Source organism: Streptomyces sp. NPDC088157, assembly GCF_044741545.1.
In the GTDB taxonomy this organism is placed as follows: Bacteria; Actinomycetota; Actinomycetes; order Streptomycetales; family Streptomycetaceae; genus Streptomyces.
In genome coordinates this window covers 322428-436234 of sequence record NZ_JBIUSU010000007.1, presented here as the reverse complement: position 1 = coordinate 436234, position 113807 = coordinate 322428, and the positions used below count along the sequence as shown (strand labels likewise).

Annotated in this window: 97 protein-coding genes and 2 pseudogenes (2 of these 99 cut by a window edge); 58 read left to right on the top strand and 41 right to left on the bottom strand. The window is 72.4% G+C overall.

Translation table 11 applies throughout. The features are described from left to right. Nucleotides 1-190 carry the 5' portion of a hypothetical protein gene (locus ACIPFH_RS28850; RefSeq protein ID WP_401830872.1) on the bottom strand. The gene continues 62 nt to the left of window position 1, outside the view, so the window shows 190 of its 252 coding nt (coding positions 1-190); its start codon is at nt 188-190; its stop codon lies off the left edge, out of view. A 182-nt stretch (nt 191-372) separates the two neighbouring features. Between ACIPFH_RS28850 and ACIPFH_RS28845 the strand changes: the two genes are divergently transcribed. After that, a complete protein-coding gene (locus tag ACIPFH_RS28845) occupies nt 373-756 on the top strand; it encodes a cold-shock protein (protein WP_020130260.1) in 384 nt (127 codons plus the stop codon). A 40-nt stretch (nt 757-796) separates the two neighbouring features. Here the strand turns inward: ACIPFH_RS28845 and ACIPFH_RS28840 are convergent, their stop codons facing one another. From ACIPFH_RS28840 to ACIPFH_RS28825, 4 genes are all read right to left on the bottom strand, one after another. Further along, nucleotides 797-1675: a 1,4-dihydroxy-6-naphthoate synthase gene (locus tag ACIPFH_RS28840; RefSeq protein WP_401830870.1), complete on the bottom strand. Its 879-nt coding sequence runs from the start codon at nt 1673-1675 to the stop codon at nt 797-799. After that, nucleotides 1665-2414 (bottom strand): futalosine hydrolase, encoded by a 750-nt coding sequence (locus tag ACIPFH_RS28835; RefSeq protein ID WP_401830868.1) that lies wholly within the window; start codon nt 2412-2414, stop codon nt 1665-1667. Before ACIPFH_RS28835 ends, ACIPFH_RS28840 begins: the two co-directional genes overlap by 11 nt. Further along, nucleotides 2384-2896 (bottom strand): DUF2771 domain-containing protein, encoded by a 513-nt coding sequence (locus tag ACIPFH_RS28830; protein WP_401830867.1) that lies wholly within the window; start codon nt 2894-2896, stop codon nt 2384-2386. The genes ACIPFH_RS28835 and ACIPFH_RS28830 overlap by 31 nt, the downstream gene beginning before the upstream one ends. Nucleotides 2897-2995: 99 nt before the next feature. Beyond that, nucleotides 2996-4429 (bottom strand): MFS transporter, encoded by a 1434-nt coding sequence (locus tag ACIPFH_RS28825; protein WP_401830865.1) that lies wholly within the window; start codon nt 4427-4429, stop codon nt 2996-2998. A gap of 367 nt (nt 4430-4796) precedes the next feature. Here ACIPFH_RS28825 and ACIPFH_RS28820 point away from each other — a divergent pair, with 367 nt between their 5' ends. The 4 genes from ACIPFH_RS28820 (at nt 4797) to ACIPFH_RS28805 (ending at nt 11481) form a co-directional block, all read left to right on the top strand. Next, nucleotides 4797-5759 carry a DUF3027 domain-containing protein gene (locus ACIPFH_RS28820; RefSeq protein ID WP_401830864.1) on the top strand — a complete coding sequence of 321 codons (963 nt, stop codon included), beginning with the start codon at nt 4797-4799 and terminating at the stop codon, nt 5757-5759. Between the two features lie 808 nt (nt 5760-6567). After that, nucleotides 6568-6903: a hypothetical protein gene (locus ACIPFH_RS28815; protein ID WP_401830862.1), complete on the top strand. Its 336-nt coding sequence runs from the start codon at nt 6568-6570 to the stop codon at nt 6901-6903. A 217-nt stretch (nt 6904-7120) separates the two neighbouring features. Beyond that, nucleotides 7121-10285 (top strand): sacsin N-terminal ATP-binding-like domain-containing protein, encoded by a 3165-nt coding sequence (locus ACIPFH_RS28810; protein WP_401830859.1) that lies wholly within the window; start codon nt 7121-7123, stop codon nt 10283-10285. Nucleotides 10286-10551: 266 nt separating this feature from the next. After that, the gene (locus tag ACIPFH_RS28805) at nt 10552-11481 is read left to right on the top strand and encodes a hypothetical protein (RefSeq protein ID WP_401830857.1); all 930 of its coding nucleotides are present in this window, start codon (nt 10552-10554) and stop codon (nt 11479-11481) included. Nucleotides 11482-11597: 116 nt separating this feature from the next. Here the strand turns inward: ACIPFH_RS28805 and ACIPFH_RS28800 are convergent, their stop codons facing one another. Continuing rightward, on the bottom strand, nt 11598-13964 hold the full coding sequence (locus tag ACIPFH_RS28800) for a cation-translocating P-type ATPase (protein ID WP_401830854.1): 2367 nt from the start codon (nt 13962-13964) through the stop codon (nt 11598-11600). Nucleotides 13965-14084: 120 nt separating this feature from the next. Then, nucleotides 14085-14378, bottom strand: coding sequence for a DUF2530 domain-containing protein (locus tag ACIPFH_RS28795; protein ID WP_401830852.1), 294 nt, complete (start codon nt 14376-14378; stop codon nt 14085-14087). A gap of 118 nt (nt 14379-14496) precedes the next feature. On the opposite strand from ACIPFH_RS28795, the gene ACIPFH_RS28790 reads away from it, so the two are divergent. After that, nucleotides 14497-15948: an NCS2 family permease gene (locus ACIPFH_RS28790; protein WP_401830850.1), complete on the top strand. Its 1452-nt coding sequence runs from the start codon at nt 14497-14499 to the stop codon at nt 15946-15948. A gap of 31 nt (nt 15949-15979) precedes the next feature. Here ACIPFH_RS28790 and ACIPFH_RS28785 read toward each other — a convergent pair whose 3' ends face one another. Beyond that, entirely contained in the window at nt 15980-16162 is a 183-nt protein-coding gene (locus ACIPFH_RS28785; protein ID WP_079661526.1) for a ribbon-helix-helix protein, CopG family, read from the bottom strand. A gap of 152 nt (nt 16163-16314) precedes the next feature. On the opposite strand from ACIPFH_RS28785, the gene ACIPFH_RS28780 reads away from it, so the two are divergent. Both ACIPFH_RS28780 and ACIPFH_RS28775 read left to right on the top strand, forming a co-directional pair. Continuing rightward, complete coding sequence (locus ACIPFH_RS28780; protein ID WP_328481230.1) at nt 16315-16752, top strand: MarR family transcriptional regulator; 438 nt, start codon at nt 16315-16317, stop codon at nt 16750-16752. Between the two features lie 141 nt (nt 16753-16893). Further along, the gene (locus ACIPFH_RS28775; protein ID WP_401830847.1) at nt 16894-18165 is read left to right on the top strand and encodes an MFS transporter; all 1272 of its coding nucleotides are present in this window, start codon (nt 16894-16896) and stop codon (nt 18163-18165) included. Nucleotides 18166-18211: 46 nt separating this feature from the next. Here ACIPFH_RS28775 and ACIPFH_RS28770 read toward each other — a convergent pair whose 3' ends face one another. Further along, on the bottom strand, nt 18212-18733 hold the full coding sequence (locus tag ACIPFH_RS28770) for a GNAT family N-acetyltransferase (protein ID WP_401830845.1): 522 nt from the start codon (nt 18731-18733) through the stop codon (nt 18212-18214). 50 nt (nt 18734-18783) lie between these two features. On the opposite strand from ACIPFH_RS28770, the gene thpR reads away from it, so the two are divergent. After that, a complete protein-coding gene (thpR, locus tag ACIPFH_RS28765; RefSeq protein ID WP_401830843.1) occupies nt 18784-19356 on the top strand; it encodes an RNA 2',3'-cyclic phosphodiesterase in 573 nt (190 codons plus the stop codon). 388 nt (nt 19357-19744) lie between these two features. Here thpR and ACIPFH_RS28760 read toward each other — a convergent pair whose 3' ends face one another. The 3 genes from ACIPFH_RS28760 to ACIPFH_RS28750 form a co-directional block, all read right to left on the bottom strand. Beyond that, nucleotides 19745-20737 carry an aldo/keto reductase gene (locus ACIPFH_RS28760; RefSeq protein WP_401830841.1) on the bottom strand — a complete coding sequence of 331 codons (993 nt, stop codon included), beginning with the start codon at nt 20735-20737 and terminating at the stop codon, nt 19745-19747. 60 nt (nt 20738-20797) lie between these two features. Next, a complete protein-coding gene (locus ACIPFH_RS28755; protein ID WP_401830839.1) occupies nt 20798-21385 on the bottom strand; it encodes a Uma2 family endonuclease in 588 nt (195 codons plus the stop codon). A gap of 115 nt (nt 21386-21500) precedes the next feature. Then, nucleotides 21501-22175: a GDSL-type esterase/lipase family protein gene (locus ACIPFH_RS28750; RefSeq protein WP_401830837.1), complete on the bottom strand. Its 675-nt coding sequence runs from the start codon at nt 22173-22175 to the stop codon at nt 21501-21503. Between the two features lie 101 nt (nt 22176-22276). Here ACIPFH_RS28750 and ACIPFH_RS28745 point away from each other — a divergent pair, with 101 nt between their 5' ends. Then, nucleotides 22277-23287 (top strand): WD40 repeat domain-containing protein, encoded by a 1011-nt coding sequence (locus ACIPFH_RS28745; protein WP_401830834.1) that lies wholly within the window; start codon nt 22277-22279, stop codon nt 23285-23287. 168 nt (nt 23288-23455) lie between these two features. Continuing rightward, complete coding sequence (locus tag ACIPFH_RS28740; RefSeq protein WP_401830832.1) at nt 23456-25027, top strand: cellulase family glycosylhydrolase; 1572 nt, start codon at nt 23456-23458, stop codon at nt 25025-25027. Between the two features lie 102 nt (nt 25028-25129). Here ACIPFH_RS28740 and serC read toward each other — a convergent pair whose 3' ends face one another. Beyond that, on the bottom strand, nt 25130-26248 hold the full coding sequence (gene serC / locus ACIPFH_RS28735; RefSeq protein ID WP_401830831.1) for a phosphoserine transaminase: 1119 nt from the start codon (nt 26246-26248) through the stop codon (nt 25130-25132). A gap of 187 nt (nt 26249-26435) precedes the next feature. Here serC and ACIPFH_RS28730 point away from each other — a divergent pair, with 187 nt between their 5' ends. The 14 genes from ACIPFH_RS28730 to ACIPFH_RS28665 all read left to right on the top strand — a co-directional run bounded on the left by ACIPFH_RS28730 (nt 26436) and on the right by ACIPFH_RS28665 (nt 45822). Further along, on the top strand, nt 26436-29561 hold the full coding sequence (locus tag ACIPFH_RS28730; protein WP_401830829.1) for an FAD-binding and (Fe-S)-binding domain-containing protein: 3126 nt from the start codon (nt 26436-26438) through the stop codon (nt 29559-29561). A gap of 137 nt (nt 29562-29698) precedes the next feature. Continuing rightward, nucleotides 29699-30823 carry a lipid II:glycine glycyltransferase FemX gene (locus tag ACIPFH_RS28725; RefSeq protein ID WP_401830828.1) on the top strand — a complete coding sequence of 375 codons (1125 nt, stop codon included), beginning with the start codon at nt 29699-29701 and terminating at the stop codon, nt 30821-30823. Between the two features lie 168 nt (nt 30824-30991). Continuing rightward, on the top strand, nt 30992-31117 hold the full coding sequence (locus ACIPFH_RS28720; protein ID WP_401830826.1) for a hypothetical protein: 126 nt from the start codon (nt 30992-30994) through the stop codon (nt 31115-31117). An 86-nt stretch (nt 31118-31203) separates the two neighbouring features. Then, nucleotides 31204-33573: an ABC transporter transmembrane domain-containing protein gene (locus tag ACIPFH_RS28715; RefSeq protein WP_401830824.1), complete on the top strand. Its 2370-nt coding sequence runs from the start codon at nt 31204-31206 to the stop codon at nt 33571-33573. A gap of 116 nt (nt 33574-33689) precedes the next feature. Next, entirely contained in the window at nt 33690-34652 is a 963-nt protein-coding gene (locus ACIPFH_RS28710) for an EamA family transporter (RefSeq protein ID WP_401830823.1), read from the top strand. 155 nt (nt 34653-34807) lie between these two features. Continuing rightward, nucleotides 34808-35602 (top strand): TIGR03084 family metal-binding protein, encoded by a 795-nt coding sequence (locus tag ACIPFH_RS28705; RefSeq protein WP_401830821.1) that lies wholly within the window; start codon nt 34808-34810, stop codon nt 35600-35602. Beyond that, nucleotides 35599-37323 (top strand): acyclic terpene utilization AtuA family protein, encoded by a 1725-nt coding sequence (locus tag ACIPFH_RS28700; protein WP_401830818.1) that lies wholly within the window; start codon nt 35599-35601, stop codon nt 37321-37323. The genes ACIPFH_RS28705 and ACIPFH_RS28700 overlap by 4 nt, the downstream gene beginning before the upstream one ends. Continuing rightward, complete coding sequence (locus ACIPFH_RS28695; RefSeq protein ID WP_401830815.1) at nt 37320-38918, top strand: acyl-CoA carboxylase subunit beta; 1599 nt, start codon at nt 37320-37322, stop codon at nt 38916-38918. Before ACIPFH_RS28700 ends, ACIPFH_RS28695 begins: the two co-directional genes overlap by 4 nt. 140 nt (nt 38919-39058) lie before the next feature. Beyond that, complete coding sequence (locus ACIPFH_RS28690; RefSeq protein ID WP_401830813.1) at nt 39059-40912, top strand: biotin carboxylase N-terminal domain-containing protein; 1854 nt, start codon at nt 39059-39061, stop codon at nt 40910-40912. Nucleotides 40913-40994: 82 nt separating this feature from the next. Next, the gene (locus ACIPFH_RS28685) at nt 40995-42125 is read left to right on the top strand and encodes an acyl-CoA dehydrogenase family protein (protein WP_401830811.1); all 1131 of its coding nucleotides are present in this window, start codon (nt 40995-40997) and stop codon (nt 42123-42125) included. Nucleotides 42126-42189: 64 nt separating this feature from the next. Further along, the gene (locus ACIPFH_RS28680) at nt 42190-43758 is read left to right on the top strand and encodes a 4-coumarate--CoA ligase family protein (RefSeq protein WP_401830809.1); all 1569 of its coding nucleotides are present in this window, start codon (nt 42190-42192) and stop codon (nt 43756-43758) included. Next, a complete protein-coding gene (locus ACIPFH_RS28675; RefSeq protein ID WP_401830807.1) occupies nt 43755-44501 on the top strand; it encodes an enoyl-CoA hydratase family protein in 747 nt (248 codons plus the stop codon). Before ACIPFH_RS28680 ends, ACIPFH_RS28675 begins: the two co-directional genes overlap by 4 nt. After that, nucleotides 44489-45136: a TetR/AcrR family transcriptional regulator gene (locus tag ACIPFH_RS28670; protein ID WP_401830805.1), complete on the top strand. Its 648-nt coding sequence runs from the start codon at nt 44489-44491 to the stop codon at nt 45134-45136. Before ACIPFH_RS28675 ends, ACIPFH_RS28670 begins: the two co-directional genes overlap by 13 nt. A gap of 119 nt (nt 45137-45255) precedes the next feature. Further along, on the top strand, nt 45256-45822 hold the full coding sequence (locus ACIPFH_RS28665; protein ID WP_401830804.1) for a hypothetical protein: 567 nt from the start codon (nt 45256-45258) through the stop codon (nt 45820-45822). A 51-nt stretch (nt 45823-45873) separates the two neighbouring features. Here ACIPFH_RS28665 and pdxH read toward each other — a convergent pair whose 3' ends face one another. After that, nucleotides 45874-46503: a pyridoxamine 5'-phosphate oxidase gene (pdxH, locus tag ACIPFH_RS28660; RefSeq protein ID WP_356246640.1), complete on the bottom strand. Its 630-nt coding sequence runs from the start codon at nt 46501-46503 to the stop codon at nt 45874-45876. Nucleotides 46504-47003: 500 nt separating this feature from the next. On the opposite strand from pdxH, the gene ACIPFH_RS28655 reads away from it, so the two are divergent. After that, a complete protein-coding gene (locus ACIPFH_RS28655) occupies nt 47004-48104 on the top strand; it encodes a citrate synthase 2 (protein WP_401830803.1) in 1101 nt (366 codons plus the stop codon). A gap of 51 nt (nt 48105-48155) precedes the next feature. Here ACIPFH_RS28655 and ACIPFH_RS28650 read toward each other — a convergent pair whose 3' ends face one another. Beyond that, nucleotides 48156-49172 carry an isopenicillin N synthase family dioxygenase gene (locus ACIPFH_RS28650; RefSeq protein WP_401830801.1) on the bottom strand — a complete coding sequence of 339 codons (1017 nt, stop codon included), beginning with the start codon at nt 49170-49172 and terminating at the stop codon, nt 48156-48158. Nucleotides 49173-49769: 597 nt separating this feature from the next. Between ACIPFH_RS28650 and ACIPFH_RS28645 the strand changes: the two genes are divergently transcribed. Next, complete coding sequence (locus ACIPFH_RS28645) at nt 49770-50240, top strand: GNAT family N-acetyltransferase (protein WP_401830800.1); 471 nt, start codon at nt 49770-49772, stop codon at nt 50238-50240. Between the two features lie 107 nt (nt 50241-50347). Then, nucleotides 50348-51835: a PAS domain-containing protein gene (locus ACIPFH_RS28640; protein ID WP_401830799.1), complete on the top strand. Its 1488-nt coding sequence runs from the start codon at nt 50348-50350 to the stop codon at nt 51833-51835. Between the two features lie 41 nt (nt 51836-51876). Here ACIPFH_RS28640 and ACIPFH_RS28635 read toward each other — a convergent pair whose 3' ends face one another. Next, nucleotides 51877-52632 carry an SIS domain-containing protein gene (locus ACIPFH_RS28635; RefSeq protein ID WP_401830798.1) on the bottom strand — a complete coding sequence of 252 codons (756 nt, stop codon included), beginning with the start codon at nt 52630-52632 and terminating at the stop codon, nt 51877-51879. Between the two features lie 260 nt (nt 52633-52892). On the opposite strand from ACIPFH_RS28635, the gene ACIPFH_RS28630 reads away from it, so the two are divergent. Continuing rightward, on the top strand, nt 52893-53585 hold the full coding sequence (locus ACIPFH_RS28630; protein WP_356246579.1) for a metal-dependent transcriptional regulator: 693 nt from the start codon (nt 52893-52895) through the stop codon (nt 53583-53585). 518 nt (nt 53586-54103) lie between these two features. Further along, nucleotides 54104-55051 (top strand): alpha/beta fold hydrolase, encoded by a 948-nt coding sequence (locus ACIPFH_RS28625; RefSeq protein WP_401830797.1) that lies wholly within the window; start codon nt 54104-54106, stop codon nt 55049-55051. A 76-nt stretch (nt 55052-55127) separates the two neighbouring features. On the opposite strand, the gene ACIPFH_RS28620 is transcribed toward ACIPFH_RS28625, so the two are convergent. The 3 genes from ACIPFH_RS28620 to ACIPFH_RS28610 all read right to left on the bottom strand — a co-directional run bounded on the left by ACIPFH_RS28620 (nt 55128) and on the right by ACIPFH_RS28610 (nt 58306). After that, on the bottom strand, nt 55128-56735 hold the full coding sequence (locus ACIPFH_RS28620) for a transporter (RefSeq protein WP_401830795.1): 1608 nt from the start codon (nt 56733-56735) through the stop codon (nt 55128-55130). Next, a complete protein-coding gene (locus tag ACIPFH_RS28615; RefSeq protein WP_356246585.1) occupies nt 56732-57502 on the bottom strand; it encodes an ABC transporter ATP-binding protein in 771 nt (256 codons plus the stop codon). Before ACIPFH_RS28615 ends, ACIPFH_RS28620 begins: the two co-directional genes overlap by 4 nt. 141 nt (nt 57503-57643) lie before the next feature. Next, nucleotides 57644-58306, bottom strand: coding sequence for a bifunctional DNA primase/polymerase (locus ACIPFH_RS28610; RefSeq protein WP_356246587.1), 663 nt, complete (start codon nt 58304-58306; stop codon nt 57644-57646). Nucleotides 58307-58639: 333 nt separating this feature from the next. Between ACIPFH_RS28610 and ACIPFH_RS28605 the strand changes: the two genes are divergently transcribed. Further along, nucleotides 58640-60025: a transcriptional regulator gene (locus ACIPFH_RS28605; protein WP_401830793.1), complete on the top strand. Its 1386-nt coding sequence runs from the start codon at nt 58640-58642 to the stop codon at nt 60023-60025. A gap of 212 nt (nt 60026-60237) precedes the next feature. Then, nucleotides 60238-62160, top strand: coding sequence for a hypothetical protein (locus ACIPFH_RS28600; RefSeq protein WP_401830791.1), 1923 nt, complete (start codon nt 60238-60240; stop codon nt 62158-62160). Nucleotides 62161-62222: 62 nt separating this feature from the next. Here ACIPFH_RS28600 and ACIPFH_RS28595 read toward each other — a convergent pair whose 3' ends face one another. After that, on the bottom strand, nt 62223-63551 hold the full coding sequence (locus ACIPFH_RS28595; protein ID WP_401831152.1) for an ABC transporter substrate-binding protein: 1329 nt from the start codon (nt 63549-63551) through the stop codon (nt 62223-62225). 172 nt (nt 63552-63723) lie between these two features. On the opposite strand from ACIPFH_RS28595, the gene ACIPFH_RS28590 reads away from it, so the two are divergent. Both ACIPFH_RS28590 and purU read left to right on the top strand, forming a co-directional pair. Continuing rightward, a complete protein-coding gene (locus ACIPFH_RS28590; protein WP_020130208.1) occupies nt 63724-64170 on the top strand; it encodes a hypothetical protein in 447 nt (148 codons plus the stop codon). 118 nt (nt 64171-64288) lie between these two features. Beyond that, complete coding sequence (gene purU / locus ACIPFH_RS28585; RefSeq protein ID WP_401830789.1) at nt 64289-65173, top strand: formyltetrahydrofolate deformylase; 885 nt, start codon at nt 64289-64291, stop codon at nt 65171-65173. A gap of 113 nt (nt 65174-65286) precedes the next feature. On the opposite strand, the gene ACIPFH_RS28580 is transcribed toward purU, so the two are convergent. Continuing rightward, on the bottom strand, nt 65287-66648 hold the full coding sequence (locus ACIPFH_RS28580) for a zf-HC2 domain-containing protein (protein WP_401830787.1): 1362 nt from the start codon (nt 66646-66648) through the stop codon (nt 65287-65289). Continuing rightward, a complete protein-coding gene (locus ACIPFH_RS28575) occupies nt 66645-67235 on the bottom strand; it encodes a sigma-70 family RNA polymerase sigma factor (RefSeq protein WP_401830786.1) in 591 nt (196 codons plus the stop codon). Before ACIPFH_RS28575 ends, ACIPFH_RS28580 begins: the two co-directional genes overlap by 4 nt. A gap of 319 nt (nt 67236-67554) precedes the next feature. Between ACIPFH_RS28575 and ACIPFH_RS28570 the strand changes: the two genes are divergently transcribed. Both ACIPFH_RS28570 and ACIPFH_RS28565 read left to right on the top strand, forming a co-directional pair. Further along, nucleotides 67555-67935 carry an STAS domain-containing protein gene (locus ACIPFH_RS28570; protein ID WP_401830784.1) on the top strand — a complete coding sequence of 127 codons (381 nt, stop codon included), beginning with the start codon at nt 67555-67557 and terminating at the stop codon, nt 67933-67935. Between the two features lie 162 nt (nt 67936-68097). Beyond that, entirely contained in the window at nt 68098-68610 is a 513-nt protein-coding gene (locus tag ACIPFH_RS28565; RefSeq protein ID WP_401830781.1) for an EF-hand domain-containing protein, read from the top strand. 152 nt (nt 68611-68762) lie between these two features. On the opposite strand, the gene ACIPFH_RS28560 is transcribed toward ACIPFH_RS28565, so the two are convergent. Then, nucleotides 68763-70271, bottom strand: coding sequence for a class I adenylate-forming enzyme family protein (locus tag ACIPFH_RS28560; protein ID WP_401830779.1), 1509 nt, complete (start codon nt 70269-70271; stop codon nt 68763-68765). Nucleotides 70272-70487: 216 nt separating this feature from the next. Between ACIPFH_RS28560 and ACIPFH_RS28555 the strand changes: the two genes are divergently transcribed. The 4 genes from ACIPFH_RS28555 to ACIPFH_RS28540 all read left to right on the top strand — a co-directional run bounded on the left by ACIPFH_RS28555 (nt 70488) and on the right by ACIPFH_RS28540 (nt 74802). After that, nucleotides 70488-71684 (top strand): amidohydrolase family protein, encoded by a 1197-nt coding sequence (locus tag ACIPFH_RS28555; protein ID WP_401830777.1) that lies wholly within the window; start codon nt 70488-70490, stop codon nt 71682-71684. Between the two features lie 34 nt (nt 71685-71718). Beyond that, the gene (locus ACIPFH_RS28550; protein ID WP_401830775.1) at nt 71719-72852 is read left to right on the top strand and encodes an acyl-CoA dehydrogenase family protein; all 1134 of its coding nucleotides are present in this window, start codon (nt 71719-71721) and stop codon (nt 72850-72852) included. 10 nt (nt 72853-72862) lie between these two features. Next, nucleotides 72863-73747, top strand: a complete 885-nt coding sequence (locus tag ACIPFH_RS28545) for an acyl-CoA dehydrogenase family protein (RefSeq protein WP_401830773.1) — start codon at nt 72863-72865, stop codon at nt 73745-73747. Nucleotides 73748-74283: 536 nt separating this feature from the next. After that, a complete protein-coding gene (locus tag ACIPFH_RS28540; protein ID WP_401830772.1) occupies nt 74284-74802 on the top strand; it encodes an ATP-binding protein in 519 nt (172 codons plus the stop codon). A 497-nt stretch (nt 74803-75299) separates the two neighbouring features. Here ACIPFH_RS28540 and ACIPFH_RS28535 read toward each other — a convergent pair whose 3' ends face one another. Beyond that, complete coding sequence (locus ACIPFH_RS28535; RefSeq protein ID WP_356246611.1) at nt 75300-76226, bottom strand: cyclase family protein; 927 nt, start codon at nt 76224-76226, stop codon at nt 75300-75302. 102 nt (nt 76227-76328) lie between these two features. On the opposite strand from ACIPFH_RS28535, the gene ACIPFH_RS28530 reads away from it, so the two are divergent. The 4 genes and pseudogenes from ACIPFH_RS28530 to ACIPFH_RS28515 all read left to right on the top strand — a co-directional run. Beyond that, nucleotides 76329-77246, top strand: coding sequence for an SDR family NAD(P)-dependent oxidoreductase (locus ACIPFH_RS28530; protein ID WP_401830770.1), 918 nt, complete (start codon nt 76329-76331; stop codon nt 77244-77246). Nucleotides 77247-77350: 104 nt separating this feature from the next. After that, nucleotides 77351-78499 carry an acyl-CoA dehydrogenase family protein gene (locus tag ACIPFH_RS28525; RefSeq protein WP_401830768.1) on the top strand — a complete coding sequence of 383 codons (1149 nt, stop codon included), beginning with the start codon at nt 77351-77353 and terminating at the stop codon, nt 78497-78499. A 22-nt stretch (nt 78500-78521) separates the two neighbouring features. Beyond that, nucleotides 78522-79571 (top strand): Zn-dependent alcohol dehydrogenase, encoded by a 1050-nt coding sequence (locus tag ACIPFH_RS28520; RefSeq protein ID WP_401830766.1) that lies wholly within the window; start codon nt 78522-78524, stop codon nt 79569-79571. A 56-nt stretch (nt 79572-79627) separates the two neighbouring features. Further along, nucleotides 79628-80614, top strand: a pseudogene (locus tag ACIPFH_RS28515) (hypothetical protein); the annotation flags it as partial. Between the two features lie 336 nt (nt 80615-80950). On the opposite strand, the gene ACIPFH_RS28510 reads toward ACIPFH_RS28515, so the two are convergent. Further along, entirely contained in the window at nt 80951-81955 is a 1005-nt protein-coding gene (locus tag ACIPFH_RS28510; protein ID WP_401831150.1) for a GlxA family transcriptional regulator, read from the bottom strand. Nucleotides 81956-82192: 237 nt separating this feature from the next. Between ACIPFH_RS28510 and ACIPFH_RS28505 the strand changes: the two genes are divergently transcribed. Together ACIPFH_RS28505 and ACIPFH_RS28500 are read left to right on the top strand one after the other, a co-directional pair. Beyond that, nucleotides 82193-83521, top strand: coding sequence for an MFS transporter (locus ACIPFH_RS28505; protein WP_401830764.1), 1329 nt, complete (start codon nt 82193-82195; stop codon nt 83519-83521). Between the two features lie 201 nt (nt 83522-83722). Continuing rightward, nucleotides 83723-85252: a multicopper oxidase family protein gene (locus ACIPFH_RS28500; RefSeq protein ID WP_401830761.1), complete on the top strand. Its 1530-nt coding sequence runs from the start codon at nt 83723-83725 to the stop codon at nt 85250-85252. Nucleotides 85253-85273: 21 nt separating this feature from the next. Here the strand turns inward: ACIPFH_RS28500 and ACIPFH_RS28495 are convergent, their stop codons facing one another. The 6 genes from ACIPFH_RS28495 to ACIPFH_RS28470 all read right to left on the bottom strand — a co-directional run bounded on the left by ACIPFH_RS28495 (nt 85274) and on the right by ACIPFH_RS28470 (nt 93932). Continuing rightward, complete coding sequence (locus ACIPFH_RS28495; RefSeq protein ID WP_401831148.1) at nt 85274-85873, bottom strand: flavin reductase family protein; 600 nt, start codon at nt 85871-85873, stop codon at nt 85274-85276. Between the two features lie 53 nt (nt 85874-85926). Beyond that, on the bottom strand, nt 85927-86718 hold the full coding sequence (locus ACIPFH_RS28490) for an enoyl-CoA hydratase/isomerase family protein (RefSeq protein ID WP_401830759.1): 792 nt from the start codon (nt 86716-86718) through the stop codon (nt 85927-85929). 28 nt (nt 86719-86746) lie between these two features. Continuing rightward, nucleotides 86747-88972 carry an acetate--CoA ligase family protein gene (locus tag ACIPFH_RS28485; RefSeq protein ID WP_401830758.1) on the bottom strand — a complete coding sequence of 742 codons (2226 nt, stop codon included), beginning with the start codon at nt 88970-88972 and terminating at the stop codon, nt 86747-86749. Between the two features lie 147 nt (nt 88973-89119). Next, nucleotides 89120-90595, bottom strand: a complete 1476-nt coding sequence (locus tag ACIPFH_RS28480; RefSeq protein ID WP_401830755.1) for a flavin monoamine oxidase family protein — start codon at nt 90593-90595, stop codon at nt 89120-89122. Between the two features lie 188 nt (nt 90596-90783). Next, the gene (locus tag ACIPFH_RS28475) at nt 90784-91974 is read right to left on the bottom strand and encodes a flavin-containing monooxygenase (protein WP_401830753.1); all 1191 of its coding nucleotides are present in this window, start codon (nt 91972-91974) and stop codon (nt 90784-90786) included. A 308-nt stretch (nt 91975-92282) separates the two neighbouring features. After that, nucleotides 92283-93932: a subtype B tannase gene (locus tag ACIPFH_RS28470; protein WP_401830750.1), complete on the bottom strand. Its 1650-nt coding sequence runs from the start codon at nt 93930-93932 to the stop codon at nt 92283-92285. Nucleotides 93933-94144: 212 nt separating this feature from the next. Between ACIPFH_RS28470 and ACIPFH_RS28465 the strand changes: the two genes are divergently transcribed. Then, nucleotides 94145-94573, top strand: a complete 429-nt coding sequence (locus ACIPFH_RS28465; RefSeq protein ID WP_401831146.1) for a Zn-ribbon domain-containing OB-fold protein — start codon at nt 94145-94147, stop codon at nt 94571-94573. A 25-nt stretch (nt 94574-94598) separates the two neighbouring features. Further along, nucleotides 94599-95249 carry a GNAT family N-acetyltransferase gene (locus tag ACIPFH_RS28460; RefSeq protein WP_401830749.1) on the top strand — a complete coding sequence of 217 codons (651 nt, stop codon included), beginning with the start codon at nt 94599-94601 and terminating at the stop codon, nt 95247-95249. A 9-nt stretch (nt 95250-95258) separates the two neighbouring features. Here ACIPFH_RS28460 and ACIPFH_RS28455 read toward each other — a convergent pair whose 3' ends face one another. From ACIPFH_RS28455 to ACIPFH_RS28445, 3 genes are all read right to left on the bottom strand, one after another. Next, nucleotides 95259-95924, bottom strand: a complete 666-nt coding sequence (locus ACIPFH_RS28455; RefSeq protein WP_401830747.1) for a pyridoxal 5'-phosphate synthase — start codon at nt 95922-95924, stop codon at nt 95259-95261. 15 nt (nt 95925-95939) lie between these two features. Beyond that, nucleotides 95940-96929, bottom strand: coding sequence for an expansin EXLX1 family cellulose-binding protein (locus ACIPFH_RS28450; protein WP_401830745.1), 990 nt, complete (start codon nt 96927-96929; stop codon nt 95940-95942). 408 nt (nt 96930-97337) lie between these two features. Then, nucleotides 97338-98513: a thiolase C-terminal domain-containing protein gene (locus tag ACIPFH_RS28445; RefSeq protein ID WP_401830743.1), complete on the bottom strand. Its 1176-nt coding sequence runs from the start codon at nt 98511-98513 to the stop codon at nt 97338-97340. Nucleotides 98514-98626: 113 nt separating this feature from the next. On the opposite strand from ACIPFH_RS28445, the gene ACIPFH_RS28440 reads away from it, so the two are divergent. After that, nucleotides 98627-99922, top strand: a complete 1296-nt coding sequence (locus ACIPFH_RS28440; RefSeq protein WP_401831145.1) for an acyl-CoA dehydrogenase — start codon at nt 98627-98629, stop codon at nt 99920-99922. After that, nucleotides 99919-100392: a nitroreductase family deazaflavin-dependent oxidoreductase gene (locus tag ACIPFH_RS28435; protein WP_401830741.1), complete on the top strand. Its 474-nt coding sequence runs from the start codon at nt 99919-99921 to the stop codon at nt 100390-100392. The genes ACIPFH_RS28440 and ACIPFH_RS28435 overlap by 4 nt, the downstream gene beginning before the upstream one ends. Before the next feature lie 113 nt (nt 100393-100505). On the opposite strand, the gene ACIPFH_RS28430 is transcribed toward ACIPFH_RS28435, so the two are convergent. Then, entirely contained in the window at nt 100506-101108 is a 603-nt protein-coding gene (locus ACIPFH_RS28430) for a LysE family translocator (RefSeq protein WP_401830738.1), read from the bottom strand. Nucleotides 101109-101190: 82 nt separating this feature from the next. Between ACIPFH_RS28430 and ACIPFH_RS28425 the strand changes: the two genes are divergently transcribed. Beyond that, complete coding sequence (locus tag ACIPFH_RS28425) at nt 101191-101643, top strand: Lrp/AsnC family transcriptional regulator (protein WP_356260049.1); 453 nt, start codon at nt 101191-101193, stop codon at nt 101641-101643. Between the two features lie 156 nt (nt 101644-101799). Here the strand turns inward: ACIPFH_RS28425 and ACIPFH_RS28420 are convergent, their stop codons facing one another. Continuing rightward, nucleotides 101800-102435: a TetR family transcriptional regulator gene (locus tag ACIPFH_RS28420; RefSeq protein ID WP_069769535.1), complete on the bottom strand. Its 636-nt coding sequence runs from the start codon at nt 102433-102435 to the stop codon at nt 101800-101802. Nucleotides 102436-102569: 134 nt separating this feature from the next. Here ACIPFH_RS28420 and ACIPFH_RS28415 point away from each other — a divergent pair, with 134 nt between their 5' ends. From ACIPFH_RS28415 to ACIPFH_RS28390, 6 genes and pseudogenes are all read left to right on the top strand, one after another. Further along, nucleotides 102570-103292 carry a VOC family protein gene (locus ACIPFH_RS28415; RefSeq protein ID WP_401830736.1) on the top strand — a complete coding sequence of 241 codons (723 nt, stop codon included), beginning with the start codon at nt 102570-102572 and terminating at the stop codon, nt 103290-103292. A gap of 177 nt (nt 103293-103469) precedes the next feature. Then, nucleotides 103470-105848 (top strand): PQQ-binding-like beta-propeller repeat protein, encoded by a 2379-nt coding sequence (locus tag ACIPFH_RS28410; RefSeq protein ID WP_401830733.1) that lies wholly within the window; start codon nt 103470-103472, stop codon nt 105846-105848. A 207-nt stretch (nt 105849-106055) separates the two neighbouring features. Next, nucleotides 106056-106592, top strand: coding sequence for a hypothetical protein (locus ACIPFH_RS28405; protein WP_401830731.1), 537 nt, complete (start codon nt 106056-106058; stop codon nt 106590-106592). Nucleotides 106593-106667: 75 nt separating this feature from the next. Further along, a pseudogene (locus ACIPFH_RS28400) lies at nt 106668-106976 on the top strand (DUF5753 domain-containing protein); the annotation flags it as partial. A gap of 34 nt (nt 106977-107010) precedes the next feature. Next, nucleotides 107011-107229 (top strand): DUF397 domain-containing protein, encoded by a 219-nt coding sequence (locus ACIPFH_RS28395; protein ID WP_401830729.1) that lies wholly within the window; start codon nt 107011-107013, stop codon nt 107227-107229. A gap of 280 nt (nt 107230-107509) precedes the next feature. Then, nucleotides 107510-108397, top strand: a complete 888-nt coding sequence (locus ACIPFH_RS28390) for a hypothetical protein (protein WP_401830727.1) — start codon at nt 107510-107512, stop codon at nt 108395-108397. A gap of 23 nt (nt 108398-108420) precedes the next feature. Here the strand turns inward: ACIPFH_RS28390 and ACIPFH_RS28385 are convergent, their stop codons facing one another. Genes ACIPFH_RS28385 through ACIPFH_RS28375 form a run of 3 tightly spaced genes read right to left on the bottom strand, consistent with a single transcriptional unit; the run spans nt 108421 to nt 110789 of the window. After that, nucleotides 108421-109194, bottom strand: coding sequence for an enoyl-CoA hydratase/isomerase family protein (locus tag ACIPFH_RS28385; RefSeq protein WP_401830726.1), 774 nt, complete (start codon nt 109192-109194; stop codon nt 108421-108423). Further along, entirely contained in the window at nt 109191-109607 is a 417-nt protein-coding gene (locus ACIPFH_RS28380) for a Zn-ribbon domain-containing OB-fold protein (protein ID WP_401830724.1), read from the bottom strand. The genes ACIPFH_RS28385 and ACIPFH_RS28380 overlap by 4 nt, the downstream gene beginning before the upstream one ends. Nucleotides 109608-109631: 24 nt before the next feature. Then, nucleotides 109632-110789: a lipid-transfer protein gene (locus ACIPFH_RS28375; RefSeq protein WP_401830723.1), complete on the bottom strand. Its 1158-nt coding sequence runs from the start codon at nt 110787-110789 to the stop codon at nt 109632-109634. Between the two features lie 92 nt (nt 110790-110881). Between ACIPFH_RS28375 and ACIPFH_RS28370 the strand changes: the two genes are divergently transcribed. Next, nucleotides 110882-112462 carry a FadD3 family acyl-CoA ligase gene (locus ACIPFH_RS28370; RefSeq protein WP_401830721.1) on the top strand — a complete coding sequence of 527 codons (1581 nt, stop codon included), beginning with the start codon at nt 110882-110884 and terminating at the stop codon, nt 112460-112462. Between the two features lie 85 nt (nt 112463-112547). Here ACIPFH_RS28370 and ACIPFH_RS28365 read toward each other — a convergent pair whose 3' ends face one another. Then, the gene (locus tag ACIPFH_RS28365; protein WP_401830718.1) at nt 112548-112736 is read right to left on the bottom strand and encodes a sigma-like protein; all 189 of its coding nucleotides are present in this window, start codon (nt 112734-112736) and stop codon (nt 112548-112550) included. 201 nt (nt 112737-112937) lie between these two features. Then, nucleotides 112938-113807: the end of an AfsR/SARP family transcriptional regulator gene (locus ACIPFH_RS28360; protein WP_401830717.1), read on the bottom strand. Its footprint extends 2112 nt past the window's final position; 870 of the gene's 2982 nt are visible here — the last part of the coding sequence; its start codon lies beyond the right edge, outside the window; it ends in the stop codon at nt 112938-112940.

Sequence of the window (113807 nt, the reverse complement as noted above, 5' to 3'; positions counted from 1 at the left end):
CCGCGATGAGGAATCCGACGCCCATGAGCATGCTCAATCCGAACATGTACGTCGGAAAAGGCGACGTGTCGAAGAAGAGTGGGGCGACCGTGACCAGTGTGGCCACGGCACCGACGAAGAACACGATGGCGCCGGTACGGATCAGTCGGTCACCGGGAGCGGCGGAATTCGTTTGGGTTTTGTCACGCACCGGACCAGGGTAGTTCCCTGCGCGAAGGAACAACCGGGGGACGTCTTGTCACCGGCCCGAAGACCACTAGCCTTGGTTCCGGCGGGTCGTGGTCGACCCGCCCGAGTGCTATCAAGAGCCGTTCAGAGCTGTTTCGGAGTTGGCGAAGCAGCTTTCCGACGAGTACGAGGACGAGGACAGACGTGCCTACCGGCAAGGTCAAATGGTTCAACAGCGAGAAGGGCTTCGGCTTCCTCTCCCGCGACGACGGCGGTGACGTCTTCGTCCATTCCTCCGTCCTGCCTGCCGGAGTCGAGGCACTGAAGCCCGGCCAGCGAGTGGAGTTCGGCGTCGTCGCCGGGCAGCGCGGCGACCAGGCGCTCTCCGTCGTCATTCTCGACCCGACCCCGTCGGTCGCCGCCGCACAGCGCAAGAAGCCCGACGAACTGGCCTCCATCGTCCAGGACCTGACCACCCTCCTCGAGAACATCACGCCGATGCTCGAGAAGGGCCGTTACCCGGAGAAGACCTCCGGCAAGCAGATCGCCGGTCTCCTGCGGGCGGTCGCCGACCAGTTGGACGTCTGACCCGAACCCGCCGACGGAAAACCGGTATCCGTCGACGGTGTCACGGGAAATCGAGCGCACCCGGGCCGAGGGGCGGCAACAGCCCCTCGGCCGCCGCACGCGTCAGCAATCCCCGCACCGCCGCATAGCCGTCCTCGCCCAGGTCCGCCGTGAATTCGTTGACGTACAGACCGATGTGCTGGTCGGCGACGGACGGATCCATTTCCTGAGCGTGTTCCATGACGTAAGGGCGGGAGACCTCGGGAGCGTCCCAGGCGGCGCGTACGGAGGCGCGGATCGAGTCCGCGAGCAGGGTGAGGGTGCGGGTGCCCAGTGAGCGCTTGGCGATGATCGCGCCGAGCGGGATCGGCAGGCCGGTCGTGGACTCCCAGTGCTCGCCCAGGTCCGCGAGCTTGTGCAGACCGTAGTCGCGGTAGGTGAAGCGAGCCTCGTGGATCACCAGCCCCGCGTCGACCTTTCCGTCCCGCACCGCCGGCATGATCTCGTGGAACGGCATGACCACGATCTCACCGACGCCCCCCGGGACCTGCTCCGCCGCCCAGAGCCGGAACAGCAGATACGCCGTCGACCTCTCGCTCGGCACGGCGACCGTGCGCCCGGTCGGCGCCCCACCGCCGAGGGCGTGGGAGGCGCCCTCGGCCGCGGCCTCCCGGGTCAGCACCAGCGGGCCGCAGCCCCGGCCCAGCGCGCCTCCGCACGGCAGCAGCGTGTACTCGTCGAGGACGTACGGCAGCACGGCGTACGACACCTTCAGCGCGTCGAACTCGCCGCGCTCGGCCATGCCGTTGGTGATGTCGATGTCCGCGAACGACACGTCGAGCCCGGGTGCGTCCGGGACGCGGCCGTGGGCGAGGGCGTCGAAGACGAAGGTGTCGTTGGGGCAGGGCGAGTACGCGATCTTCAGATCGTCACCGGTCATGTCGGTTCCAACTCTCCAGGACGGGGGTGAGCTTCCCGAAGGCCGTGGTCAGGGCGGCGAGCGCCGCGCCGATGCGCCAGGCGTCGCGGTCGCGCGGTCCGACGGGGTTGGAGACCGCGCGGATCTCCAGCACGGGCACGCCGTGCGCGGCGGCGGCCTCGGCGACCCCGAAGCCCTCCATCGCCTCGGCGAGGGCGCGCGGATGGAGCTCGCGCAGGACGGCGGCCCGGGCGGCGGTGCCGGTGACCGTCGAGACGGTCAGGACGACGCCGATACGGGCCCCGGTGGCGGCCGCGGTCTCTCGTACGAGGGACTCGGGCGGACGGTGGGTGACGGTGCCGAAGCCCAGCTCGGTGACGGGCAGGAAGCCCTCGGCGGTCTCGGCGCCCAGGTCGGCGGCGGTGATCTCGTCGGCGAGGACCAGGGAACCCACGGGGGCGGCGGGCGCGAAGCCGCCGGCGATGCCCGTCGAGACGACGAGGCCGTAGGGGACGTCCTTCAGCGCGGCCGCCGTGAGGGCGGCGGAGACGGAGGCGGCGGCCAGGGCCGGGCCGACCCCGGCGGCGAGGAGGTCGTGGAGCCCGCTCGTGCGGTGCAGGGTGACACCCGGCAGGCGCACCTCACGGCCGGGTCCGGGCAGCGCCCGAGCCACCGCGTCCCGTTCGGCGGGGACCGCGGTGGCCACGAGGACACGGGTGCGGGACGTGGTCAGTCGTCCTTCTTGAGCTTGAACGACCACAGGCCCGTCACCGACTGGCTGTCCTTCTTCCCGTCGCCGGCCTTGATGGAGACGAGGGTGGAGTCGCCCTGGGCGCCGTACTGGGCGTTGAAGAACACGCTGCCCGGGATGGTGCGGTACGTCTTGTCGCTGTCCTCGGTGAGCGGCTGACCGTTCATCAGGATCGTCCAGCGCTTGTCGGCCACGTCGGGGTCGACGCCGAAGCGGACGGTCTCGTCCGGGTCGACGGTGATCGACTCGATGTCCTTGTCCGCGAGGCACTTGGTCAGCGCGGCGGCCTGGAGGGTCTTGCCGTCCCCGCCGCAGGTGGCCTCGGCGCTGACCGAGTCGCGGCCGACGGTGATCGTGGACAGCGGGGTCGGCTTGTCGCAGGCCGACAGGACGAGCAGTCCGGCGGAAACGGCGCCGACGGCGGCGACGACGCGGCGGCGTCGCACAACGCCAGGTACATCAGCGGCTCCGCCGCGGGGCATCGTGGTCATGGCCGAAGGCTATCGGGCACGCCCGGCGGTCCCTCTACGTGGGGTGCGGCGTGGCTGTGTGTCCCGCCACACGGTTACGCCACGCGAGGCTTCGCACCGTTACGCCACGCGAGGCTTCGCACCGGTCCCGTGCCGCACCGAGGCCAGTAGGCCGCGGACCGTGGTCACCCAGCCCAGCGCGACCACCGCGGCGGCCACCGACAGGCCCAGCGTGCCGTTCAGCGGCATCACGATGCCGACCGCGCCGCCGAACACCCAGCACACCTGGAGCATCGTCTCCGAGCGGGCGAACGCCGAGGTACGCACCAGCTCCGGCACGTCCCGCTGGATCAGCGCGTCCAGCGACAGCTTGGCCAGGGCCTGCGAGAACCCCGCGACCGCCGCCATGCACGCCACCAGGAACGCCCCGAAGAACACCGCGGCGGTGATCGTCGCGCCCAGCACGACGGCGACGACCGTCACGATGATGAGCTCCGGGGCCTTGGAGCGCAGCCACGCGCCCACCGCCGTGCCGAGCGCGTTGCCCACGCCCGCCGACACGGCCACCATGCCCAGCGACACGGCCGCGCTCTGCCCGGTCAGCGGGTGCTCGCGCAGCAGGAACGCCAGGAAGAAGGTCAGGAACCCGGACAGCCAGCGCAGGGCCGCGTTGGCGCCGAGGGCGTGCGTGACGGCGATGCCGACGGTCCTGAGCCCCGGCCGCTTCACCGGCTGCCGGTGCGGGCCGTGCAGGTGCTGCTCGTCGGCGGCGAGCAGCGCCACGGCCTCGCCCTTGCCGGAGTCGACCTTGCGGGGCAGCGAGAAGGACAGGAACGTCCCGGCCACGAAGATCACGAAGGCGCCGTAGAGCGGGTAGCGCGGCCCGAGGGCCTGGAGCCCGGCCGCGACGGGCGCGGCGATCCCGGTGGCGAGGAGGCCTCCGAGGGTGACCCGTGAGTTCGCCTTGACCAGGGAGAACCTCGGTGGCAGCAGTCGGGGCACGACCGCGCTTCTGACCACCCCGTAGGCCTTGGAGGAGACGAGCACGCCGAGCGCGGCCGGGTACATCTCGATGCTGCCGGTGGCGACGGCGCCGGACAGGACGAGCGCGAGGAGCGCCCGGGCCAGCATGGACCCGGCCATGGCGGCGCGCCGGCCGTGCGGGAGCCGGTCGAGCAGGGGGCCGATCACGGGGGCGAGGACGGTGAAAGGGGCCATGGTGATCGCGAGGTAGAGCGCGACCCGCCCGCGGGCCTCGTCCGTGGGCACGGAGAAGAACACGGTCGAGGCGAGCGCGACGGTGATCATGACATCGCCGGCCCCGTTCACGCCGTGCAGCTCGATCAGTTTGCCGAGGCCGGACTCGCCGGCGCCGTGCGCGTGCGTGGCCTTCCTGATCCCTCGGGCGGTGCCGGTGAACGGGAAGTGCAGGGCACGGCCGACCGCGCGGACGGACCCGCTCATCCGGCCCGAACCGCTCACCCGGCTCCTCCCCTTGTTCCCCTTCGTCGCACCGATCCCGGTGGCGCCCTGGGGTGTCCTCGCGGCTGCCACCCCGTCATAGTGCCCCGGAAAAGCGGTACGTAGTGCGGTTGCCGCGCGTATGGGCGTGTGATCGTCGGCGCGCCGGGCGGGCCCGCAGGGAGCTCGGCGGCGGTTCGGGGGTGGTTCGGGGGCTTCTGTGCGCGGGAAACATCCCGTCGGTGTAGGCCGAGCGTCCGCGAGCAGGTAGCGTGCGTAGCGCGCCGTGGCGATTGTTCTCGGCCGCGCGCCTCCCGGCCATCCCGCAGAATGGATGACAGCAGGTGCGCCCGAGCGCGATCGGGCGCGGACGTCGACGCGGCCCTCCGGTCCGCTCCGTTCGCACCCGCCGCCTTCAGGCCGGCGCACCGAGAGACGGCGTAGGAGAGAAGCGATACCTGTGAGCGCAGCGACCACGCGAAGCCGCACCCCCGACCGCCTGTGCGCCGAGGCCGTCGACCTCGCACGCGCCGCAGCCGAGGAGGCAGCCGCCCCCGGTGTGGTCGGCGAGCATGTAGGACTGCTCTCCGAGGGCGACCGGGTGGTCACCCACTACTTCGAGTGCAAGGAACTGGGCTACCGGGGGTGGCGCTGGGCGGCGACGGTGGCACGGGCCTCGCGCGCCAAGACCGTCACGCTCGACGAGGTGGCCCTGCTGCCCGGCCCGGACGCGGTCCTGGCCCCCGAGTGGCTTCCGTGGAGCGAGCGCCTGCGCCCCGGCGACATGGGCCCGGGCGACCTCCTGCCCACGGACGCGGAGGATCTGCGGCTGGAGCCCGGTTACACGGGCGAGGACGACCCGCGCCTGCAACCGGGCTACTTCGACGTGGACGAGCCGACACCGAACTCGCCCCTCTCCGAGGAGATGGCCGAGCTGGCGGAGGCGGAGGACGCGGAGGTCACGGCGACCGCGCCCGCGGCTCTCCCGGCGGCTCCGCGCCGGGGCACCATCGCCGCGGTCGCCGAGGAACTGGGCCTGCGTCGCGCCCGGGTCCTCTCCCGTTACGGTCTGCACACCGCGGCCGACCGCTGGGAGGACGGCTTCGGCCCCAAGACCCCCATGGCCCAGGCGGCCCCCGCGTCCTGTGTGAGCTGCGGCTTCCTCACTCCCATCGGCGGCTCCCTCGGCCAGGCCTTCGGTGTCTGCGCCAACGAGTTCTCCCCGGCCGACGGCCGGGTGGTCTCCCTGGCCTACGGCTGCGGCGGCCACTCGGAGGCGGCGGTCATGCCGACCCCGCCGCGGCCGGCTCCGCCGGTGATCGACGAGACCCGGATCGACCCGTTCCCCCTCCGCCCGGCGGCGGACTCGGGTTCCGTGCCGGCCACGACGGACGAGGACACGGCGGAATTGGGCCACTCGTAGGGCGTCCTCCGGCCTTTCTGAAGGTCGACCTGGCCGTTCCGGGCTGACCCGGCCACTCCCAGGGCCACTGCCAGGCGGCTGTCCGGTCCTGGTGGCCGGGGTGCTCCCGTAGTCGTTGTGTGATTGTGATGGGGAGAGGCCGGTTCCGACGGACCGGCCCGGCCCGCACGGGGGGTCGGGCGGGCCGTCGCCCGATCGCCAGTAGGTGGGAGCTGCCGCGTGCAGTTCCGGGTAGGGCTCGGCGTGCGTACCGCGACCAGGGCCGACCGGAGCAGATCTGTGTTGTGGCAGGGGCGTGCCGGTGTTCCGTTCCGCTGCCGCGAGCATGGACCACGCGGGGGCCTTCGACGCCGTACGCCTCGACCTCACAACGAGGGAAGAGCGAGAGGCGGCCATGACGGGCGGGCACGAGACTCACGGGGCAGCCTTCGGCCCGCGGCCGCTGCAGACACGCGCCCTGACCCGTGAGGCTGGGCGGGCGCGGCTGCTTCTGGCCGCCGGGGAGTGGCGCCCTGCCGCAGCGGACTCCGAAGCAGCAGCGGCCGTCCTGGACCGCCTCGCGGCCTCGCTCCCGGCCCGGCGGGCAGCGACCGCACGGACGCTGGCCACGGACCGGGACCGGCGACTCCAACGCCTCCTGCGCACTACCCTCCACCACCTCGACGCAGGCGCCGTCAGCCCGCCCGCAGCCGCCCTCCTGGCCGCCGTCGCCCGCGCTTTCCTGCCTTGGCACGCCACCCCGAACCCACCGGGCGCAGCGGCGGCGCCGAGATACGGGACCCCGGCGGGGACGGCAGACGGCCTGGCCATGCCACCGACAGAGGCTGGCGAGGCCCTGCTCCCCGATTTGATCGCTCTGTTCGCCGTGTTGGTCTCGACGAGCCTGCCCGGGGCCGTCCCGCTCACGCCCCCGGTCGAGCCCTGGCGGGTCCGCTACGCGGGCCGCTTCCGGCGCTATCGCAGACCCGCTTTCGGGGTGTGGACGGCCGAGACCGTCGCCTGTCCGGCGTGCGGGGGTAAGGCCGGGCCGTGGGCGGTGACCTGCGACTGGCGCCTGATCTCGCTGGGCTGCCCGTGCGGAGTGGTGACCCGCGAGCACGGCCTCGCGCTCTCCGAAGTCTGGCTTCTTCTACCGGACATGTGACCGGGAGTCGTGGCCGACCGCCCGCACGACGACGCTCAGTCACAACCGACAGGTTGGAAAGGGCTCAGTGTCGTAACGTCACCCGCGAACTGTCCCTGCCGTGACCGGTGCGCACCGGGCGTGCGTATCCCCCGCCAGGGAGAGGCCGGGTCGGGTGGGTGGGCGATCTCCCTGAGGCGGGTACCTTCGTCCTCACGCCGATGATGGAGAGTGGATCGTGAGCAAGTTCGTGCGGCCGGCACCCGAGGGCGCGGACCCCTTCGGCACGGCCCGCCTGCGTCGCGGAGTGCTGGACGCCTGGGCCACGAGCCCCGCCCGTTTCCGCGAGGACGCCAACTCCGAGGAGGACCTCGTCCTCGGCGGGTACCGGGACCGGCTCGTCGTCGAGCTCGCGCAGAACGCCGCCGACGCCGCCGCCAGGGCCGGGGTGCCGGGGCGCCTGCGGCTGACGCTCCGAGACGGTGTCCTGGTCGCCGCCAACACCGGCGCGCCCCTGGACGCCGCCGGTGTGGAGTCCCTCTCCACTCTCCGCGCCTCCGCCAAGCGCGAGGCCCGGCAGTCGGCCGTGGCCGTCGGACGGTTCGGTGTCGGCTTCGCCGCCGTCCTCGCCGTCACGGACGAGCCCGCCGTCGTCGGCCGGCACGGCGGCGTCCGCTGGGACCTGGCCGAGGCCCGCGCGCTCGCCTCCGAGACCGCCCGGCACAGCCCGGGGCTCGGCGACGAGATCCGGCGGCGGGACGGGCATGTGCCCCTGCTCCGGCTGCCCTTCGCCGCCCAGGGCACCGCCCCCGACCCGTACGACACGGCCGTGATCCTGCCGCTGCGCGACACCGCCGCCGCCGACCTGGCCGAACGCCTCCTGACCGCCGTCGACGACGCCCTCCTCCTCGCCCTCCCGGGTCTGGAAGAGGTCGTGATCGAGATCGGCGAGGACGCGCCCCGTGTCCTGCGCCGGGACACCGACCCCGACGACGACGCCCTCACCGTCGTGGCGGACACCCGGGACGGGACCACCCGCTGGCGTGTCGTCGCCGCGCACGGCCCCCTCACGCCCGACCTCCTCGTCGACCGCCCGGTGGAGGAGCGGCTGCGCCCCCACTGGTCGGTCACCTGGGCCGTACCGGTCGACGACGACGGTTCGCCCGCCCGGCCCCGCACCACCCCCGTCGTGCACGCCCCCACCCCCAGCGACGAGCCCCTCGGCGTCCCCGCCCTGCTCATCGCCTCCTTCCCGCTGGACACCACCCGCCGGCACGCCGCCCCCGGTCCGCTCACCGATCACCTGGTGCGGCGCGCGGCGGACGCGTATGCCGAACTCCTCGCCGGCTGGCGGCCGGTGGGCGCCGGGATCATCGATCTCGTGCCCGGCCCGCTGGGCAAGGGGGAGCTCGACGGGGCGCTGCGCCAGGCGATCCTGGAGCGGCTGCCGCGGACCGCGTTCCTGCCGCCCGCCGTCCGGCCCGCACCCGAGGGCGGCCACGAGGGCGAGGACGTGGTCGAGTTCCCGGAGGCCCTCCGGCCCCGGGACGCCGAGGTCGTCGAGGGCGCCGGCGCCGACACCGTACGGGTGCTCGCGGAGGTGCTGCCCACCCTGCTGCCCGCCGGGCTGGAGCGGCGCGTCGAGCTGCGCACGCTCGGCGTCGCCCGGGTCCCGCTCGCCGACGCCGTCGACCGGCTGGCCGGCCTGGAGAAGGACCCGCAGTGGTGGTACCGGCTCTACGACAGCCTCGCCGGTGTCGACCCGGAGCGGCTCTCCGGGCTCCCGGTGCCCCTTGCCGGGGGAGGGCGGACCACCATCGGCCCCCGCCAGGTGCTGCTGCCCACGGCGGACGGAGCGGGTCCCGACCCGGAGACCCTCGCCCGGCTCGGCCTCAAGGTCGCCCACCAGGACGCCGCGCACCCCCTTCTGGAGAAGCTCGGCGCGCTGCCCGCGACGCCCCGCGCCGTCCTGACGACCCCGCAGGTGCGGGCCGCCGTCGCCGCGTCCCTGGACGACGACGGCGGCGCCTGGGACGACCAGGACACCCCGGACGCCGAGGAACTCGCCGACACCGTGCTCGCCCTGGTCCGCGACGCCGCCCTGGACCCCGGCGACGAACCCTGGCTCGGCGCCCTCGCGCTGCCGGACGAGGACGGGGAGCTCGTCCCCGCCGGTGAACTGGTGCTGCCGGGAAGCCCGTTCGCCTCTGTCATCCGGGAGGACGAACTCGCCCACGTGGACGCCGAGCTGGCGCAGAAGTGGGGCGAACAGCCTCTCGCCGCCTGTGGCGTCCTGGCGAACTTCGCGCTCGTCCGCGCCACGGACGTCGTCCTCGACCCGGACGAACTGGAGCCCCGCGAAGGGGACTTCGCCGAGCCCGACGACGCGGGGCTGCTGGACGCCGTCGACGTGTGGTGCGAGGACATCCTCGACCGTTTCCCGGACAGCCCGGTGCCGCCCGTCGCCACCGAGCTGGTCGCCGTCCGCGACCTCGACCTCGTCGACGAGGATCGCTGGCCCCAGGCGCTCGCGCTGCTGGCCAGGCCGCCCCTGCGTGACGCCCTCACCCAGCCGGTGCGGATCCTCCTGCCCGACGGCACCCACGAGGTGGTACGGCCGTACACCGCCTGGTGGCTGCGCGGGAACCCGGTGCTCGACGGCCGCCGCCCGGCCGGTCTGCTGGCCGCGGGCGGGGACCCGCTCCTGCGCGGCCTGTACGAGGAGGCCGACGCCACGGGCTTCGACGACGAGCAGGTGCTGCGTGCCCTCGGCGTGCGGACCTCCGTGGCCGCGCTCCTCGACGAGCCCGGGGGCGCCGCCGAACTCCTCGATCGCCTCGCCGACCCGGAACGTCCCGTCTCCGGAGCCCAACTGCACGGGCTGTACGGCGCGTTGGCCGAGCTGGATCCCGATCGGGTGACCCTCCCGGACGAGCTGCGGGCCGTCGTCGACGGGCGGGTCGAGGTCGTGGACGCGGCTGACGCCGTCGTCGTCGACTCGCCCGATCTGCTGCCCTTCACCGAGGGGGTGCCGCTGCTTCCGGTGCGCCCCGCCAGGGCCGCGGAACTGGCCGAACTGTTCCAGGTGCGGCGGCTGAGCGAGTCCGTGACCGGGCAGGTCGACTCGGAGGGCGTCGAGCACGACGTACCGGAGTCGGTGCGAGTGCTGCTCGGGCCGCGCACGCCCGACACGTACGTCGAGCACGAGGAACTCGTCGTCGACGGCGTGGAGATCGACTGGCGGCTGACGAACGACGGCGTCCTGCACGCCGCCACCCTGGAAGGCGTGGCCGCCGGACTCGCCTGGGCGGCGAGGCAGTGGCCGCGCCGCTTCGAGGTCGCGGCCCTGCTGGAGGACCCGTCACGGACCCTGGAACTGGCCCGCGACCGCTGGTTCGACTGACCCGGCCCGGCTGCGGGGCCGGGTGGCGGCGGCTGCGGGGCGCGGTGGGGTGATGGCCGCGTGGCGCGTGTGGCGACGGCCGCGGGGCGGGTGGTGACGGTGTGAAGATTTCTTCCACGAATTTCTCACGGAACGTACAACCATCCGCCCCCACAAGGCATCTGATCACATGAGTCAAGAGACTCCACCATCACTTTGGGCCCCGGATGTGACGACGAGCCGTGCGTACGGCCAGCGTCCGGGTCCCTCTCCCCAGGGGGAACGCAATGCGCATACGAGCCACCGTGGCCGCCGTCACCGGCGCCCTGGCCCTGTCCGCCCTCGCCGTGCCGGCCGCCCAGGCCACCGGCAGCAACTCGCACAACCCCGTCGACACCCTGAAGGCCATCCACGCGGCCACCTCCGGCAAGACCGCCTTCACCGGTGCCACGCCTGCCGACACCGGCACCCCGTACGCGCTGAACGCCACGTTCGGCAGCGTCCGGATCAACAACGGTCTGCCGATCGTGGCCCGCACCAGCGGCAAGGTCACCGTCCCGGTCACCTTCAAGGTCACGCACGGCGCGGACGTCGACCTCACCGCCGACGACACCGAGCTGGACCTGGTCATCTACCGCGGTTCGTCCGCGGACCCGGCCAACGTTCTCGTCGGCGACGACTGGCCTACCTGCACCAACACCTCGGCCACGGTCGCCTCCTGCAAGGGCACCATCGACATCCTCCCGGCCGAGGAGCTCTACAACGCCGACGCCACCACGTGGAAGGCGCTCGGCTACGTCGTCGACTGGAACGACCAGGACCCGTACAGCGACGACGACATCGACCTGACCAAGGTCGGTTACGCCGAGACCGACGCCGTGGCCACCACCAAGCTCCAGCGCTTCTCCACGCTGACGGTCAACGCCGCGCCTGAGCCGGTGAAGAAGGGCAAGACCATCACCGTCACGGGCAAGCTGGCCCGCGCCAACTGGGACACCGGCCTGTACGGCGGCGTCTCCACCCAGGCGGTGAAGCTGCAGTTCCGCAAGAAGGGCAGCAGCACCTACAGCACCGTCAAGACCATCAAGAGCAGCACCAGCGGCGGCCTGAAGACCACGGTCAAGGCGTCCGTGGACGGCTACTACCGCTTCGTCTTCGCGGGCAACGCGACGACCCCGGCGGTCAACGCCGCGGGTGACTTCGTCGACGTCAAGTGACACCAGGCAGGTGAGAACGGCCGGACCGGGGATGCCCGGTCCGGCCGTTTCGCGTTTCCCCCTCGGCGTTCCCCGTCACCGGACCCCGGCCGGCCCGCGGTGAGCCGTCCTGCCTCTCACGCCGGGAAACGGCGGTCGACCCATTTCCAGGAGAGTTCCAGGGCGAGCGACGCCACCGCCGCGACCCCCACCGCGATCCACGGCATCGTCATCCCGACCAGCTTCAGGGCGAAGAAGTCCTGGAGCCACGGGACCACGAGGACGAGCAGGAACGCCCCGCCCATCGAGGCCACCAGCAGCACCCGCCACCAGGTGTACGGCCGGGCGATGATCGCCAGCACCCACATCGAGATCAGGAACAGGGTGAGGGTCGCAGCGCTGGTCTCGGCCTCCAACGAGCCTGCGCCCGTGTAGTGGTGACGGGCGATCAGGTAGGTGACGAAGGTCGCGACCCCGGCCACCACCCCGCCCGGGACCGAGTACCGCATCACCCGTCGTACGAAGTGCGGCCGGGCCCGTTCCGTGTTGGGGGCGAGGGCGAGGAAGAAGGCCGGGATGCCGATGGTGAGGGTGGACAGCAGCGTCAGGTGCCTGGGCAGGAAGGGGTATTCGACCTGCCAGCAGACCACCAGCAGGGCCAGCAGCACCGAGTAGACCGTCTTCACCAGGAAGAGGGTCGCCACGCGGGTGATGTTGCCGATGACGCGCCGGCCCTCGGCCACCACCGACGGCAGGGTCGCGAAGCTGTTGTTCAACAGCACGATCTGCGCGACCGCCCGGGTGGCCTCGGACCCCGATCCCATCGCGACGCCGATGTCGGCGTCCTTCAGCGCGAGGACGTCGTTGACGCCGTCCCCGGTCATCGCGACCGTGTGCCCGCGTGACTGGAGCGCGCCGACCATGTCCCGCTTCTGCTGCGGGGTGACCCGGCCGAACACCGTGCCCTCGTCCAGCGCCCGGCCCATGCCCTCCGGCTCGGCGGGCAGCCGCCGCGCGTCGACGGTACGGCCGTCCAGCCCGAGCTTCGCGGCCACCGCCCCCACCGACACCGCGTTGTCGCCGGAGATGACCTTGGCCCGGACGTCCTGCTCGGCGAAGTAGCGCAGGGTGTCGGCGGCGTCCGGCCGCAGCCGCTGGTCGAGCACGACGAGGGCGGCCGGCTTGGCGCCCCGTGCCGGGTCGGGGTCGTCGAGGTCGCGCGCGGCGCGGGCCAGCAGCAGCACGCGCAGGCCCTGCTCGTTGAGCCGCTCGGTCTCGGCGAGGGCGGGATCGCCGTCGTCCAGCAGCACGTCCGGCGCCCCCAGCAGCCAGGTGCCGCTCTCCCCGTTGCCCTCGCTGAAGCTGGCGCCGCTGTACTTGCGCGCGGAGGAAAAGGGCAGCGACTCGGTGCAGCGCCAGTCCTCGGCGTCGGGGTAGGCGTCGATGATCGCCCGGAGTGAGGCGTTCGGCCGGGGGTCGGACTCCCCGAGGGCCCCGAGCACCTGGCGTACGTACGTCTCGTCGTAGCCGTCGAGCGTGCTGAGCCCGGTGACGTCCATGCCGCCCTCGGTCAGCGTGCCGGTCTTGTCCAGGCAGACGGTGTCGACGCGGGCGAGGCCCTCGATGGCCGGCAGCTCCTGCACCAGGCACTGTTTCCGGCCGAGCCGGATGACGCCGATTGCGAAGGCGACCGAGGTGAGCAGGACGAGCCCCTCCGGGACCATCGGGACGATGCCTCCGACGGTACGGGCGATGGACTCCTTGAGATCGTTGTTCTTGACGAAGAGCTGCGTGATCACCAGGCCGATCGCGGCCGGGACCATCATCCAGGTCACGTACTTGAGGATCGTGGAGATGCCGGAGCGCAGCTCGGAGTGGACCAGCGTGAAGCGGGAGGCCTCCTCGGCGAGCTGGGCGGCGTAGGCCTCCCGGCCGACCTTCGTGGCCTGGAAGGCGCCCCCGCCGGCCACCACGAAGCTTCCCGACATGACCTGGTCGCCGGGCCGCTTGACGACGGCGTCGGACTCGCCGGTGAGCAGCGACTCGTCGATCTCCAGCCCGTCCGCCTCGACGCACACCCCGTCCACGGCGACCTTGTCCCCGGGACCGATCTCGATGAGGTCGTCCAGGACGAGTTCGGAGGTGGTGACCTGGACGGCCGTGCCGTCGCGGCGGACGGTGGGCCGGGCCTCGCCGACGACCGCGAGGGAGTCCAGGGTCTGCTTCGCCCGCCACTCCTGGATGATGCCGATGCCGGTGTTGGCGAGGATCACGAAGCCGAACAGGCCGTCCTGGATGGGGGCGACGAACAGCATGATCACCCAGAGGACGCCGATGATCGCGTTGAATCGGGTGAAGACGTTCGCCCGGACGATCTCGCCGACGGAGCGGCTGCTGCGGACGGGTACGTCGTTCACCCGGCCGCGCGCCACGCGGTCCGCGACCTCGGCGGCGGTGAGGCCGGTCGCCGTCGGCGCGGAGGCGGGTGCGTCGGTGTGGGCCATGGGTTCGACGGTACGTGCGGATGTGGGGGTTCACCCCCTGAGACCACCGAAGATCCGACCTCGGGACGACGGATGCGCGGCCGGGTAGTGCCTGGGTAGTACCGTCCTGGCGCCCGCGACCTAGGGCATGTCCTGGTCGGCGGCCGGGGCCACGGGCGCGCCCGGCCCGTTCGCCGCGTCCCGTTTGATCGCCGCGTCCCGTTTGCGGACGTACCAGATGCCGATCAGGCCGAGTCCGGCGCCCGCGAGGCATGTCCACACCCACCACAGCCGGCCGTGGTCGTCGAACCAGCCGTAGAAGGGGAGCTGGACGAGGAAGAGGACGAACCAGAGGATCGTGCCGCCGGTGATGGTGGCAACCACGGGGCCCTCCAGGGGCTCCGGCGCCTCGTGTTCGGGAATCCACTTCTCCATGGTGCTCAGCTTACGAGGCGATCACATCTACGCGCGGAGATGGCCGATCCGAACGTTATATGTTCATACTGAAACGGTTTGTTGCTGACCACTTCTCTTCGTAGGAAACACCAAAAACATGCCCACGTCGGCCCCCGCCAAGGTCCCCGCCCCTGAACAGCCGGGAGCCACGCCCCTCTACGGCGCCCTCGACCGTTACTTCAAGATCTCCGAACGGGGCAGCACGCTGCCTCGCGAGATCCGAGGCGGTTTCGCCACCTTCTTCGCGATGGCGTACATCATCGTGCTGAACCCGATCATCCTCGGCAGCGCGAAGGACATGTACGGGCACCAGCTCGACAACGGCCAGCTGGTCACCGCCACGTGTGTGACGGCCGCGTTCACCACGCTCCTCATGGGCGTGATCGGCAACGTGCCCATCGCGCTGGCCGCCGGCCTGGGCGTGAACTCGGTGGTCGCGCTCCAGCTCGCGCCCCGGATGTCCTGGCCGGACGCCATGGGCATGGTCGTGCTCGCGGGTTTCGTGGTCATGCTCCTGGTCGCCACCGGTCTGCGCGAGCGCGTCATGAACGCGGTGCCCTTCGGCCTGCGCAAGGCGATCAGCATCGGCATCGGCCTGTTCATCATGCTGATCGGGCTCGTCGACTCCGGCTTCGTCAGCCGTATCCCGGACGCCGCCCACACGACCGTCCCGCTCCAGCTCGGCGCCGACGGTCACCTCAACGGCTGGCCGGTCCTCGTCTTCATCCTGGGCGCCCTGCTCACGCTGGCCCTCATCACCCGCAAGGTCCCCGGCGCGATCCTCATCTCGATCGTCGCGATGACCGTCCTCGCGCTGATCATCAACGCGGTCGCGACGATCCCCTCCTGGGGCCTCACCACCCCCGAGTGGCCCGGCAACCCCGTCGCCACCCCCGACTTCGGGCTGATCGGCGAGGTCAGCCTCTTCGGCGGCTTCGGCAAGGTCGGCGTCCTGACCGGCGTCCTCTTCGTCTTCACGGTCCTGCTGTCGTGCTTCTTCGACGCGATGGGCACGATCATGGGCGTCAGCGACGAGGCCAGGCTGACCAACGCCAAGGGTGAGATGCCCGGCATCAACAAGGTCCTCTTCGTCGACGGCCTCGCGGTCGCCGCGGGCGGTGCCAGCTCCTCGTCCGCCACCACCGCCTTCGTGGAGTCCACGGCCGGGGTCGGCGAGGGCGCCCGCACCGGCTTCGCGAACCTCGTCACCGGCGGCCTCTTCACCGTCGCGCTGTTCCTCACGCCGGTCGCCACGATGGTCCCGTCCCAGGCCGCCACCCCGGCCCTGCTCGCGGTGGGCTTCCTGATCCTGGCCGGCTCGGTCAAGGAGATCGACTGGGCCGACCACACGATCGCCGTCCCGGCCTTCATCACGATGGTGATGATGCCGTTCACCTACTCGATCACCAACGGCATCGGCATGGGCTTCATCACCTTCGTGCTGCTGCGCCTGGCGGTCGGGCGCGGCCGGGAGGTCCCGGCGCCGATGTACGTGGTCTCCGCGGTCTTCGCCTTCTACTACCTGATGCCGGCCCTCGGCCTCACCTGACCCGCCCGCCTGCCGCCCCCGGCCGGGCGGCTCAGGTGAGCCCGTAGAACTTCTCCGTCTCCTCGACGGCGGTCTGGAACCGCTCGTCGAAGTCGTCGCGAATGAGCGTCTGGACGACATAGTCCTGGACGCTCATTCCCCTTTTCGCCGCATGCTGCCGGAGCCGTTCGAGCAGCTCCCCGTCTATCCGCAGGCTGAGCACAGTGGTCCCCATGGGACGAGGGTCGCGGGCGCGTACCGCAGTCCGGTCACTTTCCGCTGCCTACTCACTCGTTCGAGTGATGGAGAGGTTTCCGTGGCCGGGGTCACGGGGAATCCGGGCGCACGCCAGTTTGTTTAGCGAGAGTAATGAGTTACGCTAAAGAGATGCCTGACCTCACCCATGGCGACGACGCTGCCGCCGTGAACTCCCTGCGCTCAGCCGTGATGCGGCTGTCCCGTCGGCTCAAGCACCAGCGGGTCGACGAGTCGCTGAGCCCGACCGAGATGTCGGTACTCGGCACCCTCTCCCTCTGCGGCAGCGCCACCCCCGGCGAACTCGCCCGCAAGGAGCACGTCCAGCCCCCCTCGATGACCCGCATCGTGGCGCTGCTGGAGGCCAAGGGCCTGGTCCGGCTGGAGCCGCATCCCGAGGACCGGCGCCAGAAGGTCGTCACGAAGACCGAGCAGGCCGAGGCCATGCTCGAGGAGAGCCGCGCCAAGCGGAACGCCTTCCTGGCCACCCTGGTCGACGGCCTCGACGAGGACGAGTGGGCGAAACTGCGCGCCGCCGCCCCCGTACTGGAGAAACTCGCACACCTGTAGACAGCCGTCAGGCCTGAGGAGGCGACCCTTTTGAGTTCGGGATCCGGAGCAGACTCCGCCCCCGCACCGACCACCCACGAGACCCTTGCCGGGCAGCCCGCCGCGGGCCCCGGCAAGTCATCCAGGCCATCCAGGTCATCCATGTTCAGCTCCCTGAAGGTCAGGAACTACCGCCTGTTCTTCATGGGCCAGGTCGTCTCCAACATCGGCACCTGGATGCAGCGCATCGCCCAGGACTGGCTGGTGCTCAGCCTCACCGGCTCCGCCACCGCCGTCGGCGTGACGACGGCACTCCAGTTCCTCCCGATGCTCCTCTTCGGCCTCTACGGCGGCGTCCTCGTCGACCGGCTGCCCAAGCGCCGCACGCTGCTGTTCACCCAGTCCGCGATGGCCCTCACCGGCATCGCGCTCGCCGTCCTCAGCCTCTCCGGCCACGTCCAGGTCTGGCACGTCTACGTCGCCGCCTTCGCCGTCGGCCTCGCGACCGTCCTGGACAACCCGGCCCGCCAGACCTTCGTCTCCGAGATGGTCGGCCCCGACCAGCTCCAGAACGCGGTCAGCCTCAACTCCGCGAACTTCCAGTCGGCCCGGCTGGTCGGCCCCGCCGTGGCCGGCGTGATGATCACCGGCGTCGGCACCGGCTGGGCGTTCCTCTTCAACGGACTGTCCTTCGTCGCCCCCCTCGCCGGACTGCTGCTGATGCGCTCGCGTGAGCTGCACGTCGTCGAGCGCGCCCCGCGCGGCAAGGGCCAGCTGCGGGAGGGCCTGCAGTACGTCGCCGGGCGCCCCGAGCTGATCTGGACGATCGTCCTGGTCGGGTTCGTCAGCACCTTCGGCTTCAACTTCCCCGTCTATCTCTCGGCCTTCGCCGACGACGTCTTCCACGCGGGCGCGGGCTCCTACAGCCTCTTCAACACGCTGATGGCGGTGGGCTCCCTGGCGGGCGCCCTGCTCGCGGCCCGGCGCGGCACGGCCAGGCTGCGGGTGCTGGTCGCGGGAGCGGTGGCCTTCGGCACGATGGAGATCGCGGCCTCCATGGCCCCCTCCCTCTGGCTGTTCGCCCTGCTCATGGCTCCGATCGGCATGTTCGGCATGACGGTCAACGTCACCGCCAACAGCAGCGTCCAGCTGAGCACCGACCCGGCCATGCGGGGCCGGGTGATGGCCCTCTACATGATGGTGTTCATGGGCGGCGCCCCGATCGGCGCCCCGATCGCCGGCTGGATCACCGACGCGTACGGCGTCCGGGCGGGCCTTGCGTCGGGCGGCGCCGTCTCGGCCGCCGCGGCCGTCACCATCGGCCTGGTCCTGGCCCGGATGGGCAACCTCCGCCTGTCGGTCGGCTGGAACCACGGCCACCCGAGTGTGCGGTTCGTCCCTCGGGCGGACCGGGAACTGGCCACCGTGGCATGACGTGACATGACGTGGTCCGAGGTCACCCGGAGGGTGTGCCGTGCGGTCACACCCTCCGGGCCAGTACCTGACCCGGCCACCGGTGTTCTCCGACGGTGTACGCCTGCGTCGAGGTGAAGCCGTTGGCCTCGTAGTAGGCGACGAGCTTGCGGTCGTCGCCCGCGTAGCAGTCCACCCGCAGCAGGCCGACGCCCGCCCGCCGGGTCACCTCGGCGGCGTGCGCGAGCAGGGCGCCGCCCACGCCGTGGCCCTTGAAGCGGCGGTCGGAGGCCAGCCAGTGGATGTACCGCTCGGGCTCCCCGGGCGGCGGAAGATGCGCCAGGTACGCGCCTGGCGCGCCGGTGAGCGTGAGGGTGGCGGCCGGCACGCCGTCGGCCTCCGCGACGAACACCCACCCCTCGTCCATGTACCGGACGACCGACTCCACCGTCTTCGGGCTCTCCGACAGGGGCTTCGTCCCCCATTGGCCGGTCCGTCCCTGGGCGACCAGCCACTGCACGCTGCTGTCGAGCATGGCGAGTATCACGGGGATGTCGTCGGGTCCGCCTTCTCTGATGCTGATCCGCATGACGCCCATCATGCCGGGCGTACGGCCCTGCCCGCCGGGAGAATCGGGGCATGAGACTCTTCGCCGCCGTGCTGCCTCCGGACGTCATCGCCGACGAACTCGCCGCCGAGGCCGCCCGGTTGCGCGCGCTGCCCGGTGCGGAAGGGCTGCGCTGGACGGCCCGCCCCGGCTGGCACTTCACGCTCGCCTTCTACGGCGAGGTCGACGACGGCCTCGTACCGGAACTGTCGGCCCGGCTGAAGCGCGCCGCACACCGGGGCGCGCCCTTCGCGGTGGCCCTGCGGGGCGGGGGGCAGTTCGGGCACGGGCGGGCGCTGTGGGCCGGGGCGGCCGGGGACGTGCCCGCGCTGCGGCTGCTGGCCGACCGGGCGGAGGCGGCGGGCCGGAAGGCGGGCGTCGAGATGGGGGAGCACCGGCGCTACAAGGCGCACCTGACACTGGCCCGCAGCCGGGACGCCGTGGACGTGGGGCCGTACGTGGAGGCGCTGGGGGCGTTCGAGGGCCGTACCTGGACGGTGGGCGAGCTGGTGCTGATGCGCAGCGACCTGCCGAAGTCCGGCGTGCCCGGGGAGCAGCCCCGCTACGAGCCGGTCGGTCGCTGGGCGCTCGGCGGGGCCGGTTAGGCTCGGCACGTGGACCCGAAGACCCGAAACCGGATCATGGCCGGTGCGCTTGTGCTGTTGTTCGTCGTGGTTGCCCTGGCGGCGGCGCTCGGCAGATAGCTCGGTACGCAGGCCCGGCAGGCCCGGCAGGCCCGGCAGGCCCGGCAGGCCGCGCAGGCCCGGCAGCCCGGCAGGCCGCGCAGGCCCAGGCATAGGCCGAAGCCGATGCCCGAGGCCGAGCGGGGCGGGGAGCGCCGGGGAACCGCGCTTCGCGCGTCTCTCTCGCGCGGGCCGTGTGCCGGCCGGTCGCGCGGTTTCCCGCGCCCCCATCAGTCCCCGCTCCACCGGGCGTCCCGCTTCACCCGGCACCCCGCTCTACCGGGCACCCCGCTTCACCCGGCACCCCGCTCTACCAGGCGAAGGCCTCCGGGGACGGTCCCGGGCCGGGGAAGACCTCGTCGAGACCGTCCAGCAGCTCCTCGCTCAGCTCCAGTTCGACCGCGCGCAGGGCGGAGTCGAGCTGCTCGGCGGTGCGCGGGCCGACGATCGGGCCGGTCACGCCGGGCCGGGTGAGCAGCCAGGCCAGGGCCGCCTCGCCGGGCTCCGCCCCGTGCTTGTCGAGGAGGTCCTCGTAGGCCTGGATCTGCGCGCGGGTCTTGGTGTCGGCGAGGGAGTCGGCGGCCCGCCCGGAGGCGCGGCGACCGCCCTCGGCCTGCTTCTTGAGCACACCGCCCAGCAGCCCGCCGTGCAGCGGCGACCACGGGATGACCCCGAGGCCGTACTCCTGCGCGGCCGGGATCACCTCCATCTCGGCGCGCCGCTCGGCCAGGTTGTACAGGCACTGCTCGCTGACGAGCCCGATGGTGCCGCCACGGCGGGCGGCGGTCTCGTTGGCCTGGGCGATCTTGTAGCCGGGGAAGTTGGACGACCCCGCGTAGAGGATCTTGCCCTGCTGCACCAGCACGTCGATGGCCTGCCAGATCTCCTCGAAGGGAGTGCTGCGGTCGACGTGGTGGAACTGGTAGAGGTCGATGTAGTCGGTGCCGAGCCGCTTGAGGCTGGCGTCGACGGCGCGCCGGATGTTCAGTGCGGAGAGCTTGTCGTGGTTCGGCCAGGCGTCGCCGTCGGCGGCCATGTTGCCGTACACCTTGGTGGCGAGGACCACCTGGTCGCGGCGTGAGCCGCCCTTCGCGAACCAGCTGCCGAGGATCTCCTCGGTACGGCCCTTGTTCTCACCCCAGCCGTACACATTCGCAGTGTCGAAGAAGTTGATGCCCGCACCGAGCGCCGCGTCCATGATCGCGTGGCTGTCGGTCTCGTCGGTCTGCGGGCCGAAGTTCATGGTGCCGAGGACGAGGCGGCTGACCTTGAGTCCGGTACGTCCGAGCTGCGTGTACTTCATGGAGTACAAGCCAACGACTTGGAGTGCGCTCCACGCAAGGGGGACCGGCCGGGCAACAGGTCAGTCGCGGGGGAACTCGTCGGTCTTGAGGGTGAGGCCGACCACGGTGCCGGTGAGGTCGATGTCGTCGCCGAAGCCGACCTTCGTCTCCGTGATGTACTCGCCGTTCTTGGGCTGGGTGTAGAGGTGACAGCGGCGCTGGTAGGGATCGGCGATCAGGTAGACGGGAACCTCGGCGGTCGCGTAGGCCGCCATCTTGGGGCCGTAGTCGTTGGCGGCGGTGCCCTTGGAGATCACCTCGGCGACGAACTCGACGTCCTCGTGGCTCCAGCGGCCGTCCTCCGACTTGGCGGCGCTCTCGGCCATCACCGTCACATCGGTCGCGAAGCCGTTCAGGTGCCCCGGGTAGTCGATGCGCACGTCGGACTTCACGCGCTTGCGGGGGTACTTGGTCCGCAGCTGTTCGACGATGTCCAGGATGATCTCCCAGTGGGTGTCCCGCTGTGGCGACATGAAAACGGTCCCCTCGACGATCTCGACCTTGTATCCCTCGGGGACGGGCATCGTCTCGAGCCGCTCGAACATCTCGTCGAGCGTGATCGTGTTGTCGCTCTCGGCCATCGCGATCCTGTCTTCAAGGACGGTCATCGTGGCGCTCCTCCCCGGCCGCACTCACTCGAGTGCCGCCGCGCAGTACAACGATACGCACGGTGACCAGGTCACGAGATGCCGCGCATATGCCAGAAACGAGCGGGCGCGGCCCTCAGCCCGCGTACTCCCCGCCCAGCTCCCACCCCTGGTACATCGCCTCCGCGAAGGCCGACGCCAGCTGGTGTTCGCCGTTCGCGTTGGGGTGGGTGCCGTCGTAGGTGTCGGTGTCGATGTCCCAGGTCGGTGGGACCGAGGCCAGGAGGATCGGCGAGGCCGGTTCGTCGAGGTCGGCGGCCGTCTTCGCCAGGAGTTCGTTGAACCGGGCGACCTGGGCGGCGAAGGGCTCGTCGTTCGCGGCCCGGATGTTGTGGATGACCGGCAGCCACACCATGGCGATCCGCGGGTTCGCCGCGCGGGCCTCGGCGGCGAAGGCGCGCGCGTTGTCCGCGGTCTGCTCGGCGTTCGTGTAGAAGCCCAGGTCGATCAGGCCGAGCGAGACCAGCAGGACGTCCGCCCGCGACTTGCGGACCGCCTCGCCGATCAGCGGGGTCATGTGCAGCCAGCCCTCGCCCCAGCCGGCCAGGTGAGCGCGAGGGAAACCGGGATCGGCGTAGGCGTACGACGCCGGGCTGTCCGTCGCCTTGTCGTAGAGCGTCTCGCGGGGGCCGACCAGGGTGAACGGACCGCCGTACGTAGCGCACAGATGCTGCCACAGGCGGTAGCGCCAGGTGTGGTCGCCCGTGCTGCCGATCGTCATCGAGTCGCCTACGGGCATGAACCTGAGCATCCGCTCATGATGGAGGATCGGGGATGGATCACCGCGGCCGGGGGCGTGTGAGACCGGCCACGAACCCGTGAACGGGAGGGCGGGATGGCAGGCTTGGGGACATGCGCCGATCTTTCGCCTTCCGAGCCGGAGCCCTGCTCACCGGAGTCCTCGTCTCGGGCGCCTTCACCGTGCTCGCCGCGTCCACCGCGCCCTCCGCGTACGCGGCCGACGGAGACAAGGGCTTCACCATCGAGGACCCGCGCATCACCGAGTCCAGCGGCCTCGCCGCCTCGCGGCAGCACCCGGGCATCTACTGGACCCACAACGACAGCGACGACGGCCCCTACCTCTACGCCGTCGACAGCGCGACCGGCAGGACCGTCGCCCGGCTCACCCTGACCGGCGTCGGCACGCCCCGTGACGTCGAGGCGATCTCCATCGGGCCGGGCAACGAGATCTGGGTCGGAGACATCGGCGACAACCTCGGCGGCACCTGGAAGTACGTGTGGATCTACCGGCTGCCCGAGCCGAAGAAGCTCGCCGACCAGACCGTCAAGGCCACGCAGTACGTCGTGAAGTACTCCGACGGCGCCCGTGACGCCGAGTCGCTCGTCGTCCACCCCAAGACCGGGCGGGTCTACATCGTCGACAAGAAGGAGGACGGCGGGCATCTCTACGAGGGGCCGGCGAAGCTCTCCGCCTCCGGGGCGAACATCTTCAGGCCCGTCGCCGCCGTCGACCTGTGGGCCACCGACGCCGCCTTCTCCCCGGACGGCACCCAGCTCGCCGTCCGCGGCTACTTCGGCGGCATCTCCTACGCCTGGAACGGCGGCGAGATCAAACGCGAGGGGCGGCTCGACGTGCCGCTGCAACGGCAGGGCGAGTCCGTCAGCTACTCCGCCGACGGCACCAAGCTCCTGTACGGGAGCGAGGGTTCCGGGAGTTCCGTGGTGGCGGAGGACGCGCCCGAGGGTGCCACCTCGGGTTCCAAGTCGCCTTCGGGCGGGGGAGGTTCGAGTGCGTCGGGAGACGGGTCCCCGGCGACCGGCAGCGTCAAGTACGGCGCGCTGGCCGTCGCCGCGCTCTGCGCCCTCGTCTTCGGCTTCCGCCGCCTCCGGCGCCGCGGCTGAGCCGCACCGGTTGCGGCGGGGCGCGGTACCGGCGGCGCCTTTCTCCGGCGCCGCCCTTGCCGCTCTTCTTGACGTGGTCATGGTGTGTCAGTTTCCTGGGTGGTGCGCGGTGTGTGGGAGCGCTCCCATGTGTTTCGGGCCCCGCGCCTCCCGAGAGGAAGCAGCGAGATGTTCCGCAGCTTGCGAAGAATGCTGTGCGGTGTTGCCGCCGCGCTTCTGATCCCGCTGGGAGCCGGCGCGCAGACGGCCCTCGCGGCCGGCCCGGCCGACGTGACGGACGTGGCCCGTGCGGCGGACGCCGTCGCGGCCGAGGCCGGGGCCGGCTACTGGCACACCAGCGGCCGCCAGATCCTGGACGCCGCCGGACAGCCGGTCCGGGTCGCCGGGATCAACTGGTTCGGCTTCGAGACCGGCAACTACGTCGTCCACGGACTCTGGTCCCGCGACTACAAGAGCATGATCGACCAGATGAGGTCGCTGGGCTACAACACGATCCGCATCCCCTACAGCGACGACATCTTCAAGAGCACGACCGTCCCCAACAGCATCGACTTCAGCAGCGGCAAGAACGCCGACCTGCAAGGTCTCAACTCGCTTCAGATCCTGGACAGACTCGTCTCGTACGCCGGTCAGGACGGTCTGAAGGTCATCCTCGACCGGCACCGGCCGGACGCGGGTGGGCAGTCGGCGCTCTGGTACACGGCGGCCGTCCCCGAGTCGACCTGGATCACCAACCTCAAGGCCCTCGCGACCCGTTACCGGGGTCAGGACGCGGTCGTCGGCATCGACCTGCACAACGAACCGCACGACCCCGCCTGTTGGGGCTGCGGGGACACCGCGACCGACTGGCGGCTGGCCGCGCAACGGGCCGGGAACGCCGTCCTGTCCGTCAATCCCGACCTCCTGATCTTCGTCGAGGGCGTGCAGAGCTTCAACGGCGTCTCCGGCTGGTGGGGCGGCAACCTGATGGGTGTCGGCCAGTACCCGGTGCAGCTGAACGTGGCGAACAGGGTCGTGTACTCGGCGCACGACTACGCGACGAGCGTCGCCCAGCAGAGCTGGTTCAGCGACCCGACGTTTCCCGCGAACATGCCGGGAATCTGGGACAAGTACTGGGGCTACATCTTCAAGCAGAACATCGCGCCCGTGTGGGTGGGCGAGTTCGGCACCACGCTCCAGTCCACGGTGGACCAGAAGTGGCTGACGGCGCTGGTGAGTTACCTCCGGCCGACGTCGACGTACGGCGCCGACTCCTTCCACTGGACCTTCTGGTCCTGGAACCCCAACTCCGGTGACACGGGCGGGATCCTGAAGGACGACTGGCAGACCGTCGACACCGTCAAGGACGGGTACCTGGCGAGCGTCAAGGCACCCGGCTTCCCGGGCACCGGCGGTGGCGGCGGAGGAGGGGGCGGTGGCGGTGGCGGTGGCGGCAGCACGGCCGCCTGCGCCGCCGTCTACACCGTCAGCAGCGACTGGGGCGGCGGCTTCAACGCCGAGGTGAAGGTCACCAACACCGGGACCACGGCGATCGGTTCCTGGAAGGTGACCTGGACCTGGAGCGGCGCGCAGCAGATCACCAGCATGTGGAACGCCTCGTACAGCCAGAGCGGGAGCACCGTGACCGCGGTCAACGCCTCTCACAACGGAGCGGTCGCGGCCGGCGGTTCGGCGGGCTTCGGCTTCGGCGGCACGCCCGGGGGCGGGGGTGTGCCGAGCCTGAGCTGCACTGCGGCGTGAACCTCCCGGCGTATGAACCGGGCGGCCGCATCGGCTTCGCGACTGTATGAGGAAGGGCGCCCGGTGTTCGCCGGGCGCCCTTCGTCGTCGTACGGAGAACTACTACAGCTTGTCGATCACGTAGTCGATGCTCTTGGTGAGCGCCTCGACGTCGGCCGGGTCGACCGCCGGGAACATCGCGACACGGAGCTGGTTGCGGCCCAGCTTGCGGTAGGGCTCGGTGTCGACGATGCCGTTGGCGCGCAGCACCTTGGCGATCGCGGCGGCGTCGATCTCGTCCGCGAAGTCGATCGTGCCGATGACCTGGGAGCGCTTGGCCGGGTCGGTGACGAACGGAGTGGCGTGCTTCGACTCCTCGGCCCAGCTGTAGAGGCGGCTGGACGAGTCCTTGGTGCGGGCCGTGGACCACGCGAGGCCGCCCTGGCCGTTGATCCACTCCAGCTGCTGGTTCAGCAGGAAGAGGGTGGAGAGGGCCGGGGTGTTGTACGTCTGGTTCTTGCGGGAGTTGTCGATCGCCGTCGGCAGGCTGAAGAACTCCGGGATGTGGCGGCCGGACGCGTGGATCCGCTCGGCGCGCTCGATCGCGGCCGGGGAGAACACGCCGATCCACAGACCGCCGTCGGAGGCGAAGGACTTCTGCGGGGCGAAGTAGTAGACGTCCGTCTCGGCGATGTCGACCGGGAGGCCGCCGGCGCCGGAGGTCGCGTCCACCAGGACGAGGGACCCCTCGTCGGCGCCCTGGACCCGCTTGAGCGGGGCCGCGACACCGGTGGACGTCTCGTTGTGCGTGAACGCGTAGACGTCGACGCCCGCCTCGGCCGTGGGCTCGGGGTGCGTGCCCGGGGCGGAGGAGATCACGGTGGGCTCGGCCAGCCAGGGGGCGAGCTTCGCGGCCTTGGCGAACTTCGAGCTGAACTCACCGAACGTGAGGTGCTGCGACCTGTTCTCGATCAGGCCGTGGGTCGCGATGTCCCAGAACGCGGTGGAGCCGCCGTTGCCGAGGATCACCTCGTAGCCGTCGGGGAGCCCGAACAGCTCGGTGATGCCCTCGCGCACCTGGCCGACCAGGTTCTTGACCGGCGCCTGGCGGTGGGAGGTGCCGAGGAGGGACGTACCGGTGGCGGCCAGGGCGTCCAGCGCCTCCACCCGCACCTTGGAGGGGCCCGCGCCGAATCGACCGTCGGCGGGCTTGATGTCAGCAGGAATCTGGATCTCAGCCACGAAAGGGAGGTTAGCCGGTACGGGAAACCTGGGTGAAACGTGGTCCGTCGGGTGAGACGGCGTTTCGGTGGGCGGACCTGGGGCTGTGCCCCCGGGATCGGCGTCTGCCCGGACGGCCCGTACTCGATCTCTCCCTCTCCCGGCTTCGGCCGAGCGGGTGGGCCCGGTGGGCTGATTTGCTGGACGCATGCCGGATCTCGAAGGTGAGCTGCGCAAGGCCGTCCGGGGTGACGTCGGCTTCGACGTCACCTCCCGGGCGCTCGTGACCATGGACGCGTCCAACTACCGGCGGGTCCCGCTCGGGGTCGTCGCGCCTTGGGACGCCGACGACGTGGCCGCCGTGCTGGAGGTGTGCCGGGTGCACGGCGTCCCGGTCGTCGCGCGCGGCGGCGGGACGTCGGTCGCGGGGCAGGCCACCGGCACCGGGGTGGTGCTGGACTTCACCCGGTACATGAACCGGCTGGTCGCCCTGGATCCGCAGGCGCGGACGGCCGTCGTGCAGCCCGGGCTGGTCCTCGACCGGCTCCAGGAGGCCGCCGCCCCGCACGGGCTGCGCTTCGGCCCCGACCCCTCCACCCACAGCCGCTGCACGCTCGGCGGGATGATCGGCAACAACTCGTGCGGCTCCCACTCGGTGGCGTGGGGGACGACCGCGGACAGTGTGCGCGAGCTGGAGGTCCTCACCGCGCGCGGTGAGCCGCTGCGGCTGGGGCAGGGCTGGGCGGGGGCACCGGACGGGCTGCGCGCACTCGTGGACGGGGAGCTCGCCCGGCTGCGGACCGGCTTCCCCGAGCTGCCCCGCCGTATCTCGGGCTACGCGTTGGACGCGCTGCTGCCGGAGAACGGCGCCGACGTCGCCCGTTCCTTCTGCGGCAGCGAGGGCACCCTGGGCGTGCTCACGGAGGCTGTCGTCCGGCTCGTCGAGGCTCCACGCGCGCGTGTGCTCGCGGTGCTCGGGTACGCCGACGAGAGCGCCGCCGCCGAGGCCGCGGCCGGGCTGCTGCCGTTCGGTCCGCTGACGGTGGAGGGGATGGCGGCCGACCTGGTGCCGTCGGGCTCGGCGGCCGCACTGCCGCGAGGCGGGGCCTGGCTGTTCGTGGAGACGGGCGGCGACTCGAAGCGTGAGGCACACACGCGTGCGGAGGCGATCGTGCGGGCGGCGGACGTCGTGGACGCGCGGGTCGTGCGGGACCCCGCCGGGCAGCGGGCGCTGTGGCGGCTCCGCGAGGACGCGAGCGGGACGGCGACCCGTATGCCCGGGGACACCTCCCGGTCCCCTGGGGCCGGGGGAAGCACGGAGGCCTGGCCCGGCTGGGAGGACTGCGCGGTGCCGCCGGCCCGGCTCGGCACGTATCTGCGGGACTTCCGAAGGCTGCTCACGGAGCACGGCCTGCGCGGCACGCCGTACGGGCACTTCGGGGACGGCTGCATCCACGTCCGCATCGACTTCGACCTGCTGACGGGGGCGGGGATCGCCCGCTTCCGTCGTTTCTCCGAGGAAGTGGCCGAACTGGTCGTGGCCCACGGCGGCTCCCTCTCCGGCGAGCACGGCGACGGACAGGCCCGGGCCGAACTGCTGCCGAAGATGTACGGGGACGACATGGTCACGCTGTTCGAGCGGACCAAGGCGGTCTGGGACCCGGACGATCTGCTCAACCCGGGGATGCTGGTGCGTCCCGCGCCCCTCGACGGCAACCTGCGCTTCTCCGTCCTTCCGCACGAGCCGGTCGACGTGGCCTTCGGCTACCCGTCCGACGGCGGTGACTTCTCGGCGGCGGTGCGGCGGTGCGTGGGCGTCGCGAAATGCCGTACGGCCCCGACGCCCGGGTCCGGGTCCGGGGCACTGGCGGGGTCGGGGGTGATGTGCCCGTCGTTCCGCGCCACGGGCCGGGAGGAGCACTCCACGCGCGGGCGTGCCCGTCTGCTGCACGAGATGCTGGCCGGTGAGCTGGTGACCGACGGCTGGCGCTCCACGGAGGTCCGGGACGCGCTGGACCTGTGCCTGTCCTGCAAGGGCTGTCGCTCCGACTGTCCCGTCGAGGTCGACATGGCGACCTACAAGGCGGAGTTCCTGCACCACCACTACGAGGGGCGCAGGCGCCCGGCCGCGCACTACAGCATGGGGCGGCTGCCGGTGTGGCTGCGCTGGACGAGCCGGTTGCGGGCGGCCGGCCTGCTCAACGCGCTCGCCTCGGTCGGCCCTCTGGCGAGCCTCGCCAAGCGGCTGGGCGGAATCGCGGCCGAGCGGGACATCCCACGACTGGCACGGCAGACGTTCAGCGACTGGTGGCGAACCACGGGGCACGCCTCTGAGTCCGCCCCTGAGCCCGCCTCCGGGTCTGCCCCCCGGGCCGTCCCCGAGTCCGGGCGAACCGGGGACCTGGTGGTGCTGTGGCCCGACACCTTCACCGAGCACCTCTCACCGTCCGTGGGGCGGGCCGCCGTGCGGGTCCTGGAGGCGGCGGGCCTGCGGGTGGCGCTGCCGCCGACCCTGCGGATGCGGGGCCGGCCGGTGGCCGACGGCCGGTCGAGGAGCGCGGCCGCCCTGCTGACCGCCCGCCGGGCCCGGGTCTGCTGCGGGCTGACGTACGTCTCCACCGGCCAGCTCGACCACGCGCGCGTGGTGCTGCGTCGCACGCTCGACCTGATGGAGCCGGTGCTGGAGACGGCCGCGCCGGTCGTCGTCCTGGAGCCGAGCTGCGCGGCCGCCCTGCGCACCGACCTGCCCGAGCTGCTGCACGACGACCCGCGCGCGGCCCGCCTCGCCTCCCGCGTCCTCACGTTCGCGGAGACCCTGGAGCGCCACGCGCCCCACTGGACCCCGCCCCGCCTGGACCGTCCGGTGGCCGGCCAGACCCACTGCCACCAGCACGCGGTCCTGGGCGACGCGGCCGAGCGTCGGCTGCGCGAGGCCGCGGGGCTCACCGGCGACCTGAGCGGCGGGTGCTGCGGCCTCGCCGGCAACTTCGGTTTCGAGAAGGGCCACTTCGAGGTGTCGGAGGCCTGCGCGGGAGAACAGCTCCTGCCGGCCGTACGGGACGCCCCGGCGGGGGCGGTGATCCTGGCGGACGGCTTCTCCTGCCGCACCCAGCTGGAACAGCTGGCGGGGACGCGGGCCAGGCACCTGGCTGAGGTACTGGCGGAGGGTCTGGCGGACAGGCCGGTGCAGGAACCGGAGGCGGGACCGGAAACGAGGCCGGAGGCGGGACGAGAGGCGGGACCGGAAGCGGGACGAGAGGCGGGACCGGAAGCGGGACGAGAGGCGGGACCGGAGGCCGGACCAGACGCGGGACCGGCGGGTGACGGGAAGTGAGCTGACGGAAGGGGTGGGGTGGCGGGCGTGGCTGATCCCGGGGTGGGTGCGGGCGACCTCATACGCTGGCCGGGACGGTCGTCCGCGATCCGATACGGGCGGTCCGATCCGAGCATTCACCCGAAGGAGCCCCGCGTATGAGCCTGCGCGTCCAGTCGATCACCCGTGACGAGCACCTGGCGTTCGTCGCGGCCCGTCCCTCCGCCAGCCATATGCAGGTCCCGTCCTGGGGGGACGTGAAGCCGGACTGGCGGGCGGAGAGCCTGGGCTGGATCGACGGGACGGGTGCGCTCGTGGGCGCGGGGCTGGTGCTGTTGCGGCCGCTGCCGAGGCTGAAGAAGTACCTGGCGTATCTGCCCGAGGGGCCGCTCATCGACTGGCACGCGCCGGATCTGGTCGAGCGCTGGCTGGAGCCGATGCTCGCGCGACTGAAGACGCAGGGGGCGTTCTCCGTCAAGATGGGCCCGCCCGTCGTCGTACGACGGTGGAGCGCCGACGCGGTCAAGGCGGCCATCGCCGACCCGGGCGCCCACCGGCTGCGGGACGCCGAGGAGACCTCGTACGAACCGCGCGCCCTCGACGTCGCCGACCGGCTGCGCCGGGCCGGCTGGCAGCAGACCGAGCCGGGCGGCGAGGACGGCTTCGCGGCCGGCCAGCCCCGCTACGTCTTCCAGGTCCCGTTCGCCGGCCGGACGCTGGAGGACGTCCACCGCGGCCTCAACCAGCAGTGGCGGCGCAACATCAAGAAGGCGGAGAAGGCGGGCGTGAAGGTCGTCCGGGGCGGTGCGGAGGACCTCCCGGCGTTCTACGGGCTGTACACCGAGACCGCCGAGCGCGACCGTTTCATCCCGCGCCCCCTGTCCTACTTCCAGCGCATGTGGAGCGCGCTGGACGCCGAACACCCCGACCGTATGCGGCTCTACCTCGCCCACCACGACGGCGAGGTCCTCGCCGCGGCGACCATGCTGACCGTCGGCGAGCACGTCTGGTACTCCTACGGCGCCTCCACCAGCCGCAAACGCGAGGTCCAGCCGAGCAACGCGATGCAGTGGCGCATGATGGCCGACGCCCATGAACTCGGCGCCGCCGTCTACGACCTGCGGGGGATCACCGACACCCTGGAGGAGTCCAACCACCTGCTGGGCCTGCTCCGCTTCAAGGTGGGCACGGGCGGACAGGCCGTGGAGTACCTGGGCGAGTGGGACTTCCCGCTCAACAAGCTGCTGCACAGGGCGCTGGGCCTCTACATGGCGCGCAGATAGCTGCCGGCGTCAACTCCCAGGTTCTCCAAGGGGATTCACAGCAGGGCTTTGCTCATTTTGCCGTTCGCCCGAATGGGAAGCATGTAAGTTTCTGGGTGTCGGGAACCGGACGCGGAATTCCCGAACGGTTGACGAAAGTAAAGCGCTATCTCCCCCCTAGGAGTCGCAATGAGCTTCAAGAAGCTGGCCCCGCTGCCCCCCAAGCCCAAGTCGAAGCAGCTCCCGCCGCCGCCGAAGCCCAAGCCGAGGAAGAAGCTCCAGCCGCAGCCGCCGCTGCCCGGCCGGGGCGACTGAGGAGCTCCTGAAAGGGCCGATGGTGCACCGTCGGCCCTTCTTCATTGTTCCTTCTTCTTTTATCGTTCCTTCTCGGGAGGCATGAAATGGGCAAGGAATATGAGGAGGAGGAAGCCGGGGGAAATGGAGAGGGAGGGGAAGGTGTGGAGAGTGAGGAATACGGGTACGACACTCCCGCCATTCCTGCCCGTATCGCATTCCGTCGTTTCTTTCCGCTGACCAGAGGCCTGCGGAAATGGCTGGTGATCGTCTGGGTGTGCACGGTCCTCGCCGCGCTCGCCGAGACCGAGGCGATCCTGCTCTTCGGCGAACTCACCGACAACGCGCTGCGGCAGGGCTCGCTCGCCGCGTTCTGGGCGCCGGCCGCGAAATGGCTCTGCGTCGCCGTCGTCGGCGCGCTCGTGGCCTACGCCGGCAACTCCCTGGCCGCATGGGCCACCGAGCGCTTCGTGATGCGGCTGCGCGAGCACGTCTTCGACCATGTGCAGCGGTTGCCGCCCCACTTCTTCCAACGCCACCGCCAGGGCGATCTGTTGTCCCGTCTGACGAGTGACGTCGAGGCGATCGAGACGATGGTCGTGTCCGGGCTGGTGGGCGCCGCCTCCGCGGTCTTCAGCGCACTCTTCTACGCGATCGCCGCCTTCTGGCTGCGCTGGGACCTGGCCGCCGCCACCTTCGTCCTCGCCCCGCTCTTCTGGCTGGCGGCTCGCCGCTTCTCGGGCTCCATCAAGGACGTGTCGAGGGCGGGCCGGGTGGCCGACGGAGCGATCACCTCCGTCGTCGAGGAGTCCCTCGGCAACATCGTGCTCACCCAGGCCTACGACCGTCACGACGCCGAGCGCCGGCGTCTGCACGAGGAGGCGGCCGCCTGGTTCCGGGCCTCCGTCCGGTCGACTCGGTTGAACGAGGCGTACGAGCAGTCGGTGCAGGTCATCGAGACGGTCTGCGTGCTCGCGGTGATCGGTATCGGCGTCTGGGAGATCTCCACCGGCCGGATGACCCTCGGCCAGCTCCTCGCCTTCGCCGCCTTCCTCGGCTACCTCTACCCACCCGTCCAGGGCCTGGCCCAGCTCGGCCTGACCGTCACCGCGGCCACGGCGGGCGCGGAACGGCTGATCGAGATCCTGGACGTCGAGCCCTCGGTCGGCGACCCCGGAAGCGCGGTGGAGGCAGGGCGCCCGGACGGCACGGTCGAGGTCCGGGACGTCGGTTTCCGTTACCCCGGCGCGGACCGGAGCGCCCTGGAGGGGCTGTCGTTCACCGTGCGCCCCGGCGAGCTGGTGATCATCACCGGCCCGAGCGGCGCGGGCAAGTCCACGGTCTCCAAGCTGCTGCTGCGCTTCTACGACCCGGACACGGGCGACGTCCTGCTCGACGGCGTAGCCCTACGGAACCTTCCCCTGGCCCGGCTGCGCGAGTATGTGACCCTGCTTCCGCAGGAGACGCTCGTCCTGCACGACACCGTCCGCGCGAACATCGCCTGCGGCCGGCCCGGAGCCAGCGACCAGGCGATCGAGGAGGCGGCGCGGGCGGCCGACGCGCACGGCTTCGTCGTCGAGCTCCCCGACGGCTACGACACGAAGGTGGACCCGAACTCCGCGCGTCTCTCCGGCGGCCAGCTCCAGCGCCTGGCGATCGCCCGGGCGATCCTGCGCGACGCACCGGTCCTGGTCCTGGACGAGCCGACGACCGGCCTGGACGCGATGGCCGCCCGCCGGATCGTGAAGCCCCTGCGCCGCCTGATGGCCGGCCGCACCACGATCATGATCACCCACGACCTCAACCTCGCCCCCGACGCCGACCGCATCCTCGTCGTGGACGGCGGCCGGATCGCGGAGACCGGCCGCCACGAGGAACTGCTGGCCCGCGGTGGCGCATATGCCCGGCTGCACCGCTCGCAGAACAACGCGCTGATGGACACGGGCGAACTGCGGATGCCGCTGTTCGCGCAGGCGCAGGCGCAGGCGCCGACGGCAGAGGTGCCGGTGCCGGTGCCGGTGCCGGTTCCGATGGCGATGTCGATGTCGCTGTCGCAACAGGCGTACGGGTACGAGCAGGGATACGCCCACGCGTACGCCGACCACGCCGACCCCTACGGGCAGGCGTACGGGAGCGGGAGCGTCGACGGAAACGGAAACGGGAACGGCTGTACGTACGGGCAGCCGTACGGGCACGGGCAGCCGTACGCGTACGTGCCCGCCACGGCGACACCCGCTCCGGAGACACCCGCCGGGGAGGCGTACGCCCCGGAGCCGTATGGCCGGGAGGTCCATGCCCCGGAGGTCCATGCCCCGGAGGGCCACGATCAGCAGGCGTACGCCGCAGCCTGGGCCGTGCAGCAGCCCGTTCAGCTCGTCCAGCCCGTCCACGCCATGTACGGAACCGTCCCCACGACCCTCTCCGACGGTCGGCCGCTGTTCCGCGACGAGGAGTACCGGGCGACGCCCGGCCTCTGACGTCTCACAGCCCGAGACAGCGGCATAACGGGTTCACACACCTGACGAAGTCCACTACCCTGGACTTAACAGTGCATCGTGATGTACGCACCTCGAGCCGAGCCCCAGGACCGCCCGTGACTGCCCCCGACACCGCCGCCACCTCCCAGCTCGCCCCCACCGCGACGGGGGCCGACGTCGCCACCGGCCGCCTGGGCGCCCTCGGCCCGGTCGGCCTCGTGCTCGCCGGAGGGGTCTCGGTGCAGTTCGGCGGTGCGCTGGCGGTGACCCTGATGCCCAGGGCGGGCGCGCTCGGCGTGGTGGCGCTGCGGCTGCTGGTCGCGGCGGTGGTCCTGCTCGTGGTCTGCCGGCCACGGCTGCGCGGCCACTCCCGTACCGACTGGGGCACGGTCGTCGTCTTCGGCGTCACGCTGGCCGCGATGAACGGCCTGTTCTACCAGGCGCTGGACCGCATCCCGCTGGGCGCGGCGGTGACACTGGAGGTCCTCGGTCCTCTCGCGCTGTCGGTCGTGGCCTCGCGCCGGGCGCTGAACCTGGTCTGGGCGGGCCTGGCCCTCGTGGGCGTCTTCCTGCTCAGCGGAGGCGGCGGACACGGCGAGGGCGGCGGAGGATTCGGCGGCGACCTGGACCCGGCGGGCGTCGCGTTCGCGCTGGGGGCGGGAGTGATGTGGGCGGCGTACATCGTCTTCAGCGCCCGCACCGGCCGCCGTTTCCCGAAGGCGGACGGCCTCGCCCTGGCGATGGCGGTGGGTGCGCTGCTCTTCCTCCCGCTGGGCCTCGCCGAGTCCGGCGCGAAACTGGCCGACCCGGTGACGCTGGGCCTGGGCGCGGCGGTGGCGATGCTCTCCTCGGTCCTTCCCTACACCCTCGAACTTCTCGCCCTGCGCCGCCTGCCCGCCTCCACCTTCGCGATCCTGATGAGCCTGGAACCGGCCATCGCCGCCACAGCGGGCTTCCTCATCCTCGACCAGGCCCTGACCACGACCCAGGCGGCCGCGATCGCCCTGGTCGTCGCGGCGAGCATGGGCGCGGTCCGCACGCAGGTGGGGCGGACGAAGGGGGCCGTGCCGGAGGCGTGACGGTCGCCTGCGCCGGGGGTCGTCGGGTCGTCGATCGCCCTCCGGCCCGGACCGGCCCGGCATCGCCGCGCCGAGCGCCGGACGGCGCGAAGGGCCCTGGGAAATTCATGCAAGCATGCTTGATTGTTTCCTGCCCCGCTGCCATGCTCCACCCCATGGCCGACCCGACCCCCGTGCTCGACGACCTCCGTGCCGAAAGCGACGAACTCGACCGGCTGGTCGCCGAGTTGAGCCCCGAGCGGTGGACGCTCCCGACGCCCGCCCCCGGCTGGACCGTCGCCCACCAGATCGCGCACCTCGCCTGGACCGACCACTCCTCCGCACTGGCCGTGACCGATCAGGACGCCTTCGCCCGCGAGGTCGAGAAGGCGCTCGCCGCGCCCGGGGACTTCGTCGACAACGGTGCGCGGGAGGGGGCGCGGAAGCCGCCCGAGCGGTTGCTCGCGGACTGGCGGGCCGGACGCGAGGCCCTGTCGGACGCGCTGCGGAAGGCGCCCGCCGGAGCGCGTTTCCCCTGGTACGGCCCACCCATGTCGGCCGCCTCGATGGCCACCGCCCGGCTCATGGAGACCTGGGCCCACGGCCAGGACGTGGCGGACGCGCTGGGCGCGGTGCTCGCACCCACCGACCGGCTCCGGCACATCGTCCGCCTCGGCGTCCGCACCCGTGACTTCGCCTTCGGCGTGCACGGACTGGCCACACCGTTCGAGGAGTTCCGCGTCGAACTCCGCGGCCCGTCCGACGAGTTGTGGACGTACGGCCCGGAAGACGCGACGGACCGCGTCACCGGCCCCGCCCTCGACTTCTGTCTCCTGGTCACCCAGCGGGCCCACCGCGCCGACCTCGCCCTGCGCGCCGAAGGCGCCGACGCCGACCGCTGGCTGGACATCGCCCAGGCCTTCGCGGGCCCGCCCGGCAGCGGCCGTCCGCCGAAGGGAGCCGCCCGGTGACGGTCCTGCGGATCGGCAACGCGTCCGGCTTCTACGGCGACCGCTTCGACGCCCTGCGCGAGATGCTCACCGGCGGCGAGCTCGACGTCCTCACCGGTGACTACCTCGCCGAACTGACCATGCTGATCCTCGGCCGCGACCGGCTGAAGGACCCCGCCGCCGGATACGCCCGCACCTTCCTCCGGCAGCTCGAGGAGTCCCTCGGCCTCGCCCACGACCGCGGTGTGCGCGTGGTCACCAACGCCGGCGGCCTCAACCCGGCCGGACTCGCCGACGCCGTAAGGCAGTTGGCGGACCGGCTCGGCATACCGGTCCGCGTCGCGCATGTCGAGGGCGACGACCTCGGCGCCCTCCCCCACTCCCGGCTTCGCTCGAGCGGGGGGACTCCCGTCCCGGGCAGCCTCACCGCCCACGCCTACCTCGGCGGCTTCGGCATCGCCGCGTGTCTGCGCGAGGGCGCGGACGTCGTCGTCACCGGCCGGGTCACCGACGCGGCGCTCGTCACCGGCCCCGCCGCCGCCCACTTCGGCTGGGGGCCGAAGGAGTACGACCGGCTCGCGGGCGCCGTCGTCGCCGGACACGTCCTGGAGTGCGGGACCCAGGCCACCGGCGGCAACTACGCCTTCTTCGCCGAAGGCGGCCATGACCTGCGCCGACCCGGCTTCCCGCTCGCCGAGATCCACGCGGACGGCAGCTGCGTCATCACCAAGCACCCCGGCACCGGCGGCTTCGTCGACGTCGGCACGGTGACCGCCCAGCTGCTCTACGAGACGACGGGCGCCCGGTACGCGGGCCCCGACGTCACCGCCCGCCTGGACACCGTACGGCTCACCCAGGACGGCCCCGACCGGGTACGGATCCACGGGGTACGCGGAGAGGCCCCGCCGCCGACCCTCAAGGTGGGCCGCACCCGCCTCGGCGGCTTCCGCAACGAGGTCGTCTTCGTGCTCACCGGCCTGGACATCGAGGCCAAGGCCGCGCTCGTGCGGGAACAGATGGCGCGGGCCTTCGCCAAGTACCGCCCCTCGGAGGTCCGTTGGGAGCTGGTCCGCACCGACCGGACCGACGCCGACACGGAGGAGACCGCGAGCGCACTGCTCCGGCTCGTCGTGCGCGACCCCGGACAGGAAGCCGTGGGACGGGCGTTGAGCGGAGCGGCCGTGGAGCTGGCGCTGGCGAGCTACCCCGGCTTCCATGTGCTCGCGCCACCCGGGAAGGGTTCCCCCTACGGGGTCTTCGAGGCCTCGTACGTGCCGCAGGAGGACGTCGAGCACGTCGCCGTCCTCGACGACGGCCGCCGCGTACCCGTGCCCGCGCCCCCGGCCGCCGACACCCTCGTACTCGAGGAGGTGCCGGACCCGGACCTGCCGGACCCGCCGCCTTCCGGCCCGGTGCGGCGCGCGCCCCTCGGGCTCGTCGCCGGCGCCCGCAGCGGTGACAAGGGCGGGAACGCCAACGTGGGGGTGTGGACCCGGACCGACGAGGCCTGGCGCTGGCTCGCCCACGAGCTGACGACCGACAGGTTCCGGCAGCTCATACCCGAAAGCCGGGAGCTGACCGTCACCCGTCACACCCTGCCCGGGCTGCGCGCCCTGAACTTCGTCGTCGAGGGCGTCCTCGGCGACGGCGTCGCCGCCCAGCACCGCTTCGACCCGCAGGCCAAGGCACTCGGCGAATGGCTGCGCTCCCGACACCTGGACATCCCGGAGGCCCTCCTGTGACGGCTCTCACTTCCGCCCTGGACACCCACGGCCCCGACTACCGCGCGCACCGCGACGCCATGCTCGGCAAGCTCGCCGACCTCGACACCGAGCACGCGAAGGCGCTCGCCGGGGGAGGGGAGAAGTACGTCGCCAGGCACCGTGCGCGCGGCAAGCTCCTCGCCCGTGAGCGCATCGAGCTGCTCCTCGACCCCGACACGCCGTTCCTGGAGCTCTCACCGCTGGCCGCCTGGGGAAGCGACTACGCCGTGGGCGCCTCCCTCGTCACCGGCATCGGGGTCGTCGAGGGCGTGGAGTGCCTGATCACCGCCAACGACCCGACCGTGCGCGGCGGCGCCAGCAACCCCTGGTCCCTGAAGAAGGCGCTGCGCGCCAACGACATCGCCCTCGTCAACCGGCTGCCCTGCATCAGTCTGGTGGAGTCGGGCGGCGCCGACCTGCCGTCGCAGAAGGAGATCTTCATCCCGGGCGGGGCCGTCTTCCGCGACCTGACCCGGCTCTCCGCCGCCGGGATCCCGACCGTCGCCGTCGTCTTCGGGAACTCGACCGCCGGCGGCGCGTACGTCCCCGGCATGTCCGACCACGTGATCATGGTCAAGGAGCGGGCGAAGGTGTTCCTCGGCGGGCCACCGCTGGTGAAGATGGCCACCGGCGAGGAGAGCGACGACGAGTCCCTGGGCGGTGCGGAGATGCACGCGCGCGTGTCCGGTCTCGCCGACCACTTCGCCGTCGACGAGCGGGACGCGCTGCGGCAGGCCCGACGCGTGGTGGCCCGCCTCAACCACCGCAAGGCGTACCGGGATCCGGGGCCGACCGTCCCTCCCAAGTATGACGAGGACGAGCTACTGGGCATCGTCCCCGGGGATCTGCGCACCCCCTTCGACCCCCGCGAGGTGATCGCCCGGCTCGTGGACGCCTCCGACTTCGACGAGTTCAAGCCCCTCTACGGGACGAGCCTGGTCACCGGGTGGGCGGCCCTGCACGGCTACCCCGTCGGGATCCTGGCCAACGCCCAGGGCGTGCTCTTCAGCGCGGAGTCCCAGAAGGCCGCCCAGTTCATCCAGCTCGCCAACCAGCGCGACATCCCGCTCCTCTTCCTGCACAACACCACCGGCTACATGGTCGGCAAGGAGTACGAGCAGGGCGGCATCATCAAGCACGGCGCGATGATGATCAACGCGGTGTCCAACTCGAAGGTCCCGCACCTGTCCGTCCTCATGGGCGCCTCGTACGGCGCCGGCCACTACGGCATGTGCGGACGCGCCTACGACCCGCGCTTCCTCTTCGCCTGGCCGAGTGCCAAGTCGGCGGTGATGGGCCCGCAGCAGCTCGCCGGGGTCCTGTCGATCGTCGCCCGGCAGTCGGCGACCGCGAAGGGGCGGCCCTACGACGAGGACGCCGACGCCGCCCTGCGCGCCATGGTGGAGCAGCAGATCGAGTCCGAGTCGCTGCCCATGTTCCTGTCCGGGCGGCTGTACGACGACGCCGTCATCGACCCGCGCGACACCCGCACCGTCCTCGGCCTGTGCCTGTCGGCCGTCCACACCGCGCCCTACGAGGGAGCGCGGGGCGGCTTCGGCGTCTTCCGGATGTGAGGGTCCACGTGACTTCAGCGAGTTCAGCTCCAGCGACTTCAGCGACTTCAGCGACTTCAGCGACTTCAACGACCTCAGCGACCTCAGTTACTTCGGCGAGGTCGGCAGTTTCGGCGAGTTCGGCGGCACCAGGGGCTTCTGTGATCACTTCCGTGCTGGTGGCCAACCGGGGCGAGATCGCCTGCCGGATCTTCCGCACCTGCGGTGAGTCGGGAATCCGGACGGTCGCCGTGCACTCGGACGCCGACGCGAACGCCCTCCACGCGCGCGTGGCCGACACGGCGGTACGACTGCCGGGAGCGGCGCCCGCCGAGACGTATCTGCGCGGCGACCTGATCGTGAAGGCGGCCGTCGCGGCCGGCGCGGACGCCGTGCACCCCGGCTACGGCTTCCTCTCCGAGAACGCCGACTTCGCACGCGCCGTCCTGGACGCGGGCCTCGTCTGGATCGGCCCGCCGCCCGCGGCGATCGAGGCGATGGCGTCCAAGACGCGCGCCAAGCAACTCATGGGGCTGGCGCCGCTCGCCTCGGACGAGGTGCGGGAGTCCGACCTGCCGGTGCTGGTGAAGGCGGCAGCGGGCGGTGGCGGGCGCGGCATGCGGGTCGTGCGCCGTCTCGAGGACCTGCGCGCCGCGCTGGAAGGCGCCCGGGCCGAGGCCGCGAGCGCCTTCGGCGACGGCGAGGTGTTCGTCGAGCCGTACGTCGAGAACGGCCGCCATGTCGAGGTGCAGGTCCTCGCCGACACGCACGGCACCGTGTGGGCGCTGGGCACCCGTGACTGCTCCCTCCAGCGGCGGCACCAGAAGGTCGTCGAGGAGGCGCCCGCCCCCGGGCTGCCGGAGGAACTCGCCGAGGAGCTGCGCGCCCTGGCCGTACGCGCCGCCCGGGCCGTGGACTACGTCGGCGCGGGCACCGTCGAGTTCCTGGTCGCCGACGGCAGGGCGCACTTCCTGGAGATGAACACCCGCCTCCAGGTCGAACACCCCGTCACGGAGGCGGTCTTCGGCCTGGACCTGGTCGCGGAGCAGATCCGCGTCGCGGAAGGCGCCGCGCTGGCCCCCGCACCCCCACGCGCGCGTGGCCACGCCGTCGAGGCCCGCCTCTACGCCGAGGACCCGGCGAACGACTGGACCCCGCAGACCGGCACCCTGCACCGCCTGGCCGTCCCGGCGGGCGTCCGCCTGGACACCGGTTTCGACGACGGCGACCCGATCGGCGTCCACTACGACCCCATGCTCGCCAAGGTCGTCGCGCACGCCCCCACGCGCGCGGAGGCGATCCGCAGACTGGCGGGCGCGCTGGAGCGGTCGACGATCCACGGCCCCACCACCAACCGCGACCTCCTCGTCCGCTCCCTGCGCCACGAGGAGTTCACCTCGGCCCGCATGGACACCGGCTTCTACGACCGCCACCTGACCACGCTCACCGAGCCGGCCCCCGCCCCGTTCGCCCCGCTGGCGGCCGCCCTCGCCGAAGCGGCCGGCCCCTCCCGCTCCCGCTTCGGCGGCTGGCGCAACCTGCCCTCCCAGCCGCAGACGAAGCGGTACGCGAGCGGGGGCGAGGAGATCGAGGTCGGCTACCGGCACGGGCGGACGGGCCTCACGGCCGAGGGCGTCCAGGTCGTGCACGCGGACCCGGCGCTGGTCGTCCTGGAGATCGACGGCGTACGCCGCCGCTTCGAGGTCGCCCGCTACGGCGACCGCGTCCACGTCAACGGCGACGCCCTCACCGTCCTGCCCCGTTTCCCCGACCCGGAGGTCCAGCACGCCCCCGGCTCCCTGCTCGCGCCGATGCCCGGCACGGTCGTCAAGCTCGCGGACGGCCTCATCACCGGATCGAGTGTCCGGGCCGGTGAACCGCTGCTGTGGCTCGAAGCGATGAAGATGCAACACGTCGTTTCGGCCCCGGTGGAGGGGACGCTGACGGCGTTGCCGGTGACGACGGGCCAGCAGGTGCAGGTCGGCACCCTGCTGGCGGTAGTGCAGGAAGCCTAGGGGCGCGGGGCCCCGTCAATACGCGGCTCCGCCGCGTGAGCGCGACCGGACACGACGAAACCCGCACGCGAAAGGAGCTCCCATGACCACCCTCATCGAATCCGACGAGCACAAGGCACTCCGCAAGGCAGTCTCGTCCTTCGCCAGGACGCACACCGACGCCGAGGGTCTCTGGCAAGCCGCCGCCAAGCTCGGCTACATCGGCGTCAACCTGCCCGAGGCGTACGGCGGCGGAGGCGGCGGCATCACCGAACTCTCCCTCGTCCTGGAAGAGCTGGGCGCCGCGGGCAACCCCCTCCTCATGATGATCGTCTCCCCCGCGATCTGCGGCACGGTCATCGCCCGCTTCGGCACCGAGGAACAGAAGCGCGACTGGCTTCCCGCCCTCGCCGACGGCAGCCGCCTCATGGCCTTCGGCATCACCGAGCCCGACGCCGGCTCCAACAGCCACCGCATCACCACCACCGCCCGCCGCGACCCCGCGAGCGGCGACTGGCTGCTGACCGGCCGCAAGGTCTTCGTCTCCGGCGTGGACATCGCCGACGCGACCCTGATCGTCGGCCGCACGGAGGACGCCCGGACGGGCAGCCTGAAGCCCTGCCTGTTCATCGTCCCGCGGGACGCGCCCGGCTTCACCCGGCGCCGCATCGACATGGAACTGCACGGCGCGGAGAAGCAGTTCGAGCTGGTCCTGGACGAGGTACGGCTGCCCGCCGAGGCCCTCGTCGGCGACGAGGACGCGGGCCTGCTGCAACTCTTCGCCGGTCTCAACCCCGAGCGCATCATGACGGCCGCCTTCGCCATCGGCATGGGACGCCACGCACTCGCCCGCGCGATCGAGTACGCGCGTGAGCGCACCGTGTGGAAGGCCCCGATCGGCGCCCACCAGGCCATCGCGCATCCCCTGGCGCAGGCCCACATCGACCTCGAACTGGCCCGCCTGATGATGCAGAAGGCGGCCCACCTGTACGACGCGGGGGACGACGTCGGCGCGGGGGAGGCCGCCAACATGGCCAAGTACGCGGCGGGGGAGGCCTGTGTGAAGGCGGTCGACCAGTCCGTGCACACCCTCGGCGGCAACGGCCTCACGCGCGAGTTCGGACTCGCCAAGCTGATAACCGCCTCCCGCGTGGCTCGCATCGCCCCGGTGAGCCGGGAGATGATTCTCAACTACGTCTCCCACCAGACCCTGGGCCTGCCCAAGTCGTACTGATCCGGCTGAACGGCCTGAAGCGCCTGACCGGCACGCCGTCGTGCCCGGCGCGCGAGGAGGAACCATGTTCCGCAGCGAGTTCGCAGACGTCCCGCCCCTGGAACTTCCCATCCACGACGCCGTACTGGGCCGTGCCGCCGAGTTCGGCGAGTTGCCGGCGCTCGTCGACGGCACGGACGGCACCACCCTCACGTACGACCAGGTGGACCGGTTCCACCGGCGGGTCGCCGCCGCGCTCGCCGAGGCCGGGGTCCGCAAGGGCGACGTGCTCGCCCTGTTCAGCCCCAACACCGTCGCCTTCCCGCTCGCTTTCTACGCGGCCACGCGCGCGGGCGCCACGGTCACCACCGTGCACCCGCTCGCCACCGCCGAGGAGTTCGCCAAGCAGATCGGCGACTCCGCCGCCCGTTGGATCGTCACCGTCTCCCCGCTGCTCCAGACGGCCCGGCGGGCGGCCGAACTCGCGGGCGGCGTCAAGGAGATCTTCGTCTGCGACACCGCCGCAGGGCACCGCTCGCTGATCGACATGCTCGCCTCGACGGCCCCCGAACCCCAGGTGTCCATCGACCCGGTGGAGGACGTGGCGGCCCTGCCGTACTCCTCCGGCACGACCGGCGTCCCCAAGGGCGTGATGCTCACGCACCGGCAGATCGCCACCAACCTCGTCCAGCTGCGGTCCGTGATGTCCGCGGGCCCCGGCGACCGCATCCTGGCCGTGCTGCCCTTCTTCCACATCTACGGCCTGACCGCCCTGATGAACGCCCCCCTGCGCCAGGGCGCCACCGTCGTGGTGCTGCCCCGCTTCGACCTGGAGACGTTCCTCGCGGCCATCCAGAACCACCGCATCACCGGCCTGTACGTGGCCCCGCCGATCGTCCTGGCCCTCGCCAAGCACCCGGCGGTCAGCCAGTACGACCTGTCGTCCCTGCGGTACGTCGTCAGCGCGGCCGCGCCCCTGGACGCCGACCTCGCCGCCGCCTGCTCCGAGCGCCTGAACCTGCCCCCCGTCGGCCAGGCCTACGGCATGACGGAACTCTCCCCGGGCACCCATGTCGTCCCGCTCGACGCGATGCGCGAGGCGCCCCCGGGCACCGCCGGCAAACTCATCCCGGGCACCGAGATGCGGATCGTCTCCCTCGACGACCCCGGCAAGGACCTCGACGTCGACGAGGCCGGCGAGATCCTCATCCGGGGACCGCAGATCATGAAGGGCTACCTGGGCCGCCCCGACGCCACCGCCGACATGATCGACGCCGACGGCTGGCTGCACACGGGCGACGTCGGGCGGGTCGACGCGGGCGGCTGGCTGTTCGTCGTCGACCGGGTCAAGGAGCTGATCAAGTACAAGGGCTTCCAGGTGGCCCCCGCCGAACTCGAAGCCCTCCTGCTGACCCACCCCGGCATAGCGGACGCGGCCGTCATCGGCGTCTACAACGACGACGGCAACGAGGTGCCGCACGCGTACGTGGTCCGCCAGCCCACGGCACCCGATCTCTCCGAGGGCGAGATCGCGATGTACGTCGCCGAGCGGGTCGCCCCCTACAAGCGCGTCCGCCAGGTCACGTTCATCGGCGCCGTACCCCGTGCCGCCTCCGGGAAGATCCTGCGTCGCCAACTGAGGGAGCGAGCATGACGACCGCCCTGGTCGGACGGACCCGCGTCCGGGGGATCGAGACCCTCGTTCTCGACTCGCCCGCCACCCGCAACGCCCTCTCACGCGCCCTCGTGAGCGAGCTGACCGACGCGCTCGGGGAGTGCGACAAGGACGACGCCGTACGCGCCGTCGTCCTCACCCACACCGGCAACACCTTCAGCGCGGGCGCCGACCTGAAGGACCCCCCGCCGCCCCACGCGGTGCCCGGGCTGCTCCAGCGGATCCTCGAGCTGCGCAAGCCCGTGGTGGCCCGGGTCGCCGGACATGTGCGGGCGGGCGGCCTGGGCGTGCTCGGCGCCTGCGACATCGCGTTCGCGTCCGGGACGTCGACCTTCGCGTTCACGGAGGTGCGCATCGGGGTCGCGCCCGCTGTCATCTCGCTGCCGCTGCTGCCCCGCGTCGACCCCCGCGCCCTCGCCCGCTACTGCCTCACCGGCGAGACCTTCGGCGCGGCCGAGGCGGCCCGGATCGGCCTCGTCACCCAGTCCGCGGGCGACGCCGACCTGGACGAGGCCCTGGCACCCGTCCTCGACGGCCTGCGCCGGGCCGCGCCCAAGGCCCTGGCCAGGACGAAGGAACTGCTCACGGCTAAGGTGCTGGAGGCCCTCGTCGAGGACGCGGGCGAGCTGACCAGGCTCTCGGCCTCGTTGTTCGCCGCCCCCGACGCCCGCGAGGGACTGACGGCCTTCCTCGAACGACGGGATCCTCCATGGGTGTTGTGACCACGGACGACCGCGGTCCGGGCGACCGCGCCCCCGGCGACCGCGGTCCGGGCGACCGTGTTCCCAAGCAGGACCGCAGCCGGGTCACCCGGCAGCGGCTCCTGGCGGCCGCCGTGGCGTGTCTCGCCGAACGCGGCTGGGCGGGCTCCACGGTCTCCGTCGTCGCCGAACGCGCGGGCGTCTCCCGGGGCGCGGCCCAGCACCACTTCCCCACCCGCGAGGACCTGTTCACCGCGGCCGTCGAATACGTCGCCGAGGAACGCTCGGAAGCGTTGCGCGCACTGTTCCCGCAGGGTGCGACGGGCGACCGGCGCGCGGTCGTCACCGCCCTCGTGGGCCTCTACACCGGTCCGCTCTTCCGCGCCGCCCTGCACCTGTGGGTGGCGGCCTCCAACGAGGAGCAACTGCGCCCGCGCGTGACCGAGCTGGAGGCCCGCGTGGGCCGCGAGAGCCATCGCATAGCCGTGGAGCTCCTGGGCGCCGACGAGTCCGCACCCGGCGTCCGTGAGACCGTCCAGGGCCTGCTGGACATGGCCCGCGGCCTCGGCCTCGCCAACCTCCTCACCGACGACGGGGGGCGCCGCGAGCGAGTGGTGACGCAGTGGGCGGGGCTCCTGGACGACGCGCTCGGCTGAACCCACGGCCGACGGCCCCGACCCCGTGGTCCGACGGCCCCGACCCCGTGGTCCGACGGTCCGGCCCCGTGGTCCGACGGTCCCGGCCCGTTGTCAGTGGTCGCGGCTACCTTTCGGGGATGGGGGACACCTATCAGACGATCATCGACCGCGACGCGAGCCCGCAGGACGCGCCGCGCCTGGCGAAGCCCGTGGTCGAGTGGCTCGTCGCCGAGGGCATCGTGCTCGCAGAGGCGGAACCGGGCTGGGCCCTGGGCGACCGGCCGGCCCATCCACCGGGCCCGAACTGGCACACGGCGGTCACCGACGCCCGCGGGGGCACGCCGGAGGGCCTCGCCGTGTACACCGAGCACCACATCTTCTACAGCAGCTTCAACCAGCGTCCCGGCCCGTCGGTGGTGATCTGCGCACGCTGCGGGGAGAGCGCCGTGGCGGAGGGGGATCTCGGGGAGCGCATCGGCGCGGCCGTCGACGTCTGGTACGAGACGGGCACCGCCGGCGTCGACTGCCCCGCCTGCGCCCGGTCCGTCGACCTGTCCGCCTGGAGGTGGGCCGACGACTCCCTGGCCTTCGCCCATCTCGGCTTCGAGTTCTGGAACTGGCCCTGGCTCAGCGAGGAGTTCCGCGCACGGCTGTCCGGTTTTCTGGACGGGCACGGCACCGCGTTCCTTCCGGGCAAGGTCTGAGCCCCCGAGGGATCGACCCGCGCGAGGACGATCCCCCCGAGGACGGCCTCCTCACGGGCTGAGCCGCTCCACCCGCCAGCTCCCGTCCGCCTCCGCCACGTACCGCAGCCGGTCGTGCAACCGGTTCAGACGGCCCTGCCAGAACTCCACCGACTGCGGAGCCACCCGGAAACCGCCCCAGTGCGGCGGCACCGGCACCTGCTCGCCCTCCGGATAGCGGGCCGCCAGCTCGGCGTAGGGGGCGTCGAGATCGGCGCGCGAGGCGATCACCGAGGACTGGGCGCTGGCCCAGGCGCCGAGCTGGGAACCGTGCGGCCGGGTCCGGAAGTACGCGGCGGTCTCGTCGCGCCCGGTGCGCCGGGCCACGCCCCGCACGATGACCTGCCGGGCCATCGGATGCCAGGGGAAGAGCAGCGAGACATGCGGGTTCTCGGCGAGGTCGCGGGCCTTGCGGGAGTCGTAATTGGTGTAGAAGACGAAGCCCTGTTCGTCGAAGTGCTTCAGCAGCACCGTGCGCGAGCCGGGCCGGCCCTCGGCGTCCGCGGTGGAGACGACCATGGCGTTCGGCTCGAAGAGATGGGCCTCGACGGCCGCGTCCTTGAACCAGCGGGCGAACTGCTCCACCGGCGTCGCGGCCAGCTGGGCCTCGGAGAGCCCCTCGGCCCGGTACTGCTTGCGCATGGCGGCGGGATCGGGGGCGGGGCCGGGGGAGACGGCTTCTGCGTCGGTCACGTGGTCATCTTGCCGTATGGGTCTCACCGGAGACCGACCCACCAAGGGTGGCACTGAGTGCCGCAACCACTCCCCAAGGGTGGCACTCGGGGATATGGTGCAGATGCACCGGTCGTCGCCCCGTCCGGCGAGGTGCCGGTTGGGTGACCGACGGCCGCACGGGGCATCAGTGGGATGACCGCCCAGGACCGCGAGTCCCCGCACACGAGGTGCACAGGACCGCGGAACCGCCGGCGCCGTCCGCCCCACACGTGCTGCCGCACACGACGAACCGCCCACAACGCACCGCCCGCATCCCACAACCCACCCCCACCTCACTCCCACCCCCACCTCACTCCCACCCCCACCTCAGCCAACCCCCACCTCAGCCCACTGCCCACTCCACCGCTCACCGCCACCGCCCGACCCCGTCGACACATCCCGTCGCACACATCACGAGGAGCCGCCTGATGTCCGACTTCGTACCCGGACTCGAAGGAGTCGTCGCGTTCGAGACGGAGATCGCCGAACCCGACAAGGAGGGCGGCGCCCTGCGGTACCGGGGCGTCGACATCGAGGACCTGGTCGGCCACGTCTCCTTCGGCAGCGTCTGGGGCCTGCTCGTCGACGGTGCCTTCAACCCCGGCCTGCCGCCCGCCGAACCGTTCCCGATCCCCGTCCACTCCGGTGACATCCGCGTCGACGTGCAGTCCGCGCTCGCCATGCTGGCGCCCGTCTGGGGTCTCAGGCCGCTCCTCGACATCGATGCCGAGCAGGCCCGCGCGGACCTGGCCCGCGCCGCCGTCATGGCCCTGTCCTACGTCGCCCAGTCCGCGCGCGGCCAGGGGCGCCCGATGGTCCCGCAGCGGGAGATCGACAAGGCCCAGTCTGTCGTCGAGCGGTTCATGATCCGCTGGCGCGGTGAGCCGGACCCCAAGCACGTGGCCGCGGTCGACGCCTACTGGACGTCGGCGGCCGAACACGGCATGAACGCGTCCACGTTCACCGCCCGCGTGATCGCGTCCACGGGCGCCGACGTCGCCGCCGCCCTGTCCGGCGCCGTGGGAGCCATGTCGGGCCCGCTGCACGGCGGCGCCCCCTCCCGCGTCCTCGGCATGATCGAGGAGATCGAGCGGACCGGGGACGCGGAGGCGTACGTCAAAAAGGCCCTCGACAAGGGCGAGCGGCTCATGGGCTTCGGCCACCGCGTCTACCGCGCCGAGGATCCACGCGCGCGCGTGCTGCGCCGTACGGCCCGCGAGCTGGGCGCGCCCCGCTTCGAGATCGCCGAGGCCCTGGAGAAGGCGGCCCTGGCGGAACTCCACGCCCGCCGCCCCGACCGGGTCCTGGCGACGAACGTCGAGTTCTGGGCGGCGATCATCCTGGACTTCGCGGAGGTTCCGGCGCACATGTTCACGTCGATGTTCACCTGCGCCCGTACGGCGGGCTGGTCGGCGCACATCCTCGAGCAGAAGCGCACCGGCCGCCTGGTCCGCCCCTCGGCCCGCTACATCGGCCCGGGCTCCCGCAGCCCCCGGGAGATCGAGGGCTACGGGGCCATCACGACTTAGGGCATGATCCGCCGGACAGGCCCCGGGCGGGACCCGGCGTCACGGGCGGCGTCACACGGGGCTGAGCAGCTCCGTGTGGTGCCGCTCGGCCACCAGCGGGTGGGCCCGCAGCTTGCCCTTCAGTTCGTTGAAGCCGTACTCGGCGAAGAGCGGGTTGGCCGGGTCGTCGGTCACGCCGGGTGCGGCGGAGGCGTGCGGGAAGGGCAGCGGCTCGACGCGGGCGTCCAGCCGGGGGTTGTAGAAGAACGGCACGGACAACCGCTCGACGGCGCTCGGCGGTGACACGACCCGGTGGTTGGTGGCCACGAGGTAGCCGTTGGTCGCCACCTCCAGCAGCTCACCCAGGTTGACGACGAAGGCGCCCGGCAGCGGCGGGACGTCGTGGAACAGTCCGTCCGCGCGCTGCACCTGGAGCCCGCCGACCCGGTCCTGGAGCAGCAGCGTCAGGAAGCCGTAGTCCTTGTGCGCCCCGACCCCCTGGCCGGCGCCGTCGCCCGCGCTTCCGGGATACCGCACGAGCTTCAGATGCGGATGCGCCCGCTCGCCGAAGACCTGGTCGTAGAAGTCGACGGGCGCCCCGATGGAGGCGAGCAGCTCGTGCAGCAGCTTCTCGGCGACGGCGCTCAGCCGCTCGATCCACGCGAGCGCGGCGACCCGCAGCGCAGGAAGCCCGGCAGGCCACTGGTTGGGCCCTTCCAGCCACCAGTAGGCGGGCTCGCCCGGGCCGGGTGTCCGGGCGGGTCGCTCGGCCCCGATGTCGAGCTGGTCCCGCCAGTCCTGCCGTCCCCCGGTCCGCTCGTCACCGGTCCGCGTGTAGCCCCGGAAGTGCGGCGAGTTCACGTTGTCGATCGCGAGCCGCTCGGCCTCGGGCAGGGCGAAGAAGGCCCGCATGGCGGCCAGCAGCTCGCCGGTCTCCCGGTCACCGACCCCGTGGCCGACCAGCTGGAAGAACCCCACGTCGTGCGCGGCGCTGTGCAGCTGCGCGTGCAGCAGCGCCCGTGCCTGGGGACCGCGGTCGGCAGCGGAGAGATCGATGATCGGCAGTTGCTGGTACGACGGGTTCGTCATGGTAAGTCCGCAGGTGTACGGGGGCCCGGCCCCGCCGTGGGTGGGGCGGCGCACGGGTGCCAGTGGGCGAGAGGAAGGGAAACGCACGCGGATGGAACCGCGGAAAGGGCTGGAAGGCTCAGCGGGAGCGTCGACAGCCCATGCTCGTGACGCGGACGTAGTCCACGTGGCGGCGTCGAACGAGCGAAAGCATGCGCCCAGGGTACTGCCTGGCGAAAGATTCGTACGTGTCGCGGATCACGCCCCGTGAATTCTGCGGCAGGGCGCTCGAAACGCAGACGACCCGCGAGTCTGGTCCTCACTCAGGAGGGCCGGCCGGACGTACCGGCGACTCGCGGGTCGGGTGACTGCGTTGAATTGGCCGGTTGCGTGCGACTGACACACGCGGGTCCGGCACCGCACTCAGTGGGCGACGGGACTAGCCCGCAGCCACCTCCGACGTCCGGTGTGCATACATGCTTCGGACCACCTCCTTTCCTTCGGTACGTCACACCCTAAGAACCCGTTGCCGGTCACTCAAGTGTTTTTTCCGGGATGTGGACCGGGACCTCGGCCGGGACATTGACTTCACCGATGGAGAAACGATTCGCTGGTGGCGTGACTGATCTTCGTCTGCGTACCGGGGCCGTCGTCGGTGAGGGCATGCTCGAGCAGTGGCGGCACGTCCACAACACGATCGTGCCGCCGGCCGCGATGTCCCTCGACGAGGTGCGCGAGCGGGCGGGCCGCCACCGGCTGGAGAACGCCTACGTCGGCGACGTCCTCGTCGGCTGCTCGACCGTACGGCCGCCCGAGGGCGAGGAGGCGGTGGCGACCGTCATCGCGCGCGTGCTGCCGGAGTACCGGGGGCGCGGCCACGGCGCCGCCCTGTACGACCACGCCCTCGCCCACGCGCGCGTGCTCGGCGCCAGGGTGGTGGAGACATGCGTGCTGGCCGTCAACGAGGACGGTCTGCGCTTCGCACGGGCACGCGGCTTCGTGGAGGTCGAGCGGTACGTGCTCGACGGCGGGACGGCGGAATGGGTCGACCTGCGGCTCCCGCCCCGCGGTGACCGGGGCCGTGACTAGTGCGGCGGCGCTACAACGATTCCTCTGCAATCTTGCGGGAATCATATGTGGGCTGCGTCACGTTCGAGTTGAATGAGGGCAAGTGAGCGAACCTGCAGGGGGTCCAGGTGAGTGCTTCCCGGCGTAGTGGGACCACCGACGAGCTGGGGCCGGACGAGCCCGAGGAGCCCGGGCGGTCGGGCAGTGACGGCCCCACGCCCCCGGACGCCGAGGGGACACCGGTCGGTCCGGTCGGCCCGGACGGCGCCGACCTGCTCGCCGCGCTGCTCGACGGCATGGACGCGGCCCTCTGCGCGTTCGACGTCGACGGCGTCGTCACGCACTGGAACCGCGAGGCCGAACGCATCCTCGGCTGGAGTGCCGCCGAGGCGGTCGGGCGGCACGGCTTCGCCGGCTGGGCCGTGCGCGAGGCCGACGCCGAGGACATCGAGGGGCGGCTGATGTCCGCCATGCACGCGCCGGGCCGCCAGGTCCACGAGTTCGCGCTGCTGACCAAGGACGGCGGCCGGGTCCTCGTGCGTACCCAGTCCGCCGCCGTGCGCGGGCCCGACGGCAAACCCGCCGGGCTGTACTGCGCTTTCAGCGAGGTGCACGCCCAGATCGACCTGGAGCGCTCCATCGCGCTCAGCGAGGCCCTCTTCGACGACGCCTCCTGGGGGGTCGTCCTGGTCGACGCCGACCTGCGCCCCGCCGTCGTCAACGCGCACGCCGCCCGCGCGCTCGGCACCGGCCGTACGGCCGTCCTGGGGCGCCCCCTGGGCGACCTGCTCACCCGGGGCGTCGAGGAGCTGGAGAACGTGCTGACCCATGTGCTCGCCGAGGGCGCCCCGCCGGCCCCCGCCGAACTGTGGGTCGGGGTGCGCACCCCGGAGGGCGAGAAGCGCCGCTGCTGGCGCAGCGGCTTCCTGCGGCTGGCCTCGCCGCTCGCCGAGGAGCCGGTGCCCCTCGGGGTCGGCTGGCTCTTCCAGGACGTCACCGAGGCCAAGCAGGGTGAGCAGGAGGCGTCGCTGCTGCGCTTCCGCGCCAACCAGCTGCACCGGGCCGCCCGCGCCGCCGCCGAGTGCGAGGACCCCGCGGAGGCGGCCACCGTCCACCTGGACTTCGCGCTCGCCGGGTTCGCCGACCACGCCCTGGTCGACCGGGTGATGGGCGGCGCTGCGGCCGACGTGGAGGGGGCCGGGCCGCTGCGGCTGATGCGCGTCGCGGCCACCCCGTCGGGCGGTCCGGGCCCCAGCACGCTCACCGGACACACCGGCCTGCCCGTCCGCTACGGCGAGGCGCATCCGGCGCTCCAGTGCGTGGCGCGGGCCGGTTCCGTACGGGCCGGCGTGGGCGCCGTACCGGCCGGTGAGGCGCGGGAGTGGGCCCGGGCGCGCCTGTGGCCCGACGACACGGTCCACGCCCTGTGCGCGGTGCTGCGCAGCCGGGGCCGCACCCTGGGGGTCGTGACGTTCCTGCGCGGCGGTGGCCGCACGGCCTTCGAACGTACCGACGCGGTCTACGCCGAGGACGTGGCCGTCCGCATGGCCACGGCTCTGGACCTCGCCGATCTGACCGGCGCGGCCGACGCGGCGGGCCGGGGCGACGGCGCCTGACCCGCGCGGGTCGGGCCGCCCGCCCGGCGTACGGCGCGCGCTCAGTGACGGTAGAAGATCCGGTCCCGGTACTCCTCCATGATCCGCCCGTTCCAGTCGTGGCCGCCGTCGACGTTGCCGGAGCGCAGCAGCGGGGGCTCGATGCCGCGCTCGGCGAGGACGCCGGCCGCGGTGGCCATGACGGCCTGGAGGAGGGCGGAGGTGACGACCGTGGAGGCGGGCGCGAAGGGCGCGGGGACGGTGTCGAGGGTGAGCTCGGCGTCCCCGACGGCGATCTTCGAGTCGAGGACGACGTCGCAGTGGTCCTTCAGGAACGTGCCGGACGCGTTCCGGGACGTCGTCTCCGAGGCGTAGGCCACCGACGTCAGGCCGATGACCCGGACGCCCCGGGCTCGGGCGTTCTGGGCCATCTCCACGGGCAGCGCGTTGCGGCCGGACAGCGAGATGACGACGAGGGCGTCGCCCGCGCGCAGGGGCGAGGTGTCCAGGACGGCGCTCGCGAGGCCGTCGACCCGCTCCAGGGCCGAGCCGAGGGTGGCGGGCTTGACGTCGACGCCGACGACGCCCGGCACCGCGAGCAGGTTCATCAGGGCGAGGCCGCCCGCGCGGTAGACGACGTCCTGCGCGGCGAGCGAGGAGTGTCCGGCGCCGAAGGCGAAGAGGCGGCCGCCGGCGGTCACGGTGTCGGCGAGGAGCGTACCGGCGGCCTCGACGGGGCCGGCCTCCTCGTCGCGGGCCCGCTGGAGCAGGGCGATCGCGGCGTCGAAGAACTGGGCGGCGAGCTTGCGGTCGCTCATCCGGGGGCCCCTTTGCCGTAGCGGGTGTCCGTGTCGCGGATCACCGTGCGGTCTGGACCACTGCGCTGTCAATACGCCCGGTGGCGCCGGGAAGGCTGAGGCGTGGCCCGGTGTTCCGCCGGGGGCGCGGGCCCTGATGTAACCGCCTCGTTCCAACGGCGCGGCACGCTTGTCGGTGGTATCCGGCAGAATTGACTCCAGGGCCAGCGCACGTGCCGGAGAGCCGTCGAGCCTTCCGCAGAGCTAATCGAGGGGCACACATGTCCGGACTGATCGACACCACGGAGATGTATCTCCGCACCATCCTCGAGCTGGAAGAGGAAGGTGTGGTGCCCATGCGTGCCCGGATCGCCGAGCGCCTCGACCAGAGCGGCCCGACGGTCAGCCAGACGGTGGCGCGCATGGAGCGCGACGGTCTGGTCTCCGTGGCCAGCGACCGGCACCTGGAGCTCACCGACGAGGGCCGCCGGCTGGCCACGCGCGTGATGCGCAAGCACCGCCTCGCCGAGTGTCTCCTGGTCGACGTGATCGGCCTGGAGTGGGAGCAGGTGCACGCCGAGGCGTGTCGCTGGGAGCACGTGATGAGCGAGGCCGTCGAGCGGCGCGTGCTGGAGTTGCTGCGGCACCCGACCGAGTCGCCGTACGGCAACCCGATCCCGGGCCTCGAGGAGCTGGGCGAGAAGGACGGCGCCGACCCGTTCCTGGACGAGGGCATGGTCTCGCTGGCGGACCTCGACCCGGGTCTGGAGGGCAAGACGGTCGTCGTCCGCCGTATCGGCGAGCCGATCCAGACGGACGCGCAGCTGATGTACACGCTGCGCCGCGCGGGCGTGCAGCCCGGCTCCGTGGTGAGCGTGACGGAGTCGGCGGGCGGTGTGCTGGTCGGCAGCGGCGGCGAGGCGGCCGAGCTGGAGTCGGAGGTCGCGTCCCACGTGTTCGTCGCCAAGCGCTGAGCTCCGTCCGGGCGGGCGGGCGACGTCGCGGGGGCGACCGCCGCTCGTCCACGAAACGCTGAGCATTGTTCAACTCATGGGGATGGTGGGGCAGTTGAGGTGTTCCGCCGATCTCGTCGAATCGCAGATTCCCTGTGTCGAATCGCAGCGCTCCGAGGCTTCCCGTGCCAGGCTGTCGCGTGGGGCATATGACCGGAGGGGGCGGGATGCTGTGCCGCGGAGCAGCGGAGGGCCCCGGTGCCGTAAGGCACCGGGGCCTGTCCTCCCCTGTACTGACCCGGAGCCCCGAGCTCTCAGGGTCATTCCCATCGGACCGGTTTCCCCGAGCGGTCCGCCCCTCGCTGAAAATCTCCCCTCGGCAGCGGGGATCATTCCTTGAGTGTGGTCACTCGATCGAGGGGTGTTGTGCGCGGAGAGTGCATTTCTCGAAAGGCCATTCGATAGCCTGCGGGTGATCGAAGGCGGTACGAAGGCATCGGCAGCGCAGCGGAATAACGGCTAGGGGGGTGCCAGGACCTATGGCGCGACGCATCGACGTGACCGGGGCGGGGGGCGTACGCCTGGCGGCCTGGGAGTTCGGCGACCCGCCCAAGGGCGACCCGGCGAAAGCCGTGACGGAGCCGGTGATTCCGTCCCAGGACGCGGGAGGGCGGCAGAGGGGCCGGCCCGCCGACCACGACGACGGAAGCAGGCCGGGCGTCCTGTTACTCCATGGCCTGATGGGCCGGGCCTCGCACTGGGCGTCCACCGCCCGCTGGCTCTCCGAGCGGCACCGCGCGGTCGCCCTCGACCAGCGCGGCCACGGCCAGAGCGAGAAGCCGCCCGAGGCCGCCTTCACCCGCGAGGCCTATGTCGAGGACGCGGAAGCCGCGCTCGAGCAGCTCGGCCTCGCCCCGGCCCTCCTCATCGGCCACGCCATGGGAGCGCTCACCGCGTGGCAGCTCGCCGCCAAGCGCCCCGACCTGGTGCGCGGCCTGATCGTCTGCGACATGCGGGCCTCCCCGCTGGGAGCGGCCTCGCAGCGCGAGTGGGGCGACTGGTTCAAGTCCTGGCCCGTCCCCTTCGCCACGCTCGCCGACGTCCGCAAATGGTTCGGCGAGGACGACCCCTGGGTGGAGCGCCCGAACCCGTCCCGGGGCGAGTTCTACGCCGAGGTGATGCAGGAGTCGCCGGACGGCTGGCGTCCGGTCTTCGAGCCCGAGCAGATGCTCAAGTCCCGTGAGACCTGGGTGTTCGACGCGCACTGGGAGGAGCTCACCCAGGTGCAGTGCCCGGCGCTGGTGGTGCGCGGCCTGGACGGCGAGCTCGGCCGCGCCGAGGCGCAGGAGATGGTGCGCGTCCTGCCTCGCGGCGAGTACGCGGAGGTCGCCGACGCCGGGCATCTCGTGCACTACGACCAGCCGGAGGGGTGGCGCACGGCCATCGAACCGTTCCTCGACGCCGTACTCACCCCCGAAGCGCCCTGAAGCCGCCTGGAGCCGCCTGGAGCCGCCTGGAGCCGCCCGAAGCCGCCCGAGACAGCGGTCCGGGCGGCCTCGGCGGTCAGCCCTTGCTCACCGCCGTCAGGATCTCCGGCAGGCGCGTCGCCGTCCGGGGCGCGGCCAGGCGCAACCCCAGCAGGGTGACCGCCGTCCCGTACGCCGCGCCCCCCGGCAGCAGCAGCCAGGTCCAGGCGTCCCCGCCCTCGCTGACGTGCAGCCAGATCGTCACCGCGATGACGGGCGCACACAGCAGGGCCGCCGACACCATTCCGCCGAAGATCGCGATCCAGGCGAGACCGGCCTGACCGGGGGCCACGTTCTTGTAGCCCTCCTGCGGAATCGAGTAGGGGAAGCGGGCCGAGGTCCAGGCGCCCGTCGCCAGCATCGCCCCGAGCAGCGCGAGGGACAGCCCCAGCGCCTCGGGCAGCTTCGACCAGTCGCCGAGCATCGCCGTCGTCAGCACGGTCACCAGCGTCGCGTACGGCAGGGTGATCAGCAGCAGGGCCAGCGCCCGCGCACGCAGCTCGGCGTACGCGTCCCGGCGCGAGGAGATCGTCATCGCGACCATCCAGAACGCGGACGTGTCCTGCCCGAACTGGTTGTACATCTGGATGCCGAGCATCCCGGCGGCGAAGCAGGCGAAGTAGATCGAGCCGGTGCCCTGCAACGCGTTGAAGACGGGCACGATCAGCCCGATGGCCAGCGAGGTCACCCAGGCCGCCTTCGTCTTCGGGTCGCGCCAGACATAGCGCAGGCTGCGTTCCATCACGGTGCCGGTGCGTCCGCCCGGCAGCAGCCGCCCGAGCCCCGCCGACCTCCGGCGTTCCCGCGCGGCCGGCTCGGCGGCCTGGAGGGTGGAGCCGTCGGGCGAGGTCATCAACCGGGTCAGACTCCGCGTCCACACCGTGACCAGCAGCACCAGCGCGCCCGCGCTGACGGCGATCTGCGCGGCGGCGACCCCGTACGACCCCCCGCTCACGGAGTCCACCGCGCCGACCGCGGAGGCCGGCGGCAGCCACCGCAGCACATCCGCCGCCGGATCGAGCTGCCCGAGACCGGACGCCCCGAGCCGCTGCGCCCCGAAGTTGACGACCTGCGCGCCGATCGCGACGACCAGCCCGCTCAGCACCGCCAGATCGCGTCCCTTGCGGCTGGTCAGCAGCCGGATGTTGGCGGCGGCCACGGCCCGGGCGAGCGCGACGCACACCAGCAGCCCGAGGGCGACGGCGACCACGCCCACCGCCCACGCGGCGGCCCCGTGTGCCACCGACACCACCGATCCCACCAGCATCAGCAGCGTGAACAGCGGCCCGATGCCCACCAGCGAGGCCGCCAGCAGCGCCCGCACCAGCGGCCGGGGCCGCAGCGGCAGCATCACCAGCCGGGTCGGGTCCAGGGTCTCGTCCCCGCTGGGGAAGAACAGCGGCATCACCGCCCAGCCCAGCCCCAGCACCGCCACGAGGAGCACCACCAGCGACACCGCGTGGTCGTGCCCGCGCAACGCGATCAGCCCGAGCAGCTGAAGCGCGGCGAACAGCAGCGTGACGACGGCGGAGGCCACATACGCGGCCCGCCGCCCGCCCGACTGCCGCAGTCCGTTGCGCAGCAGCGACAGCTTCAGCCGTACGACGGTGGGGACGAGGCCCGGCGGGGAGGTCGGCTCGCTCACCGGGCAGCCCCGCCGCCCAGCCAGTCGAGGTCGGAGCCGGTGTCCCGCCCCTGCGCCCCGACGAGCTCGAGAAACGCCTGCTGAAGGGAGGGAGCCGACCCCCGCACCTCCTCCAGCGTCCCGTGCGCCCGGATCCGCCCCGCGGCCAGCACCGCCACCCAGTCGCACAGCGACTCGACGAGCTCCATGACATGGGAGGAGAAGACGACCGTGGCCCCGGACGCCGTGTACCGCTCCAGTACTCCCCGGATGATCTGCGCGGACACCGGGTCGACGCCCTCGAACGGCTCGTCGAGGAAGAGCACTTCGGGGTTGTGCAGCAGTGCGGCCGCGAGCCCGATCTTCTTCCGCATACCGGTCGAGTAGTCCACGACCAGCTTGTGCTGGGCCCCGGCCAGATCAAGGACGTCGAGCAACTGGGTGGCCCGCTTGTCCACCTCGGTTCCCGGCAGCCCTCGCAACCGCCCGCTGTAGCCGAGCAGTTCACGCCCCGACAGCCGCTCGAACAGCCGCAGCCCCTCCGGCAGCACCCCGATCCTGGCCTTCACCTCGACGGGATCCCGCCACACGTCGTGCCCGACGACCTCCACGGACCCCTGATCGGGCCGCAGCAACCCGGTCACCATCGACAGGGTCGTGGTCTTCCCGGCCCCGTTCGGCCCGACGAGCCCGATGAACTTCCCCGAGGGCAGATCGAGATCGATTCCGGCGACGGCGACTTGCTGACCGAACCGCTTCCAGAGGTTACGCACGCGTACGGACGTCATGCACGAACCCTACGGCCAGGAAAGCACCCCGAAAGGGGCGCGGGGCGGTGCTCGACATGAGGCTCCGCCGCGTGGGCGCGACAAGCCACGAGGCACCCGCACCCGCCATCAGGGACCAAGCACGCGGATCAGGAGGCGCCGCTACCGATCCCGCCCACAGGCGTAGGCGAGCGGCGAGATCAACTCCTCAGCGTCGGGCAGCCACCGATTCGCCGCGGTCGGCCGACAGGCCCACTGCACAGCCCCCCGGGAGCCGAACCGGGTGGGTGGCGCGGCCACGTAGGTGCCCTCGCCGAGCGTCACCAGATCGAGCGCCCCCAATGACCAGCCGAGCTTGCGCACCAGGTCCGGCACCTTCGCCGACGCCCCCGGCAACACGAAGAACTGCATCCGCCGGTCCGGCGCCAACGTGACAGGACCGAGCGTCAACTCCATCCGCTCCATCCGGGCCAGGGCGAGGAAACCGGCCGTCTCCGGGACGGAGATCGCGTCGAACGTACGCCCGGTCGGCAGCAGGATCGAGGCGGTCGGCTGTTTCTGCCACATCCGGCGCGCGACCGTGGCGCTGCCGGTGGCCTGCGTCGCCCAGTCGGGGCGCGCGGGGTGCGCGCCCGGGGCCGCACACGCACCGTCGCCGCAGGAGCAGCGCTGCACTCCGTCGACGGGTTCCAGCCAGGTGCCGGGGAACACGTCCCAATGACGTTCCTCGGCGTAGCGAACAGCGGTCTCGAGCAGCGATTCCCCGCGCTGCTTCGGGATTTGAGTGGCTTCGGCGCCCGCGATGGTCTCTTCCACGATGAACACAACTCTAGCCGTCACCAGGGGTTACGCCCGCCCCTTTGCGCGGGGGAGGAGCATCGATTCCGCGTCCGGGGCGCATGGGTGCATGTGCGGGGGCGCGCGGGAGGAACGAGCGCGGGAACGGGTATCCAGGTAGAGGGGTGGGCTTCCGCCGGTAACCCGGCAATTCTCTGTATTCCTCGGCAATTCTCGGCAATCCTCACATGCCTCGCATTTTCGGTATGGCCATGGGGCATTGATCTTCTCGGCCGGAACCATTCGGTGGAAGACACGTCAACTCGGTGTGTGGGCAGGCACCCGCCGCCCCGGTCACCGCAGCCACAGGGGGTAATGCCCATGGCCGCAAGGCCGCTAGTCGCGCGGCAGCCGAACGAACGGCTGCAGGCGCTCATCCAGGAGGCGGGGTGCTCGAACGCCGGGCTCGCCCGCCGCGTCAACATGTGCGGCGCCGAGCACGGCCTCGACCTGCGCTACGACAAGACGTCCGTGGCCCGTTGGCTGCGCGGACAGCAGCCGCGGGGACGCGCACCGGCGATCATCGCGGAGGCGCTGGGCCGCAAGCTCGGCCGTACGGTCACGATCGACGAGATCGGCATGGCCAACGGCAAGAACCTCGCCTCGGGCGTGGGTCTCCAGTTCTCGCCGACGGTACTGGGGGCCATCGAGCAGGTCTGCGAGCTGTGGCGCAGTGACGTGGGCCGACGCGACTTCCTCTCCGGGTCGTCCGTGGCCGCCTCGGCGCTGGTCGAGCCGAGCCGCGACTGGCTGATCTCCTCACCCGACGCGCAGGTGGCGCGGTCGGCCGGTCCCCGGGTGGGCCTGTCCGACGTCGCGGCCGTCAAGGCGATGACCCAGGCGCTGGTCGACCTGGACCACCAGTACGGCAGCGGGCATGTACGCCCGGTCGTGGTGCACTACCTCAACAGCGTCGTCTCGGGCCTGCTGGCCGGCTCCTACCGGGAGGCGGTGGGCCGGGAACTCTTCGCCTCCGTCGCCCGGTTGACGGAACTCGCCGGCTACATGGCCGTCGACACCGGCCAACCCGGCCTCGCCCAGCGCTACTACATCCAGGCCCTGCGGCTCGCCCAGGCGGCGGGCGACCGCGGATACGGCGGGTACGTCCTCGCCGCCTCCATGAGCCACCTCGCCGCGCAGCTCGGAAACCCGCGCGAGATCGCGCAGTTGGCGCGCGCGGCGCAGGAAGGGGCGCGAGGGCGGGTGACACCGCGTGCGCAGGCGATGTTCCTCGCGGCGGAGGCGCGCGGCCACGCGCTGATGGGTGACGCGCGCGGGGCACAGTCGGCCTCCGGGCGGGCGTTGTCGGCACTGGAGGCGGCCGATCCCTCCGCCGGGGACGACCCGGCGTGGATCGCGCACTTCGACGAGGCCTATCTGGCCGACGAGTTGGCGCACTGCCACCGCGACCTGGGCCAGGCCGAGGCGGCGGCGCGCTGCGCCGAGGAGTCCCTGGCCGGGCACCCGGAGAACCGTGCGCGCCGGCGCGCGATCGGCTACGTCCTGCTGGCCACCGCGCAGGTGCAGCAGAGGGAGGTCGAACAGGCCTGCAACACCGGGCTGAAGGCGGTCGAGTTGCTGGAGACGCTCCGCTCCAACCGGGGCGCGGAGTACCTGGAGGACCTGCAGCAGCGACTGGAACCCTTCCGGGACGAGTCGGTGGTGAGGGAGTTCGGGGCGCGACTGGAGTTGCAGACCGCGGCGTGAACGGACGGGGCGCCGCCGCGTGAACGTGCGGGAAACGACGGGATCCCGCACAGGGAACCGCGAATACAGCGCACGGCGCTCCGGATCTGTTACCGACGTCACCGCCGACCCCGCCGGGAGGGAGATCACGACTGAGCTGCGTGGCACGGGGTTCCGGGAACCCGGTAGCGTGAACCGACGATTCCGAAGGTCCCCCATTCGTAGGAGTCCCGGTGACGCAGAGTGGACAGGGCGAGGAGCCCTCGGCGCAGCCCGCGCGCGAAGGCATCGTGCTGCCCTCCGACGGTGGGGAACCCCTGCTGCCGGGAATGACGACGAGCGCGCCACGGCCGGCGTCCAGCCAGGGACCGCCGACCGAACCGCCCTCGGGACCGCCCTCGGGCCACTACCCCGGCCAGTACGGCGCTCAGCAATATGGACAGGACCAGTACGGGCAGGACCAGTACGGGCAGCAGCAGTACGGGCAGGACCAGTACGGGCAACCGGACTACGGGCGGCATGCGCAGCAGGCGTCCGACGGGTCCCAGGGGCAGGCCGAGTACGGGCGGCAGGCGCCGGCCGGCGGGCAGACCTGGGGAGAGCCGTGGGGTCCCGGCCGGCAGACGCCCGACCCGCAGCCGGACCCACAGCAGTCGGCCCAGGGCTGGCCGCTTCCCGCGGACCAGCAGACGGACCGGCCCGGCCAGGCACACCAGCAGCAGCCGCAGGCCCACTGGAACACCGGGCAGCCGGCCCCGTGGAACGGTGGCACCCGGGCGGGCGCCGGCCCGCTCCCGCCCGAGGGCGCACCCCTGCCACCGGCCGCTTCCGCGGACGACGGCGCGACGCAGTACATACCGCCGGTCCCGTCCGACCCGTCCGACGGCGGCCGGGGTCGGTACCTGCCGCCGTTCGCCGCGCCCGCTCCGGCGGACGAGGGGGCGACGCAGTACCTGCCGCCCGTCCCCGCCGCCGCTCCGGCGGACGAGGGGGCGACGCAGTACCTGCCGCCCGTCCCCGCCGCCGCTCCGGCGGACGAGGGCGCCACCCAGTACCTGCCGCCCGTCGCACCGGGGGCGCTGCCGCCCGAGGCTCCGGCCGAGTCGACCCACTATCTGGGCCGTGCCCCGCAGAACCCGGGCACGGGTTCCTTCCCGGGCGGCGGACCGATGCCCGCGCCGGGAACGCAGCCCGGCGCCCGGCCCGGCGCGTACTCCGACTCCGAGCCCACGCAGTACATCCCGCCCGTCCCCGCGCAGGCCGGTGGGGACCGGCAACCGCCCGCCGAGTTCGAGAACCTCTTCCGCAGCGGGCCGGGCAGCGACAGCCCGGCCGGGTCCACGCAGCAGCTCCCGCGCTACTCCGGGCCGGACGCCCCCGGATACGGCGGTCCGGGCGGCCCCGGCGGCGCGCAGGGCTACGGTGCCGGGCCCGCCGCCCGTTCCCCGCAGCCCGCCTACACCCCGCCGGGCGACCCGGCGGCGGGCGGGCGGCGCGCGGCGCGCGACGGCGGCGGCCAGGAAGGCCGCACCCGCTCGCGGCTGCCGTTGTTCGCGGCGGTCGGCGTGGCGCTCGCGGTCGTCGGCATCGGCGCGGGCGCGATGCTCGCGGGCGGGGGCAAGGACCAGGGCGACGACGACAACAGGACGGTCGCCGCGTCGGCCCCCGCGACCGAGGGGTCCGCGTCCACCGGCGCGGCCGAGAAGCAGGCCGTCGAACTGGACAAACTGCTGGCGGACAGCGGCAGCAGCCGGGCCAGTGTGATCAGCGCCGTGGCCGACGTGAAGGCGTGCGGCAACCTCGGCCAGGCCGCGACGGACCTGCGGGACGCGGCGAAGCAGCGCACCGAACTGGTCACCAGACTGTCCGCTCTGAAGGTCGACCAGCTGCCGGACCACACCGCGCTGACCACCGCCCTCACCAAGGCGTGGCAGGCGTCCGCGTCCGCCGACAACCACTACGCGGCCTGGGCCGACCAGGTCGCCGGCAGCAAGAAGAAGAGCTGCAAGAAGGGCTCGGCCCGCACCACCTCCGAGACCCAGGCCGGCAACCGCGCGAGCGGCACCGCCAGCGCCCAGAAGACCCAGGCCGCGACGTTGTGGAACGGGATCGCGAAGACGTACGGCCTGACGCAGCGCCAGCCCACCCAGCTGTAGAGGCGGGCGGGCCGGGCGCCGTCGCGGACGCCGGCCGGCCCGTGCCTCCGCCAGGGGGCGGGTCAGTCCACGTCCGCCTTCTCCAGTGTCCTCGCCACGTCCACGAACCCCTTCTTGGCGGCCACCAGCCGCCCCTTGCGCACGGCCTGGAGGGTGACGTCGGCGTTCACCAGGCGGGAGAAACCGATGGAGGCGAGCTGGTTGGTGAATCGCCAGCGCAGCGTCGGGGTGAGTCCCCCCGTGGTGACCTCCAGCCCGTCGTCCAGGGCGCGCCGCACGCTGTCGGCGGTCACCTCGCCGCCGTCCAGCGCCGCCACGGCCTGCCGGAACACGGTGTAGGCGATCCAGGTGGTCTGCACGCCGGTGTCGGCGGGGTCGATCCGGATGTCGGAGAACGCCTCCTCGTTGATCACCTTCTTCATCGGCGCCCAGGCGGGGTCGCTCGCCACCGGGTACCAGCCGGTGACGTAGGCCCCCTCGAACGGTCCGGAGGCGGCGCCGGCGGCGTTGATCACCGTCTGGTCGACGTTGCCGAGGACCGTGCCGGTGCGGACGTCGGGGTAGTCCTCGCGGCTGCGGCGGAAGGAGTCCATGAAGGTGCTGGTGCGGTCCCCGAGCGCGGTCACCACGCACCCCTTGCCGCCCCCGTCCTTGTCGCCGGTCGCGTGCTTCAGGGCGGCCTCGGCCTGCTTCCCGTACTCGGTGGCGTCCTCCGGCGCCCGCTGGTCCTCGGCCCGGTCGTGCCCGCCGGCCGTCAGCCCGGCGTCGAGCATCGGAGGCAGCGCGTCACCGGCGATGGTGTCGGGGCGGACGAGCGAGACGCGACCGCAGCTCGCGCCGAGCTCCTTGCCCAGACCGGCCAGCAGCGAGGGCTGGCCGCCGTTGACGGGATAGGACAGCGGGCTGGTGAACTCGGAGTTCGTGACGCCGTAGCCGCCTATGTAGGGGATGCCGGCGCCTTCCAGATGCGGGAAGAAGGCGTCGGAGTGCTGGCTGTAGGAGCCGACGACGGCGACCGCCTTCTCCTTGACGGCGCGCCGGGCGCACTCCGCGGCGGACACGGTGTCGTTGTGGTCGTTGCAGGTCAGGACCTCGAGCTTGCGGCCGTTCAGGCCGCCGTTCGCGTTGATCCAGCGGGCGTAGGCGCGGGCGAAGGCGGGCATGCCCGGCTTGTTGGTGGCGGACGTCCCCTCGGGCGCCCACGTCATCACGACGATCGGGTCGTCCCCGGAGCCGCCCGAGACGCCGGGGACGACACCGCAGCCGACGGTGAGTGACGCACAGGCGGCCAGGGCACCCGCCGAGAGGGCGGTCGCTCTGAAGGGCCTGGTGAAGCGCAAGGACCTGGGGAGGAAGGTGCTTCGCGTGGGTGTGCGCCGCTTGCCGGTCATGGACACGCACGATTCCGTCACATCGCCAACCTTGAGGTGACCCACGGTCAACGAGTGGTGACGGCAAGGTGAATTACGGGGGCACCTGTGCGGCGTGGGACGGGGAAACGTACGATCGACGACCGTGCAAGGTTCGGAGAACTCTTCCCGTCGCGGCCGTCGCTCCCCCACCATGGGCGGCATGCCACTCAACGACATGCCGTGGTGGCGCTGGCGCAGCAATGTGCGCTCCGCGCTGCACATGCTCTCCGACCCGGTGTTCCAGCAGAACGTCTGGCTGGCCGGCGTCGAGGGGTACGGGGACGTCACCGACGCCGTGTACCGCCTCGTCGAGGACACCTGGCTCGACAACTGGTCGGCCGAGAAGTACGTCGGCACCATCTTCCGCGACTCGCAGGAGGCGGCCCTCGTCGACACCGCCGTGCTGCGGGTGCTGCGGATCATGCACCAGGTCGGGCCGGACGCTCCGGTCTCCGCGTACGTCGACCACGAGGCCTGGCCGGAGGCGGTGCGGGCGGCGCGGGACGCGCATGTGCGGATGGCGGCGAGCGACGGCGACGACGCCGACGCGCCGCCGCGCACCCTCGAGGTGCTGCGCATCATGACGCGGGCCGCGTAGCCGCGTAGCCGCGGTCCCGAGCGGGGCGGGGGCCCGCAACGGGGAACGGGGCGGCCGCCGCGTTCCGTCCTGCGGGACGGCTGCCCACGGCGCTGGGCGGTGTGCGACCCTGTCGGGCATGAACGCGCAGCCCACCCGAGCCGCGGCGGCCGCCGCCGACCAGTACGTCCTCACGCTTTCCTGCCCCGACAAGCAGGGCATCGTGCACGCCGTGTCGAGCTATCTCTTCATGACCGGCTGCAACATCGAGGACAGTCAGCAGTTCGGCGACCACGACACGGGTCTGTTCTTCCTGCGCGTGCACTTCTCGGCCGAGCCTCCGGTGACCGTGGACAAGCTCCGGGCGAGCTTCGCGGCGATCGGCGACTCCTTCCACATGGACTGGCACATCAACCGGGCCGACGAGAAGATGCGCATCGTCCTCATGGTCAGCAAGTTCGGGCACTGCCTGAACGACCTGCTGTTCCGGGCCAGCATCGGCGCGCTGCCGGTGGAGATCGCGGCCGTGGTGTCCAACCACACCGACTTCGCCGAGCTGGTGGGCTCGTACAACATCCCCTTCCACCACATTCCGGTGACGAGGGAGAACAAGGCGCAGGCCGAGGCGCAGCTGTTGGAGCTGGTCCGGGAGCGGGACGTCGAGCTGGTCGTCCTCGCCCGCTACATGCAGGTCCTCTCCGACGACCTGTGCAAGCAGCTCAGCGGGCGGATCATCAACATCCACCACTCCTTCCTGCCGAGCTTCAAGGGCGCCAAGCCGTACCACCAGGCGCACGCGCGGGGCGTGAAGCTGATCGGGGCCACGGCGCACTATGTGACGGCCGATCTCGACGAGGGGCCGATCATCGAGCAGGAGGTCGAGCGCGTGGGGCACGGCGTCACGCCGGACCAGCTCGTCGCCGTCGGGCGGGACGTGGAGTGCCAGGCGCTGGCGCGGGCCGTGAAGTGGCACGCGGAGCGGCGGATCCTGCTCAACGGACGTCGTACGGTCGTTTTCGCGTAGCCCGTCGACGCGCCTGCCGCGGCGGCCCGCCGCCGGGCCGTGCCGCGGCGGCCCGCCGCCGGACCCGTTTGCCGGGCCGCGCCCCGGTGGCCTGCTTCCGGTGTCTCCGGGTGCTACATCCGGCTCAGCGCCGCCGCCGCGAACAGTACGTCCCTGATCGCCTCGCGGTCGCCCAGCTGGCCCGCCGCCGCCTCCTCCGGGGAGACGTGACCGGCGGCCAGCCGGCAGAACTCCACGTCGTCCAGGGCGACGTGCGCCACCTCGTGGTCGGCGGAGCCCACCGCGCCCGGTGAGTCCAGCGGGATCAGCCACTCGCCGCCGCCCGAGCCCTCGATCTCCAGGCGCAGACTGCGGCCGGGGCGCCCGGCGGTCACCAGGTGGCGGATGCGCGACGGGGAGGCGAGCCCCGCGCGGCGGCGGGCCGCGAGCGTCTCGGGCAGCATCCGCGCGGCGAGGTCGATCATGCCGTGGAGGTGGCGTGGAGCGGGCGGCGCGTAGGGGTAGTCGACCGCTTCCGCGATGTCCTCCGCGTGCACCCAGCACTCGAAGGCCCGGTCCAGCATCGCGTCGCGCAGCGGCAGTTCGAAGCCGCCGTACGACACCGGCATGGTGCCGGGGCCTCCGCCGGTGAAGGACACCGTGCGCACGAGCGCGTGGGTCTGTTCGCGCCAGGGGCCGCGCACGGAACGGGTGGGCGGGAAGTGCGAGGACGCCCAGAACGCCTCGGTGCGCCGCGCCGGCGTGTCCACCGGACCGCCGGTCCTGGTCGACCCGACCGCCCCGGCCGATCCGCCCGGCCCGTACGGTCCGCCCGTCCCGTCCGCCGCATCGGGCTCATCGGGTTTGCCCGGCCCGTCGCCGGCGGTGAGGGGGTCGTCCAGTCCCAGCGCGAGGGCCACCAGCCCGTCCACGGCGAGCAGGTGGGCGATGACTCCGGCGACGGTGGTCCGGCGGCTCGTGGCCCTCTCGCCGCGGAACCAGCGCAGCCGCACGGGCGCGTGCCACTCGGCGTCCCCGAAGTCCTGGAGCAGGGCGTCGAGCCGCGCGGTCTCGGCGTCGTAGGACGCCGCCCAGACGGGCACCGGGACGCGGGGAGGACGGCGGGTCAGGCAGCCCTCGAGGACGCGGGTGCGCAGGCCCGGGTCGAGGTCGAGGCTCTCCGGGCGCTGGAGCAGGCCGACCGCCTCGCGCAGTCGCCGCGCCTCGTCCGCGCAGGCTCCGCAGTCGCCGAGGTGCTCCTCGACGGCCGCCGTCTCCGCGGCCGAGCAGGCGGCCAGCGCCCACGCGCCCAGCAGGGACTTGAGCACGGGGTGCTCGAGCCTGAGCGGTTCGGGTCCGGGCGGCTCCGCCGGCGGCAGCGGCAGCCCGCCGTCCTCCACGGAGGCGCGGGGAAGCGGGATGCGCGGCGCCCGGTCGGGTCCGCCCGACGGGGGCGTGCCGGTCCCGTCGCCGCCGCCGTCGTCGCCGGGGCTCACGCAGCACCTCCGTAGCCGGGCGGTGTTCCGGGGGCCGCGGCCTCGTGGGCCGTGGACAGGAGTTGCAGGCCGAGGCGGAGCCGACGGCGGGCCTCGTCCTCGGTGACGCCGAGATCGGCCGCGGTCTGGCGGTAGTCGCGCCGCTGGAAGTAGGCCAGCTCCAGGGCGGCGCGGAGCGGGGCGGGCATGGCCTGGACTATGTAGTCGGCGCGCGCGGCGACGGAGGCGTGGCGCACCCTGCTCTCCAGTTCCGCGGTCGCCTCGACGGAGCCGTGGCCGGCCTCGGCCAGCGCGGCGGTCTCGGTGGCGCGCAGGCGCTGCACGGCGAGGCGGTGGGTGAGTCCGGCGACCCAGGTGCGCAGCGGGCCCTGTGTCGGGTCGTAGGCGTCGGGGTGCTCCCAGACGTGGGCGAAGACCTCGCGGGTGACGCCGTCGGCCGCCCGTTCATCTCCGAGCACGCGGTGGGCGAGACCGTGCACGAGCGAAGCGAACCGGTCGTAGAGCTCGCCGAGGGCGGCCGCCTCACCGCGCGCGAGTCGTTGCTGCATCTTGCGGTCCCAGCGGGGCGGTGCGTCCCTCTTCGCCATGCGGCCCCCTCACCCGTGCCCGGCCCTTTGACCGTGTGTCTGTCCAGCGTGCGTCCACCGTCACCTCGAATGTAGTCGGCACGTCCGACAACGCACGCCCCTTTGTTTCAATGTGCGCCCCCTGTCCGCAAGGAGGTGGTATGAGCCGCGCCTACCCGACAGACAAGGATCGAACCGGACTGGATATGACTGAAACAAGCCTCTTTCCCTTAGTTTCTGTTTTTCCTTCGGCGTTTCGGGGCACGGCCGCTGGGCAGCCGCGCTGCAAGGAAGCGAAGGGACAGCTTCCGTTTACCGCGAGCTACAGCGAGCGAAGGGCGTGGTGGTGGCCTTCAAAGTGACCGGCGGGGAGCAGGGCGGATGGGCCGTGCTCCATGTGTCGGGCGAGCTGGACCTGGTGACGTCGCCGGTGCTGCGTCAGAAGGTGCACGACGAGGTGGCCGAGGGCCGTCACAGTCTCGTCCTGGACCTCTCCGAGGTGTACTTCTGCGACTCCAGCGGCGTCGGCGTGCTCATCGCCTCCCGCCGCCTCATCCGCTCCTGCCGGGGACGCCTGCGCCTGATCCTCCCCGCGCGGGGTGCGGCGGAGGACTCCCACGTCAACCGGGTGCTGGGCGCGCTGGGCGTCCGCCGCCTCTTCGACGTCTACGCGGACGTGGCGGCCGCCGTGGACGACGGGACGGAACCCCTCTCGGCGTAGGCCCGCGAGCCCCGCTCCACCACACCTTCGTCCCGAAATTCACCCGGTCCTGGCACAGACGTCGCTTTACCGCCGCCCGGGCGTCGCCGACGTCGTACGCTCCCTGCCGGAACCACTCCCAGCAGCACCTCCGCGCGATGACGTAAGGCGGTTCGAGAAGACATGGTCAGCAGCGAGTACGAACGCAGGATCGCCGCCCGGTTCGCCACCTTCGACCAGGACGGCAACGGCTACATCGACCGGTCGGACTTCGGCGCGGCGGCCAAGGCGCTGCTCGCCGAGTTCGGTACCGCGGCCCGCTCCGACAAGGGGCAGGCGCTCTACGCGGGCGCCGAGGCGTTCTGGCAGGGCATGGCCGGCATCGCCGACCGGGACGGCGACCAGCGCATCAACCGGGACGAGTTCGTGAACGGCGCGGTCAAGCGCCTGCGTGACAACCCGGAGCGGTTCGCCGAGATCGCCCGCCCCTTCCTGCACGCGGCCCTGGACATCGCCGACGCCGACGGTGACGGCCGGGCCACGGTCGAGGACACGGTACGGGTGCTCAGGGCGCTCGGGGCGCCCGACGAGGTGGCGCGGGGCGCCGCCGCCGTCCTCGACGCCGACGCGGACGGCAAGGTCGGCGAGGCGGAGATCGTCCCCGCCTTCGCCCGCTACTTCACGATCGCCGAGTAGAACGCGGCGGAGCAGTCCGCAGCCGGGTGGCACCAGCGGGGCAGCGCACAGCCGGGTGGCACGCAGCGGGGCAGCGTACCGCCGAGCGGTATGCGGCGGGGCGGTACACAGCCGGGCAGTACACCGCCCACCAGTACGCGGCCGACCAGTCCTCACCCGGAGAACCGCTCGCGCAGCTTGTACTTCAGCACCTTCCGCAGGGTCTCGTTGCGCGGCAGGGCGTCCACCACCTCCAGCCGCTCCGGCAGCTTGTGGACCGACAGGCCGCCCGCGCGCAGATACGAGGTCATCGCCTCCAGCGTCAGCGGCTCCCCCGGCCCCGGCGTCCGTTCCACCACCGCGCACACCATCTCGCCGCGTTCCGGGTCCGGCAGGCCGACCACCGCCACGTCCCCGACGGCCGGGTGGGCGGCGAGCAGGTCCTCGATCTCCTTGGCCGACACGTTCTCCCCCTTGCGGATGATGACGTCCTTCAGCCGGCCGGTGAGGACCAGATGCCCGCTGCGGGTCACGTGCCCCAGGTCGCCGGTGCGCAGGAAGCCCTCCGCGTCGAAGGCCTCGGCCGTCTGGGCCGGGTCCAGGTACCCCTGGCACACGGCCTCCCCGCGCAGCCGCACCTCCCCGTCCACCACGCGTATCCGCATGCCCTCCGGCGGCCGCCCCTCCGTCGTCGCGAGGTTCTCCGCGGTGTCGTCCGGCGCGCCCATGGTGATCATCGGCACCTCGGTCATCCCGTACCCGTGCGTGAGCTGCACCCCCATCTCGCGCACGACGGCGTGGTAGACCTCGGGCGGCTTGGGCGCTCCGCCGCCCGCGAGCAGCCGTAGCGAGGGGATCAGGGGCGCGCCCGGCCGTCTGCGCTGCTCGGCCAGGAACATCGAGTAGAATGCCGTCGACCCGCCCGCGACCGTCACCCCGTGCCGCCGGTACTCCTCCAGCGCGTCCGGCAGCGCGAAGTGCTCGAACATCACCGCGGGGAAGCCGTAGAGCAGCAGCATGACGGTGTAGTCGGGGCCGGCGATGTGGGCGTACGGGAACGCCATCGAGCCTACGTCGGCCGCCGTGAGTCGCAGCGCGTGGGCGAGGCAGGAGCCGCCGGCGATCAGCGACCGGTCGGTGTGCAGCACGCCCTTGGGGTCGGAGGTGGTCCCCGAGGTCCAGTAGATCCAGCGCACCGAGGTGCCCTCGGCGGGCGGCGGCGGAAGCACGGCCGGGTCCCCGTCCGGCAGGTCGTCGTACGCCTCGAAGACGCCCTTCGCGCCCAGCCGCCGCGCCATCTCGGTGTGGTCGAAGCCCCGCCAGACGCCCGGCACCGCGAAGAACTCCGCCTTCGACTCGCGCAGTGCGAAGCCGACCTCGCGGTCTCGGTAGAAGGGGATGACGGGGGACTGCACGGCGCCCAGGCGGGCCAGCGCGAAGGACAGGACGGCCGTCTCCAGTCGGGTGGGCAGCTGCCAGGCGACGACCGTGCCGGGGCGTACGCCCAGGTCGTGCAGCCCGGCCGCGACCCGCTCGGCGCGCTCGCGCAGTTCGCCGAAGGTCAGGGCCCGGTCGGCCTGGAGGAGGACCCGGCGGCCGGGGGTGAGGTCGGCGCGGCGGGCGAGCAGGTCCCAGAGGGTGCGGGACGCGCTGAGCTCGTGGGCGGTGGCGGTGTCGTTCACGTCGGCCCCCTGGCGCAACTGACGATCGAAACTGACGGGTAGTCAGATTTTGGCAGAGCGTAGAGCCGGTCGCCTTGTCGGTCCAGGGGGCGGGGGCTAGCCTGCTGGGGAGAGCCAATCTGACGGGCCATCAGATGGCGGGGCGGCCCCGACGGCCGTCGGCCGGACGGCCACGTCCATCGGACAACTGGCGTTCCGCCAGGCGGAGGGGAAGCCATGAGCACCGAACTGCCGCGCATCGTCAGCGTCGACGACCATGTGATCGAGCCCGCGCATCTCTTCGCGACCTGGCTGCCGCAGAAGTACCGGGACCGGGGACCGCAGCCCCTCACCGCCGGGATCGGCGAGCTCGCCTACGTCGCCGGGAAGTACCAGATCACGATGGACCCGGACGGCCAGCCCACCGACTGGTGGATCTACGAGGACCTGAAGTTCCCGTACAAGCGCAACATCGCCGCCGTCGGCTTCGACCGCGACGAGATGACGCTGGAGGGCATCACCCGGGAGGAGATGCGGCGCGGCTGCTGGGACCCGAAGGCCCGGCTGGCGGACATGGACCTCAACCACGTCGAGGCCTCGCTCTGCTTCCCGTCCTTCCCCCGCTTCTGCGGGCAGACCTTCGCCGAGGCGCACGACAAGGAGGTCGCGCTGGCCTGTGTGCGCGCCTACAACGACTGGATGGTCGAGGAGTGGTGCGGGGACAGCGGTGGGCGGCTGATCCCGCTGTGCCTGATCCCGCTGTGGGACGTCGGGCTGGCGGTCGCGGAGATCCGGCGCAACGCGGCCCGCGGGGTGCGCGCGGTGACCTTCTCCGAGATCCCCAGCCACCTCGGGCTGCCGTCGATCCACTCGGGCTACTGGGACCCGTTCTTCGCGGTGTGCGAGGAGACGGGGACGGTCGTCAACATGCACATCGGTTCGTCCTCGCAGATGCCGGCCGCCTCGCCGGACGCGCCGCCGGCCGTCCAGGCGTCCCTTTCGTTCAACAATGCGATGGCCTCGATGATGGACTTCCTCTTCAGCGGGGTGCTGGTGAAGTTCCCGCGCCTCAAACTCGCCTACTCCGAGGGTCAGATGGGCTGGATCCCGTACGCCCTGGAGCGTGCCGACGACGTCTGGGAGGAGCACCGCGCGTGGGGCGGGGTCAGGGACATCGTCCCCGAGCCGCCGTCCACGTACTACTACCGGCAGATCTTCTGCTGCTTCTTCCGCGACAAGCACGGGGTCGCGTCCCTGGACGCGGTGGGGCGCGACAACGCGACCTTCGAGACCGACTACCCGCACGTCGACTCGACCTTCCCGCACACCAGGGAGGTTGCCCTCGACCACGTCAAGGGCCTCGACGACGAGACGGTCTACAAGCTGATGCGGGGCAACGCGATCCGCATGCTGGACCTGGACCTGGACAAGTAGCCGGGACCGGGACCAGGGCAGGGGGATCAAAACCATGGACCTCTCGGACAGCCCCGAGGACGCCGAGTTCCGGGCCCGGCTGCGCGAGTGGCTCGGCAAGGTGCTGCCGACGCTCCCGCCGAAGCCGTCCCCGGACGACTGGCCCGGCCGCCGCGCCTACGACCTCGGCTGGCAGCGGACGCTGTACGACGCCGGGTACGCCGACGTGCACTGGCAGGCCTCGCCGAGCGTCCGTCTGATCTTCCTGGAGGAGACGGAGAAGGCAGGCGCGCCCTACGTGGGGGCGGGTTTCGTCGGGCTGCTGCACGCCGGGCCGACGATCGCCGCCGAGGGCACGGCCGAGCAGCGGGCGCGCTGGCTGCCGCCGGTCCTGCGCGGGGAGGAGGTGTGGTGCCAGGGTTTCAGCGAGCCCGGAGCCGGCTCCGACCTCGCGGCGCTGCGCACGCGCGCGTGGCGCGACGGCGAGGACTACGTGGTGAGCGGGTCCAAGATCTGGACCTCGCACGCGGAGGTCGCCGACTGGTGCGAGCTGCTGGTCCGCACGGATCCGGGGGCGCCGAAGCACAAGGGCATCACCTGGCTGGCGATGCCCATGGACGCCCCGGGCATCACCGTACGGCCGCTGCGCACCCTCGCCGGATCCGCCGAGTTCGCCGAGGTTTTCCTCGACGAGGTGCGGGTTCCGGTCGCCAACCGGGTGGGGGAGGAGAACGACGGCTGGCGGGTGACGATGGTGACGCTGTCGTTCGAGCGCGGCACCGCCTTCGTGGGCGAGGTCGTCGCCTGCCGACGCGTGCTGGGCGAACTCGCCCTGGAGGCACGGAGGAACGGACGCTGGGACGATCCCGCCCTCCGGCGGCGGCTGGGCGCCCTCAACGCCGGGTTCCGGGCGCTCTGGCGGCTCACACAGTGGAACGTGAGCGAGGCGGAGACCAAGGGAGGGCTGCCGGGCGTCGCGGGTTCGGTTTTCAAACTGAGGTACTCGCAGGCCCGCCAGGAGCTGTACGACACGGCCGCGGACGTCCTGGGCGTCGAGTCCCTCGACCTCGACCGCCCCTGGGTCGGCGACCGGCTCTCCTCCCTCTCGTACACCATCGCGGCCGGTACGTCGCAGATCCAGCGCGACATCGTGGCCGAACGGATCCTGGGGCTGCCGAAGGGACGGTGAACCCACCGCCATGCGTTTTCGACTGACGGACGATCAACGGGCGCTGCGGGACGGAGTGCGCGGGCTGCTGGCGCGCCGCTTCGACCGCGCGGCGCTGCGGGCGGCCGTGGATCGGCCGGGACGGCTGGACCGGGCGCTGTGGCGGGAGCTCGGCGCGGCCGGGTTCTTCGCGCTGCGGCTGCCCGAGGCGGACGGAGGGGTCGGACTGAGTCTGCCCGAGGCCGTGTTGGTGTTCGAGGAGGCGGGCCGGGTCCTGCTGCCGGGGCCGCTGGTGGCCACCCACCTCGCGGCCGGACGCGTCCCCGGCGCGGCCGACGGGGAGACCGTGGTGGCGGCCGTGGACGGCGGCGGTCTCGTGGAGTGGCTGGCCGAGGCCGACGTCGTGCGCGGCGAGGCCGACGGTGCCGTGCCGCTGCGGTCGGTGGACCCGCTGACGCCGCTGCACCGCGTGCCGGGCGCCTCCGCGGCCGTCGACCCCGCCGCCGTGCTCCTCACGGCCGCCGAGCAGCTGGGGACGGCCACGCGCGCGTGCGAGCTGGCCGTGCAACACGCCCGGGCGCGCGAGCAGTTCGGGCAGCCGATCGGCGCCTTCCAGGCGGTCAAGCATCTGTGCGCCGAGCTCCTGGTGCGGGTCGAGGTGGCCCGCGCGGCGGTCTACGCGGCCGCCGTCACCGCCGACCGGGCCGACATCGCGGCCGCCCGGCTCCTCGCCGACGAGGCCGCCGTACGCGGCGCGCGGGACTGCCTCCAGGTGTACGGCGGAATGGGCTTCACCTGGGAGGCGGACGTGCATCTGCTGCTGAAACGGGCCTGGGTGCGCACCCGGCGTGCGGGCGGCGGCACGGACGGTGAGGAGTCGCTCGCGGCCGATCTGCTGTCCGGAGCGGGCCGCTGACGGCGCCTGCCGGCGGTGACGACGGGGGCGCCGCGCGGGCCGTCGTACGCGTGTCGCGGATCGTGGCATACCGGAATCACGGAGCGTTGATATCGGGTTGTGTCCGATGCGTGACCCGTCACGGCCCGGAGTCGGCAGGCCTCTCCGGTACCTTCTGTGGGATGCGAGTGGTTCCGAGCATGAGCCATGCCGGCGGTGCCCCTGGGGCGGTGCCGGATCCGGCGGTGCGCGCGGCCACTCCCAGGGCGGACGGGCTTCTGGAGCCCGCCTGTTCGACTCCCCGCAACGAGCGTCGCACAGTATGCCGCACGGGTACTCCTTCGCGCTGGAATATGCCCGAAGCGCTTGTTGAGGTGACTGTATGTCAACCAAGCTGTCTCCTAAGGGATTCACGTTCCGTCACCCTGCCTCTGGCTGTTGTTCTGGCCATGCAGAAAATGGCTACGATCGTGGCCCCCGTCGTCATGGTGCACACGCGGCTCGCGTGGCTCGCGTGGCGCACGGCCATGTGTCCGCCGGTTCGGATGGTGTGAGCGGTGCAGGTGCTTCAAGTGCAGTTGGAGATCCGGCCCGACCCCGCTGAGGTGGGGCGCGCCCGGAGGTGGGCCCGTTCGCGCCTCGCCGGGTCGGGGATAGGGGACGAGGAGCCGCTCGCCGAGACGCTGATCCTGCTCGTCTCGGAACTGGTCACCAACGCCGTGGTGCACACCGGCTGTCCGGCCGTGCTGCGGCTCTCCCTGCCGGGCGGGACGGCCGAGCCGTCCACCGTCCGTCTGGAGGTGGCCGACACCAGCGACCGTGCTCCCGTGCCCCGGTGTGCCGGCGACGAGGCGACCGGCGGCCGGGGGCTGGCCCTCGTCGACGGACTCGCGGACCGCTGGGGCTGGAGCGTCGAGGGCGCGGGCAAGCGCATCTGGTGCGAACTGGACCGCTGTGCGGTGCCTGCTGAGGCCGAGGCGGACCGTGGGGGTGCGGAGGAGTGCCGGGTGGCCGTTCCGGCGGAGCCCGAGCCGGCTGAGCCGGCATACGGAGGGCTCGCGTACGAGGTGGTGTGAGGGGCGACCGGACGGCCGGGCGCCGGTGCGGCGGGTGACGGCCGACGCGGGTGGCGGGTGAGGGCCGAGGCGGGTGAGGGCGCACACACGCGTGCCGCCCCGCGGATCTCGGTGCACGGGCGCAGAAAGCGCTGTCGGTCCCGTCCGGAACCGGCATCGATGCGCCCGGTTGTGCTTCCGTGCGCGCCCATCGCAAAGGGGATGTAAGTAACAAATCTCCGGTCGGGTGTTGACGACGCGTGTCCGTTTGATCACGCTTGTGGTCAGCGATTCGCCGCGAGGGGACGGCGAGGGCTTCGGTGACGGAGGCCCTCGTCGAGTGCGGGTCGCGATTCGGCGCCGGTTCCCTCAGGGCCGAGGGGAGTCGGTGGGGGCCCTCCCGCTCGAGCGAAGACGGGAGTGGGGGAGGGTGCGCCGGAGTCGGATGGCGGTGCGCGGTGCCGTGCTCGGGGCGGGCAGCCGCGCGCCGCCAGCCGACGTGAGGGGAGGGCCGGCTCCTACAGCACGGCCACGGGGGCCACCGGAGTCCCCGTCCCGCCGACGAACGGCTCGGGCATCGCCGACAGCAGGAACGCGTAGCGGCCTTCTTGTCCACAGGCTGTGGATAACTTTTCGAGATTCCAGTTCTGGCCCTGGAGCATTCCCATCTCCACGAGGTCGAGCGCGTGCACGGGCAGCCACAGATCCTCGATCTCGGGCGGGAAGATCTCGAACGTCAGGGTGTCGTTGGCGACCGCCGCCACGTCGCGCGCGTGGAACCACTCCGGCGTACGGACCGACAGCCCCGGTGACGGATAGCCGTACCCCTGCTTGTCGCCGGCCAGGTAGAGCTGGACCTGCCCGGTCCGTACGAGCACGATGTCGCCGGCGCGCACCCGGGTGCCGGCCAGTTCCTCGGCCGCCTCCAGGTCCTCCGGGGTGACCGCGTGCCCGCCGTCCAGCCGGTCGACGCCACGCGCGCGTGCCACGTCCAGGAGCACCCCGCGCGAGACGACGTGCCGCGCCTTGTCGATGCCGCTGAACTCGGCGCCGCCGTGCGGGGTGATCGTGCCGGCCGGTCGGCCGTTGTAGAGCTTCCCCGAGTGCGAGACATGGGTCAGCGCGTCCCAGTGGGTGGCGGCCTGGAGGCCCATGGTCACGGCGTCGTCGCTGCACGCCACCGTGCCCGGGCCGAAGATCTCCTGGTTGATCTGCACCATGGCGTGCAGCGGGTTGACCCGCCCCGGGATCAGTCCGGTCTGCACGCCGTCCTCCCGCAGGGGCAGGGCGAGCGGGACGCGGCGGCCGGTGCGGACCTCGGCGGCGGCCGCGCGGACGACGTCGTCGGTGATGAGGTTCAGCGTGCCGATCTCGTCGTCGGCCCCCCAGCGCCCCCAGTTGTTGACGCGCTTCGCGATGTCGTGGAACTCGACCGGCAGTGTCATTCCGTGCCTCCCCGGGGCTTGTCCCCGACCGACGGACGGGTCAATCTAGACCTCGAATCTCAAATCTAACGGTCCGTCAGAAACTGCGGGAGGGGTCCGGGCGTGGGGAACTTCCTGACCGGCAAGGTCGTCGCCGTCACAGGGGCGGGACGAGGCATCGGACGGGCGGTGGCGCTCGCGGCGGCGGCCGAGGGCGCACGGGTCGTCGTCAACGACTACGGGGTCTCGGTGGACGGCGCCTCACCCGCCAGCGAGATCGCCGAGGCCGTCGTCAAGGAGATCGAGGCGGCGGGCGGGCAGGCGGTCGCCGTCGCCGACGACATCTCGACGATGGCCGGCGGGCAGCGGGTCGTCGACACCGCGCTGACGTCGTACGGACGGCTCGACGGGGTCGTGTGCGTGGCCGGGATCCTGCGGGAGCGGATGCTGTTCAACATGTCCGAGGAGGAGTGGGACCCGGTCGTCGCCACCCACCTCAAGGGCACGTTCACCGTGTTCCGGGCGGCGTCGGCGGTGATGCGCGGACAGCGCTCCGGCACGCTGATCGGCTTCACCAGCGGCAACCACCAGGGCTCGGTCTCGCAGGCCAACTACAGCGCGGCAAAAGGCGGGATCATCTCGCTCGTACGGAGCGCCGCGCTGGGCCTGCACAAGTACGGCGTGACCGCGAACGCGGTCGCTCCCGTCGCGCGGACGCGGATGTCCGCGGGTGTGCCGATGGAGCTGACGGAGATCGGGGAGCCGGAGGACGTGGCCGCGTTCGTGGTGTACCTGCTGTCGGAGCGGGCGCGGGACGCGGGGGTCACCGGACAGGTGTACACCGTGGCGGGGCCGAAGATCGCGGTGTGGGCGCAGCCCGGTGAACTGCGTTCGGCTTACGCGGAGGGCGGCCCCTGGACGCCCGAGCGGATCGCCGAGGTGTTGCCGGGAACCGTAGGGGTGGATCCGATGCCGATGCTGGTGCGGTTGGAGGAGATGGCTCGGGCCGCGCGGGAGGGGAACCGGCCCAACGCCCAATAGCCCGGGGGTGCGCGCGGACCGGCGGGTGCGCGCTCGTCGTGACTGGTCGCGCACTTCCCCGCACCCCTGAGGGGTTGCGGTCGCCCTTACTCGAGGAGGGGAACGTGGAGTTCGGATTCACGTCGTCGGACGACTCTTTCCGCGCCGAGGCGCGTGCGTGGCTCGAGGCGAGCGCCCCGCAGGCATCTGACCGGCGTTCCTGGGAGCTTGCCCTCGGGGCGGCCGGGTGGATCGGGCTCGGGTGGGGGGAAGGCGGGTACGGGAACCGGACGGCCGGTCTCACCCAGCAGGTCGCCTGGGCCGAGGAGTACGCGCGGTCGGGGGCTCCGGCCCGCTCCGGGCACATCGGGGAGAACCTGCTCGCTCCGACCCTCCTCGCGCACGGCACCGCGGAGCAGAAGGCGCGCTTCCTGCCGCCGATCGCCGCCGGGACCGAGCTGTGGTGCCAGGGGTACAGCGAACCCGGCGCGGGATCCGACCTCGCCGGCGTCCGTACGAGGGCCGAACTCGCCCCCGACGGACGGTCGTACCTGATCACCGGGCAGAAGATCTGGACCTCGCTCGCCCATGAGGCCGACTGGTGCTTCGTGCTCGCCCGCACCGACCCGGAGTCGAGGCGTCACCACGGGCTGACCTTCCTCCTCGTCCCCATGGACCAGCCGGGACGGATCGAGGTCCGGCCCATCCGGCAGCTGACCGGCACCAGCGACTTCAACGAGGTCTTCTTCGACGGGGCGCACGCGCGCGTGGAGCACGTCGTCGGCGCGCGGGGCGACGGCTGGCGGGTCGCGATGAGCCTCCTCGGCTTCGAACGCGGGGTGTCGACCCTCGCCCAGCAGATCGGCTTCGCACAGGAGTTGGGGCGGGTCGTGAGGACGGCCGTGCGGACGGGGGCGGCCGACGACCCCGTCGTGCACGAGCGGCTGGTGCGGTTGTGGGCCGAGCTGCGCACCATGCGGTGGAACGCGTTGCGGACGCTGGGAGGATCCGGCGGGCCGGGCGCGCCCAGCGTGGCCAAGCTGCTGTGGGCGGGCTGGCATCAGCGGCTGGGGGAGGTGGCGGTGCAGGTGCGGGGGGCGGCGGCGAGCGTCGGCCCCGCGGACTGGTCGTCGTCCTCGCCGTACGAACTCGACGAGGCGCAGCACCTGTTCCTGTTCTCCCGTGCCGACACGATCTACGGCGGCTCGGACCAGATCCAGCGCACGATCATCGCCGAGCGGGTGCTCGGCCTGCCCAGGCAGCCCAAGGGATAGCGGACGGGACGGAGGGGACGCGATGCGAGGCGTGGTGTTCGACGGGAAGCGGGCCGAGGTCGTCGACGATCTGGCCGTCCGCGATCCGGCGGCGGGTGAGGTGCTCGTCACGATCTCGGCGGCCGGGCTGTGCCACAGCGACCTCTCGGTCGTCGACGGGACGATTCCCTTTCCGGTGCCCGTGGTCCTCGGCCACGAGGGCGCGGGGGTCGTCGAGGCGGTCGGCGCGGGGGTCACCCATGTGGTGCCGGGGGATCACGTGGCGCTGTCCACGCTCGCCAGCTGCGGTGCCTGCGCGGAATGCGACCGCGGTCGGCCGACGATGTGCCGGCAGGCCATCGGGCGCCCGCGGAAACCGTTCACGCGCGCGGGGAGCCCGGTGTACCAGTTCGCGGCCAACTCCGCCTTCGCCGAGCGCACGGTGGTGAAGGCCGTACAGGCGGTCCGGATCCCGAGGGACGTTCCGCTGACGTCCGCCGCGCTGATCGGGTGCGGAGTGCTGACCGGCGTCGGCGCCGTGCTCAACCGCGCGCGTGTGGGGCACGGGGAGAGCGTCGTCGTCATCGGGACCGGCGGGATCGGGCTGAACGTGCTGCAGGGCGCGCGGATCGCGGGCGCGCTGCGGATCGTCGCGGTGGACGCGAACCCGGCGAAGGAGGCGGTGGCCCGGCGGTTCGGCGCGACGGACTTCCTGACCTCGACGGACGGGGTGCGGGAGGTCCTGCCGACGGGTGCGGACCACGTCTTCGAGTGCGTGGGGCGGGTCGAGCTGATCCGGACGGCCATCGACCTGCTCGACCGGCACGGGCAGGCGGTGCTTCTCGGGGTGCCGCCCGCCACCGCCGAGGCGTCCTTCCTGGTCTCCTCCCTGTTCCTGGACAAGTCGATCCTGGGCTGCCGTTACGGCTCCTCGCGCCCCCAGCGGGACATCGCCCTGTACGCCGACCTGTACCGCGAGGGACGGCTGCTGCTCGACGAACTCGTCACGCGGACCTACCCCGTGGAGGACTTCGAGAAGGCGGCCGCGGACGCGGAGGCGGGGCGGGTGGCGCGGGCGGTGCTCACGTTCTGACCTTCTGACGGGAAAACCCGTGGGGCGGTGCCGGTGCCGCCCCCTACGGTCCTGTCATGTCCTACCGTGACGTCGCCTCCCGACAGGTCCTGCTCTGGGCCTGCACCGCCGTCGGTGCCCGTATGCCGGTCGCCATGGCACCCCTGGCGCTGGTGTTCCTGGTGCGCGAACGCCCCGGCGGCTACTCGCTGGGCGCGATCCTCGCGGCGGCCTACGTCATCGGCGAGATCGTCGGCGCTCCCGTCCTGGGAATGCGGCTGCGGCCCGAGCGCGCCCGCCTCCACCTGACCGTCGGCCTGGCGGCCGGCGCCGTCGGATTCGCGGGGGCGGGGGCCTTTCCCCATGCTCACCCGGCCGTCCTCGGCGGGTTCGCGTTCCTGGCCGGTGCCGCCCCGGCCGCGGCCACCGGCGGGCTGCGCACGCTGCTCACCGCGCTGGTCCCGGAGCGTGCCGCGGCGCAGGCGCTGTCCGTCGAGTCGATGCTGACGGCCGGGGTGTGGGCCGTCTCCCCGGCGGCGGTCGCCGGGCTCGCCCTCGGCGTCGCGCCGCGCGTCCCGCTGCTCCTCGCGGCCGCCCTGATGGCGTCGTCGGTCGCGGGCCTGCGGCTGCTTCCGGCCGCCTGGGGCGCGGACGGCGCGGGCGGCATGGACGGGACGGGCGGGACGGGCGCGACCCGCGGCACGGACGGCACTGGCGGGACCGGCGCGCCGCGCGGCACGGACGGCACGGGCGGGACCGACGGGACCGGCGGCACGGACGGGACGGGCGTCCCGGAAGATCCCGCCGAGCCGCGTGGTGGGGACCGCGCGGGCGGATCGCCGCTGCGGCTCCTGACCGCCGCCTGGCCGGTGTACGTCACGGGCGCGGCCAGCCTCACCCTGCTCGGGCTCTCCGAACTCGTCCTGCCGGCCCTGCTCGAACAGCGGGGCATCGGCGTCGGCTGGTCCGGCCCGCTGCTGACCGGGATGGCGGTGGGCGGCGGGCTCGGCGCGTTCGCCTACGGCCTCCGGGCCTGGCCGGGACGACTGCGCACCCGCAGCGTGGTGCTGATGGCGGGGACGTCGATCTGTGTGGTGCTCGCCGCGCTGACACCGGACGCGGCGGGGATCGCTGCGGCGCTGGTCGTGGGCGGCACCCTCCAGTCCGCCGCGATGCTCACCCGCAACCTCTCCCTGCGCGAGGCGCTCCCGCCGCATGCCCTCGCCGCGGGGTACTCCGTCATGTACGCGGCGGCGGGCGCCGGCTACGCGGCGACGGGCTCCCTCGCCGGTGCCCTGCTGAAGGTGGTCGCGCCGTCGACGGCGATCCTCGCCGGGGTGGGGCTGACCCTCGTCCTGACGGCGGTCGGCTGGTGGGGGGAGACGCGCGCCGCCAGGCGGTCACCGCAGGGCGGCGACCGCCCCGTGCCCACCGCTGTCGCCGACTCGCGTGCCGCCGCTCCCGCTGCCCCCACCGCTCCCGGTGCGGAAGGTGCGGCGGTACGCGGTCGGAGTGACCCCGAGAGCCGCCTGTAGGTGCTGGCGCATCGACTGGGCGGTGCCGAAACCGGCGTCCCGGGCGATCTGGTCGACGGACCGGTCGCTGGACTCCAGCAGGTGCCGGGCCCGCTCGACCCGCTGCTGGGTGAGCCACTGGCCCGGGCTGATGCCGACCTCCTCGCGGAAGCGGCGCGTGAACGTCCGCACCGACATGGCCTCCTGCTCGGCCATGTGCCGCAGTTGGATCGGCTCGTGGAGGCGGCCCAGCGCCCAGGCGCGGGCGGCGGTCGTGGTCGCCTGCTGCGGGTCGGGCACGGGGCGCTCGATGTACTGCGCCTGGCCGCCGTCGCGGTGCGGCGGTACGACCGTGCGGCGGGCCACCTCGTTGGCGACGACGGTGCCGTGGTCGCGGCGGACGATGTGCAGGCACAGGTCGATCCCGGCGGCGACGCCGGCGGAGGTGAGCACGTCACCGTCGTCGATGAAGAGGACGTCCGGGTCCACGTCGATCTGCGGGAAGAGCCGCTGGAGACGGTCGGCGTCGGCCCAGTGCGTGGTCGCGGGCCGGCCGTCGAGGAAGCCGGCGGCGGCCAGCACGTACACGCCGGTGCAGATCGAGGCGAGCCGGGTGCCGGGCCGGACGTGGGCGAGCGCGGCGGCGAGGTCGTCGGTCAGGACGCCCTCCTCGAAGACCGGGCCGAGCTCGTAGGAGGCCGGGACGATCACGGTGTCGGCGGTGGCCAGGGTCTCGGGGCCGTTGGCGACGGTGATCGCGAAGTCGGCGTCCGTCTCCACCGGACCGGGCGGCCGGATCGAGCAGGTGACGACCTCGTACAGGCGCCGGCCCCCGGCGTCCTTGGGGCGGCCGAAGATGCGGTGCGGGATGCCCAGCTCGAAGGGGAGCAGACCGTCGAGGGCGAGGACGACGACGCGGTGGGGACGGAAGCCGCGCTCGGTGCTCCTGGTCCGCTCGGTGCTCCTGGTCCGCTCGCTGCTCGCGGCCTCCTCGGTGTTTCCGGTCCGCTCGATGCTCACGGCTCGCTCAGTGCTTCTGGCCCGTTCGGTGCCCATGGCCTGATCCTAGCGAATGCTGTCCCTCGGGCCACTCGTCCGGTGGGTTCCGGTATCGGAAAGCTCGATGACGTGACCCAGACAACCGATACTCCGGCATCCGCCGAGGAACAGCAGCCCGCTTCCGACCGCGTCCGCGACCGCCGTCGCGGCCGTATTCATCGCGCCTGGTTCGTCGCCGCCGTCACCTTCGTCACGATCATCGGCGCGGCGGCCTTCCGTTCGCTCCCCGGGCTGCTCATCGACCCGCTGCACGAGGATTTCGGCTGGTCGCGCGGCACGATCGGCGCGGCGGTCTCGGTCAACCTGGCGCTGTACGGCCTCACCGCCCCGTTCGCGGCGGCGCTGATGGACCGCTTCGGCATCCGCCGGGTGGTGGCGGTGGCCCTGACGGTGATCTCGGTCGGCTCGCTCCTCACGGTGTGGATGACGGCGGCCTGGCAGCTGCTGCTGTACTGGGGCCTGCTGGTCGGCCTCGGCTCGGGCTCGATGGCGCTCGCCTTCGCCGCGACGGTCACCAACCGCTGGTTCACCGCGCGACGGGGCCTGGTCAGCGGCATCCTGACCGCGGCCTCCGCCTCCGGCCAGCTGATCTTCCTGCCGTTGCTGTCGTGGATGGTCACGCGGTACGACTGGCGCCCGGCGGCGGTGACGGTCGCGCTGGCCGCGCTCGCCGTCGTCCCCTTCGTCTGGCTGCTGCTGCGGGACCACCCGGCCGACGTGGGCCAGAAGCCGTACGGCGCGACGGAGTTCGTCCCGAAGCCGCCGCCGGTGCAGGGCGCCGCGCGCCGCACGCTGCGGGTCCTCTTCTCGGCGGTCCGCACGGGCCCGTTCTGGCTGCTGGCCGGCACCTTCGCGATCTGCGGCGCATCGACGAACGGCCTGGTCCAGACCCACTTCGTGCCCGCCGCCCACGACCACGGCATGCCGATCACGGCGGCGGCCTCGCTGCTCGCGGTCATCGGCGTCTTCGACGTGGTCGGCACGATCGCCTCCGGCTGGTTCACCGACCGTTTCGAGCCTCGCCGGCTGCTGGCGGTGTACTACGCGCTCAGGGGTGTGTCGCTGCTGTTCCTGCCGATGCTGCTGGCACCGTCCGTCCACCCACCGATGATCTTCTTCATCGTCTTCTACGGCCTCGACTGGGTCGCCACGGTCCCGCCCACCCTGGCCCTGTGCCGCGAGCAGTACGGCGAGGACAGCGCCATCGTCTTCGGCTGGGTGCTGGCCTCCCACCAGGTCGGCGCGGCCCTGGTGGCCTTCGCGGGCGGCTTGGCGCGGGACACGTTCGGCTCGTACGACATGGTCTGGTACGCGTCGGGGGCGCTGTGCGCCGCGGCGGCGCTGATGGCGCTGGTGATCCGGCGGCAGCCGGTGGTGTCCCTGCCGGCGACGGTGTGAGGCGGCAGCCGGTGGTGTCCCTGCCGGCGACGGTGTGAGGCGGCATTCGGTGGTGTCCCTGCCTGCGAAGGTGTGCAGGCGGGGGGCGGCGGCGGGTCGTGCAACCCGCCGATGGTTACTCCACGTGTCAAACTACTACGTTCCGTAATGTGAGGTCCTCTGGTCGTTGCTCTGCCCGTCTGCTGCCTGTGGAGGCGCTTGATGACAGCTCTGTCCCGTCGTGGCGTACTGAAAAGCCTGCCGATCGCTGCCGGGGCAGTCGTGACCGCAGGGGCGACGAGCTCGCCCGCGGGGGCGCGAACGGCGAGCGACGCCTCCTTTCCGCAGCCCGGGACGCGCAGCACACCACCCGGCACGGGGCGGCTGGCGACCGAACTGACGGTCCGGCTCACCGAGCACGAACTCCCCGGGGTCGGCCCTGTGCTCACCCGTGCCTACGAGGGGACGGTCCCGGGGCCGACGCTGAGGGTGCGTCCGGGGGACTCCCTGGAGATCACCCAGGTCAACGCGCTGCCGCCGAACGGCGAGGCGATGCACCAGGACACGAACCTCCCGCACGGCTTCAACACCTTCAACCTGCACACCCACGGCCTGCACGTGGATCCCTCGGACGAGGCGGACAACGTCTTCCGCGTCTTCGAGCCCGCCGACATGCCGGGGGCCACCACCACCCACCGCAGCACCATCGAGATCCCGGCGGATCATCCGGCCGGGACGTTCTGGTACCACCCCCACCATCACGGGTCCACCGCGACCCAGTTGCTGAACGGCATGGCGGGAGTGCTCGTCGTCGAGGGGGACGTCGACGAGGTGCCCGAGATCGCCGCCGCCAGGGACGTCGTCGTCTGCGTCAGCGAACTCAAGCTGTCCGGCGGGCGGGTGCCCGATCTGACCTCGCACGGCGTCTACGACCACATCACCTCGACCTTCCTGGTGAACGGCGCCAAGAACCCCGTTCTGACCATCGCCCCGGGGGAGGTCCAGCGTTGGCGGGTCGTCAACGCCGGTGCGCTCACCGCCCACTTCCTGAGCCTGGGCGGGCAGGAGATGCACCAGATCGCCTGCGACGGCATCACCTTCATGAAACCGGTCGCCACCACCGGACTCACGCTGCCCATGGGCGGACGGGTGGACCTGCTGGTCCGCGGCGGCAGACCCGGCACCTACAAGCTGACCGGCGGGGGCCCCTCCCGGCACTTGCTGACGCTCGTCGTCACCGGCGCCGCGCGCTCGATGTCGCTGCCGAGCAGTCTGCCCGGCCGGCCCGTCGGTCTGCCCGAGCCCACCCGCACCCGGGTGCTGACCTTCCGCAGCTACGAGAACGTCTTCTCAGGCGCCTTCCCGAACGCCTACCGGATCCTCGGCGACGGCGAGACCCCGCCCGCCGACCCCCGGGCAGGCCGTGCCGATCTCGCCTGGGGCCGCATGGCGCCCGGGTACGTCAATCAGCGCGTCCGGCTGGGCGAGGTCGAGGAGTGGACGGTCGTCAACGACTCCCACGCCCACGCCCATCACCCCTTCCACCTGCACACCAACCACTTTCTCCTCACCGCGGTCGACAACCGCCGGCTGGCCACGCCGATCTGGCACGACACCGTCGCCGTGCCGCCGAACGGCTCGGTCACCTTCCGGCTGCGCGCCGCGGACTTCACCGGCCGCTCGATGCTGCACTGCCACCAGCTCCAGCACGGCGACGAGGGCATGATGCAGATCGTCGAGTACGTGAACTGAGCGGCGGGCGGCGGCCGGCGATCAGAGGAACCGGCCCCTGTGGAACAGCAGGGGCGGTTCGCCGGCGCCCTCTCCCGTCCCCAGGGCGTTCACCCGGCCCACCACGATGAGGTGGTCGCCGCCCGTGTGGACCGCGTGGATCGCGCAGTCGATCCACGCGAGCGTGCCGGCGAGGCGGGGCGCACCCGACACCGGCGACGCGTCGTGGGCGACGCCCGCGAACTTGTCCGTGCCGCTCGCCGCGAAGGCACGGCACACGGCGGACTGGCCGGCGCCCAGGACGTTGACGCAGAAGGCGCCCGCGCGGGCGATGCGCGGCCAGGTCGTGGACGTGCGGCCGACCATGAAGGCGACCAGGGGCGGATCGAGGGAGAGGGACGAGAAGGACTGGCAGGCGAACCCGGCGGGGCCGACGCCCGCGTCCTCGTCCTCGGCGGCGGCCGCCGTCACGACCGTCACGCCCGACGCGAAACTCCCCAGCACCCGCCGGAACTCGCCCTGGTCGACCGGCGCCCGTTCGTCCTCCCGGACACAGCGCAGTTCGGGGCGTGGCAGCGCCTCGACCGGGCGGTCCGCCCGGAGGTAGCGGACGGCCGCGGCCGCCATTCCCGCATGTCCCATCATGCGGTCCATTGAAACTGACGGCATGTCAGATAGGAAGGGCCGGGACTCCGTCACCGGCCCCTGAACCTCGGCTCCCGTCGCTCCACGAAGCTCGCCACGCCCTCCCTCGCGTCCGCCGTCGTCATGTTGATCTCCTGGGCGGCGGACTCGGCGGCGAAGGCGGTGGCACGGTCGGTGTCGAGGGAGGAGTTGACCAGCTGCTTGGTGAGGGCCAGGGCGCGGGTGGGGCCGGCGGCCAGCCGCGCCGCCCACGCGTGGGCCGTCTTGTCCAGTTCGCCGTCCGGAACCACCCGGTTGACGAGGCCGAGGCGTTCGGCGTCCGCCGCGGTGAGCGCGTCGCCGAAGAACATCAGCTCCTTGGCGCGCTGCGGGCCGATCAGCCGGGGCAGGAGATGGGCGCCGCCGCCGTCCGGGACCAGGCCCCGGCGGACGAACACCTCGATGAACCGGGCCGACTCGGCGGCCAGCACCAGATCGCAGGCCAGGGCGAGGTGCGCGCCCAGGCCGGCCGCCGTGCCGTTCACCGCGGCGATCACCGGCTTCTCGCAGTCGAGGACGGCCGAGACCAGCCGCTGGGCGCCCAGCCGCAGGGTGCGGGCGACGTCCCCGGCGACCCGCTCGCCGGGCGCGGAGCCGCCCCGCAGGTCCGCTCCCGCGCAGAAACCGCGGCCGGTGCCGGTCAGGACCACCGCCCGTACGTCCGGGTCGGCCGAGGCCTCGGCGAGGAGGGCGATCAGCCGGTCGCGCTGGTCGGGGGTGAGGGCGTTGAGGGTTTCCGGGCGGTCGAGGGTGAGGTGGGTGACCTGCTGGTCGGTCCGGTGGCGTATCGACGGCTCGGGCATGCTCACGCTCCGTTCCACGAAGGGATCCTCACCGGCACACCGCCAGTGCGTCCAACGCCACCGCGCCCTGCCCCCACGGCAGGACGACCAGCGGGTTGATGTCGAGTTCGGCGAGGTCGTCCCCCAGCTCCAGGGCCATCCGCTGCACGCGCAGGATCACCTCGACGAGCGCCTCGACGTCGGCCGGTGGGCGGCCCCGGACGCCGTCCAGCAGCGCCCTTCCGCGCAGTTCGGCCAGCATGTCGCGGGCCTGGTCCTCGCCGAAGGGCGGCACGCGCACGGCGGCGTCGTGCAGGACCTCCACCAGGACCCCGCCGAGGCCCACCGTCACCGTCGGGCCGAACAGGTCGTCGTGGGTCACGCCGACCACCATCTCCACGCCCCGCTCGACCATCTGGCACACCAGGACGCCGTCCAGCGAGACGCCCTCGTAGCGGGCGATGTCGGTCAGCTCGCGGTAGGCGTCGCGCACCTGGCTGGCCGAGGTCAGGCCGATCTTCACCAGGCCCAGTTCGGTCTTGTGGGCGATCTGCGCGCCGGACGCCTTCATCACCACCGGGTAGCCGACCAGCCCCGCCGCCCGCACCGCCGCCGCCGCGCTGGTCACCAGCTGCTCGCGCGGCACCCGGATGCCGTACGCCCGCAGCAGCTGCTTCGCCGCGTGCTCGCTCAGCTGCTGTCCCGGCCGCATCAGCAGCTGCGCCTTGCGGAAGGACGGGGACTGGGTGCGCGGGGCCTCGTCGAAGGGGGAGTGGTAGGCGCGGACGAAACGGTGGTGGCCGAGGTGGGCGTGGACGGCCGAGACGCAGTTGGCGAGGGTGCGGAAGGTGGCCACCCGGGAGGAGCCCAGGAGGACCTCGCGGTACGCCGGTTCGGTGCCCACCGGCGAGCCCCAGATCACGCACACCAGTTTGTCCGTCCGTTCCGCCGCGTCCACCAGGTCCTGGACCAGACGGTCGCTCAGCGGCGGGAAGGGGCCCGTGATCGGACAGATCAGCACGCCGACGGCCGGGTCGTCGAGGATCGCGTCGATGATCTTCCGGCCCCGCTCGTCACCCACCGGATGGCCGCCGTTGTCGACCGGGTTGGCCACGTTCAGGTACTCGGGGATCCACTGGTGCAGCTCGGCCTGCTTGGCGTCCGACAGGACCGGCAGGCTGAGGCCCGCCGCCGTCGCCAGGTCGGCCGCGTGGGCGCCGGTGCCGCCCGAGATCGAGTAGACGACGACCCCGTCGGCCTGCGGCGGGCGGGCGCGGGCCAGCAGGGCGGCGGTGTCCTGGAGTTCGTCGAGTCCGTCCACCCGGATCACGCCGTACTGGCGCATGGCCGCGTCGACGACCTCGTCCGCGCCGGTCAGCTTGCCGGTGTGGGAGGCGGCGGTCCGGGCGCCGGTCTCGGTGCGGCCCACCTTGACCGCGACGACCGGCACCCCGCGCCGGGCGGCCCGGTCGGCGGCGAGGAGGAAGGACCGGCCGTCCTTCAGCCCCTCCACGTAACAGGCGATCGCGCCGACCTCGGGGCGCTCGGCGAAGTAGGAGAGGAAGTCGGCGGTCTCCAGGTCGGCCTCGTTGCCGGTGGGCGCCCAGTGGGAGAGCCGGATGCCGAGTTCCTGGAGGGCGAACACCGGGCGGCCCTGGTGGCCGGACTGGGTGATCAGCGCGATCGACGGACCGGTGAGGTCGTCGCGGAACCGTTCGAAGGCGTTGAGATTGGTGTTGGGGCCGAGGAGGCGGATGCCCGAGCGGGCCACCGCGGTCGCGAGGCGGGCCTGCGCGGCCGCGCCCTCCTCGCCCGTCTCCGCGAAGCCGGACGCGAAGACGACCGCGAACTTCACCTTCGTCTCAGCGAGTTGCTCGATCACCGGCAGCGGGTCCGCGACCAGCAGGACGGCCAGGTCGACCTGTTCGGGCAGGTCGGCCACGGACGGTGAGCAGGGCAGGCCGAAAACGGTCTCGCGGGTGGGATGCACGGGGTGCAGCCGTGCCCCCACCCGATCGGCCCAGTCCACCAGTTGCCGGGTGACACCGGTGTTCGGGCGTCCTTCGGCGTCCGAGGCGCCGATGACCGCGACCGACCCGGGCCGGAAGAACCGGTCCAGGTCGGGGACGTCCGCATAGAGCGGACGGCCGCTGACGTCGAGGTCGCCCGCGTCGGCCGGCCGGCCGTGGACGGCGGGCCCGGGGTGCTCGCCGCACGCGACGACCCGGGCCCGGCGGGAGTCGGTGGTGAGGGTGCCGTGGGTTGATCCAAGCATCGGTCCGCCCGCTCCTGTGTGACTGCCATGGGTGACTGTCGAGTAACTGACGCTCTGTCAGGTTACATACCTGACGGAGCGTCAGGAATGGTCGTGCACACAGAAAGGAGCGGACCGGGAGCCGGCGACATGCGGACGTGGCGGTGACTACAGCACCGCCAGCACCTCCTTCGCCACCCGCTCGCCCGACCGCACGGCACCGTCCATGAAGCCCATCCAGTGGACGGAGGTCTCCGTCCCGGCCCAGTGGATCCCGCCGACCGGCTCGCGCAGGGCCGGGCCGTACTGGGTCAGGACGCCCGGTGCGGCGATCGAGACGGGGCCGCCGCGGGTGTAGGCCTCGTTGTTCCAGCGTTGCAGGACGAAGGAGGAAGGGGAGGCGGCTTTCTCGCCGAAGTACGTGACGTAGTCCTTCAGCACCGCCGCCCTGACCTCCGCCTCGCTCGCCCCGTCCAGCTTCCGCGCCTCGTCGGCCTCGATGAAGCCCATCAGCGCGCCGTACGAGGCGTCCGGCGGGGAGTTGTCGAAGGTGGAGCTGATCACCCCGGTGTCGCTGACGACCTGGCCGTTGAGGCCGTCGGCGCGCCAGAAGGGGGTGTCGTAGATCGCGATCGCCTTGCCGACCGAGGCCATCGGCAGGCGCTGGGTGAGCTGATCGCGGGCGGCGGGCAGCAGAGGGTCGTAGGTGATGCGGGCGGCGAGCGGCGGGGGCACGGCGACGACGACCCGCTTCGCGGTCACGGTGACGCCGTCGGCCGTCACGGTGTACTTGCCGCCGGACCGGGCGATCGAACGGACCGGGGCGTTGAGCACCACCCGGTCGCCGAGCGTGGCGGCGAGCCTGACCGGCACCAGCTGGGAGCCGCCGACGAAGCGCAGCTCCTGGGCGCCGTTCGCCGTCTCGGTGAGGCGTTCCAGGGTGCCGGGGGTCGAGGCGTTGCCGGCGGCGGCGATGTAGAAGAGGACGAAAAGGAGCGAGAGTTCGCGGGGTTCGGCCGAGAAGATCGACGTGCAGGCCACGTCGAGGAGGAACTTCGCCGACGGGACCACCGCGTTGGCGTTCAGCCAGCTCTCGAAGGTCTGCTTGTCCCACTCGGCGGCCTTGGCCGCGGTCCACGGCGCGTCGACCGGCACCTGCTTGGCCATGTCGTCCAGCGAGGCCTGCACGATCGCGGCGTTGGCGAGGCCGGCCACATCGACGGGCGGGACCGAGCCGAGGAGGCCGTCGGTGGCGTACGGGGTCCTCTTGCCGTCCTTGTAGAGGAGGTTCTTGCCGGTGTTGTAGGTGGCGAAGGTGGCCACGCCGAGGGAGTCGGCGAGCGCCTTGATGCGGTCCTGGGTGGGGCCGATGAACTCGCCGCCGCCCTCGGTGACTCCGCCGCCCGCCAGCGGCAGGTTGACCACCCGGCCGCCGACGCGGCCGCGGGCCTCCAGGACGGCGACCGTCCGGCCGGCCGCCACGAGGTCGCGGGCCGCGGTGAGGCCGGCGAGCCCGCCGCCGACGATCGCGACGTCCACGTCCCGGGTGGTGGTCGCGGCGGCCGTACCCGCGGCGGTCGCGGTCAGCGCGGTGGCGCCGGCGGCCGCGGCGGCGGTCCGGCCGAGCAGGGCACGGCGGGACATGCCTGGGGAGTGCTGTCTTTCACTTGCCACGTGCGTCCTCCGTCGAGCTTCGAAAGCGGGAGCGGGTGGAGCCAAAAGATGAACAGGGCTCACATTCTGGCTCCGCGGGAGGGCGCGGGACAACGCTTCCGTTACATCTGACACAGGTGTAACGGGCAGCTGACTCAAGGGAGTTGCGGGCCGGCCGGCTAACGCAGCCGGCGGCGCACCGCCTTCGCGATCTTCCCGGCGTCGATCGCCAGCTCGCGGAGCGTGCCGCTGATGGGGGTGGTGAAGCCGGTGAAGTACAGGCCGGGGGCGTCCTTCGGGGCGCGGGCGCCGTGCGCCACGGGTCTGCCGCGGTCGTCGAGCACTCCGAGGTGACCGACCAGGCCCTCCAGGGCGCGCGCGTATCCGGTGGCGGCGACGACGGCGTCCGGGGCGATCCGGGCGCCGTCGGCGAGGACGACCTTCCCGCCCTCCTCGAAACCCTCCACGGCGGCCACGATCTCCACCCTGCCCTTGCGCACGGCGTCGATCAGGCCCACGTCCTGCACCGGGATGGCGCCGTCCCTGACGCGGGAGTAGAGGCCGCTGTCGGGGCGGGGGAGGCCGTGTGCCGACAGGTCGGGCACGCTGAGCTTCGCCATCGGGCGCGCGAGCCGGTCCACGAGGCGGACCGGCAGCCGCCGTACGAGCACGGCCGTGTACTGCGCGGCCCAGCCGGCCGTCGAGCGGCGCACGAGGTGCGGGGCGGTGCGCACGGACAGGCGCACCCGGGCCGCACCGCTCTCCACCAGGTCGACGGCGATCTCGGCGCCGGTGTTGCCGACGCCGACGACGAGGACGTCCCGGCCGGTGTACTCCTTGCCGCTGCGGTAGCCGGCGGCGTGCGCCAGGTCGCCCGTGAACGCCTCTCGGCCGGGCCACTCCGGCAGGTGCGGGGTGTGGTTGTAGCCGGTGGCGACGACCACCGCCGAGCCGACGAGCTCACGTCCGCCGGTGGCGTGCAGCAGCCAGCCGGTGCCGTCCGGGGTGCGCTCGACGCGGGACACCTCGACGCCGGTGACGATCTCCAGCTCATGCGCCTCGGCGTACTTCTCGAGGTAACGCACCATGTCGTCGCGCGCCACCCACCGCCCGAAACGGCGCGGTATCGCCAGCCCGGGCAGGGCCGACAGACGGCGGGTGGTGTGCAGATGCAGCCGGTCGTAGTGGCGCCGCCAGGACGCGCCGATCCCGTCGGCCTTCTCCACGACGACGGCCCGGATGCCCTGGGCACGCAGCGCGTACGCGGTGGCGAGTCCGCCGGGTCCGCCGCCGATGACGTAGACGGGGCGGTCGGCCGGGTTCGCGGTGGTGATCGCCTGGGGGGCCGGGCGCGGTGCGGAGTCTTCCATGAGCGCGAGCGTAATCACGCGGACCGTTGATGGGTCTCGGTCAAGACCGGAATTGGTTGCGGATCGATCACGCGTGGGGGAAGTACGGGTGGGGCCGGTGACGTGGACCACCTGGTTGTGATCGGCGGGACGGATCGGTGAGGAAACCGGAGGGGCGACCGGGGAGATCGACGGGGAAGGGGCGCGACGCCCGGCCCAGGTGCGCTCGGGCCGGGCGTCGCGTGCGGACGGCGTCGGTGACTATGACGGGAACCGACGACGCCCCGTCCAGGATGCCTCCGGGACTGGCCGGGAGGCGCGCGGAACCACTACTTCTCGACCTCGGCGCCTGCCTTGGCCTTGCGACCCGTCACCTTGGCGATCCACGTGATGAAGCCGCCCGGGTCGGTGTTGGCGCCGTGGCCCTCGTCCCAGTAGTAGAGGTGGTCGACGTCGTCGCCGAGGCCGTGCGCGGCGGCGGCGAGGTTGGCGGAGACCGTCAGCGACGTGTCGGAGTCCTTCGTGCCGAGGCGGATCCACCAGTGCCTGCTGCGGCCCGCGTTGGGCTTGTCGGCCAGGAAGTACATCGGGTTCATCAGCCGCAGCATCTCGGGGATGTCGCTGTCGAGGCGCTTGGCGGTGAGCCCGGTGGTGTCGTTCTTCAGGCCGTACGCCGTGAAGTGCCGGGAGATGACCGTGCCCTTGCCGAACTCGTTGTTCTCGCCCGCCGACAGGTCGAAGGCGTCGAAGGCCGGGGTGTTCTTCTTGCGGGCGCCGACGTGGGTGAGGAAGTCGGCCCAGGAGAAGGCGGCCCGGCCGCTCTTGTAGCTGATGAAGGTGTTGGCGGCGAGGTACGCGGCGCGGTCGGCGTCCGACAGGGCCGCGAGGTAGGTGGTGGCCGACGGCTCCAGGTACTGCTTGACCAGGTACTCGTCGTAGTTGCGGGCGTTCAGGGTGCCGAAATTGTTCAGGCCCTTGAGCTTCAGTCCCGCCTGGTACTCGGCGAACTGCGACTGGAGCGCCTTCGACACCGTCCGGTCGACCTGCTCGCCGGTGCTGAGGGCGTTGGCGCCCCAGTTCCACTCGTAGGAGCCGTCGGCGTGCTCCAGGTCGGTGATCGGGCACCAGGCGCCGGTCGCGAAGATCGCGTCGGAGGCGTCGGCCGCGCCGAGCTCCTTGAGGTACTTGTCGTAGAGCGGGCTGTCGCCGGACGCGCCGAGCAGTGAGGAGAGCGCGCCGCCCGCGCTGGTGCCGGCGGAGACGATCCGGTCGGTGTCGCCGGGGATGCGGCCCTTGTTGGCCCGCACGTACCGCACAGCGGCCTTGAGGTCGACGATCGCGGCGGGCGCCACGCCGTAGTACTCGCCGGCCGGGTTCTCGAGCGTCCGGCCGCGGGCGCCGGGTTCGACGACGACGTAGCCGGCGGCCAGGGCCAGCAGCTGGTTGGAGGCCCGGGCCCCGCCGGTGGCGTTGGTGTTGCCGTTGGCGCCGGGGGCCGAGGCGGATGCCGACGCGCCCCCCGAGGGTGCTCCGCTCGGCGCGCCGCCGCCCGTCCCGCCGCCCATGCCGCCCGCGCCGACGCCGGTGGCGTCCGCCACCGAGGACGGCATGTACCCGCCGACGGAGTTCGCGAACAGGATCGGCGCGTCCGTGGCGTCCACGGCGGCGCCGTCGATCTCGACCGGGACGCTCACGATCAGCGACTGGTAGGTGGCGTCCACCGGCTTGGCGACGTAGGTGATCGCCTTCCAGAAGTGGTACGTCACGGAGTGCTCGTCGCCGGCGGTGTCCGTGACGGTCGTCGTGAGCTTCGTGTAGGCGTCCGGGTCGAAGGCCAGGGAGCCGGCGGCCGAGGACGAGGACGTCGACGTGCCGCTGGAAGCCTGTGCGCTCAGGGCGATGCCGCCCACTGCCGCGACGCCCGCGGTGGCGCCGAGTCCCAGGACGACCGACCTGCGCTTGACTGCCCTGTGCTTCACGATGCTGCCTCTCCATGAACCGGGTGGGGTGATGACTGCGTGTTGTCCGGGCTTGCGGTTGCGAACGTAGGTCGTGGCCGACAAAATCGTCAACAATATGCGGGACATTCATGGACGACGCACAGCTTCATGGCGGGAGCACAGGTCACTCTCACGGGAAACGTGCGGGGTACCCGGAACCGGCTGCCTGACGTACCGTCAGATCCATGGAGATGGGTAACCGTTTCGACGTCCCCGAGGCCGACGCCTTCACGCGCGCGTACTGGGACGCGGCCGCCGCGGGCCGGCTGCTGATCCGGCGCTGCGGGGCCTGCGCCCGGGCCCACCACTACCCCCGCGAGTTCTGCCCGTACTGCTGGAGCGAGGACGTGACCTGGGAGGACGCCAGCGGCCGGGCCGCTCTCTACACCTGGTCCGTCGTCCACCGCAACGACCTGCCGCCCTTCGGGGAGCGGACGCCGTACGTCGCGGCCGTGGTCGACCTGGCGGAGGGGCCGCGGATGTCGACGGAGGTGATCGGGGCAGGGGCGGGGCAGCCCGGGGAGGGGGCGCGGTCGGAGCCGCGCGTGGCGCTGCGGGCGGGTCTCGAACTGGCGGTCACGTTCCGGGACGGGGTGCCGGTCTTCCGGCCCGTGCCCTGAAGGACCGGAGGTGTTCAATGGCCGCATGCCCGACATACGCGAGCCGCACCCGGCCCCCCTCGCCACCGGTCTCCACGGCCATGGACTGACCCTGCGGCCCTGGGACCCGGAGTCCGCCACCGACGTGGACGCCTGGCTGCGCGGACACGTGGACCCGGAGTTCCGGCGCTGGAACACCCCGCTGCGGACGATCACCGACACCGCCGGCGCGAGGGCGTCCCTGGAGGGCAGGAGCACGGACACGGCCGCCGGACGCGCCATGGCGTTCTGCGTCACCGACCCGGCCGACGGCACGATCCTCGGTCAGGTCGGCGTCAACATGATCGACCACGTGCTCAGCTTCGCCAGGGTCGGCTACTGGACCCTGCCGGAGGCACGGGGCCGGCAGGTCGCCACCCGCTCCCTGCTGCTCGCGGCCCGATGGGCGTTCACCGTGGCCGGTCTGCACCGCCTGGAGCTCGGCCACGCACTCGGCCACGACGCCTCCTGCCGGATCGCCGAACGCTGCGGGTTCCGGTACGAGGGCACCCTGCGCGGCGCGATGTGGGAGGCCGGCCGCAGGGACGCCTTCCGCGACGTCCACCTGCACGCCCGCCTGGCCACGGACGCGGAGCCGGAGTGGTCCTCGGGCGGGCGCGACGAGACAGGGCACCCGCGTGCCACGGACCGCCCCTGACACGCGCCCTCAGGGCCAGAGCCGCTCCCTGGTCCAGGACCCGCCCGACCGGCGGTAGCGCAGACGCGCGTGACGGCGCGTGCTGTCGCCCTGGAAGAACTCCGCCTCGTCCGGGCGCAGTCGGTACAGCGTCCAGGTCGAGGACTTGGCCGTCGGGTGCCGGCGGGCGTGCTCCCAGGCGGCCTCCGACGCTCTCACCAGGTCCTCCGTCGAGGCCAGGACCTCGCTCTGCCGGCCGGTCAGCGCGGCGGCCAGGGCGCCTGTGGAGCGGGCGTGCAGGTCGGCCTGGGCCTCCTCGGAGGGGGCCGACGTGACCGGCCCGCGTAGCCGGACCTGGCGGCCGAGCACGGGCCAGTAGAAGGTGAGGGCCGCGTACGGGCGGGCGGCGAGCTGGCGGCCCTTGCGGCTGGTGGCGTGGGTCGCGAAGGCCCAGCCGTCCGCGTCGGCGCCGTGCAGCATCACGATGCGGGCGTCCGGCAGGCCGTCCTCGCCGACGGTGGCCAGGCTCATGGTGTGCGGCTCCCGCTCGCCCGCGGCCACCGCCTCGGCGAACCACTCCGTGAACAGGGCCAGCGGTTCGGCGGGCGCCCCCTCCGGGGCGAAGGGCGGCAGGTCGGTCACCTCCGGGTCCCACACCCGCAGCGATCTCAGCAACGCATGAAGATCCGTGGTCATGCAGCGAGTATGCGGTCAGTGCCGGGCGAACTGGACCCGGGTCGACTGCACCACGTTCGCCCGGACCGCGATCCCCTCGACCGTCAGCTGCTCCCCGTAGATGTCGGTGAGCCGGATCGGGCCGCCGCACCCGGCGCCCTGCTCGGAGAGGAAGTAGTTGTAGTCGGTGCGCGCCAGAGAGGTCCAGCCGGCACTCGTACGGACCTCGAGGCGGGCCAGCGGGTTGCGGTGGCCGATGGCCTGGATGCCGCACCAGTACTGCGTGGAGCCGGTCTTGTAGCGGATCGAGACCGTGTCGGACGTGCTCGGGCTCAGCAGGCTCCAGGTGACCGGGATCCGGCCCGCCGAGAGGGCCGCGAGCTTGGCGAAGGCCTGTCGGCTGAGGTCGAGTTGGCCGGGCTCGCAGGGCGCCGGGCACTCGTTGGTGATCCGGACCGTGATCGACGCACCGCTCCCGGCACGGACCAGGACGTACGCGCCGCACGCCTTGGACGTCTCGTAGTCGGCGGTGTTCATCGCCGCGGTCATGACGTCGGAGGTCGGGCCGTAGGAGCAGGCGCCGTTGCCGTCCCCGATGTCGTAGGAGGTGGCGATCCCCTGGTAGGCGGTTCCGGGCCGGATCCGGCCCGCCGACGGTGCCGAGCCGGACGCGGTCCGCGCGGCGGGCGCGGCCGCCGAGGACCGGCTCGACGAGCCGGACGCGCCGGAAGCGCCCGCCGTGCCGGTCGGGGTGGCGGAGGGCGTGGCCGTGGCGCTCGGGGACGCCGTGGACGGCTTCGGCTTCGGTGACGGCGATACGGCCGTCCGCGTCGCCGTCGGTGAACCGCTCACCTGGGCGCCGGCCACGGGTTCGACCGCGCGGGCCCCGCCGCCTCCGCTGTCGGGAAGGAAGGCCACGACCAGGGACACGACGAGCGCGACGGCCGCCACGGCGACCACGGTGACGACGGGGACACGGCCCGTGCGCCGCTCGGGGTGGGATCGGCGGTGCGAGGAGGTTGGCACGGATGAATCCTTACGCGGTTCGGGGGAGCACGTCCTGAGAAGCTGTCGATCGGTCAGTGGCCGCCGGAGCCGAAAAGGTTGCCGCCCACGGCGGAGAACCCGGCCGCGCCTGAGTACGTGCACTCAGGGTGCGCGGGTCGCTCCGCTCCGACACGGCCGTCCGTGCTCCCGGGGATGAGATCTCCCGCCGCGTCGAGAGGGGTGCTCGTGGGCCATGACCTTCAGCTGCGTACCTGCCACTCCGGCCGAGCGCTGGAGCGGGACGCCGACGGGGGCCGCGGCCGGTCTCGGCGTGCTCGCCGTGGTGTCCGCGCCGACCTGGCCGAGGGGCGGCCGTGGCGGTCGGCGGCCCGGCCGGGGTCGCGACGAACGTGTCGTGGACGTCCATCACCGACGGCACAGCGGCCCTCAGTCCCGTCCCAGCACCACCGTGCCCGAGGAGCAGAACCATCCCCCGGTCCCGGAGGCGACCCCCAGCCGGGGCAAGGCCCCGTCCTGGCCGCGCACTTGCCGCCGGCCGCCCTCGCCCCGCAACTGGCGCACCGCCTCCACCAGCAGGAACAGTCCCCGCATCCCCGGATGCTGGGCCGAGAGCCCGCCCCCGTCGGTGTTCACCGGCAGGGCGCCGGACACGGTCAGCCGTCCCTTCTCCACGAATGCCCCGCCCTCGCCCTTCGCGCAGAAGCCGAGGTCCTCGAGGGTCACCAGGGTCATGTAGGTGAACGCGTCGTAGATCTCGGCGAAGTCCATCTCCGCCGGACGCAGTCCCGCCCGCGCGAACGCCAGCCGGCCGCTCACCGCCGCCGGTGACACCGTGAAGTCGTCCCACTCGGACATCGAGGCGTGCGAGACGTGCTCCCCCGTCCCGAGGATCCACACCGGGGCCGTGCGGCAGTCGCGTACGTACTCCTCGGCCGCCAGGAGCACCGCCGCGCCTCCGTCGGAGCGCAGGCAGCAGTGCAGTTTCGTGAACGGGTCGGCGATCATCGGCCCGGACAGGACGTCGTCCACCGTCACCGGGTCGCGGAACATCGCGTCGGGGTTCAGGGCCGCGTTCGCCCGCGCCTGGACCGCCACCTCCGCCAGCTGCTCGATCGTCGTGCCGTACTGGAGCATGTGGCGGCGGGCGGCCATCGCGTACTTGGCGATCAGGGTGTGGCCGTAGGGCACCTCGAACTGGAGCGGGCCGCGGCCGCCGAAGGCGAAGGTGCCGGTGCGGCGGCCCGCCCGCACGTCCGCGCGGGCCGTCGAACCGTACGCCAGCAGGACCGCGTTGGCGTGCCCGGCGGCGATCGCGTCGGCCGCGTGCGCCGCCATGACCTCCCAGGCCGATCCGCCGACGGAGGTGGAGTCGACCCAGGTGGGCCGCAGGCCCAGGTAGTCCGCCACCTCGACCGGGGCGAGCGTGCCGAGCCCGGCGGAGGCGAATCCGTCCACCCGTGACCGGTCCAGTCCCGCGTCCGCCAGCGCCCGCCGGGCCGCCTGGGCGTGCAGGGCGTACGGGGTGGCGTCGTCCACCCGGCCGCAGTCGGAGAGGGCGACGCCGACCACGGCCACTTTCCGGGTACCGGATGCGGATGCCATGAATCTGACGGTACATCAGCTCGCGCCTGCCCTGACAGATGCCGTCTCTCTGGGCATTCCCGTTCCGGCGGCCTAATATGACGCACCGTCAGATATGGATGAGAGGGGTGGCCATGGACCCCGGCTTCACCGCCGAGCAGGACGGGATCCGCCGCACATTGCGCGAACTGCTCCACAAACGCTGCGGCCCCGAAGAGCTGCGCGCCGCCCTGGACACCCCCGGCGGCCACGATCCCGCCCTGTGGACCGCCCTCGCCGAGCAGCTCGGACTGCCCGGGCTCGCGCTCCCCGAGGCCTACGGCGGCGTCGGCTGCTCCCGCGCCGACCTCGCCCTCGCCGCCGAGGAGACCGGCCGGGCGCTCGCTCCCTCCCCGCTCCTCGCGACCTCCGTCCTCGCCGCGCCGCTGATCCTCGCCCTCGGCGCCGACGCCCAGCGTGCCGACCTGCTGCCCCGGATCTGCGACGGCACCCTGACCGCCACCCTCGCCGTTCCCGCGCCCGTCCTCGCCACCGCCCTCGCCCTGACCGGCCCCCCGGCCGGCGACTGGGCCGGCGGAGGGCGCGCGGGCGGGGTGCAGGCCCGGCGGGTCCAGGGCGTCTGGCGGCTCTACGGGGAGGCCGCGCAGGTGCTCGACGGGCACAGTGCCGGGGCGCTGGTGGTCGCCGCGCACACCGGCGGGTACGCGCGCGCGCACGCCCTGCTGTTCGTCGTCGCGGGGGACGCCGCCGGGCTCGTACGCACCCGGCAGACGGCCCTGGACGCGACCCGTCCGCAGGCCCGGGTGCAACTGCGGGACGTACGAGCCGAGTTGCTCGGGAGTGAGGAGGCGGACGTCCCGGCAGCCCTCGCCCGCGTCGGTGACTTCGCCGCCGCCTTCCTCGCCTGCGAGGCCGTCGGGGCCGCCGACCGCGCGCTGGAACGGACCGTCGAGTACCTCGGCCGACGGGAGCAGTTCGGGCGGGTGATCGGCTCCTTCCAGGCGGTCCAGCACCGGCTGGCCGACGTCTATGTGCAGGTCCAGGCGGCCCGGTCCGCCGCGTACTACGCCGCCTGGGCGGCGGGCGGGCAGGACGGGCCTGACGGTCGGGAGGGCCCCGGCGGCCCCGGCGGCCCCGGCGACCCGGGCGGCCACGGCGGCCCCCTCGGCCGGGCGCATTCCGGTGGCCCGGACGGTTCCGGTGAGCGGGTCGGTGGGCTTGCTCTCGCTCAGGCGTTGGAGGCCCTGCGGCGGGCCGCCGCCGAGGGTGTCCAGTTGCACGGCGGCATCGGGTTCACCTGGGAGCACGAGGCGCATCTGTCCTTCAAGCGGGCCGCGGGCGACGAGTTGCTGTTCGGACCCGTGCACCGGCTGCGGGCCCACGCGGCCGAGGGGGCCCGCCTCTTCGAGCGGCCGGAGGTGTCGGTGTGATCGGCGTCCGGATGGTGCAGAAGGTGTCCTCGACCCGGGCCTTCGCGAAGGTCGCTCCGCATGTCATCCCCGCCCTCGACCGGGCCGTCCACCGTCTCACCCGGGGAAAGGTGCTGCTCAGCGCCCAGCTGCTGCCCGGGGTGATTCTCACGTCCACCGGGGCGAGGAGCGGGCTGCCGCGTCGTGCGCCGCTGGCCTGTATGCCCGAGGAGGGCGGCGGGAGCTGGATCCTGATCGGCTCCAACTTCGGCCGCACCGGGCACCCCGCCTGGACCGGCAACCTCCTCGCCCGCCCCGAGGCCGAGATCAGCTGGAAGGGCACGGACATCCCGGTGACGGCCGAGCTGCTGACGGGGGAGGAGCGGGCGGCCGTCTGGACGGCACTGCTGGCGTTCTGGCCGCCGTACGCGACGTATCAGGCGCGGGTGGAACGGGAGATCCGGCTGTTCCGGCTCACACGCCGGAGGTAGAGGACACCCGGGGGCGGGCCGGCCGGGTCAGAAGGCGTGCTGGAGCAGCAGGAACGTGCCGATCCCCGGCATCGCCGCTCCGGACGTGCGGGTCACCGCCCGGGCCGGCCGGGTCAGAAGGCGTGCTGGAGCAGCAGGAACGTGCCGATCCCCAGCATCGCCGCTCCGGACGTGCGGGTCACCGCCCGGGCCGCCGCCGGGCGGGCGCCCAGCAGTCTGCGGGCCAGGACGCCCACCGTCAGATAGACGGCGGCGCAACACGCCATGTGCAGGAGCCCGAGGGCGGTCGTCTGCCCGGCCACCGGCAGGTGCCCGCCCCCGGGGGAGAGGAACTGCGGCAGGACCGAGAGGTAGAGCAGCAGGCCCTTGGGGTTCAGGCCGCTGATGGCGGCCCCGCGCAGGAACACCCGCGCTGCGCCCCCGGCGATCTCCCCGCCCGCGCCCGGTGTCCCCGGCCGCCGCAGCACGGCCCACCCCAGCCACACCAGGTACGCCGCGCCCGCCACCGTCAGCCCGGTCAGCAGCGCCGGCGAGCCCGCGACCAGCACCGCGAGGCCCGCCGCGGCCAGCACCGTGTGCAGGGCGTACCCACTCACCAGGCCGCCCACCGAGCGGCCGCGCAGTCCGGCGGAGATCACGTACGCCCAGTCGGCGCCCGGCACGCACACCAGCAGCAGGTCCACGGCGAGGAAAGAAATCAGCGTTCCCGAGTCCATATCGGGGACATTAGGCGCGATGCGGCCGAAAGTGTTCCCGAAGTTTTCGCGAATCAGGCCTGTCCGGGGGAAGATCTGCCTCATGGACGACGTGGACCGGAAGATTCTTGCCGAGCTGCAGCAGGACGGGCGGCTGACCGTGACCGAGCTGGCCGCGCGGGTGCGGCTGAGCGTCTCGCCGTGTCACCGGCGGCTGAGGGAGCTGGAGCGGTCCGGGGCGATCAGCGGCTACCGGGCGGTGGTGGAGCCGGCCGCCGTCGGGCTGAGCTTCGAGGCGCTGGTCTTCGTCTCGATGCGGCAGGAGGACCGGGACACGGTCGCCGAGTTCGAGCGGGCGGTGGGCGAGGTGGAGCATGTCCTGGACGCGCAGCGGCTGTTCGGGGAGCCCGACTACCTGCTGCGGGTGGCCACCGCCGACCTCGCGGCCTTCCAGCGGCTGTACGACGAGCGCCTCGCCACCCTGCCGGGGGTGCAGCGGCTGACGTCGACGCTGGTGATGAAGCACGTGGTGAAGGGCCGCGCGCTGCCCGCATGAGGCCGAGCGCCCGCATGAGGCCGAACGCCCGCATGAGCCGACGCCCGCATGAGGCCGAACGCCCGCCTTGAGGCCGACAGCGCGGCAGGCGGCGGCTCACCGGGTGAGCCGCCGCCTGACAGACAGGACTTGATCGTAAGGAAAGTGGGGGCCGGGCTACTTCGTCGGCTTCTTGCCGGTGATGCCCAGGTGCACCAACAGGGCCAGGTTCGGCTTGAGTTCAGCCTGCTTGACACCCCACGTCTGGAAGCCCTTCTGATGCGAGGCGACCGCCGCGAGCATCGCGACGAGCGCACCGGCGACGGCGGCCGGGTTCACGTCCTTGTCGACCTTGCCCTTGGACTGCAACTCGGCGACCGCGTCCGACAGGGAGTTGTTCACCGAGTTGAGGATCTTCATGCGGAGTTTGTAGAAGCGCTTGTCCCCCTCCGCCGCGCCGAGGTCGACCACCCGGAGAATCGCGTCGTTCTTCCGCCAGAACTCCAGAAATCCGTCCACGAGTTCCTGCGCCGTCTGCCAGCCCGCCTTGCCGACCCACGACCGCCCGGCGACCAGCTCGGTCAACTCGGCGCCCTCGGCGGCCATTTGCTCGGCGATCTCCAGGACGGCGCCCTCGACGTCCGGGAAGTACTGGTAGAAGGTCGCGGGCGAAGTGCCCGCCTTCCGGGCGACATCGATGACCTTGACGTCCCGATAGGGAGAGGAGCTGAGCATCTCACTGAGGCAGTCGAGCAGCTTCTGCCGCGTCGCCTGCCCGCGCCGACCGGCCACGCGGCCGTCGACGGTACGCACTTGTCCTGTCATGACGTCAGCTTACCGAGGGGTGATCGGAGCGCTATTCGGCCGACTGCAAATGGGGTGCGCGGGGGCGGGGAGGCGGGTGTGCCTGGTCTGCGGCTTGCGTGAACCGCCGTTAGTTTGGCTACATGGCCGAAAACAGGGCATCGGCGTACGCGGAGGGCGTCCCCTGCTGGGTGGACGCACAGCTCCCCGACGTGGACGCGGGCAAGCGGTTCTACGGCGAGCTCTTCGGATGGGGCTTCGAGGAGGCGTACGGCTCCTCCGTCTGGGCCCGGCTGGAGGGCGCTCCGGTGGCGGCGCTCGCCCACAAGACGGACGGCCGGATGCCTACGGTCTGGACGGTGTACTTCGCGACCCCGGACGCGGAGACGACCGCCCGCCGTATCCAGAAGGCCGGCGGGCAGGTGGTCATGGCGCCGCTGCCGGTCGACGGGGCGGGCACGGCGGCGCTCGCCGCCGACCCCGAGGGCGCGGTCTTCGGACTGTGGCAGCCGGCCGGACACCCTGGCTTCGGCGTCCGTCACCGGCCCGGCGCCTTCGCCTGGGCGCAGCTCTACGCCCGCGACACCGAGGCCGCCAACACCTTCTACGGCCATCTCTTCCACGAGGCGCTGTTCGGCCCGGACGCCGAGCCCGACTTCGGGCGGGCGCCGGTCGGCGACGTCTTCCCGGAGGTCATGCCGCCGCATTTCCTCGTCCACTTCGGGGTGGAGGACTGCGAGAGCGCGCTCGGCGCGGTGAGCCGGCTCGGCGGGCGGGTGCAGGCGGGTCCGTTCACCGCTTCCTACGGAATCGTGGCCGTCGTCACAGATAATCAAGGGGCGTCGTTCGCGGTTCTCCAGCGCTGACCGGGCTGTATGCGCGTATATGAAATGAGACACCCCGATTGCCCCCGGGTTCGCAACCAGCCGCCCGGCCAGGAAGAATCAGGGTGCGTGCCGCCATGGCGGTGCGGTGGGTGAGACGCTGCACGGGGCCGTGTGCACAAGTGGGTGACGCGGTTCGTACGGGGAGGTGGCAGGCAAGTGGTGGATCAGCTGACGCAGCACGATCCGCGGCGGATCGGGCCGTTCGAGGTGCTGGGACGGCTGGGTGCCGGCGGCATGGGGCTGGTCTATCTGGCCCGCTCGGCCTCGGGCCGGCGCGTGGCGATCAAGACGGTGCGGACCGAGCTCGCCGAGGACCAGCTCTTCCGGGTGCGGTTCACGCGCGAGGTGGAGGCGGCCCGGGCCGTCTCCGGGTTCTACACGGCCGCCGTCGTCGACGCCGATCCCCGCGCCGCCGTGCCCTGGCTGGCCACCGCGTACGTTCCCGCGCCCTCGCTCGAGGAAATAGTGAACGACTGCGGGCCGATGCCGGCCCAGGCGGTGCGCTGGCTGGCGGCGGGCGTCGCCGAGGCGCTCCAGTCGATCCACGGCGCGGGGCTGGTCCACCGTGACCTCAAGCCGTCCAACGTGCTCGTCGTCGAGGACGGGCCCCGGGTGATCGACTTCGGTATCGCGTCCGGCGTCTCGAACACGCGTTTGACGATGACGAACGTGGCCGTCGGCACGCCCGCCTACATGTCCCCCGAGCAGGCGAAGGACTCGCGCAGCGTGACCGGCGCGAGCGATGTCTTCTCGCTCGGGTCGATGCTCGTCTTCGCCGCCACCGGCCACCCGCCCTTCCACGGAGCCAACCCGGTCGAGACGGTCTTCATGCTGCTGCGCGAGGGCCCGGACCTGAAGGGCCTCCCCGACGAGCTGCGTCCGCTCATCGAGTCCTGTATGCAGATGGACGCCACGGCCCGTCCCAACCCGGCCGACCTCCAGGCCCAGCTCGCCCCCCACCTCTTCGGCTCCGGCTCCGACGACAGCGGAACCGCGTCGGCGTGGCTGCCCGAGAAGGCGGTCACCCTCATCGAGACGCGCCGCGGCGGCCGCCCGGCGAAGCCGGCGCCCCCGAGCCCCCGCAGCGGCGGCGGAGGCGGCGGTGTGGGCATGGCCCGCCCCGCCGGGCCGGCCGTTCCGGCCCCGCCGTCCCACGCCCCCGTGGTTCTCACCCGCCCGGCCGCCGTGGCCGTCGGCGCCCCCGACATCGGCCCCGTCCGGCTGGCCGGCGCGGCCGTGCCGATCGGGCCCGGTCCACGCGTCGCCGACGTCCGTGCCACGGCCGCCGTGAAGGCGCCGGTGGCCGAGCCCGGCCTGGTCGCCAACTGGTCCCGCCCGCACCCCGGCGTGAACGGCGCCGACACCGCCGTACCGGCCGCCCAGAGCGCGCCCCCGGAGACCCCGGCGGGCTGGCGGCCCTGGCGTTTCCGCATGTCGAACGATGTCTGGGGCACGCCGTCCGTCGCCGGTGACCTCGTCTACGTCACCTCCTTCGAGGTGCACGCCCTGGACGTGGCCACCGGACGCCGTCGCTTCAAGACGCGGGACGTGGCCTGGTCGATGGCGGTCGCGGACGGCCGGGTGCACGCGTCCGACGGCCCCACCCTGTTCGCGCTGGACGCCCGCGAGGGCGGCGACCTGTGGCGGCTGTCGACGGAGGCCTGGGTGTACTCGCTCAGGGCCGACCGGGGCACGGTCGTCACCGGCACCCGCGGCGGCGGCGTCCAGGCCTGGGAGGCCTCGGCCGGGCAGAAGCTCTGGGAGATCACCGGCTGCCAGACCGACTTCGAGTCCCCGGAGGCCGGTCCGGCCCTGCACGAGGGCACCGTCTTCGTCTGGCAGGACGCCCGGCTCAGAGCCCTGGACGCCCGCACGGGCGAGGAGCGCTGGTCGTACCCCATCGGCGACACGGCCTCCTGTGGCGGTGTCCCGGTCCGCGTCACCCCCGCCACCGACGGCTACGTCTACCTCTCCGCCGGTACCCGGGTCCTGGCCGTCGACATCGCGAGCGGCATGGTGCGCTGGCACTTCGAGGCGCCGGCGGTGTTCCTGTCCCCGCCGACCTTCGTTCCCGGCCCGGCGGTGACCGGCGGTGGCGTCTATCTCGCCGACTACCTCGGCACCGTGTACGCCCTCGACGCCACCGACGGCCGCGACCGCTGGCGCATCGCCACCGAGTCCCGGGCGTCCGTCGACCCGGTGCTGGTGGCCGCCGGCCACGTCCACGTCGGCAGCGGCAAGGGGCTCTACACCCTGGACGCGGTCACCGGCACGCCGAAGTGGCGCTTCCAGGCGGGCGGCGACATCGTGGGCGCCCCCGCGGTCGCGGAGGGCCGTATTCACTTCGGCTCGACGGACCACCTGCTGTACACCCTGAAGGCCGACGACGGTCGGCTGCGCTGGAAACTGGCGACCGGCGGCGAGATCACCGGCTCCCCGGTGGTCCGCGACGGCGTCGTGTACGCGTCCAGCAAGGACCGCTGCGTGTACGCGCTGGACGCGGAGAAGGGCACGGGCACGGCGAGAACGGCCTGAGCCGTGGCCGGTGGCCGGGTACTTCGAGTCCGGTCCCGGGGCCGGTCCGGGACGGCCGTCGTGCCGGGTGTGCGGAAGGGGATCCGGACGGCGGCCGCCGCTGCGGGGAGCGGCCCGTTCGCCGCTCTCACCGCAGACGCTACGCCGGGGACGGACCGGTCGCTCATCGGTGACATGGTCGTGACAGGTATTGCTTATGCTGCCTTTATGGATCAACGGGGGCAGAAACTCAGGTTCGCAGCGGTCTCGGTGTGCGTCGTACTGGCACTGACCGGATTCTCGACGGGCAGGGGCCACGGGCACAGCAGCGGTCACGGCGGTGGCGGAGGCGGGTGCAGCAGCTCCGGCCAGGACCACGACAGCTCGTCGTCGAGCGGCGGCACCTCCGGGTCGCGGTACCACGACTACGACGATGACGACGACTACACCGACGACACCTCCGGCGGCAGCGGCTCCTCCAGCTCGTCCACGACGCCGAAGGACGCCACGGTGGAGCTGATCGACTGCGCGACGCCCACCGAGGCCTACGCGACGGTCGAGGTCACCAACCCGAACTCCACCGGCGGCTACTTCACCGTCACCGTCGACTTCCTCGACGCCGGTTCCCGGCGGGTGGAACAGCGGAGCACCGACGAGTACGTCGCCGGGAACGACTCGGCGACGGTGCACGTGGACCTGTCCGGCCCGGGCGTCGCGGCGAAGGTCGACCACTGCGAGGCGGAGCCGTACGCAACGGCGCGCTGACCGGACGTCTCTCAACGGACCGACGCCTCCAGAGGCACCTCCGCCCACATCGTCTTGCCCACGGGTACGCGAGGAGTGGTCCTCGACGAGGCGGTGCTCAGGCGTCCGGTCGGAGGCCGGCTGGTGATGCGGGAGCAGTTGGCGCGGCTGCTCGGGACCACGGCGGAACCTCACATCACCGTGCAGGTACTGCCGTTCGACCAGGGGGAGCACGATGTCATGGGCGGCTCGCTCACGGTGCTCACCATGCCGGACGGCTCGGAGATCGCCTACACGGAAGGCGCGCACTACGGCCAACTCATCGAGGATCCGGACCAGGTCAGGAGTTTCGCGCTGACCTACGATCGGCTGCGGGCGGCGGCTCTGCCCCCGCTCATGTCACTCGACATGATCCGATCCGTGATGGAGGACAACCACCGTGGAGCGAAGGTCCCGTCCCGAACTGAACGGCGCCGCCTGGCGCAAGAGCAGCTACAGCAATCAGGAGGGGGGCGACTGCGTGGAGGTGGCCGACGGGTTCCGGGCCGTCGTCCCGGTCCGTGACAGCAAGGTTCCGCACGGTCCCGCGCTGTGCTTCGACGTCGCTTCCTGGGCTGCTTTCATAGGCGAGTTGAAGGCCGGGCACCACCGTCCCTGAGGTGGCCGGACCCCGGCCGCCGTCCACGTTCTGGCTCACCGGGCCCTTGTCCGCGAGGGTCCGGCGGGCCGCTGACCTCCTGAAAGAACCGGGGGAAAGAACTTCCCGCCCGCCCACCCTCCCCGGCCGGGAAGGCCGCGTCACCCGTCCGAGTGACCGGCTTGCAGCGGCGGGATATGGGCAGTTACGTTCGCCGCGACAACCGCAAACAGATACGGCCCCCGGCCGGGACTGGCATCCCGAACGAGGGCCTGACCGATCAGGAAGAAAGACCTTCCCGATGGCTGAATCGCAGTCTAACGCGCCCCTGCGCGCCGACGCCGGAGCTCCGTCCTCCGGCGTGATCCATGTCCGCACCCGGCTCACGGCCGACTTCACCGTGATCTCCAACGCCCTGGCCCAGCGACGCGGCAGCGCGGTCACGATCGGCGTCGCGGCGTACATCGCCTCCCTGCCCGACGGCTCCCCCGTGACGATCACCGCACTGTGCGAGCACTTCAGCGAGGGGGAGATCCTGATCTCGCGAGCGCTGAGGGAGCTGGAGGCGGCCGGGTACCTGGAGCGCCGCCGCGAGCGAACGCCCACCGGACAGGTCCGTACCCGAACATACTTCTACGACGTACCCGACGGCGCGCCGCATCCGGACGGGCCTCCCGAGCCGCCGAAGCACCGTCGCCCCCGCAGGCAGCCCGCCGTCGTACGCGGACCGCTGCGGCCGCCGGTCCAGCCCGAGGTGGAGATCCCGGACCCGCTCACCGATGTCGCCGACGTTGCCGATGTCGCCGACGCCGACCCCCGAGCCGTCGCCGTACTCACCGCCCTGCGCCAGGTCGACCCCCGCCTCGTCCTGTCCGCGCGGGAAGCCGCCCGCCTCGCCCCGGCCGTCACCCGGTGGCTCGCCGCCGGTCTCCTGCCCACGCACATCACGGACCACCTCACCGCAACGCTCCCGGACCAGTTGCTGGCCCGCCCGGCCGGCATCCTCGCCTACCGGCTCAAGGAGACGCCCCTGCCTCTCTCCGCACCGGCCCGAAGCACGGAAACCCCCGGACGCCCGGCGGTCGTGCCCCTGCGGAACTGCGACGGCTGCGACCGCGGATTCCGTACGGCGGAACCCGGCCGCTGCCGGGACTGCCGGACCCGGGACCAACTCCGCGCGGCCGGCTGAGCCGACCGGACTCCGGGGTGGGCTCAGCGGATCCGGGGCTGCTCCGGCGAGCGGCGCGTGAAGAGTCTCGCCTGTTCCTCGCTCGGCAGGTTCCCCAGCGAGATGAGGTGCGGCGCCTGCGCGAAGGCCGTCGCGCGGGCCGTCTCCTTCGCCGCCCACAGCGCCCGCACGGTGCCCTGGACCCCGGCGGCGGGATACCCGGCGACGACGGTGGCGCAGGCGACGGCGGCGGCCGACGCCCCGCCGGTGTCGGTGAGTTCGGAGACCAGCCCGACGTCGAAGGCGCGCCGGGCGGAGATCCGTTCCGCCGTTCCCATCAACATCATCCGCGCGACCTCCCCGTACGGCATCCGCTGTGCCAGGAGCACCGACTCGTACGCGCTGACCATCCCGTAGGTGGTGTGCGGGTCGAAGAACACGGCGTCGGCGCCGGCCACGATGAACTCGCACTCCCCGAGCAGGTAGAAGGCGCCGCCGCAGGCCATTCCCTCCACGGCGGCGACGACCGGTTTCCACAGGTCGTTCGCCTTGGGCCCGACGGTGAGCAGCGGATCGTCCTGCATGTAGGGGGAGCCGGGCTGTGGTACGACGGCGTCCCGGTCGAGGCCGGTACAGAACGCCCGCTGTCCGGCCCCGGTGAGGACGATGGCCCGTACCGAGTCGTCGAACCGCAACTCCCGCCAGATGTCCTTCAGTTCGCGGACGGTCTCGAGGTCGATGGCGTTGAGCCGGGCCGGCCGGTCGAGGGTGACGACGGCCACCCCGGTGTCCTTGTCGCTGCCGAGGCGCACACTCACGGCCGCTCCAGAACCCACTGCGGAAGCCCGGCGCCGTCGAAGACGACCTGCACCCGGGCGCCGATCCGGACGCGGTCGGGGGAGAGGGAGTTCAGCGGAGCGCCCGGCTCGCTCACCAGGTTCCCCACCATCCGTATCCGGGGCGCCTCGGCCAGCTCGACGAGGATCACGTTGTAGGGGGCCTGTGCCGCGTAGTCGGGCAGCAGGGGCGGATGCGGGACGACGTAGGACCAGATCCGTCCGTGTCCCGACATCCGCCGCCACTCGCTCGCGAAGGACTGGCAGTGCGGGCAGCAGGGGCGGGGCGGGAAGCGGGGTTCGCCGCAGTCGCCGCAGGCCTGGACTCGGAGTTCGCCCTGGGCGGCGTACCGCCAGAAGGGGGCGCCGTCGGCGTCGGTGACGGGGATGAGCATCGCGGGATCAACTCCTCGGTGCGTTCAGTTCCTGAGCAGCAGGGCGGAGGTCGGGACGCCCTCGCCGGCGGTGACGAGGCAGGTCGCGGCGCCCGGCACCTGGGCGGTGCTGGTCCCGCGCAGCTGCTTCACGCCCTCGTTGATGAGGTTGAAGCCGTGGACGTAGGCCTCGCTCAGCCCGCCGCCGCCGGTGTTGAGGGGCAGCCGTCCGCCCATCTCCAGGGCGCCTCCCTCGGTGAACGCCCCGCCCTCTCCCCGGCCGCAGAACCCGTACCCCTCCAGGGAGAGCGGCACGAGGGGGGTGAAGGCGTCGTAGATCTGTGCGACGTCGACGTCGTGCGCAGTGAAGTCGGCGTGCTTCCACAGATGCCGGGCGGCCGCCCAGGCCGGGCCGGTGAGCGGGTCGTCGTTCCAGTAGTTGACCATGCCGTGGTGCTGGGCGGGCAGGCCCTGGGCGGCGGAGTGGACGTAGACGGGGCGCCGGCGGCAGTCCCGGGCCCGTTCGGCGCTCACCACCACGCACGCCAACGCCCCGTCGGTCTCGAGGCAGTTGTCGTACAGGCACAGGGGTTCGCTGATCCACCGGGACGACATGTACATCTCGCGGGTGAGGGGCCGTTCGTACATCACGGCGGCGGGGTTCTGGTTGGCGCGGTTGCGGCAGGCGAGGGCGACGTTGAAGAGGTGGTCGCGGGTGGCGCCGTACTCGTGCAGATAGCGGCGGGCGAGCATGGCTATCTCGTCGGCGGGCCGCAACAGACCGAAGGGCCGGGTCCACTGGGCGGGGGTGGGGAGCTGGACGGACGTGTTGGTCCACGGGCGCGGACCGGAGCCCCTCTTCCGCGACCGCCACGCGACTCCCACCGTGGCCTGTCCGGAGGCGATGGCGGCGGCGAGGTGGGCGACGGTGGCGCAGGAGCCGCCGCCGCCGAACCCGATCTTGCTGAAGAAGGTCAGGTCCCCGAACCCGACGGCCTTCGCGAGCTCGACCTCGTCCGTCTCCTCCATGGTGTAGGAGGCGAGGGCGTCGACCTCGCCGGGGGCGATCCCGGCGTCGTCGAGGGCGGCGAGGACGGCGCGGCAGGCGAGGGTCCGTTCGTCCTCGGGGAGGTGCTTGGCGAAGGGCGTCTGCCCGATGCCGACGACGGCGGTGGCGTCCTTGAGTCCGGTCACTGCGGGCATGCTGCACGCACCTCCACACGGCGACTGCGCTGCTGACAGTGCGTCAGGTTACCGCTAATCTGACGGGTAGTCAGCTACTGGGGAGGCTGGTCATGCGTGGTGACATGGAATGGGGAACGATCCCCGGCCTGGTCCGCTGGGCGGCCGAGCGGTACGCGGGAACCGAGGCGGTGGTGGAGGGCCGTACCCGTGTCTCGTACGGCGAGTTGGGCGCCCGGGTCGAACGGGCGACGGCCGCGTGCCTGGCGCACGGGGTGCGGGCGGGCGACCGCGTGGCCATCTGGGCCCCGAACTCCCTGGACTGGATGGTGGCGGCGCTGGGCGCGGTGGGGGCGGGAGCGGTGCTCGTGCCCCTGAACACACGCTTCAAGGGCACCGAGGCGGCGGACGTACTGCGCCGCAGCGGGGCGCGTCTGCTCTTCGTGACCGGCACGTTCCTGGGGACGTCGTACGTGGCGTCGCTGCGGCGGGCGGCGGCGGAGGGCGCCGGGGACGGCCCGCTGCCGGGGCTCCCCGCGCTGGAGCGGGTGGTGGTGCTCTCCGACGACGCCCCGGCGGCCTTCCGCACCTGGAAGGACTTCCTGGCGAGCGGGGAGGGGATCGGAACGACGGAGGTCCGGGCGCGCGCGGACGAGGTGGCGGGGGAGTGGCCCTCTGACATCGTCTTCACCTCGGGCACGACGGGCCGCCCCAAGGGCGCGGTGATCACCCACGCGCAGACCCTGCGGGCGTACGAGGTGTGGTCCGACCTCGCGGGGCTGCGGCAGGGCGACCGCTATCTGATCGTGAACCCCTTCTTCCACACCTTCGGCTACAAGGCGGGCGTCATCGCCTGCCTGATGCGGGGCGCGACGATGATCCCCCAGCCGGTGTTCAACGTGGACACGGTCCTGGCGAACGTGGCGTCGGAACGGGTGTCGGTCCTCCCCGGGCCGCCGACCCTGCACCAGTCGCTCCTGGACCACGCGGCACGGGACACGCACGACCTGTCGGCGCTGCGGCTGGTGGTGACGGGCGCGGCGGTGGTGCCGCTGCGGCTCGTCGAACGCCTGCGGGGCGAACTGGGCGTGGAGACCGTCCTGACGGCCTACGGCCTCTCGGAGGCGAGCGGTGTCGTCACGATGTGCCGGCGCGGGGACGACCCCACGGTCATCGCCTCGACGTCGGGCCGCGCGATCCCCGGCACCGAGGTGCGGGTGGACGCGGCGCCGGGCGAGCCCGGGGAGGTCCTGGTCCGCGGCTTCAACGTCATGCGCGGCTACTACGAGGACGAGGCGGCCACGGCGGAGGCGCTGACCCCGGACGGCTGGCTGCGCACGGGCGACGTGGGCGTCCTGGACGCCGCCGGCAACCTCCGGATCACCGACCGCCTGAAGGACATGTTCATCGTCGGCGGCTTCAACGCCTACCCGGCGGAGATAGAGCAACGCCTGGGCCTGCACCCCGACGTGGCCGACGTGGCGGTGATCGGCGTCCCGGACCCGCGCCTGGGCGAGGTGGGCAAGGCGTATGTGGTCCGCCGGCCGGGCGCGGTGTCCACGGCCGACGACCTGATCGCCTGGGCCCGCCGCGAGATGGCCAACTACAAGGTGCCGAGGGCGGTCGAGTTCGTGACGACGCTGCCGCGCAATGCGAGCGGCAAGGTGGTGAAGGGGGCGTTGCGGGCCCGGTGACAGGGCGGGCCCGCAGCACCCGGACACGCCTCGGCCGCGGCGGCCTCCCCTCCGCGCCGCCGCGGCCGACCCCCGTGGGTGGTGCCTACTTGCCGCCGTCCAGGCCCAGGGCGGGCGGGACGGGCGAGTGGTTCTCGAGCGTGGTGATCTCTTCGTCGGTCGACGGCGTGGACGGCGTCGGCTTCGGCGTCACCGCGTCCTTGAGGGCCGGCGGCACGGGCGAGTGGTTCTCGAGCGTGGTGATGTCCGGCGACTGCTTCTCGGTGCTGCTCATGTTCACGCTTCCCCTGTGAATGGTGTTCAAGTGAATGAGACGCCTCTGTCCGGCGATTCCCCCGAGTATCGCCGGACAGAGGCGTGGACCGGAGTCCACCCCCATGGACTCCCCGGCCCGCATGCCCCCCGACGCGACGGACCGTTGGGTCGATTCTGGCGACCGGTCATAAACGTTTGATGAACGCCGTCCGCGACGGCCTCATGACGCGTCCAGTGGGGTCAGCAGCCGGCGCACCTCGGCGGCCTCGGGCGCCCCCGAATTCTCCAGCAGGAGCAGGGCCTCGTGCCAACAGGCTCGCGCACGGTCCGACTGGCCCAGCGCGCGCAGGCTCTTGCCCAGCGTGTTCAGGACGCTGCCCCGGATCAGGTCGCCCCCGATGACCCCGATGGCGAGGGACTGCTCCGCGTGCTGGGCCGCCTGTGCGGGGCGATGGGCGGCCAGGTGCAGCTGGGCGATGCGCAGATGCGTCGTGCCCTCCCACAGCCGCTGCCGGTTGGCGGCGAAGATCAGCATGGCATCCGTGAGCTGGGCCAGCCCCTCCGTCAGGCGTCCGGCGCGGGTGAGCGCCACGCCCAGCGAGTAGCGGCCGTTCGCGAGGCGCAGGCTGAGACCGAGCTGCTGGAAGATGTCGACGCCCTGCTGCGCCAGCGAGACCGCGCTGTCGGCACGGTCCATGCGCTGGTGCAGCTGAGCGAGGTTGCAGAGGGCGCTGGCCTCACCCGGGCGGTTGCCGTCGGCGCGGTAGCCGTCCCGCGCCGTCGTCAGAAGGCGCTCCGCCTCCTCGTACCGCCCCTGGTTGAGCGCGATGATCCCCCGGTCCGTCGCCGCCCAGCTGACCGGCGTCGCGTCGTCCGCCGCCGTGGCGAGCTCGATCGCGCGCCGGGCCTCCTCGTCCGCCTCGGAGTACCGCCCGGCGGCCAGGTGGACGTTGGAGAGCGCCGTGCGGGCACGGCTCTCCGCGCGGACGTCGGCGGCCTCCTGCGCGGCGTCCCGCAGCGCCGTGGCCGCCCCCTCGTACTGCTTGGCGTTCGCTCCCGACTCCGCGAGGTCCTTGGCGGCCCAGAGAAG

Bases quoted from the DNA above. Each gene is read 5' to 3' on its own strand.
- ACIPFH_RS28840 (WP_401830870.1), bottom strand. From the start codon at position 1,675: ATGACCGGTGACGATCTGAAGATCGCGTACTCGCCCTGCCCCAACGAC.
- ACIPFH_RS28830 (WP_401830867.1), bottom strand. From the start codon at position 2,896: ATGACCACGATGCCCCGCGGCGGAGCCGCTGATGTACCTGGCGTTGTG.
- ACIPFH_RS28815 (WP_401830862.1), top strand. From the start codon at position 6,568: ATGCCACCGACAGAGGCTGGCGAGGCCCTGCTCCCCGATTTGATCGCT.
- ACIPFH_RS28805 (WP_401830857.1), top strand. From the start codon at position 10,552: ATGCGCATACGAGCCACCGTGGCCGCCGTCACCGGCGCCCTGGCCCTG.
- ACIPFH_RS28800 (WP_401830854.1), bottom strand. From the start codon at position 13,964: ATGGCCCACACCGACGCACCCGCCTCCGCGCCGACGGCGACCGGCCTC.
- ACIPFH_RS28795 (WP_401830852.1), bottom strand. From the start codon at position 14,378: ATGGAGAAGTGGATTCCCGAACACGAGGCGCCGGAGCCCCTGGAGGGC.
- ACIPFH_RS28790 (WP_401830850.1), top strand. From the start codon at position 14,497: ATGCCCACGTCGGCCCCCGCCAAGGTCCCCGCCCCTGAACAGCCGGGA.
- ACIPFH_RS28785 (WP_079661526.1), bottom strand. From the start codon at position 16,162: ATGGGGACCACTGTGCTCAGCCTGCGGATAGACGGGGAGCTGCTCGAA.
- ACIPFH_RS28780 (WP_328481230.1), top strand. From the start codon at position 16,315: ATGCCTGACCTCACCCATGGCGACGACGCTGCCGCCGTGAACTCCCTG.
- ACIPFH_RS28775 (WP_401830847.1), top strand. From the start codon at position 16,894: ATGTTCAGCTCCCTGAAGGTCAGGAACTACCGCCTGTTCTTCATGGGC.
- ACIPFH_RS28770 (WP_401830845.1), bottom strand. From the start codon at position 18,733: ATGCGGATCAGCATCAGAGAAGGCGGACCCGACGACATCCCCGTGATA.
- thpR (WP_401830843.1), top strand. From the start codon at position 18,784: ATGAGACTCTTCGCCGCCGTGCTGCCTCCGGACGTCATCGCCGACGAA.
- ACIPFH_RS28760 (WP_401830841.1), bottom strand. From the start codon at position 20,737: ATGAAGTACACGCAGCTCGGACGTACCGGACTCAAGGTCAGCCGCCTC.
- ACIPFH_RS28755 (WP_401830839.1), bottom strand. From the start codon at position 21,385: ATGACCGTCCTTGAAGACAGGATCGCGATGGCCGAGAGCGACAACACG.
- ACIPFH_RS28750 (WP_401830837.1), bottom strand. From the start codon at position 22,175: ATGCTCAGGTTCATGCCCGTAGGCGACTCGATGACGATCGGCAGCACG.
- ACIPFH_RS28745 (WP_401830834.1), top strand. From the start codon at position 22,277: ATGCGCCGATCTTTCGCCTTCCGAGCCGGAGCCCTGCTCACCGGAGTC.
- ACIPFH_RS28740 (WP_401830832.1), top strand. From the start codon at position 23,456: ATGTTCCGCAGCTTGCGAAGAATGCTGTGCGGTGTTGCCGCCGCGCTT.
- ACIPFH_RS28730 (WP_401830829.1), top strand. From the start codon at position 26,436: ATGCCGGATCTCGAAGGTGAGCTGCGCAAGGCCGTCCGGGGTGACGTC.
- ACIPFH_RS28725 (WP_401830828.1), top strand. From the start codon at position 29,699: ATGAGCCTGCGCGTCCAGTCGATCACCCGTGACGAGCACCTGGCGTTC.
- ACIPFH_RS28720 (WP_401830826.1), top strand. From the start codon at position 30,992: ATGAGCTTCAAGAAGCTGGCCCCGCTGCCCCCCAAGCCCAAGTCGAAG.
- ACIPFH_RS28715 (WP_401830824.1), top strand. From the start codon at position 31,204: ATGGGCAAGGAATATGAGGAGGAGGAAGCCGGGGGAAATGGAGAGGGA.
- ACIPFH_RS28705 (WP_401830821.1), top strand. From the start codon at position 34,808: ATGGCCGACCCGACCCCCGTGCTCGACGACCTCCGTGCCGAAAGCGAC.
- ACIPFH_RS28685 (WP_401830811.1), top strand. From the start codon at position 40,995: ATGACCACCCTCATCGAATCCGACGAGCACAAGGCACTCCGCAAGGCA.
- ACIPFH_RS28680 (WP_401830809.1), top strand. From the start codon at position 42,190: ATGTTCCGCAGCGAGTTCGCAGACGTCCCGCCCCTGGAACTTCCCATC.
- ACIPFH_RS28675 (WP_401830807.1), top strand. From the start codon at position 43,755: ATGACGACCGCCCTGGTCGGACGGACCCGCGTCCGGGGGATCGAGACC.
- ACIPFH_RS28670 (WP_401830805.1), top strand. From the start codon at position 44,489: ATGGGTGTTGTGACCACGGACGACCGCGGTCCGGGCGACCGCGCCCCC.
- ACIPFH_RS28665 (WP_401830804.1), top strand. From the start codon at position 45,256: ATGGGGGACACCTATCAGACGATCATCGACCGCGACGCGAGCCCGCAG.
- pdxH (WP_356246640.1), bottom strand. From the start codon at position 46,503: ATGCGCAAGCAGTACCGGGCCGAGGGGCTCTCCGAGGCCCAGCTGGCC.
- ACIPFH_RS28655 (WP_401830803.1), top strand. From the start codon at position 47,004: ATGTCCGACTTCGTACCCGGACTCGAAGGAGTCGTCGCGTTCGAGACG.
- ACIPFH_RS28650 (WP_401830801.1), bottom strand. From the start codon at position 49,172: ATGACGAACCCGTCGTACCAGCAACTGCCGATCATCGATCTCTCCGCT.
- ACIPFH_RS28635 (WP_401830798.1), bottom strand. From the start codon at position 52,632: ATGAGCGACCGCAAGCTCGCCGCCCAGTTCTTCGACGCCGCGATCGCC.
- ACIPFH_RS28630 (WP_356246579.1), top strand. From the start codon at position 52,893: ATGTCCGGACTGATCGACACCACGGAGATGTATCTCCGCACCATCCTC.
- ACIPFH_RS28625 (WP_401830797.1), top strand. From the start codon at position 54,104: ATGGCGCGACGCATCGACGTGACCGGGGCGGGGGGCGTACGCCTGGCG.
- ACIPFH_RS28615 (WP_356246585.1), bottom strand. From the start codon at position 57,502: ATGACGTCCGTACGCGTGCGTAACCTCTGGAAGCGGTTCGGTCAGCAA.
- ACIPFH_RS28605 (WP_401830793.1), top strand. From the start codon at position 58,640: ATGGCCGCAAGGCCGCTAGTCGCGCGGCAGCCGAACGAACGGCTGCAG.
- ACIPFH_RS28595 (WP_401831152.1), bottom strand. From the start codon at position 63,551: ATGACCGGCAAGCGGCGCACACCCACGCGAAGCACCTTCCTCCCCAGG.
- ACIPFH_RS28590 (WP_020130208.1), top strand. From the start codon at position 63,724: ATGGGCGGCATGCCACTCAACGACATGCCGTGGTGGCGCTGGCGCAGC.
- purU (WP_401830789.1), top strand. From the start codon at position 64,289: ATGAACGCGCAGCCCACCCGAGCCGCGGCGGCCGCCGCCGACCAGTAC.
- ACIPFH_RS28575 (WP_401830786.1), bottom strand. From the start codon at position 67,235: ATGGCGAAGAGGGACGCACCGCCCCGCTGGGACCGCAAGATGCAGCAA.
- ACIPFH_RS28565 (WP_401830781.1), top strand. From the start codon at position 68,098: ATGGTCAGCAGCGAGTACGAACGCAGGATCGCCGCCCGGTTCGCCACC.
- ACIPFH_RS28555 (WP_401830777.1), top strand. From the start codon at position 70,488: ATGAGCACCGAACTGCCGCGCATCGTCAGCGTCGACGACCATGTGATC.
- ACIPFH_RS28550 (WP_401830775.1), top strand. From the start codon at position 71,719: ATGGACCTCTCGGACAGCCCCGAGGACGCCGAGTTCCGGGCCCGGCTG.
- ACIPFH_RS28545 (WP_401830773.1), top strand. From the start codon at position 72,863: ATGCGTTTTCGACTGACGGACGATCAACGGGCGCTGCGGGACGGAGTG.
- ACIPFH_RS28535 (WP_356246611.1), bottom strand. From the start codon at position 76,226: ATGACACTGCCGGTCGAGTTCCACGACATCGCGAAGCGCGTCAACAAC.
- ACIPFH_RS28520 (WP_401830766.1), top strand. From the start codon at position 78,522: ATGCGAGGCGTGGTGTTCGACGGGAAGCGGGCCGAGGTCGTCGACGAT.
- ACIPFH_RS28500 (WP_401830761.1), top strand. From the start codon at position 83,723: ATGACAGCTCTGTCCCGTCGTGGCGTACTGAAAAGCCTGCCGATCGCT.
- ACIPFH_RS28495 (WP_401831148.1), bottom strand. From the start codon at position 85,873: ATGGGACATGCGGGAATGGCGGCCGCGGCCGTCCGCTACCTCCGGGCG.
- ACIPFH_RS28490 (WP_401830759.1), bottom strand. From the start codon at position 86,718: ATGCCCGAGCCGTCGATACGCCACCGGACCGACCAGCAGGTCACCCAC.
- ACIPFH_RS28485 (WP_401830758.1), bottom strand. From the start codon at position 88,972: ATGCTTGGATCAACCCACGGCACCCTCACCACCGACTCCCGCCGGGCC.
- ACIPFH_RS28480 (WP_401830755.1), bottom strand. From the start codon at position 90,595: ATGTCCCGCCGTGCCCTGCTCGGCCGGACCGCCGCCGCGGCCGCCGGC.
- ACIPFH_RS28475 (WP_401830753.1), bottom strand. From the start codon at position 91,974: ATGGAAGACTCCGCACCGCGCCCGGCCCCCCAGGCGATCACCACCGCG.
- ACIPFH_RS28465 (WP_401831146.1), top strand. From the start codon at position 94,145: ATGGGTAACCGTTTCGACGTCCCCGAGGCCGACGCCTTCACGCGCGCG.
- ACIPFH_RS28460 (WP_401830749.1), top strand. From the start codon at position 94,599: ATGCCCGACATACGCGAGCCGCACCCGGCCCCCCTCGCCACCGGTCTC.
- ACIPFH_RS28455 (WP_401830747.1), bottom strand. From the start codon at position 95,924: ATGACCACGGATCTTCATGCGTTGCTGAGATCGCTGCGGGTGTGGGAC.
- ACIPFH_RS28445 (WP_401830743.1), bottom strand. From the start codon at position 98,513: ATGGCATCCGCATCCGGTACCCGGAAAGTGGCCGTGGTCGGCGTCGCC.
- ACIPFH_RS28440 (WP_401831145.1), top strand. From the start codon at position 98,627: ATGGACCCCGGCTTCACCGCCGAGCAGGACGGGATCCGCCGCACATTG.
- ACIPFH_RS28430 (WP_401830738.1), bottom strand. From the start codon at position 101,108: ATGGACTCGGGAACGCTGATTTCTTTCCTCGCCGTGGACCTGCTGCTG.
- ACIPFH_RS28425 (WP_356260049.1), top strand. From the start codon at position 101,191: ATGGACGACGTGGACCGGAAGATTCTTGCCGAGCTGCAGCAGGACGGG.
- ACIPFH_RS28415 (WP_401830736.1), top strand. From the start codon at position 102,570: ATGGCCGAAAACAGGGCATCGGCGTACGCGGAGGGCGTCCCCTGCTGG.
- ACIPFH_RS28405 (WP_401830731.1), top strand. From the start codon at position 106,056: ATGGATCAACGGGGGCAGAAACTCAGGTTCGCAGCGGTCTCGGTGTGC.
- ACIPFH_RS28390 (WP_401830727.1), top strand. From the start codon at position 107,510: ATGGCTGAATCGCAGTCTAACGCGCCCCTGCGCGCCGACGCCGGAGCT.
- ACIPFH_RS28380 (WP_401830724.1), bottom strand. From the start codon at position 109,607: ATGCTCATCCCCGTCACCGACGCCGACGGCGCCCCCTTCTGGCGGTAC.
- ACIPFH_RS28375 (WP_401830723.1), bottom strand. From the start codon at position 110,789: ATGCCCGCAGTGACCGGACTCAAGGACGCCACCGCCGTCGTCGGCATC.
- ACIPFH_RS28370 (WP_401830721.1), top strand. From the start codon at position 110,882: ATGCGTGGTGACATGGAATGGGGAACGATCCCCGGCCTGGTCCGCTGG.
- ACIPFH_RS28365 (WP_401830718.1), bottom strand. From the start codon at position 112,736: ATGAGCAGCACCGAGAAGCAGTCGCCGGACATCACCACGCTCGAGAAC.